General features: G+C 66.8%; 110 protein-coding genes (1 of these 110 only partly in view). 91 read left to right on the top strand and 19 right to left on the bottom strand.

From position 1 onward, the window contains the following. From QWJ37_RS11605 to QWJ37_RS11595, 3 genes are all read left to right on the top strand, one after another. Positions 1-2,312, top strand: partial view of a DUF6531 domain-containing protein gene (locus QWJ37_RS11605; RefSeq protein ID WP_290245356.1) — the 3' end only. 3,208 nt of this gene lie to the left of the window's left edge; only the last 2,312 of its 5,520 coding nucleotides appear in the window; the start codon falls outside the window, past its left edge; its stop codon occupies positions 2,310-2,312. A 110-nt stretch (positions 2,313-2,422) separates the two neighbouring features. Next, entirely contained in the window at positions 2,423-2,842 is a 420-nt protein-coding gene (locus QWJ37_RS11600) for a hypothetical protein (protein WP_290245355.1), read from the top strand. A 21-nt stretch (positions 2,843-2,863) separates the two neighbouring features. Then, a complete protein-coding gene (locus tag QWJ37_RS11595; protein ID WP_227904381.1) occupies positions 2,864-3,265 on the top strand; it encodes a hypothetical protein in 402 nt (133 codons plus the stop codon). A gap of 51 nt (positions 3,266-3,316) precedes the next feature. On the opposite strand, the gene QWJ37_RS11590 is transcribed toward QWJ37_RS11595, so the two are convergent. Next, positions 3,317-3,784, bottom strand: a complete 468-nt coding sequence (locus QWJ37_RS11590) for an Lrp/AsnC family transcriptional regulator (protein ID WP_227904382.1) — start codon at positions 3,782-3,784, stop codon at positions 3,317-3,319. A 182-nt stretch (positions 3,785-3,966) separates the two neighbouring features. On the opposite strand from QWJ37_RS11590, the gene pdhA reads away from it, so the two are divergent. Genes pdhA through QWJ37_RS11575 form a run of 3 tightly spaced genes read left to right on the top strand, consistent with a single transcriptional unit; the run spans position 3,967 to position 7,522 of the window. Beyond that, on the top strand, positions 3,967-5,094 hold the full coding sequence (gene pdhA, locus QWJ37_RS11585; RefSeq protein WP_290245736.1) for a pyruvate dehydrogenase (acetyl-transferring) E1 component subunit alpha: 1,128 nt from the start codon (positions 3,967-3,969) through the stop codon (positions 5,092-5,094). Beyond that, on the top strand, positions 5,091-6,116 hold the full coding sequence (locus QWJ37_RS11580) for an alpha-ketoacid dehydrogenase subunit beta (RefSeq protein WP_290245353.1): 1,026 nt from the start codon (positions 5,091-5,093) through the stop codon (positions 6,114-6,116). The genes pdhA and QWJ37_RS11580 overlap by 4 nt, the downstream gene beginning before the upstream one ends. Then, positions 6,116-7,522 (top strand): dihydrolipoamide acetyltransferase family protein, encoded by a 1,407-nt coding sequence (locus tag QWJ37_RS11575; RefSeq protein WP_290245352.1) that lies wholly within the window; start codon positions 6,116-6,118, stop codon positions 7,520-7,522. The genes QWJ37_RS11580 and QWJ37_RS11575 overlap by 1 nt, the downstream gene beginning before the upstream one ends. A gap of 86 nt (positions 7,523-7,608) precedes the next feature. On the opposite strand, the gene QWJ37_RS11570 is transcribed toward QWJ37_RS11575, so the two are convergent. Both QWJ37_RS11570 and QWJ37_RS11565 read right to left on the bottom strand, forming a co-directional pair. Continuing rightward, entirely contained in the window at positions 7,609-8,076 is a 468-nt protein-coding gene (locus QWJ37_RS11570) for a GNAT family N-acetyltransferase (RefSeq protein WP_227904385.1), read from the bottom strand. 72 nt (positions 8,077-8,148) lie between these two features. Continuing rightward, complete coding sequence (locus QWJ37_RS11565; RefSeq protein WP_231709982.1) at positions 8,149-8,778, bottom strand: TetR/AcrR family transcriptional regulator; 630 nt, start codon at positions 8,776-8,778, stop codon at positions 8,149-8,151. 142 nt (positions 8,779-8,920) lie between these two features. Here QWJ37_RS11565 and QWJ37_RS11560 point away from each other — a divergent pair, with 142 nt between their 5' ends. The 17 genes from QWJ37_RS11560 (at position 8,921) to QWJ37_RS11480 (ending at position 27,120) form a co-directional block, all read left to right on the top strand. Then, on the top strand, positions 8,921-10,525 hold the full coding sequence (locus tag QWJ37_RS11560) for a carboxyl transferase domain-containing protein (RefSeq protein WP_290245351.1): 1,605 nt from the start codon (positions 8,921-8,923) through the stop codon (positions 10,523-10,525). A 5-nt stretch (positions 10,526-10,530) separates the two neighbouring features. Further along, positions 10,531-12,672, top strand: a complete 2,142-nt coding sequence (locus QWJ37_RS11555) for an acetyl-CoA carboxylase biotin carboxylase subunit (protein WP_290245350.1) — start codon at positions 10,531-10,533, stop codon at positions 12,670-12,672. After that, on the top strand, positions 12,659-13,822 hold the full coding sequence (locus QWJ37_RS11550; protein ID WP_227904388.1) for an acyl-CoA dehydrogenase family protein: 1,164 nt from the start codon (positions 12,659-12,661) through the stop codon (positions 13,820-13,822). The genes QWJ37_RS11555 and QWJ37_RS11550 overlap by 14 nt, the downstream gene beginning before the upstream one ends. Positions 13,823-13,850: 28 nt before the next feature. After that, positions 13,851-14,618, top strand: a complete 768-nt coding sequence (locus QWJ37_RS11545) for a CoA transferase subunit A (protein WP_290245349.1) — start codon at positions 13,851-13,853, stop codon at positions 14,616-14,618. A gap of 1 nt (position 14,619) precedes the next feature. Next, positions 14,620-15,261 carry a CoA transferase subunit B gene (locus QWJ37_RS11540; protein ID WP_290245348.1) on the top strand — a complete coding sequence of 214 codons (642 nt, stop codon included), beginning with the start codon at positions 14,620-14,622 and terminating at the stop codon, positions 15,259-15,261. Further along, positions 15,251-15,799, top strand: a complete 549-nt coding sequence (locus tag QWJ37_RS11535; protein ID WP_227904391.1) for a MaoC family dehydratase — start codon at positions 15,251-15,253, stop codon at positions 15,797-15,799. The genes QWJ37_RS11540 and QWJ37_RS11535 overlap by 11 nt, the downstream gene beginning before the upstream one ends. A gap of 76 nt (positions 15,800-15,875) precedes the next feature. Next, positions 15,876-16,688, top strand: a complete 813-nt coding sequence (locus tag QWJ37_RS11530) for a CoA ester lyase (protein ID WP_290245347.1) — start codon at positions 15,876-15,878, stop codon at positions 16,686-16,688. A 51-nt stretch (positions 16,689-16,739) separates the two neighbouring features. After that, positions 16,740-17,417 (top strand): NAD(P)-binding oxidoreductase, encoded by a 678-nt coding sequence (locus tag QWJ37_RS11525; protein WP_290245346.1) that lies wholly within the window; start codon positions 16,740-16,742, stop codon positions 17,415-17,417. Between the two features lie 80 nt (positions 17,418-17,497). Next, complete coding sequence (dxr, locus tag QWJ37_RS11520; RefSeq protein WP_290245345.1) at positions 17,498-18,778, top strand: 1-deoxy-D-xylulose-5-phosphate reductoisomerase; 1,281 nt, start codon at positions 17,498-17,500, stop codon at positions 18,776-18,778. Between the two features lie 60 nt (positions 18,779-18,838). Next, positions 18,839-20,188, top strand: coding sequence for a site-2 protease family protein (locus QWJ37_RS11515; protein WP_290245344.1), 1,350 nt, complete (start codon positions 18,839-18,841; stop codon positions 20,186-20,188). Between the two features lie 656 nt (positions 20,189-20,844). Beyond that, complete coding sequence (locus QWJ37_RS11510; RefSeq protein WP_290245343.1) at positions 20,845-21,507, top strand: helix-turn-helix domain-containing protein; 663 nt, start codon at positions 20,845-20,847, stop codon at positions 21,505-21,507. Beyond that, positions 21,504-21,863 (top strand): hypothetical protein, encoded by a 360-nt coding sequence (locus tag QWJ37_RS11505; RefSeq protein ID WP_227928990.1) that lies wholly within the window; start codon positions 21,504-21,506, stop codon positions 21,861-21,863. The genes QWJ37_RS11510 and QWJ37_RS11505 overlap by 4 nt, the downstream gene beginning before the upstream one ends. Positions 21,864-21,899: 36 nt before the next feature. Continuing rightward, positions 21,900-22,190, top strand: a complete 291-nt coding sequence (locus QWJ37_RS11500) for a YciI family protein (RefSeq protein WP_227904398.1) — start codon at positions 21,900-21,902, stop codon at positions 22,188-22,190. A 137-nt stretch (positions 22,191-22,327) separates the two neighbouring features. Next, a complete protein-coding gene (gene ispG, locus QWJ37_RS11495; RefSeq protein WP_227904399.1) occupies positions 22,328-23,494 on the top strand; it encodes a flavodoxin-dependent (E)-4-hydroxy-3-methylbut-2-enyl-diphosphate synthase in 1,167 nt (388 codons plus the stop codon). Continuing rightward, the gene (locus tag QWJ37_RS11490; RefSeq protein WP_341482041.1) at positions 23,469-24,359 is read left to right on the top strand and encodes a GNAT family N-acetyltransferase; all 891 of its coding nucleotides are present in this window, start codon (positions 23,469-23,471) and stop codon (positions 24,357-24,359) included. The genes ispG and QWJ37_RS11490 overlap by 26 nt, the downstream gene beginning before the upstream one ends. Positions 24,360-24,516: 157 nt before the next feature. Then, positions 24,517-26,316 (top strand): proline--tRNA ligase, encoded by a 1,800-nt coding sequence (locus QWJ37_RS11485; RefSeq protein WP_290245342.1) that lies wholly within the window; start codon positions 24,517-24,519, stop codon positions 26,314-26,316. 6 nt (positions 26,317-26,322) lie between these two features. Next, positions 26,323-27,120, top strand: coding sequence for a TSUP family transporter (locus QWJ37_RS11480; RefSeq protein ID WP_227904401.1), 798 nt, complete (start codon positions 26,323-26,325; stop codon positions 27,118-27,120). 44 nt (positions 27,121-27,164) lie between these two features. Here QWJ37_RS11480 and QWJ37_RS11475 read toward each other — a convergent pair whose 3' ends face one another. Then, positions 27,165-28,154, bottom strand: coding sequence for an aminoglycoside phosphotransferase family protein (locus QWJ37_RS11475; RefSeq protein ID WP_290245341.1), 990 nt, complete (start codon positions 28,152-28,154; stop codon positions 27,165-27,167). 30 nt (positions 28,155-28,184) lie between these two features. Next, positions 28,185-29,378 (bottom strand): DUF4439 domain-containing protein, encoded by a 1,194-nt coding sequence (locus QWJ37_RS11470; RefSeq protein ID WP_290245340.1) that lies wholly within the window; start codon positions 29,376-29,378, stop codon positions 28,185-28,187. 162 nt (positions 29,379-29,540) lie between these two features. Between QWJ37_RS11470 and rimP the strand changes: the two genes are divergently transcribed. The 5 genes from rimP (at position 29,541) to rbfA (ending at position 35,199) form a co-directional block, all read left to right on the top strand. Further along, positions 29,541-30,107, top strand: a complete 567-nt coding sequence (rimP, locus tag QWJ37_RS11465; RefSeq protein WP_227928995.1) for a ribosome maturation factor RimP — start codon at positions 29,541-29,543, stop codon at positions 30,105-30,107. After that, positions 30,108-31,079 (top strand): transcription termination factor NusA, encoded by a 972-nt coding sequence (gene nusA, locus QWJ37_RS11460; RefSeq protein ID WP_290245339.1) that lies wholly within the window; start codon positions 30,108-30,110, stop codon positions 31,077-31,079. Positions 31,080-31,128: 49 nt separating this feature from the next. Then, the gene (locus QWJ37_RS11455) at positions 31,129-31,530 is read left to right on the top strand and encodes a YlxR family protein (protein ID WP_227904406.1); all 402 of its coding nucleotides are present in this window, start codon (positions 31,129-31,131) and stop codon (positions 31,528-31,530) included. A gap of 132 nt (positions 31,531-31,662) precedes the next feature. Beyond that, positions 31,663-34,581, top strand: a complete 2,919-nt coding sequence (gene infB / locus QWJ37_RS11450; protein WP_290245338.1) for a translation initiation factor IF-2 — start codon at positions 31,663-31,665, stop codon at positions 34,579-34,581. Between the two features lie 144 nt (positions 34,582-34,725). Beyond that, entirely contained in the window at positions 34,726-35,199 is a 474-nt protein-coding gene (gene rbfA, locus QWJ37_RS11445) for a 30S ribosome-binding factor RbfA (RefSeq protein ID WP_227904408.1), read from the top strand. Positions 35,200-35,279: 80 nt separating this feature from the next. Here rbfA and QWJ37_RS11440 read toward each other — a convergent pair whose 3' ends face one another. Further along, positions 35,280-36,464, bottom strand: coding sequence for a pyridoxal phosphate-dependent aminotransferase (locus QWJ37_RS11440; RefSeq protein WP_290245337.1), 1,185 nt, complete (start codon positions 36,462-36,464; stop codon positions 35,280-35,282). 74 nt (positions 36,465-36,538) lie between these two features. On the opposite strand from QWJ37_RS11440, the gene truB reads away from it, so the two are divergent. The 8 genes from truB to QWJ37_RS11400 all read left to right on the top strand — a co-directional run bounded on the left by truB (position 36,539) and on the right by QWJ37_RS11400 (position 44,530). After that, on the top strand, positions 36,539-37,447 hold the full coding sequence (gene truB, locus QWJ37_RS11435) for a tRNA pseudouridine(55) synthase TruB (protein WP_290245336.1): 909 nt from the start codon (positions 36,539-36,541) through the stop codon (positions 37,445-37,447). Next, a complete protein-coding gene (locus QWJ37_RS11430; protein ID WP_290245335.1) occupies positions 37,448-37,822 on the top strand; it encodes a hypothetical protein in 375 nt (124 codons plus the stop codon). It abuts the gene before it with no gap. After that, positions 37,819-38,277 carry a hypothetical protein gene (locus QWJ37_RS11425; RefSeq protein ID WP_227904412.1) on the top strand — a complete coding sequence of 153 codons (459 nt, stop codon included), beginning with the start codon at positions 37,819-37,821 and terminating at the stop codon, positions 38,275-38,277. The genes QWJ37_RS11430 and QWJ37_RS11425 overlap by 4 nt, the downstream gene beginning before the upstream one ends. A gap of 84 nt (positions 38,278-38,361) precedes the next feature. Continuing rightward, complete coding sequence (locus QWJ37_RS11420) at positions 38,362-39,066, top strand: DUF4345 domain-containing protein (RefSeq protein WP_290245334.1); 705 nt, start codon at positions 38,362-38,364, stop codon at positions 39,064-39,066. Positions 39,067-39,167: 101 nt separating this feature from the next. Further along, complete coding sequence (locus QWJ37_RS11415) at positions 39,168-40,151, top strand: bifunctional riboflavin kinase/FAD synthetase (RefSeq protein WP_227929001.1); 984 nt, start codon at positions 39,168-39,170, stop codon at positions 40,149-40,151. A gap of 133 nt (positions 40,152-40,284) precedes the next feature. Further along, on the top strand, positions 40,285-40,554 hold the full coding sequence (gene rpsO, locus QWJ37_RS11410) for a 30S ribosomal protein S15 (RefSeq protein ID WP_227904415.1): 270 nt from the start codon (positions 40,285-40,287) through the stop codon (positions 40,552-40,554). 352 nt (positions 40,555-40,906) lie between these two features. After that, positions 40,907-43,132 carry a polyribonucleotide nucleotidyltransferase gene (locus tag QWJ37_RS11405; RefSeq protein ID WP_227904416.1) on the top strand — a complete coding sequence of 742 codons (2,226 nt, stop codon included), beginning with the start codon at positions 40,907-40,909 and terminating at the stop codon, positions 43,130-43,132. Between the two features lie 75 nt (positions 43,133-43,207). Continuing rightward, positions 43,208-44,530: a pitrilysin family protein gene (locus QWJ37_RS11400; protein WP_227904601.1), complete on the top strand. Its 1,323-nt coding sequence runs from the start codon at positions 43,208-43,210 to the stop codon at positions 44,528-44,530. Between the two features lie 72 nt (positions 44,531-44,602). Here the strand turns inward: QWJ37_RS11400 and QWJ37_RS11395 are convergent, their stop codons facing one another. Together QWJ37_RS11395 and moaA are read right to left on the bottom strand one after the other, a co-directional pair. After that, entirely contained in the window at positions 44,603-44,863 is a 261-nt protein-coding gene (locus tag QWJ37_RS11395; RefSeq protein WP_227904417.1) for a MoaD/ThiS family protein, read from the bottom strand. Continuing rightward, the gene (moaA, locus tag QWJ37_RS11390; protein WP_290245332.1) at positions 44,864-46,018 is read right to left on the bottom strand and encodes a GTP 3',8-cyclase MoaA; all 1,155 of its coding nucleotides are present in this window, start codon (positions 46,016-46,018) and stop codon (positions 44,864-44,866) included. Between the two features lie 38 nt (positions 46,019-46,056). On the opposite strand from moaA, the gene modA reads away from it, so the two are divergent. From modA to QWJ37_RS11345, 9 genes are all read left to right on the top strand, one after another. Beyond that, complete coding sequence (modA, locus tag QWJ37_RS11385; RefSeq protein WP_290245331.1) at positions 46,057-46,830, top strand: molybdate ABC transporter substrate-binding protein; 774 nt, start codon at positions 46,057-46,059, stop codon at positions 46,828-46,830. Continuing rightward, positions 46,830-47,708, top strand: coding sequence for a molybdate ABC transporter permease subunit (modB, locus tag QWJ37_RS11380; protein WP_227929004.1), 879 nt, complete (start codon positions 46,830-46,832; stop codon positions 47,706-47,708). Before modA ends, modB begins: the two co-directional genes overlap by 1 nt. A gap of 76 nt (positions 47,709-47,784) precedes the next feature. Beyond that, positions 47,785-49,353 carry a molybdopterin-dependent oxidoreductase gene (locus tag QWJ37_RS11375; RefSeq protein ID WP_290245330.1) on the top strand — a complete coding sequence of 523 codons (1,569 nt, stop codon included), beginning with the start codon at positions 47,785-47,787 and terminating at the stop codon, positions 49,351-49,353. 44 nt (positions 49,354-49,397) lie between these two features. Further along, positions 49,398-50,750 (top strand): gephyrin-like molybdotransferase Glp, encoded by a 1,353-nt coding sequence (glp, locus tag QWJ37_RS11370; protein WP_290245329.1) that lies wholly within the window; start codon positions 49,398-49,400, stop codon positions 50,748-50,750. A gap of 126 nt (positions 50,751-50,876) precedes the next feature. Next, complete coding sequence (gene moaC / locus QWJ37_RS11365) at positions 50,877-51,302, top strand: cyclic pyranopterin monophosphate synthase MoaC (RefSeq protein ID WP_290245735.1); 426 nt, start codon at positions 50,877-50,879, stop codon at positions 51,300-51,302. Continuing rightward, positions 51,299-51,799: a MogA/MoaB family molybdenum cofactor biosynthesis protein gene (locus QWJ37_RS11360; protein WP_227929008.1), complete on the top strand. Its 501-nt coding sequence runs from the start codon at positions 51,299-51,301 to the stop codon at positions 51,797-51,799. The genes moaC and QWJ37_RS11360 overlap by 4 nt, the downstream gene beginning before the upstream one ends. Then, complete coding sequence (locus QWJ37_RS11355) at positions 51,789-52,226, top strand: molybdenum cofactor biosynthesis protein MoaE (protein ID WP_227904427.1); 438 nt, start codon at positions 51,789-51,791, stop codon at positions 52,224-52,226. The genes QWJ37_RS11360 and QWJ37_RS11355 overlap by 11 nt, the downstream gene beginning before the upstream one ends. Positions 52,227-52,246: 20 nt before the next feature. Further along, complete coding sequence (gene dapB / locus QWJ37_RS11350; RefSeq protein WP_290245328.1) at positions 52,247-53,005, top strand: 4-hydroxy-tetrahydrodipicolinate reductase; 759 nt, start codon at positions 52,247-52,249, stop codon at positions 53,003-53,005. Positions 53,006-53,013: 8 nt separating this feature from the next. Continuing rightward, complete coding sequence (locus tag QWJ37_RS11345) at positions 53,014-53,487, top strand: hypothetical protein (protein ID WP_290245327.1); 474 nt, start codon at positions 53,014-53,016, stop codon at positions 53,485-53,487. 49 nt (positions 53,488-53,536) lie between these two features. Here QWJ37_RS11345 and QWJ37_RS11340 read toward each other — a convergent pair whose 3' ends face one another. Continuing rightward, a complete protein-coding gene (locus tag QWJ37_RS11340; protein ID WP_227904434.1) occupies positions 53,537-54,718 on the bottom strand; it encodes a heparan-alpha-glucosaminide N-acetyltransferase domain-containing protein in 1,182 nt (393 codons plus the stop codon). 106 nt (positions 54,719-54,824) lie between these two features. Between QWJ37_RS11340 and dapA the strand changes: the two genes are divergently transcribed. The 6 genes from dapA (at position 54,825) to QWJ37_RS11310 (ending at position 62,136) form a co-directional block, all read left to right on the top strand. Continuing rightward, on the top strand, positions 54,825-55,742 hold the full coding sequence (gene dapA, locus QWJ37_RS11335) for a 4-hydroxy-tetrahydrodipicolinate synthase (RefSeq protein WP_290245326.1): 918 nt from the start codon (positions 54,825-54,827) through the stop codon (positions 55,740-55,742). A gap of 5 nt (positions 55,743-55,747) precedes the next feature. Then, positions 55,748-57,439 carry a ribonuclease J gene (locus QWJ37_RS11330; RefSeq protein WP_227904440.1) on the top strand — a complete coding sequence of 564 codons (1,692 nt, stop codon included), beginning with the start codon at positions 55,748-55,750 and terminating at the stop codon, positions 57,437-57,439. A gap of 107 nt (positions 57,440-57,546) precedes the next feature. After that, entirely contained in the window at positions 57,547-60,459 is a 2,913-nt protein-coding gene (locus QWJ37_RS11325; protein ID WP_290245325.1) for a DNA translocase FtsK, read from the top strand. 92 nt (positions 60,460-60,551) lie between these two features. Further along, positions 60,552-61,070: a CDP-alcohol phosphatidyltransferase family protein gene (locus tag QWJ37_RS11320; RefSeq protein ID WP_231710041.1), complete on the top strand. Its 519-nt coding sequence runs from the start codon at positions 60,552-60,554 to the stop codon at positions 61,068-61,070. 5 nt (positions 61,071-61,075) lie between these two features. Further along, positions 61,076-61,552 carry a nicotinamide-nucleotide amidohydrolase family protein gene (locus QWJ37_RS11315; RefSeq protein ID WP_227904446.1) on the top strand — a complete coding sequence of 159 codons (477 nt, stop codon included), beginning with the start codon at positions 61,076-61,078 and terminating at the stop codon, positions 61,550-61,552. A 158-nt stretch (positions 61,553-61,710) separates the two neighbouring features. After that, complete coding sequence (locus tag QWJ37_RS11310; RefSeq protein WP_269436336.1) at positions 61,711-62,136, top strand: helix-turn-helix transcriptional regulator; 426 nt, start codon at positions 61,711-61,713, stop codon at positions 62,134-62,136. 111 nt (positions 62,137-62,247) lie between these two features. Here QWJ37_RS11310 and QWJ37_RS11305 read toward each other — a convergent pair whose 3' ends face one another. Next, positions 62,248-62,670, bottom strand: a complete 423-nt coding sequence (locus QWJ37_RS11305) for a MarR family winged helix-turn-helix transcriptional regulator (RefSeq protein ID WP_227904450.1) — start codon at positions 62,668-62,670, stop codon at positions 62,248-62,250. 412 nt (positions 62,671-63,082) lie between these two features. Between QWJ37_RS11305 and QWJ37_RS11300 the strand changes: the two genes are divergently transcribed. The 9 genes from QWJ37_RS11300 (at position 63,083) to dapF (ending at position 72,421) form a co-directional block, all read left to right on the top strand. Continuing rightward, positions 63,083-63,970: a hypothetical protein gene (locus QWJ37_RS11300; protein ID WP_290245324.1), complete on the top strand. Its 888-nt coding sequence runs from the start codon at positions 63,083-63,085 to the stop codon at positions 63,968-63,970. A gap of 68 nt (positions 63,971-64,038) precedes the next feature. Beyond that, positions 64,039-64,263 carry a DUF3046 domain-containing protein gene (locus QWJ37_RS11295; protein WP_227904456.1) on the top strand — a complete coding sequence of 75 codons (225 nt, stop codon included), beginning with the start codon at positions 64,039-64,041 and terminating at the stop codon, positions 64,261-64,263. A 235-nt stretch (positions 64,264-64,498) separates the two neighbouring features. Next, positions 64,499-65,551 (top strand): recombinase RecA, encoded by a 1,053-nt coding sequence (recA, locus tag QWJ37_RS11290; RefSeq protein WP_227904458.1) that lies wholly within the window; start codon positions 64,499-64,501, stop codon positions 65,549-65,551. 84 nt (positions 65,552-65,635) lie between these two features. Beyond that, a complete protein-coding gene (locus QWJ37_RS16190) occupies positions 65,636-66,547 on the top strand; it encodes a regulatory protein RecX (protein ID WP_356882192.1) in 912 nt (303 codons plus the stop codon). Positions 66,548-66,652: 105 nt separating this feature from the next. Further along, positions 66,653-68,026, top strand: a complete 1,374-nt coding sequence (locus QWJ37_RS11280; RefSeq protein ID WP_290245323.1) for a lytic transglycosylase domain-containing protein — start codon at positions 66,653-66,655, stop codon at positions 68,024-68,026. Between the two features lie 101 nt (positions 68,027-68,127). Next, complete coding sequence (locus QWJ37_RS11275; protein WP_290245322.1) at positions 68,128-68,934, top strand: hypothetical protein; 807 nt, start codon at positions 68,128-68,130, stop codon at positions 68,932-68,934. 55 nt (positions 68,935-68,989) lie between these two features. Further along, positions 68,990-70,510 (top strand): tRNA (N6-isopentenyl adenosine(37)-C2)-methylthiotransferase MiaB, encoded by a 1,521-nt coding sequence (gene miaB, locus QWJ37_RS11270; protein WP_290245321.1) that lies wholly within the window; start codon positions 68,990-68,992, stop codon positions 70,508-70,510. Positions 70,511-70,517: 7 nt separating this feature from the next. Further along, complete coding sequence (gene miaA / locus QWJ37_RS11265) at positions 70,518-71,459, top strand: tRNA (adenosine(37)-N6)-dimethylallyltransferase MiaA (RefSeq protein ID WP_227904466.1); 942 nt, start codon at positions 70,518-70,520, stop codon at positions 71,457-71,459. A 35-nt stretch (positions 71,460-71,494) separates the two neighbouring features. Then, entirely contained in the window at positions 71,495-72,421 is a 927-nt protein-coding gene (dapF, locus tag QWJ37_RS11260) for a diaminopimelate epimerase (protein ID WP_227904609.1), read from the top strand. Here dapF and QWJ37_RS11255 read toward each other — a convergent pair. After that, positions 72,418-73,035, bottom strand: a complete 618-nt coding sequence (locus QWJ37_RS11255; protein WP_227904468.1) for a methyltransferase — start codon at positions 73,033-73,035, stop codon at positions 72,418-72,420. The two genes, dapF and QWJ37_RS11255, sit on opposite strands and share 4 nt — an antisense overlap. A gap of 183 nt (positions 73,036-73,218) precedes the next feature. On the opposite strand from QWJ37_RS11255, the gene hflX reads away from it, so the two are divergent. Both hflX and QWJ37_RS11245 read left to right on the top strand, forming a co-directional pair. Next, the gene (hflX, locus tag QWJ37_RS11250) at positions 73,219-74,802 is read left to right on the top strand and encodes a GTPase HflX (protein WP_227904471.1); all 1,584 of its coding nucleotides are present in this window, start codon (positions 73,219-73,221) and stop codon (positions 74,800-74,802) included. Next, complete coding sequence (locus QWJ37_RS11245; RefSeq protein ID WP_290245320.1) at positions 74,795-76,846, top strand: ATP-dependent DNA helicase; 2,052 nt, start codon at positions 74,795-74,797, stop codon at positions 76,844-76,846. The genes hflX and QWJ37_RS11245 overlap by 8 nt, the downstream gene beginning before the upstream one ends. A gap of 148 nt (positions 76,847-76,994) precedes the next feature. Here QWJ37_RS11245 and lexA read toward each other — a convergent pair whose 3' ends face one another. Then, positions 76,995-77,744 carry a transcriptional repressor LexA gene (lexA, locus tag QWJ37_RS11240; RefSeq protein ID WP_290245733.1) on the bottom strand — a complete coding sequence of 250 codons (750 nt, stop codon included), beginning with the start codon at positions 77,742-77,744 and terminating at the stop codon, positions 76,995-76,997. A gap of 486 nt (positions 77,745-78,230) precedes the next feature. Between lexA and QWJ37_RS11235 the strand changes: the two genes are divergently transcribed. The 8 genes from QWJ37_RS11235 (at position 78,231) to QWJ37_RS11200 (ending at position 84,382) form a co-directional block, all read left to right on the top strand. Further along, positions 78,231-78,596 carry a LysM peptidoglycan-binding domain-containing protein gene (locus QWJ37_RS11235; RefSeq protein WP_227929019.1) on the top strand — a complete coding sequence of 122 codons (366 nt, stop codon included), beginning with the start codon at positions 78,231-78,233 and terminating at the stop codon, positions 78,594-78,596. A gap of 181 nt (positions 78,597-78,777) precedes the next feature. Further along, entirely contained in the window at positions 78,778-79,878 is a 1,101-nt protein-coding gene (locus tag QWJ37_RS11230) for a histidinol-phosphate transaminase (RefSeq protein WP_290245319.1), read from the top strand. Positions 79,879-79,993: 115 nt separating this feature from the next. Continuing rightward, the gene (hisB, locus tag QWJ37_RS11225) at positions 79,994-80,611 is read left to right on the top strand and encodes an imidazoleglycerol-phosphate dehydratase HisB (RefSeq protein ID WP_290245318.1); all 618 of its coding nucleotides are present in this window, start codon (positions 79,994-79,996) and stop codon (positions 80,609-80,611) included. Next, positions 80,608-81,246 (top strand): imidazole glycerol phosphate synthase subunit HisH, encoded by a 639-nt coding sequence (gene hisH / locus QWJ37_RS11220; protein WP_227904481.1) that lies wholly within the window; start codon positions 80,608-80,610, stop codon positions 81,244-81,246. Before hisB ends, hisH begins: the two co-directional genes overlap by 4 nt. 5 nt (positions 81,247-81,251) lie before the next feature. After that, entirely contained in the window at positions 81,252-81,410 is a 159-nt protein-coding gene (locus QWJ37_RS11215; RefSeq protein ID WP_227904483.1) for a hypothetical protein, read from the top strand. 23 nt (positions 81,411-81,433) lie between these two features. Then, entirely contained in the window at positions 81,434-82,183 is a 750-nt protein-coding gene (gene priA / locus QWJ37_RS11210) for a bifunctional 1-(5-phosphoribosyl)-5-((5-phosphoribosylamino)methylideneamino)imidazole-4-carboxamide isomerase/phosphoribosylanthranilate isomerase PriA (protein ID WP_290245317.1), read from the top strand. Between the two features lie 2 nt (positions 82,184-82,185). After that, positions 82,186-83,034 (top strand): SseB family protein, encoded by an 849-nt coding sequence (locus QWJ37_RS11205; protein ID WP_290245316.1) that lies wholly within the window; start codon positions 82,186-82,188, stop codon positions 83,032-83,034. A gap of 34 nt (positions 83,035-83,068) precedes the next feature. Then, positions 83,069-84,382 carry an MFS transporter gene (locus QWJ37_RS11200; protein ID WP_227904490.1) on the top strand — a complete coding sequence of 438 codons (1,314 nt, stop codon included), beginning with the start codon at positions 83,069-83,071 and terminating at the stop codon, positions 84,380-84,382. Positions 84,383-84,467: 85 nt separating this feature from the next. On the opposite strand, the gene QWJ37_RS11195 is transcribed toward QWJ37_RS11200, so the two are convergent. Next, positions 84,468-84,785 carry a DUF1844 domain-containing protein gene (locus QWJ37_RS11195; protein ID WP_227904615.1) on the bottom strand — a complete coding sequence of 106 codons (318 nt, stop codon included), beginning with the start codon at positions 84,783-84,785 and terminating at the stop codon, positions 84,468-84,470. A 478-nt stretch (positions 84,786-85,263) separates the two neighbouring features. Here QWJ37_RS11195 and infC point away from each other — a divergent pair, with 478 nt between their 5' ends. The 4 genes from infC (at position 85,264) to QWJ37_RS11175 (ending at position 88,301) form a co-directional block, all read left to right on the top strand. Further along, complete coding sequence (infC, locus tag QWJ37_RS11190) at positions 85,264-86,301, top strand: translation initiation factor IF-3 (RefSeq protein ID WP_290245732.1); 1,038 nt, start codon at positions 85,264-85,266, stop codon at positions 86,299-86,301. A 105-nt stretch (positions 86,302-86,406) separates the two neighbouring features. Continuing rightward, positions 86,407-86,601, top strand: coding sequence for a 50S ribosomal protein L35 (rpmI, locus tag QWJ37_RS11185; protein ID WP_146363238.1), 195 nt, complete (start codon positions 86,407-86,409; stop codon positions 86,599-86,601). A 121-nt stretch (positions 86,602-86,722) separates the two neighbouring features. After that, the gene (gene rplT, locus QWJ37_RS11180) at positions 86,723-87,370 is read left to right on the top strand and encodes a 50S ribosomal protein L20 (RefSeq protein WP_227904492.1); all 648 of its coding nucleotides are present in this window, start codon (positions 86,723-86,725) and stop codon (positions 87,368-87,370) included. 22 nt (positions 87,371-87,392) lie between these two features. Continuing rightward, complete coding sequence (locus QWJ37_RS11175; RefSeq protein ID WP_227904495.1) at positions 87,393-88,301, top strand: RNA methyltransferase; 909 nt, start codon at positions 87,393-87,395, stop codon at positions 88,299-88,301. A 15-nt stretch (positions 88,302-88,316) separates the two neighbouring features. Here the strand turns inward: QWJ37_RS11175 and QWJ37_RS11170 are convergent, their stop codons facing one another. Then, complete coding sequence (locus tag QWJ37_RS11170; protein ID WP_227904497.1) at positions 88,317-89,531, bottom strand: MFS transporter; 1,215 nt, start codon at positions 89,529-89,531, stop codon at positions 88,317-88,319. Positions 89,532-89,726: 195 nt separating this feature from the next. Between QWJ37_RS11170 and QWJ37_RS11165 the strand changes: the two genes are divergently transcribed. After that, on the top strand, positions 89,727-90,224 hold the full coding sequence (locus QWJ37_RS11165) for a (deoxy)nucleoside triphosphate pyrophosphohydrolase (protein WP_290245731.1): 498 nt from the start codon (positions 89,727-89,729) through the stop codon (positions 90,222-90,224). Here the strand turns inward: QWJ37_RS11165 and QWJ37_RS11160 are convergent. Then, positions 90,221-91,252 (bottom strand): Rv2578c family radical SAM protein, encoded by a 1,032-nt coding sequence (locus QWJ37_RS11160; protein WP_290245314.1) that lies wholly within the window; start codon positions 91,250-91,252, stop codon positions 90,221-90,223. The genes QWJ37_RS11165 and QWJ37_RS11160 overlap by 4 nt on opposite strands. Before the next feature lie 34 nt (positions 91,253-91,286). After that, the gene (locus QWJ37_RS11155; RefSeq protein ID WP_290245313.1) at positions 91,287-91,712 is read right to left on the bottom strand and encodes a hypothetical protein; all 426 of its coding nucleotides are present in this window, start codon (positions 91,710-91,712) and stop codon (positions 91,287-91,289) included. Positions 91,713-91,889: 177 nt separating this feature from the next. Here QWJ37_RS11155 and pheS point away from each other — a divergent pair, with 177 nt between their 5' ends. After that, positions 91,890-92,966, top strand: a complete 1,077-nt coding sequence (gene pheS, locus QWJ37_RS11150) for a phenylalanine--tRNA ligase subunit alpha (RefSeq protein WP_227904504.1) — start codon at positions 91,890-91,892, stop codon at positions 92,964-92,966. Then, positions 92,967-95,507: a phenylalanine--tRNA ligase subunit beta gene (gene pheT / locus QWJ37_RS11145; RefSeq protein ID WP_290245312.1), complete on the top strand. Its 2,541-nt coding sequence runs from the start codon at positions 92,967-92,969 to the stop codon at positions 95,505-95,507. A 101-nt stretch (positions 95,508-95,608) separates the two neighbouring features. Here pheT and QWJ37_RS11140 read toward each other — a convergent pair whose 3' ends face one another. Beyond that, complete coding sequence (locus QWJ37_RS11140) at positions 95,609-95,953, bottom strand: TfoX/Sxy family protein (protein WP_227904508.1); 345 nt, start codon at positions 95,951-95,953, stop codon at positions 95,609-95,611. Positions 95,954-96,023: 70 nt separating this feature from the next. Next, the gene (locus tag QWJ37_RS11135; RefSeq protein ID WP_290245311.1) at positions 96,024-96,986 is read right to left on the bottom strand and encodes a quinone oxidoreductase; all 963 of its coding nucleotides are present in this window, start codon (positions 96,984-96,986) and stop codon (positions 96,024-96,026) included. A gap of 109 nt (positions 96,987-97,095) precedes the next feature. On the opposite strand from QWJ37_RS11135, the gene argC reads away from it, so the two are divergent. From argC to QWJ37_RS11080, 11 genes are all read left to right on the top strand, one after another. Beyond that, the gene (gene argC, locus QWJ37_RS11130; protein ID WP_290245310.1) at positions 97,096-98,127 is read left to right on the top strand and encodes an N-acetyl-gamma-glutamyl-phosphate reductase; all 1,032 of its coding nucleotides are present in this window, start codon (positions 97,096-97,098) and stop codon (positions 98,125-98,127) included. Continuing rightward, positions 98,127-99,311 (top strand): bifunctional glutamate N-acetyltransferase/amino-acid acetyltransferase ArgJ, encoded by a 1,185-nt coding sequence (argJ, locus tag QWJ37_RS11125; RefSeq protein WP_290245309.1) that lies wholly within the window; start codon positions 98,127-98,129, stop codon positions 99,309-99,311. Before argC ends, argJ begins: the two co-directional genes overlap by 1 nt. Before the next feature lie 13 nt (positions 99,312-99,324). Further along, positions 99,325-100,251: an acetylglutamate kinase gene (gene argB / locus QWJ37_RS11120; RefSeq protein WP_227904519.1), complete on the top strand. Its 927-nt coding sequence runs from the start codon at positions 99,325-99,327 to the stop codon at positions 100,249-100,251. After that, positions 100,244-101,509 carry an acetylornithine transaminase gene (locus QWJ37_RS11115; RefSeq protein ID WP_290245308.1) on the top strand — a complete coding sequence of 422 codons (1,266 nt, stop codon included), beginning with the start codon at positions 100,244-100,246 and terminating at the stop codon, positions 101,507-101,509. Before argB ends, QWJ37_RS11115 begins: the two co-directional genes overlap by 8 nt. After that, positions 101,506-102,471, top strand: coding sequence for an ornithine carbamoyltransferase (gene argF, locus QWJ37_RS11110; RefSeq protein ID WP_227929032.1), 966 nt, complete (start codon positions 101,506-101,508; stop codon positions 102,469-102,471). Before QWJ37_RS11115 ends, argF begins: the two co-directional genes overlap by 4 nt. Next, the gene (locus QWJ37_RS11105; RefSeq protein ID WP_227904528.1) at positions 102,468-103,004 is read left to right on the top strand and encodes an arginine repressor; all 537 of its coding nucleotides are present in this window, start codon (positions 102,468-102,470) and stop codon (positions 103,002-103,004) included. Before argF ends, QWJ37_RS11105 begins: the two co-directional genes overlap by 4 nt. Before the next feature lie 98 nt (positions 103,005-103,102). Next, positions 103,103-104,311 (top strand): argininosuccinate synthase, encoded by a 1,209-nt coding sequence (locus tag QWJ37_RS11100; RefSeq protein ID WP_227904530.1) that lies wholly within the window; start codon positions 103,103-103,105, stop codon positions 104,309-104,311. 4 nt (positions 104,312-104,315) lie between these two features. Beyond that, a complete protein-coding gene (gene argH, locus QWJ37_RS11095; protein ID WP_290245307.1) occupies positions 104,316-105,773 on the top strand; it encodes an argininosuccinate lyase in 1,458 nt (485 codons plus the stop codon). An 84-nt stretch (positions 105,774-105,857) separates the two neighbouring features. Continuing rightward, positions 105,858-106,376 (top strand): pyridoxamine 5'-phosphate oxidase family protein, encoded by a 519-nt coding sequence (locus QWJ37_RS11090; protein ID WP_290245306.1) that lies wholly within the window; start codon positions 105,858-105,860, stop codon positions 106,374-106,376. Positions 106,377-106,514: 138 nt separating this feature from the next. After that, positions 106,515-107,378 carry an SRPBCC domain-containing protein gene (locus QWJ37_RS11085; protein ID WP_227904536.1) on the top strand — a complete coding sequence of 288 codons (864 nt, stop codon included), beginning with the start codon at positions 106,515-106,517 and terminating at the stop codon, positions 107,376-107,378. A gap of 111 nt (positions 107,379-107,489) precedes the next feature. Continuing rightward, a complete protein-coding gene (locus QWJ37_RS11080; protein WP_227929036.1) occupies positions 107,490-108,137 on the top strand; it encodes a DNA-3-methyladenine glycosylase in 648 nt (215 codons plus the stop codon). 72 nt (positions 108,138-108,209) lie between these two features. Here the strand turns inward: QWJ37_RS11080 and QWJ37_RS11075 are convergent, their stop codons facing one another. Next, positions 108,210-109,202, bottom strand: coding sequence for an aldo/keto reductase (locus tag QWJ37_RS11075; protein WP_227904540.1), 993 nt, complete (start codon positions 109,200-109,202; stop codon positions 108,210-108,212). Positions 109,203-109,430: 228 nt separating this feature from the next. Between QWJ37_RS11075 and QWJ37_RS11070 the strand changes: the two genes are divergently transcribed. From QWJ37_RS11070 to tyrS, 3 genes are all read left to right on the top strand, one after another. Further along, positions 109,431-109,985: an adenine phosphoribosyltransferase gene (locus tag QWJ37_RS11070; RefSeq protein WP_227929038.1), complete on the top strand. Its 555-nt coding sequence runs from the start codon at positions 109,431-109,433 to the stop codon at positions 109,983-109,985. Between the two features lie 158 nt (positions 109,986-110,143). Beyond that, complete coding sequence (locus QWJ37_RS11065; protein WP_290245305.1) at positions 110,144-112,411, top strand: UvrD-helicase domain-containing protein; 2,268 nt, start codon at positions 110,144-110,146, stop codon at positions 112,409-112,411. A 13-nt stretch (positions 112,412-112,424) separates the two neighbouring features. Next, positions 112,425-113,747, top strand: a complete 1,323-nt coding sequence (tyrS, locus tag QWJ37_RS11060; RefSeq protein WP_290245304.1) for a tyrosine--tRNA ligase — start codon at positions 112,425-112,427, stop codon at positions 113,745-113,747. Positions 113,748-113,985 lie beyond the last annotated feature (238 nt).

The raw sequence follows: 113,985 nt of genomic DNA, 5'->3' as shown, positions 1-113,985 counted from the left end.
GGATCACCGACCCGCTGGGCGGCGTCACCGAACGTACGTACACGGAGACCGACAGCATCGCCTCGGTCCGCGACCCGCTCGGCCGGGTCACAACGTCAACCTATGATCCGGCCGGCCGGCAGCTTTCCCACACCGACCCGGACGGGAACACCACCAGCTGGTCCTATGACCGTTCCGGACAGCAGGTCACTACCTCCTACAACGGGAAGCAGCTCGCCCGCATCGAACGTGACCGGTTGTCCCGTCGGGTGGTCATCGCGGACTCAACGGCCGGGAACGGGCTCACCGTGGAGCACGAACTTGGTTTCAACCGCCGCGGCCAGCTGACCTCCCGCACCCGCGGCGCCCAGGGGCTCTCCTGGAACTACGACGCCGACGGGCACCGAATGTCCTTCACCGACACCTCCGGTACCACCACCACTTACGTCCGGGACGCCGTCGGCCGCGTGAAGACCGTGCACAACCCCCGTCTGGGGGAGGCAGCGTTCACCTATGATCCGGCAGGCCGGCTGGTTGCCGCCACAGCGGGTGCCCTGGTGCAGGAATGGCAATACCGCAACGGGTACCCTGCCGAACACAGCCGCACCGATCGGACGGATGACGGCGCGCCCGACACCACGCTGATCGGCCGGGACGGGGACGGGCGGATCACCGGCCTGACCCGTGCCGGAGCAGTGACCCGCTACGCCTATGACAACGCCGGCCAGCTGGCAGCTGCCGCCACCACCCGCGGTGAGGGAACGGGGGCCTCCGTCCGTGCGCTGGTCTCGGAATGGCAGTACGACGCCGGCGGCCGCCTGATCCGGGAGATGACTCCTGCCGGTCCGCGGACGTATACCTATGACGTTGCCGGGGAACTGACCTCCGTCACGGAGCCGGACGGGTCAAGGACTGAATATGTCTATGACGGGCTCGGCCGCCGGTCCCGGCTGATCGGTCCGGACGGGTCCTGGACCGAATACTCCTGGAGTCCCACCGGTTTCCTCCAAGCGGCAGTGGAACGGGATCGCGACGGGAACGAAACCTCCCGGCACGAGGTCTGGGTGGACGCGCTGGGTGAGCTGGCTTCCGTGGACGGGTGCCAGGCGTGGTGGGACACCGCGAACCCGGTCCCCACCTTGGCCGGGATCGACGGCGAGCAGGTGCTGAACCTGCCCGGCGGCATCACGGGTATCGGAGAGGCGTGGACCGCGGCGGGCTGGCGGACGGCACGTCCGACGGACCACGCCGATCCGTGGGCGGTGCTCGGAAGTCCGGTGCTCCCCGAAGCGGGTGGAACCGCCGGCGCAGCCGGTGTTGCTCCCGGACTGGCAGGGGTACTCTCCGCAGGGATCCGGCTGACCGGCAACGGCGGCCTGGACATAGCGGGCCTGGAGTGGCTGGGTGCCCGGGCCTATGACCCGGCTACGCGCGGTTTCCTGTCCACGGACCCGCTCGCTCCGGTCCTTGGTGCGGGCTGGGACGGCAACCCGTATTCCTATGCCGGCAACAATCCGCTCAACACCACTGATCCGACGGGCCTGCGTCCGCTCACCGACGAGGATCTGAAGGCCTACGACGCCGCGAACGGCGGTGCGCTGGCAGCGGCCTGGGACTTCGTGAAGGAGAACAAGGACTACCTGATCGGCGGTGCCATGGTGGTTGTCGGCGGCGCCCTGATGCTCAGCGGGGTCGGCGGCCCGGCGGGCCTCGCCCTCGTAGCTGCCGGTGCCGACACCATCATCCAAAAGGCAACTACGGGTTCAGTGAACTGGGGCCAGGTGGCAGTGTCCGGGGCTGTTGGCTGGATAGCGGGTCCCATCGCAGGGAAGGCCAGCCAGGCCGTCGTCTCCGGTCTCGGCCGCGCAGCGGCAACCCAGGCGGGCAAGGCGGCCATCACCAACGGAGCGATTGGCGGAGTCGTCAACACGGGAATGTACTTTGTAACGAATCCCAAGGAAGACTGGTCGTGGCAGGGTGCCGGAGGTGCTCTTGCCGGTGGTGTGGTAACAGGCATGATAAGCCCGCAGGCGGGATATCTCTCCGCTCCGCTGGCGGGCATCGAAGCCAAGCTTGTCCAGTACGCGGTGGCCAGCGGCGGCGCCGTGCTGGGCGGTGGCCTGGAGAAGTACATCACCGGCGATGATTACACGCTTGCGGATATCGGCTTCGACGTTATTGGAGGAAGCGTCCTCAGCCACTTCCCAGGGGCGTCACAGCTGAATCCGGGCGTTCCCGGGTGGGTGGATCATTCCCTGGCCGCCTATGCGGGAGGCCACGCATCGATAATTTCCAGCGGGCTCGAATTTGTGGCCCGTGAGATTGTCCCTTAATAAACCCGCATAGCCGCAGTGTGGGCCCGGTCTGATGTTCCCGGGCCCACACACCGTTTCCGCTATTCTTGAAGGCATGAAATCGTCATGGGCAAAGTCAGGAAGTCGCCGTGGAAACTGAGAAGCAACCGGTGCCCGGACCTGAACGCCCTGCCAGAGAGCTGAGCGAAGAGGATCTGCTGCTGGGGAAGAAAACGGTCAGGGTCATCGAAATCATGTGCCTGGCTGCCATTGCGGTCTGCGCAGGTATTGCGGTTTTTGTTTTTGCGAGCGTCCCGTTGGATACCAAATTGCCGTACAACGGGCAGTTCGGCAGGAACGGAATTCCCATGCCCATCGCGATGCTTGCCGTCTTCCTGGTCCTCACGGGCCTGTGGAGGGCAACGAAGAAGCCGGATGCACACCACCTGAGCAAGGGCGCCCGTGTGAGGGTACCGATCCTCGGAGCTGTGCTCATCCTCGCTTTCGTCGGGGCGCAGTGGGCCATGGCGCATGCAATCCTCGTTGAAGGCGGCGCCCTTCCGGCATAGCCGCCGTCCGGAGGCTAAGGAATGGCACTGAACCAAAAGAATGATGAACCGCCGGGCCATCTGACCCCTCAGGACCTTGTGCTGGGCGCGAAGGCCAGCCGATATCTTGACCTGCTGTGTCTGGCCGCCATAGCGGTCTGCGCGGGCATAGCTGTCTTCGTTGCATTCAGCGTTCCGCTCGGGACACGCATGCCTTACAGCGGGCAGTTCAGCCGGAGCGGTCTTCCCTGGCCCGTCGCTTTGGGGGTGACGCTGCTTGTCCTCTTTGGGCTCTGGCGGTCAGGTAAGAAACCGGACGCGCACCATATGGGAAAGAAGGCGCGTTTCGGCGTGTACACCCTCGGAAGCGCAATGGTGGTCGCCTGCGTTATCGGCCAGTGGATGATGGCCCGGTCGATACTCATTCAAGGCGGCGCCTGGTAAAAACGCAGGCAATGTCCCCGGATGAGCGCCGGGCCAGGGGCTTCCGCGCGATTAGCGCCGGGATCCGGGCTGCAGCAGGGGAGTGGCCCGCAGCGGGATCAGCTCACCCATGGCCAGATTGGTGTCGCAGCGCTGCACGCCGTCCACCGCCAGTATCTGCTTGTTGATCCGGAACAGGTCCTCCGCATCGGCAGCGACCACCCGCAGCAGGATGTCCGCGTCCCCGGTAAGCCCGTGCGCCTCGGTCACTTCAGGAACTTCCGCCAGATCCGCGGTAATCCGGGCCAGCGCCGGCTGATGGACATGCACGTGGACAAACGCCATCAGCGGATATCCCAACGCCGCCGGGTTGATCCGGCGCTCGAACGGCAGGAACGCCCCCTTGCGCTCCAAGCCTGCCAACCGGGCCTGCACAGTGTTGCGGGAGAGGCCCAGCACGGCTGCCAACGCCACCGCTGTGCGCTGGGGATCTTCCGCCAGCGCCAGAAGCAGGCGGCGGTCGGTGGCGTCAAGGAGCATAGTGCGCAACGCTAGCACGCCCCTTTACCGCTTTATAGGGCAGGATGCTCGGTCTTTCGGGAAATGGTTGTGCCACCTGCCGGGTGTGAGTAGGGTCACATTACCCGGGCAATGGAGCCCGGGATCAGTTCGGCCCCGCCAACCCTGGGGCCCAACCCGGAAGGATACGAATCCCAGTGTCCCTGCATACCCCGGTGCGGCACCCGGAAAACTCCGGCAGTTCCCCCACCGACCCCTATATCCAGCTTGTTACACCGGACGGCATCCGCGTCCCCGATCCGATCTATGACCGCTGGGTTGACGATATTGACGGCGCCCGGCTCCGCGAGCTCTACCTCGACATGGCGGTCATCCGGCGCATCGACACCGAAGCCACCGCCCTGCAGCGCCAGGGTGAGCTGGGCCTGTGGCCGCCGCTGCTCGGGCAGGAAGCGTCGCAGATCGGCTCGGGCCGGGCCCTGCGCCCCTCGGACTTTGTGTTCTCCAGCTACCGCGAAAACGGAGTGGCGTACTGCCGCGGCGTGGGCATGGAGGATCTCATGCGCGTCTGGCGCGGCAACGCCGCCGCCGGCTGGGACCCGTATGCAGTGAACATGGCCCCCACCCAGGTGATCATCGGGGCCCAGGCCCTGCACGCCGCGGGGTTTGCCATGGGCATCACCCGTGACGGCACCGACGACGCCGCCATCAGCTACTTCGGTGACGGAGCCACCAGCCAGGGCGACGTCAACGAAGCCATGGTCTTCGCCGCGAGCTACAGCTCGCCGGTCATTTTCTTCTGCACGAACAACCAGTGGGCCATCTCCGAACCGGTGACCCTGCAGGCACAGGTGCCTATTGCCAACCGTGCCCCCGGATTTGGGATTCCCTCCACCCGGGTAGACGGCAATGACGTCCTGGCCGTCATGGCCGCCACCCGGGAGGCGCTGGAACGTGCGCGCTCCGGACACGGCCCGACCTTCATCGAGGCCGTCACCTACCGGATGGGCCCGCACACCACGGCCGATGACCCCACCCGGTACCGGGACGCAGCCGAGCTGGACGACTGGAAGGCCAAGGACCCGCTGACCCGGATCGAGGCGCTGCTGACGCAGATGGGACTGTTCGGCGCTGACTTCACCGCCGACGTCGCCGCAAAAACGGATGCCGCAGCGGCCGAGCTTCGGGCGGCCTGCCTGGGCATGCCTGACCCGGTGCCTGCCGATGTCTTCGCCCACGTCTATTCCGAGCCCAACTCCTGGCTGGACCGCCAGCAGGAGCAATACTCGCGCTACCTCAACGGTTTCGCGCCAGAGGAGAACCGCGCATGACCACCATGACTTTCGGCAAAGCCATCACAGCGGGTCTCCGGCGCGCGATGGAGAAGGACCCCAAGGTCCTGGTGATGGGCGAAGACGTCGGCAAGCTCGGCGGCGTTTTCCGGATTACCGACGGACTGCAGCAGGATTTCGGGCCCCAGCGCGTAGTGGACACCCCGCTGGCCGAATCCGGCATCATGGGTACCGCCGTCGGACTTGCGTTCCGCGGCTACCGTCCCGTGGTGGAGATTCAGTTCGACGGGTTCATCTACCCGGCCTTTGACCAGATTGTGTCCCAGGTAGCAAAAATGCACTACCGCACCAGGGGCGCCGTCTCACTGCCGCTGACCATCCGGGTGCCCTTCGGCGGCGGCATCGGTTCCCCGGAGCACCACTCGGAATCCCCGGAGGCGTACTTCACCCACACTTCCGGGCTGCGTGTGATCAGTGTGTCCAACCCGCAGGATGCCTACACGATGATCCAGCAGGCCATCGCCTCCAATGACCCGGTGCTCTATTTCGAGCCGAAGCGCCGCTACCACGTCAAGGGAGAAGTGGACCTGGAAGCGGAACCGGAGCTGCCCATGGGCTCGGCCCGGGTACTGACCGCCGGTACCGACGTCACCCTGGTGGCCTACGGACCGCTGGTACCCACCGCGCGCGATGCGGCCGTGGCTGCCTCCGACGAGGGTGTGTCAGTGGAGGTCATCGACCTGCGCTCGCTGGCGCCCATCGACTTCGACACAGTGGAGGCCTCCGTACGGAAGACCGGCCGCCTGGTGATCACCCATGAAGCCGCGCAGTCCGGCGGCCTGGGTGCAGAGATTGCCGCCAGTATTACCGAGCGCTGCTTCAACTACCTCGAGCATGCGCCCGTGCGGGTCACCGGCTTCGACATCCCGTATCCGCCGGCCCGGCTCGAATCCCACCATCTGCCGGATCTGGACCGGATCCTGGACGGGGTGGACTGTGTGCTGGACCGGCCCAGCTCCCTCTCCGCCCCCATCCTCAGCGCTGTGCCGGCGGTGGGCTGATGCTGCGCGAATTCCGCCTCCCGGATCTGGGGGAGGGGCTCACCGAGTCCGAAATCGTGAACTGGTATGTCGCGGTGGGAGACAGCGTCCAGCTGAACCAGGTGATCGCCGACGTGGAGACAGCCAAGGCAGTGGTCGAGCTGCCCTCGCCCTACGCGGGTGTGGTGGCACGGCTGCACGAACAGCCCGGGACCGTGGTGGAGGTGGGCTCGCCGATTGTCTCCTTCGAAGTGCCCACCGGAGACACTCCCGGGGATACGGACCCTGCGCCGGCAGGTGAAGCCCCCGCCAAGCGGGAGCCGAACCTGGTGGGCTACGGCGCCCTGCCCGACGCGGCCGGACGCCCGGCCCGGCGCCGGCGGTCGGTTCCGGTAGCGGCGGCATCCGTGGCGCCGGCTGACCCCGTGGCGCCGGCGGCAGTTGATACGCCGAAGGACGAACCGGCTCCCGCGCCGGTGTCCTTCCCGGCCGCGGCACCCGCCGGGCCGGAGAACCCCGTGCAGGAACGTCCCCGCTCCACCCCGCCGGTCCGCAAGCTGGCCCGGGATCTCTCCGTGGACCTCACCCTGGTGCGCGGAACGGGGCCCGGCGGGCTGGTGGTGCGGGCCGACGTCGTGCGCGCCGCCTCACCGGCAGCCACACCCGACGCCGCTCCCGCCGCCGGAGTGGAGACGGTACCGGCGCCCGTGCAGGCCGTGGAGCCGGGCCGGGAGGAACGGATACCGGTCTCAGGTATCCGCAAGCACACCGCCGCGGCCATGGTGGCCAGTGCCTTCACGGCCCCGCACGCAACGGTTTTCCTGACCGTGGATGTCACTCCCAGCATGGAACTGCTGGCCCGGCTCCGTAAGCAACCTGTCTTCGACGGGGTCAAGCTGTCCCCGCTGACCCTTGCAGCCAAGGCTGTCTGCCTGGGATTGAAGCGTTTCCCGGCGCTGAACTCGCGGTGGGATGAGCCGGCCCGGGAGATCATCCGCTACAACTACGTCAACCTGGGTATTGCTGCTGCCACACCGCGGGGGCTGATGGTTCCCAACATCAAGGACGCGCACGCGCTTAGCCTGCACGGGCTCGCCTCAGCGGTGATGGAACTGGCGCAAACGGCACGGGAGGGGAGAACAACGCCTGCCGCGCTGAGCGGCGGAACCATCTCGATCTCCAACGTGGGGGTGTTCGGAGTGGATGCCGGAACCCCGATCCTGAATCCAGGCGAAGCCGCGATTTTGGCACTCGGGGCTGTCCGGCGGCAGCCGTGGGAGTACAACGGAGACATCGCGCTGCGGCAGGTCATGACGCTGAGCCTCTCCTTCGACCACCGGCTGGTGGACGGGGAACAGGGTGCAGGGTTCCTCAGTGAAGTGGGCGCGGTGCTGGCCGAACCGGCGCTGGCACTGGCCATGATGTAACCCGCCGGCACGGCAAAGACGAAGGGCCCGTTCCTGTGCGGAACGGGCCCTTTCGTTTTGCGGGCGCCTGCCCGGGAACTTCGGAACTAGCTCAGTTCGAGCTCGAGTTCGCGGACCACGGTGCCGCGGGCATTCGCGAAACCGCGGGTCTCACCGATAACCGTGAAGCCGTACTTTTCCAGAATGCGGATGGAGCTGACATTGTCCGCCACGGCGCGGGCACGGACCGGGCGCTCGGTGAACTCCTCAAGGAACAGGCCGACGGCGGCCGTGGTGATGCCCTGGCCCCACCGCGCCTTGTCGATCCAATAGCTGATCTCGGGAACGTCACCGTCCCGGTAGGCCAGGATGCTGCCCACTACCTCGCCGTCGGACACGATGGTCCGTACAGTGATGCTCTCGTCATTGAGGATGCTCTGCCAGTGGTGGTCAAAGACCCCGCGGTCCGCCGGGTTCTTGGCGGTGAAAGCCGCCATATGGTTGGCGCTGGGGTCCAGCTGGTGGGAGAAAAACTCCTCCAGGTCGGCGGGAACTACGGCACGAAGCTCGATCACAGCAGGTCTTTCTGCTCGGGGGATTTGTTGTCAGCCTACAAGGAGATGTGCCCGGGGAGGGCGCAAGGAAAACTACTTGGCGTTCAGGGCCGCCCACGCCATCTTATCGAGGAGCGAGCGCAGCTTCGCCGTCTCGCGGGCACCGGTGCGCCCGTGGACGGTGTGGGAGGTGGAATTGATCAGTCCGAACACGCCCTGCGCACGGTGGCGCAGCAACGGCAGGTCCGAACCGGGGTGCAGGGCTGAGAGTGCGTCCACCCACACTTCCACGTACTGGCGCTGCAGGGAACGCACCGTCCGTTCATCATCTTCAGGCAGGCTGCCAAGATCCCGGTCCTGGACCCGGATGACATCCGCCTGGCGGAGTGCAAAGTCCACCTGGAACTCCACCAGCCCGCGGAGGGCGATCTCCGGCGTCGCTGATTCGGCGACCACCGCCTTGCCGCCTTCGAGCAGGTCCCGGCTGACCCCCACCAGCAGGGCGGACAGCACGGCGGGTTTGCCGCTGAAGTGCCGGTACACCGCGGGGCCGCTGACACCGGCTGCGGCGCCCAGCTCCTCAATGGATACGCCGTTGTAGCCGCGCTCCGCAAAGAGGGAAGCAGCCGCATCAAGCATGGCGGCCCGTCGTGAGGCCTTGGCCAGGCTGCGCCCCGTCACGCGGGGCACCTCCTTTTCTGCGTCATTCTTCGCTGCGTCCATTCCCACCCTTCCGATTGGAGCGCACATTTCTTTCCATTCTGGTGGACAGACCAGTTAATAACCAATAACCTAACTTGGGTTAGGGGTTATTAACTTAGGCTTGAGGTCCGGTTGACCCTCGCAACTCGGCAGAAAGACGTCAATGGAGACACTGAAATCCGGGCTCGACACGGCAGGCAGCGGGTTCGCCAAAAACGCCGCTGCACAGCAGGAACTGGCGGCGGAACTGCGCTCGCGGCTGGCAGCGGCAGCGCTGGGCGGACCCGAGCGTTCCAGGGAACGGCATACCGGCCGCGGCAAGCTGCTGCCCCGGGACCGCGTGACCCGGCTGCTGGACCCCGGCAGCCCCTTCCTGGAAATCGCTCCGCTGGCCGCCGAAGACATGTACGACGGCGAGTGCCCCGGTGCCGGGCTGATCGCCGGTATCGGCCGGGTCTCCGGCCGGCAGGTGATGGTGCTCTCCAATGACGCCACGGTCAAGGGCGGCACCTATTACCCGATGACCGTCAAAAAACACCTCCGCGCACAGGAAATTGCGCTGGAGAACCGGCTTCCCTGCATCTATCTGGTGGACTCCGGCGGGGCATTCCTGCCCCGGCAGGACGAGGTTTTCCCGGACCGGGAACATTTCGGCAGGATTTTCTTCAATCAGGCACAGATGTCCGCGCGGAAAATTCCGCAGATTGCGGCTGTGCTGGGGTCCTGCACGGCAGGCGGCGCCTACGTTCCGGCCATGAGCGACGAAACCGTTATTGTGCGCAACCAGGGCACGATCTTCCTGGGCGGGCCTCCGCTGGTCAAGGCAGCCATCGGTGAGATTGTGACGGCAGAGGAGCTGGGTGGCGGCGAGGTGCATTCGCGCACCAGCGGCGTCACCGACCACCTGGCCGAAAACGATGCCCATGCCCTGGAGATCGTCCGCAGCATTGTGGAAACCTTCCCGCAGCAGCAGCCCGCGGAGGATCTTATTGAGACGCGGCCGCCGGCCGAAGATCCGGCCGGGATCTACGGGGCGGTCCCCACCGACCTGCAGACCCCCTACGACGTCCGTGAGCTGATTGCCCGCCTGGTGGACGCCAGCGAGTTCCACGAATTCAAAAAGGAATACGGCACCACACTGGTCACCGGATTCGCCCGGCTGCACGGCCACCGGATCGGCATTGTGGCTAACAACGGCGTGCTGTTCAGTGAATCAGCGCTCAAAGGTGCCCATTTCATCGAGCTCTGCGACCAGCGCGGCATTCCCCTGGTGTTCCTGCAGAATATTTCCGGCTTTATGGTCGGGCGGGATTACGAGGCAGGCGGCATCGCAAAAAACGGCGCCAAAATGGTCACCGCCGTGGCCACGGCCCGGGTGCCGAAGCTGACAGTGGTGGTGGGGGGCTCCTTCGGGGCCGGCAACTATTCCATGTGCGGGCGGGCCTACTCGCCGCGCTTTATGTGGATGTGGCCCGCTGCCCGCATATCCGTAATGGGCGGGGCACAGGCTTCCTCGGTCCTCGCCACGGTCAAACGCGACCAGCTCGAGGCCCGGGGTGAGGACTGGCCCGTGGAGGAAGAGGAAGCCTTCAAGGCCCCCATCCGGGACACCTACGAAACACAGGGGAGCCCGTATTACTCCACTGCGCGTCTTTGGGACGACGGCATTATCGATCCGCTCGACACCCGCACCGTCCTAGGCCTGGCACTTGATGTCTGCGCCAACGCCCCGCTGCCGGAGACCTCCTTCGGCCTGTTCCGGATGTGAGCCCCATGAGACCTCTAGAGAATCCGCTCTTTGACACCGTACTGGTAGCCAACCGGGGCGAAATAGCCTGCCGCGTGATCCGCACCCTCCGGCAACTGGGCATCCGCTCCGTTGCGGTCTACAGCGACGACGACGCCGGTGCCCGCCACGTCCGAGAGGCAGACACAGCGGTCCGGCTGGGCCCGGCGCCCGCACGGCAAAGCTACCTGTCCGTGGACGCCGTGCTGGCCGCCTGCCGCAGCACCGGGGCGCAGGCCGTGCACCCCGGCTACGGGTTCCTCAGTGAAAACGCCGACTTTGCCCGGGCATTGGAGGACGCCGGGATCACCTTCATCGGCCCGGGAGTCCACTCCCTGGACCTGATGGGGGACAAGATCCGGGCCAAGAACCACGTCCAGGCGCACGGGGTTCCGGTGGTCCCCGGCATCGCCGAGCCGGGCCTGGATGACGCCCGGCTGCTGGCAGCCGCAGCCGACGTCGGATATCCGATTCTGATCAAACCCTCCGCAGGTGGTGGCGGCAAGGGCATGCAGGCGGTCGAGCATCCGGAAGACCTGCCGGCGGCCCTGCAGACCGCCCGCCGGGTGGCCGCCTCCGCCTTCGGCGACGACACCCTGTTCCTGGAGCGCCTCGTCTCCTCGCCCCGGCACATCGAAGTGCAGGTCCTTGCGGATACGCACGGCAACGTTATCCACCTGGGCGAGCGGGAATGCTCACTGCAGCGCCGGCACCAGAAGGTCATCGAGGAAGCTCCCTCGGTGCTGCTGGATGACGCCACCCGGGAACGCATCGGCCAGGCTGCCTGCGACGCGGCCCGTTCCGTGGACTACACCGGAGCCGGGACCGTGGAATTCCTGGTCTCGGACGCGTCTCCGGACGAGTTCTTTTTTATGGAAATGAACACCCGGCTGCAGGTGGAACACCCGGTAACGGAAATGGTCACAGGGGTGGACCTGGTCGCGGAGCAGGTCAGGATTGCCGCCGGGCGCCCACTGTCACTGAAGCAGGAGGACGTGGTCCTCACCGGGCACGCCGTGGAGGCCCGCATCTACGCAGAGGATCCGGCCCGGGACTTCCTGCCGACGTCGGGCTCCGTGCAGTGGCTCAGCGAACCCTCCGGCGAGGGCATCCGGGTGGATTCCTCCCTGCTGCCCGGACTGGCCGTGTCCTCCAGCTATGACCCGATGCTGGCGAAGGTCATCGCCTGGGGACCGGACCGTGCCGCCGCGCTTGCGCGCCTGGACTCGGCCCTGGCCGGCACCGCCGTCCTGGGCATCGGCACCAATGTGGAGTACCTGCAGCTGTTGCTGGCGGACCCTGACGTGCGGGCCGGACGGCTGGACACCACGCTGATCCAGCGCCGCCTGCCCGGGCTCCGCTTCCGTACGGCGCAGGACCCGGAACTGGCGGCGGCCGCACTGCTGCACCTGCACTCCCTGGTCGGCTCTGCCTCACCGTGGCAGCGGGCCGACGGATGGCGGGTGGGTGGAGCGGTCGAACTTCCACTGACCTTCGCCGCACCGTCTCCGGAGGGCACGGACGTGGAGGTCGGCGTCACCGGAACTGCGGCACAGGCCCGCCTCCGGATCGCCGGCGGCCCGGTACGCAGCGCCGCGCTGCTGGACGCGCCGGGGACACCGACCGCCCGTCCCCTCGCACCGGGCAGCCGGGTGCAGCTGAGCCTGGACGGTGTGCTGCACACCTTCACGGTCGCGGCTGAACCTGACTCCGGGGCGCTCTGGCTTGCCGGCGACGCAGACACCGGACCGTTCACGGTCCGCCTGCGGGTTCGCTCGCGCCGCGAACAACTGGACCGCCAGCTCGCGGAGGCAGGACGGGAAGCCGGGACAGCGGACCCGGTGGTGCGCTCGCCGATGCCCGGCACCGTGGTGGCCGTCGCCGTGGCAGACGGCACCCGGGTGAGCGCCGGGGACCCGCTGCTGAGCGTGGAGGCCATGAAGATGGAACACCAGCTGCGCGCTCCGGTGGACGGGGTTGTCAGCATCAGCCTCGCTCCGGGGGACCTGGTCAAGGCGGACCAGGTCCTGGCCACCCTCACACCCGAGCCGGTTCCCGCCGGCGACGAACCCAGTACAGGTCCTGCCACGGCCGTAACCCCCGAAGGAGCAGACAATGCCCGACTTTGAACTCAGCGAGGAATACCAGGACCTTTCCGACACGGTGCGTGATTTCGCCGATGAGGTCATAGCTCCCGTCTCCGCCCAGCACGACGCCGAGCACAGCTTCCCCTACAAGGTGGTGGCACAGATGGGCGAGATGGGCCTGTTCGGGCTTCCCTTCCCGGAGGAGTACGGCGGCATGGACGGCGACTACTTCGCTCTGGCGCTCGCGCTGGAGCAGATTGCCCGGGTGGACCAGTCGGTTGCCATCACCCTGGAAGCCGGAGTGTCGCTCGGCGCGATGCCCATCTACCGCTTCGGCAACGAGGAGCAGAAGCAGCAGTGGCTGCCCCTGCTGGCCAGCGGAGAGGCCCTCGCCGGCTTCGGACTGACCGAACGTGAAGCCGGGTCCGACGCAGGGGGAACCAAAACCACCGCCCGGCTGGAGAACGGTGAATGGGTAATCAACGGCAGCAAGGAGTTCATTACCAACTCCGGCACCGACATCACCCGGCTGGTCACCGTCACCGCCGTCACGGATACGGTGACGGAAGCGGACGGTACCTTCCGGAAAAAGATCTCCACCATCCTGGTGCCCACCGACACCCCCGGCTTCACCGCTGAAAAGCCGTACAACAAGGTGGGCTGGAATGCCTCGGACACCCACCCGCTGACCCTCACCGACGTCCGGGTCCCCGAAGCGAACCTGCTCGGAGCTCCGGGCCGCGGATTCGCCAATTTCCTGCAGATCCTCGATGAGGGCCGCATTGCCATTGCCGCGCTGGCCACCGGCGCCGCCCAGGGCTGCGTTGAGGAATCCCTGAAATACGCCAAGGAACGCTCCGCTTTCGGGGCGCCCATCGGCACCTATCAGTCCATCTCCTTCAAGATCGCCCGGATGCAGTCCCGTGCCCACACTGCCCGGCTGGCCTACTATGACGCCGCCGCCCGGATGCTGGCCGGCAAGCCGTTCAAGACCCAGGCCGCCATGGCGAAGATGATCGCCGGCGAAGCGGCCATGGACAATGCCCGCGATGCCACCCAGATTTTCGGCGGCTACGGCTTTATGAATGACTTCCCGGTGGCCCGGCATTACCGGGATTCGAAGATCCTGGAAATCGGCGAAGGAACTACTGAGGTGCAGCTGATGCTGATTGCCCGCAGTATGGGCCTGTGAGGATGAGGAACAAGGAAGGGAACAGGGCATGATCGACAAGGTGTACCCAAGCGCGGCAGCAGCCGTGGCGGACATTCCCGACGGGGCTTCCCTCGCCGTGGGCGGCTTCGGCCTGTGCGGCATCCCGGTGGCGCTGATCGACGCACTGCACCTCCAGGGCACCACGGACCTGGAGACCGTGAGCAACAACTGCGGCGTGGATGACTGGGGCCTGGGCCGGCTGCTCGCAGACCACCGCATCCGCCGTACCGTCAGTTCCTACGTGGGGGAGAACAAGGAGTTCGCCCGCCAGTTCCTCTCCGGGGAGCTTGAAGTGGTCCTCACGCCCCAGGGCACGCTGGCGGAGAAGCTGCGCGCCGGGGGCGCGGGTATTCCGGCGTTCTATACGCCCGCCGGGGTGGGTACGCAGGTTTCCGAAGGCGGCCTGCCGCAGAAGTACGACGCCGAGGGCCTCGTGGCGCTCGCCTCGGAACCAAAGGAGGTGCGCAGCTTCAACGGGGCGGACTATGTGCTGGAGGAATCCCTGACCCCGGACTTCGCCCTGGTGCATGCCGCCAAGGGGGACCGGCACGGGAACCTGGTCTTCCACGCCACGGCCATGAACTTCAACCCGCTCTGCGCCACCGCAGGCCGGATCACCATTGCCGAGGTGGAGGAACTGGTGGAACCCGGAGAGCTGGATCCGGAGCACGTTCACGTCCCGGGGATCTTTGTCCAGCGCGTGGTGCTGGCCCCGGACGTGGAGAAGCGCATTGAGAAGCGCACCGTGAGCACCCCGAACAACAAGGAGGCCTGAGATGGCACTGAGCAGGCATGAACTGGCCGCCCGGGTGGCGCGGGAGCTGCACGACGGCGAATACGTCAACCTGGGAATCGGCATGCCCACCCTGATCCCCAACTACATCCCCGACGGCGTCGAGGTGGTGCTGCACTCCGAAAACGGCATCCTCGGCGTCGGCCCCTATCCCTCCGAGGAGGCCCTGGACCCGGACCTGATCAACGCCGGCAAGGAAACAGTCACCGTCAACCGCGGTGCCTCCTTCTTCGATTCGGGTGCCTCCTTCGGCATGGTGCGCGGCGGCCACGTGGATGTGGCCGTGCTCGGAGCCATGGAAGTGGCCGCCAACGGTGACCTGGCCAACTGGATGGTTCCGGGCAAGATGGTCAAGGGCATGGGCGGGGCCATGGACCTGGTCTTCGGCGCCAAGCGGGTGATCGTGATGATGGAACACATGGACCGGTCCGGCCGGCCCAAGATCGTGTCCGAGTGCTCCCTGCCCCTGACCGGGAAGGGGTGCGTTGACCTGATCGTCACGGACCTGGCCGTCATCGAGGTGGGGCCGGAAGGGCTGGTCCTGCGCGAGACCGCCCCGGGCGTCAGCGTTCAGGACGTGCTGGCCGCCACCGGAGCGCCGCTGGAGGTCAGTCATGGCCTCTGAGCAGACCGCGCGGAACGGCAGCGGCCTCGGGACCCAGCCGAAGGTGGTCATCCAGCGGGGGCTGTTCCTGGACGAGCTCGAGGCGGGTACGGTCTATCAGCACCGGCCGGGCCGCACAGTCACCGAGGCGGACAACGTCCTGTTCACCACGCTGACCATGAACACCCAGGGCCTGCACCTGGACGCCGCCTTCAGTGCCACGGCGCCGTTTGGGCAGCGGCTGGTGAACTCCATGCTGACGCTCTCCACCATTGTGGGACAGTCCGTGGGGCAGCTGACCCAGGGCACCCTGGTGGCCCAGCTGGGCATGACGGACATCAGGTTCCCGCATCCGCTGTTCCACGGCGACACCTTGTACGGCGAAACCCTCGTGGCCGGTACCCGGCTTTCCGCCTCCCGGCCCGGGCAGGGGATCGCGGAGTTCGAGCACACCGGGCGGAACCAGGACGGTGAGGTGGTGGCAACCTTCCGCCGAACGGCACTGATGTGGACCTCCGAGGGTTTTGCCGCGCAGGAACAGGCCGCCGGACCGCGATAGGTTGTAAAAGCACAGCCGTGACAGGAGTAACTGCTGTGGAAGAAACCGGTAACCGGAGTATCAAGGAGTTCAGCCAATGACGACCTTCCCCATGGGACCCGCACTGCTTTTCTGCCCGGGGGACCGCCCGGAACGTTTCGGCAAAGCCGCCGAGCGGGCCGACGCCGTCATCGTGGACCTGGAGGACGCCGTGGCGCCGCGGGACAAGGACGCCGCCCGGAAGAACCTGCTGGCTGCGGATCTGAACCCGGCAACCACCATCGTGAGGGTCAACCCGCTGGGTACCGAGGACTTCGCCAAGGACCTTGCCGTCCTGCAGGAAACCCCGTACCGCACCGTCATGCTGGCCAAGGCAGAGGATGCCGCTGCCGTGGCCGAGGCGCTCGCAGGCTTCACAGTGGTGGCACTGCTGGAAACCGCCCTCGGCGTTGTGCGGGCGGTTGAGATCGCTGCCGCGGAGAACGTGGCGGCGCTGATGTGGGGTGCGGAGGATTTGCTGGCCTCCCTCGGCGGGGAGTCCAGCCGCCGGGAGGACGGTTCCTACCGCAGCGTTGCCGTCCAGGCCCGGTCCACCGTGCTGCTGGCCGCCGGGGCCTTCGGTAAGGGGGCCATTGACTCGATCTACGGAAACATCCCGGACGTGGAAGGGCTGGAACTGGAGGCCAGGGACGCCGTCGCCTCGGGCTTCGCTGCCAAGGCCTGCATCCACCCGGGACAGGTCGCGGCAGTACGAGCCGCCTATGCTCCGGACCCCGCGGACGTGACCTACGCCGAACAGGTCCTCGCCGAAGCCAAAAACCACGGCGGAGTCTTTAACTTCCGCGGGAACATGATCGACGGGCCGCTGCTGAAGCAGGCCGAGCAGACACTGCGCCGTGCCCGCCCATAGCGCGCCGCCCGGCGTAGGGAATCATCCGCGGACGGGAGCCGTTGAGTTGTCATGCGCATAGTCATAGCCGGAGCCCACGGAAGAATCGCCCGCGAACTGGGCCGCCTGCTGGCCGCAGACGGCCACGATGTTGCCGGCCTGATCCGCAATCCGGAGCAGGCAGCTGACCTGGAACACGACCACGTTGCCCCGGTTGTCCTGGATCTGGAAAACAGCACCCTGGAGGACCTGGTGCAGGTGCTGACCGGTGCTGACGCCGCAGTGTTTGCCGCCGGTGCGGGCCCCGGCAGCGGCGCCGCCCGCAAGGACAGTGTGGACCGTGCAGCTGCCGTGCTGCTGGCTGAAGCCGCGGAGCAGGCCGGTGCCGGCCGTTTCCTTCAGGTGTCCTCCGCCGGACTCGATGCCGTCCGGGACGGCAGGCGCCCGGAGGAGCTGGAGGAGGTGATGTATGCGTATCTGGTGGCCAAGCTGGCCGCCGAGGAAGACCTGATGGCACGCAGCCAGCTCGACTGGACCATTGTGCGCCCCGGCATTCTCACCAATGACGCAGGGGAGGGGCTGGTAGAGCTGGCACCGCAGGTGCCGTACGCATCGATCCCGCGCCACGACGTCGCCGCCGTCCTGGCGGAACTGCTGCGCACCGGTGCCGGCGTTCACCAGGCACTGGGCCTGGTCACCGGCACCACTCCCATCCCTGACGCCGTGCAGGCACTGCAGCCCGGCAGATAGGGAAAGGACCCCGGCAAGCGGCTCGGCGGCCCGGGACCCGGTATCCCGCCCCGGCCGGCCCGCTGGGGGATACTGGAAGCATGCAGCAGACGCCCAGCACCGCATCCAGCACCACATCCAGCCCGGCACCGGCCAGCACGGCCTATGACTACGTGCTTGACCACCGGCCGGCGCCGGACGGCGGAGCTCCCCGGCGGGTGGTGCTGCTCGGGTCCACCGGCTCCATCGGCACGCAGGCCATCGACGTCGCAGACGGTGCACCGGAGCGGTTCCGCATTGTGGCCCTGGCCGCCGGCGGATCCAACCTCGACCTGCTGGCCCGCCAGGCCGTACATACCCGGGCCGAAGCCGTCGGCTGCGCCGCCGTCGACCTGCCCACGCTGCGCCGGCATATCGGCGAGGCCGCTGCAGCCGCCGGCGTCACCGGCTATGACCCGGACCTTTTTGTCGGCGAGTCCGCGGCCACCGCTGTTGCCGCCTGGCCCGCAGCCGACGTCGTCCTGAACGGCATCACCGGCTCCATCGGCCTGGAGCCGACGCTGGCTGCCCTGGCCGCGGGCCACCTGCTGGCCCTGGCCAATAAGGAGTCCCTGATTGTGGGCGGTGAGCTGGTGAAGCGGGCGGCGGCTCCCGGGCAGCTTGTCCCGGTGGACTCCGAGCATTCAGCCCTCGCCCAGGCGCTTCGCTCGGGCACCTATGCGGAGGTGGACCGGCTGGTGGTCACGGCGTCGGGCGGACCCTTCCGGGGACTGAAGCGCAGCGACCTGGCCCATGTCACCCCGGAACAGGCGTTGGCCCATCCCACCTGGAAAATGGGCCGGATGGTGACCACCAACTCGGCCACCATGGTGAACAAGGCACTCGAGGTTATCGAAGCGCATCTGCTCTTCGACATCCCGCTGGAACGGATCGACGTTGTGGTCCATCCGCAGTCGATAGTGCACTCCATGGTCCAGTTCGTGGACGGATCCACCCTTGCCCAGGCATCCCCGCCGGATATGCGGCTGCCGATTGCCCTGGGCATGGGCTGGCCGCACCGCGTGCCCGGCGCTGCCACGCCGTGTGACTGGACCAAAGCCGCTCAGTGGACGTTCGAGCCGCTGGACGAGGAAGCATTCCCCGCCGTCGCCCTGGCCAAACGCGCCGCCGCAGCAGGCGGAACCGGCATGGCGGTCTACAACGCGGCGAACGAGGAAGCCGTGGACGCTTTCCACGACGGACTCATCGGATTCACAGACATAGTTGATACGATCGCCGCCGTGCTGGAAGAGTCCCCGGACTCCGGGCCGCTTACCCTGGAGTCGCTGCTGGCAGCGGAGACGTGGGCACGCGGCGCTGCACGGGCGCGTTGTGGAAGATAGCGACCCTGCGACCTCCCGGCACGCGTTGGAACCAGGTGCAGTTCAAATGAAGGAAGCCCGTTGACCATTCTGCTTTTCATCCTCGGCGTACTCTTCGTGGCGGTGGGCATCGCCGTGTCCATCGCCCTGCACGAGGTAGGACACCTGCTGCCGGCCAAGGCCTTCAAGGTGCGCGTTACGCAGTACATGATCGGCTTCGGGCCCACCGTTTTCTCCCGCACCCGGGGAGAAACCGAATACGGCGTCAAGGCACTGCCGCTGGGCGGCTACGTCTCCATGGTCGGGATGTTCCCGCCCAACAAGGAAGCCGCCGAGGACGGCACCGTGCGTAAATCCAGCACCGGAATGTTCCAGCAGCTGGCCACCGAGGCACGCCAGGCCGAAACGGACCGGCTGGTGGAAGGCGATGAGAACCGGGTCTTCTACAAACTGCCGATCTACAAACGCATCATCATTATGCTTGGCGGGCCGCTGATGAACCTGCTGATCGGCGTCGTGCTCTTTGCGGTGCTGCTGATGGGCTTTGGCACCGCGCAGACCACCACCACCCTGGCCTCCGTGAACCAGTGCGTGATTTCCGCCGAGCAGCAGGCCGCCACCGGGCAGACCGAGTGCACGGCCGAGGACCCTGCAGCCCCGGCTTACGAGGCAGGCCTCCTCCCGGGGGACACCATCACGGTGTTCGACGGCAGGGAAGTCACGTCCTGGGATGAACTCTCATCCTGGATCCGTGACGCCGCCGGGCGGAGCGTCCCGCTCACCTACGTCCGCGACGGTGAGGAACGGCAGACCAGCATTACCCCGCTGCTCACGGAGCGGCCGGTGGTGGGAGACGACGGCACCGCGCAGACGGACGAGGACGGCAAGTACCTCACGCAGGAGGTCGGGTTCATCGGCGTGGGTGCTGAACAGGCACTTGTAAACCAGCCTGCCAGCGCAGTGCTGCCGGCGGTGGGGGAGAACCTGGTCAACATCGGCGGCGTGGTGATCAACCTTCCGCAGCGGCTGGTGGATGTGGCGCAGGCCGCCTTCTCCTCGGAGGAACGGGACCCGAACGGACCCATGAGCGTGGTGGGCGTGGGACGCATCGCCGGCGAAATCTCCTCGCAGGACGTCATTCCGGTGGAATCCCGGGTGGCGACACTGATCGGGCTGGTGGGCAGCGTGAACCTCGCGCTGTTTGTGTTCAACCTGATTCCGCTGCTGCCCCTGGACGGCGGCCACGTAGCGGGAGCGCTCTGGGAAGGCCTGCGCCGGCGTGTCGCCAAGCTTTTCCACCGGCCGGATCCGGGGCCCTTCGATATGGCCAAGATGCTGCCCGTGACCTACGCCGTGGCCGTGCTCCTGATGGGTATGGGGGCACTGCTGATCTATGCGGACATTGTGAAGCCGGTGAGCCTGTTCAACTAGGTGCGTTGGCCGCTTTTCGGCCCGGTCCGCTTCGGTGCCCGGAACGGCGGCAACGAAATCCCTTGCTCGCAGAGTTCGCCGGGATATTAAAGCCGCCTAACCCGGGTGCCTGAGCGGTCCTGTGGGCCTGCTGATAGCGGTGGTATTCGCCGCCGTCGTGCTGAGCCGGCCCGGGTACGAGTGGGACCCGAAAGCGTGCAGAACCGGGTTGCCGCTGTGTTTGTCACCGAGATTCCCTACCGCGACATCGTCCGGGTCTCGGCAGGGCCGGTCACAGAGTTCGGGGCAGGGATGGGGCTCCGGATCCTTCCCGGGGTCACGGGCTATCTGGTTGGTGGCCCGTCAGTACGGATCGAATGCGGGCCGAGCGCCGTGCTGGTGTCCTGCCGGGAACCGGACCGGCCCCTGGCATGCCTGGCCGGGCAGGGTGTACCCACAGGTCCCCGTCTGCAGGGATCGACCCTGGCGCAGAGCGTCCCACTGACTGGGGCCGGAGAGCACGAGCGGGAACTCAAGGGCCACAGCAGCCCCACGAGTGGGAAGCTGTGTCCGCCTTCCGCCGCTGGGTCCGTCCCCCGATGCACAGCCTTTGGTTGCAATTGCGAATGAACCCGTAAGAGGTTGCAATCTGAATTACATACGCTTACGGTTGCAAAATGTTTGTCCTCACGATTGATCAGCGCAACAGCCAGGGAAGCGGAGACGGCGTCCCGGATCTTTTGGCTGCGTTGGCGGACCTGCCCATGGTGCTGGGTTTCGAGCGGTCGGTGGGAGATGAGATCCAAGGTATCTGCGGCAGCGCCGAAACCGCCGTCGACGCCACACTGCAGGTCCTGCGGTACGGGAACTGGTACGTGGGAATCGGCGTGGGCGCGGTCCACGAACCCTTGCCGCACAGTCCCCGTGAGGCGGGTGGCCCGGCCTTGGTTGCCGCCCGGCGCGCCGTCGACCGGGCCAAGAAAACGGGGGACCGGCCAGCGGTCGCGGTGGAAGGTTCGCCCGGCGCTCCGGAGGCGGAAGCGGTGCTGGTTCTCCTGGGCAGGCTGGTAACCGGGCGCACCGAGGCTGAATGGCGGATCCTGCAACACGTCGAGCCCGGCAAATGGGGAGCTCAGACCGCGGCCGCCCGTATGCTCGGCATCAGCTCCCAGGCGGTGAGCAAGGCGGTAGCGCGCTCCGGCTGGCAGGAAGAATGGGCCGCCCGGCCGGCGGCCGCCGTCCTCCTGCAGCGCGCGGAGGAGCTCGCTGCAGCCCCTGCTGAGAGTTCGGCCGCGGGGCCGACAGGAGACGGAACGGATACGAAGGTGGACAGGCAGTGACTTTCCTGTGGGTGGTACTCGCACTGCTGGCCGCAGCAGCGCTCGGCTGGCCGGTGACTGCCGGCGTGCTCCGGCTTGCCCGCGACGTCGGCAACCCGCCGCCCCCGCCCCCCGCCGTCCTTCGCGGCGGGCTGGCCATCGGCATGCTGGAACGGCTGGCCGTAGCCGCTGCCGTCCTGGCCGACGAACCGGTGGCCATCGCCTACGTCGTGGCGGTCAAGGGCCTGGGGCGCTATGCGGAGCTGAAGGAAACCCCCGCCGCGGCGGAGCGCTTCATTATCGGCACACTGACCTCCATGCTCTGGGCTGCGGCTGTAGCAGTGCCCGTCCGGCTCTTCCTGCTGCAGGCCGCCTGACCGGCACCGGCCCGGGCATCCCTTAGGCTTGTGGCTATGAGTATTTTTGCAGTTGAGTATGTCTACGACGCCGATTCCTCCGAACTGCGGAACGAGCACCGTCCCGCCCACCGCGAGTGGCTGCAGCGGCTGGCAGACGAAGGCCGCGTACTCTCCGCCGGCGCATTCGAAGACGGCGCCGGTGCGCTGCTGCTGGTGGCAGCTGCAGATGAAGCAGGCCTGCATGAGCTGCTGAAGGAAGATCCGTTTGCCAGCGTGGGAGCCATTTCCGGCATGAAGACCACCGCGTGGAAGCCGGCGATCGGCGCCTTTGCCGATCACGCCTAACCGGGCCGCTAAGCCCTGAGTGATATTCGCCCCTGCACCGCCGTCCCGGTCCGGGCCGGGGTGATAATAGGAAGGGCGCGTTTTTCAACGCGCGTTTCACAGCCAAATACCTGCCGTTTCGGCACATGGAGGACGTTTTGACCTCGGTCAACCTTGGAATGCCAGCTGCACCGCCGCCCACTCTCGCGCCGCGACGCAAAACCCGTCAGATCAAAGTGGGATCGGTAGGAGTTGGCTCGGACTCGCCCATCAGCGTCCAGTCCATGACCACCACCCCCACAACGGACATCAACGCCACGCTGCAGCAGATTGCCGAACTCACGGCATCCGGCTGCGACATTGTCCGGGTGGCCTGCCCGAGCGCCGACGACGCCGCCGCGCTGCCGATCATCGCGAAGAAGTCGCAGATTCCGGTCATTGCGGATATCCACTTCCAGCCGAAGTACGTTTATGCGGCGATCGAAGCCGGCTGCGCCGGTGTCCGCGTGAACCCGGGCAATATCCGCAAGTTCGATGACCAGGTCAAGCAGATCGCCAAAGAGGCCAAGGATGCAGGCGTGTCCATCCGCATCGGCGTCAACGCCGGTTCGCTGGACCCGCGCCTGCTGGCCAAGTACGGCAAGGCCACGCCCGAGGCACTGGTGGAATCCGCCGTCTGGGAAGCGTCCCTGTTCGAGGAACACGACTTCCACGACTTCAAGATTTCGGTCAAGCACAATGACCCGGTGGTCATGGTCCGCGCCTACGAGCTGCTCGCTGAACGCGGCGACTGGCCCCTGCACCTGGGCGTCACGGAAGCCGGCCCCGCCTTCCAGGGCACCATCAAATCCGCCACCGCTTTCGGCGCACTGCTCTCCAAGGGCATCGGGGACACCATCCGCGTGTCCCTCTCCGCTCCGCCGGTGGAGGAGATCAAGGTGGGCAACCAGATTCTGCAGTCGCTGAACCTGCGCCCCCGCAAGCTGGAAATCGTGTCCTGCCCCTCCTGCGGCCGTGCCCAGGTGGACGTGTACACCCTCGCCGAAGAGGTCACCGCCGGCCTCGAAGGGATGACCATCCCGCTGCGCGTCGCCGTGATGGGCTGCGTAGTAAACGGACCGGGTGAGGCACGCGAAGCCGATCTGGGTGTAGCCTCCGGTAACGGCAAGGGACAGATTTTCGTCAAGGGCGAGGTCATCAAGACCGTCCCCGAAGACCAGATTGTGGAAACCCTTATCGAAGAAGCGATGAGGATCGCGGAAGAGATGGGGGAAACCGAAGGTGAGGATGCTGGGACGGGTGGCCCCATGGTTACCGTCAGCTAAGCCGACGAGCGATATCCGCAGCGCCGCCTCCAGTGCGGCGCTGCGGATCCTGCGCGACGAAGACACCGTTGCGCTGTGGGACCTGGCCGCCGCCGACCCGGTGGCCAATATTTTTATGCTCTCCCATTTGGAGACCGCCCGAACCGCAGCACCCACGGCTGCCGGCGGGAAGGTTGTCGGCGTGTTCGACGCCGGCACCCTGATCGGTGCCTGCTGGTTCGGCGTCAATGTGGTGCCTGTGGGTCTGGATGCCGAGACCGGACCAGAAGTAGGACGCTACCTTGCCCGGTCGAGGAACCGCTTCTCATCCATCTTCGGTCCCGCCGAGGCCGTCCTCTCGATCTGGTCCGAGCTGCGGCATTCCTCCGCAGAGCCCTTTGACGTGCGTCCGGACCAGCCGCTGCTGCAGATGACCAGGGCCTCCGATATTCCGCCGGCCCCGGGCCTGCGTCCGGCCCGCCCCGCCGAACTCGACGTCCTGCTTCCCGCCTGCACCGCCATGTTCGAGGAAGAAGTGGGCTACTCGCCGGTCTCGAACGGGGACAGGCACTACCGCCAGCGGGTGAAAGGCCTTATCGAGCGCAGCCAGTCCCTGCTGGACCTCGATGCCGCCGGGCACGTGGTTTTCAAAGCCGAACTGGGCACGGTATCCAGCCAGGCAGTGCAGGTGCAGGGCGTCTGGATGAACCCCGAATACCGCGGACAGGGCCTGAGCCGTTCCTACATGTCGGCAGTGGTGTCCGCAGCCCTCGACGTAGCCCCCGTCACCAGCCTCTACGTGAACTCCTACAACACACCCGCCCGCGCCACCTACGAGGCCGTCGGGTTTGAGCAGGTCGGGACGTTCGCCACCATCCTCTTCTGATCCCCGTTTCTGAAGCCCGTTCCTGAAGTCCGCCGCAGCAGGCCGGGGCTGTGTCGTTATCCTCACCTGTCCGGCCTCGGCAGCGGCACGCGCTAGATTAGTAGGGAATACATCCCCTGAAGATGCAGCCGTACAGCTGCAGAAACGGATTCCTCGCGTGGTCCTTCGACTCTCCACCCTTTTCCTGCGCACCCTGCGCGAAGACCCGGCCGACGCCGACGTCGCCAGCCACCGGCTCCTGGTCCGGGCCGGCTACATCCGCCGTGCTGCTCCGGGCATCTATTCCTGGCTCCCGCTGGGCCTGCGCGTGCTGGGCAAGGTCGAGACCATCATCCGCGAGGAAATGGCAGCGATCGGCGCCCAGGAAGTCCACTTCCCGGCCCTGCTGCCGCGCGAACCCTATGAAGCGACCAACCGGTGGACGGAATACGGCGACAACCTGTTCCGGCTGCAGGACCGCAAGGGCGCCGACTACCTGCTGGCCCCCACGCATGAGGAAATGTTCGCGCTGCTGGTCAAGGACCTGTACAGCTCCTACAAGGACCTGCCCGTCTCCCTGTTCCAGATCCAGAACAAGTACCGCGACGAAGCGCGCCCCCGCGCCGGCCTGCTCCGCGGCCGCGAATTCATCATGAAGGACTCCTACTCCTTCGACATTGACGACGAAGGCCTGGAAGCCAGCTACCAGGCGCACCGCGGCGCCTACCTGCGCATTTTCGAGCGCCTGGGCCTGGAGATCGTGGTGGTCTCCGCCGTCTCCGGCGCCATGGGCGGATCCAAGAGCGAGGAATTCCTGCACCCGACCCCGGTGGGTGAGGACACGTATGTCCGTTCCGCCGGCGGTTATGCTGCCAACGTGGAAGCGGTCACCACCGTTGTTCCGGCCGACATCGATTACGCCGGGGCGCCCGAAGCGAAGGTGGTGGACACCCCGGACACCCCCACCATCGAGACCCTCGTGGCGGACGTCAACGCCCGCTTCCCGCGCGCGGAGGGGGAGTGGACCGCTGCTGACACCCTCAAGAACGTGGTCCTGGCCGTGACCCTGCCGACCGGCGAACGCCGCGTCGTCGTCGTCGGCGTGCCCGGTGACCGTGCAGTGGACCTCAAGCGCATCGAAGCGAACATTGCCGCGCACGTGGAGATCGGCGGCGAGCTGGACGTCGAGGCAGCCACCGACGAAGACATCAGGAAGCACCCCGGCCTGGTCAAGGGCTACATCGGCCCGGGACTGTCTGTGGAAGAGCCGGTGCTGGGCACCGAGTCCGCCACGGGCCTGCTCTACCTGGTGGATCCGCGCGTAGTCTCCGGCACCAGCTGGATCACCGGTGCCAACCAGCCCGGTAAGCACGTGATCGGCCTGGTGGCCGGCCGCGACTTCACCTGGGACGGCGTCATCGAGGCCGTGGAGGTCCGCGAAGGCGACGAAGCCCCGGACGGATCCGGAGCCCTTGAAGCTGCCCGCGGTATCGAGATGGGACACATCTTCCAGCTCGGCCGCAAGTACGCGGAGGCCCTGGGCCTGAAGGTCCTGGACAAGAACGGCAAGCTGGTGACCGTCACCATGGGCTCCTACGGCGTGGGCGTTACCCGTGCCGTGGCCGCGCTGGCCGAGTCCAACCATGATGAGAAGGGCATTATCTGGCCCCGTTCCGTGGCTCCGGCGGACGTCCACGTGGTGGCCACCGGCCGCGGCGAGGAGATCTTCACTGCTGCTGCAGAGCTCTCCGAAGCGCTGGAGGCCGCCGGGCTGGAGGTTATCTACGATGACCGTCCCAAGGTCTCCCCGGGCGTGAAGTTCGGTGACGCCGAGCTCATCGGTGTTCCGACCATCCTGGTGGTTGGCCGCGGACTGGCTGACGGCGTGGTGGAGATCAAGGACCGCGCCACCGGTGTTGCCGAGAACGTGCCGGTGGCCGAAGCGGTGGAGTACGTGCGCCGCGCCGCCGCGCAGTAGCCTCGGGTGGTTTCCGGTCTCGAGGAAGTCACGCTTGCCACCATCGCGCTAGTGCTGGTGGCAGGCTTGGCCGCCGGCTGGGTTGATGCCGTAGTAGGCGGGGGAGGGCTGATCCAGCTCCCGGCCCTGCTGCTGGTACCGGGCATTAGTCCGGTCCAGGCGCTGGCGACAAACAAAATGGGGTCAGTGTTCGGCACCACCACCAGTGCGGTGACATTCTACCGGCGCGCCCATCCGGACCTGCGGACAGCACTGCCCATGGCCGGCGTTGCCCTCGCCGGAAGCATGGGCGGAGCCGTGGTGGCGGCGTCGCTGCCGTCATCGGTCTTCAAGCCGATCATTGTGGCGGCTTTGGTGGCCGTAGCCATCTTCACCGCGACCAAGCCCACCGTGGGCGAACTGACGAAGCTCCGGCATTCCGGCCGCCGCCACTATGCGACGGCTGCCGGGATCGGGCTGGTGATTGGCTTTTACGACGGCATGATCGGGCCGGGCACCGGCTCCTTCCTGATCATTGCCATGGTTGCCCTGCTGGGCTACAACTTCCTCGCAGCCAGCGCCAAGGCCAAGATCGTCAACATGGCCACCAACATCGGAGCGCTGGCATTTTTCCTGCCGCACGGCTCCGTGCTGTGGGGTCTGGGACTGGTGCTTGGCCTGGCCAACATGGTGGGCGGCTACATTGGCGCCCGCATGGCAGTGACGCAGGGCAGCAGGTTCATCCGCGTGGTTTTCCTGGTGGTGGTGGGCGCGCTGATCATCAAGCTCGGCCACGACGTGTGGGTGGAGAACTTCGGCGGGTGAGCCCGGTGTACCCTCCGGCCGGGCAATAGCCCGGCCGGACCCGCCTACGCCGCCGGCAGGTCCCGAACCGCCGGAAGGCCCGGATGGCGGCGGCCGGATAACGCCGAGGCCACCCACACGGAACGGGCGGCATCTGCCCTCAATCCGAGCCGGACATACTCGAGGGCGTTGGCGACCTCGCGCAGGATGCTCCAGTCCACCGCCGCACTGCGGTCCAGTCCGGCGGCTGCACAGAGCCCTTCCAACCGCGCCAGCAGGGCATCTTCGGGCGCCTCCTGGTCAAGATCCTGCAGACGGTTCCACAACATAGGCGCCACCGCATACTCCGGCTCGCCGAACACCGCCTGCGGGTCAATGGCGGCATAATCCCCGCCGGCACCCGGCCTGGCCAGCACATTGGCGTAGTGCAGGTCCGCATGCACCAGCACATCCGCGGCGGAGCGCCTGCCCACGGCACCGCGGGTCTGGCACACCTCAAGGGCGGCCTCCAGCAGCCAGCGCTCAAAGGGCCGGTCCAGGGCGTCCCAGTCGGCCGGCAGTTCATCGGACAGCTGCTCGGCCCGTTCAGCCAGTGACGGAATGGCGGCCCACTGCGGCGACTCGGTTTCCGGCAGGCTCAGCACCCGCACCAGCGAACCCCAAATGCGCACCGCCTCAGGCAGATCCACATCCAGCAGCGTCCGCTCCGGGTTCAGGCGTTCGAGCACCAGGCAGGTCCCCGCAGCGTCCTGGTCCAACAGCCGGACGGCGCCGCGGCCGTTCCACAGCTGCAGGGCAGCAGCCTCCGTCGCCGCCTCCGGATGCGGAAACGGGAGTTTGAGGACAGCCGGACTGCCGGCCGTGGAGAGTACGGGAAGCACCAGGGCGCCGTGCCCGTGCCACGCCTGCCCGCCGGCGGCTGGATCCGGCACCAGCCGGAAGGCGGCCAGCCCCGCCTCTACGCGGTCCGGCAGCTCCTGAAGCCACGTGCGCCCGGCCCTGCTTCCGAGATAACGCCGGCGCAGGGCATCAGGTACGACGACGGCCGGTGCCATATGCGCCTCCTGGCAGTTGGGGACGGGAAATCAGTTCCACGGCAGATCATCGGGCACTGCCGCCAGGCCCGGGGCGGCCGGAACGGCTTCCGCATCACGGTACAGGTCCGTGGAGACAGTGCCCAGCCGCGAGATGGCCCAGCCACGCAGCGCGCCCTCGGACAACGCCACCAGGTCAGCGTAGACGGAGGGCAGACGCTCTTCCAGCAGCGGCAGGGAACCTGCGGGATCCTGCAGGAAATCCCCGTCCAGGCGATAGGCTGCCACCGGCGCGACCACGGGCAGGCAGACATCGGCCAGGAAGGGTACCGCAGCCGTCCCGCCCGCTTCATGGGCCTGGGCCAGCCGGCGCCATTCCGCGCCGTATTCACCCGCCTGCGGGTCCTGTGCCAGCGCCACCTCATAGGCGTAGGCGGTGCCCAGTTCCGCGTCGATGACCGCGTTCAGTGCTGCCGCGGCGTCGACCTTCTCCGGTGCTACCGCAACGGTGCCGGACCCGGCCTGGTCCGGACAGTCCTTCCCGGAACTGTCGGATCCGTTCAACGCCTTCGAAGCAGCAGTCCCTGCGCCGGCCGGGGCGGCGGACGTCCCGGTGAGGCCGGCATCCGGGCCTGCCTCGGGGACATCGAGGGCGTATAGGTCCGCCGTCCGCTCAGCCAGGACCTGCTGGGCTGCCCCGGTGGAGGCAAGCAGGCGTGCGGTGCCGGCATCGGCCCGCCAGGCCGAATGCAGGCTGGTCCGGGCCGACGCTGCGAGCTGACGTAGATAGCGTTCGGCGGCCTGTGTTTCCGCGTCCGGAGAATCCACTGCCTGGCGTCCCGCCGCCGGTTCGGAGGCGGCCCCGGAGGGAAATAGGGGTTCCTCGGTACTGGACCGGTGCCCGCTGCCCGTATCCCTGCCCGGACCGGCCAGCAGAGCGGCCTGTTCCTGCAGTACGTTCATCTGCCCTTCCAGCTCTGCAGCGGTGCGGCCGGACGCGCCCTCCGCCAGCACCCGGGCTTCAGCGGCCAGGCTGCGGGCCGAGGCGCGGGCCTCGGTGAGCGCGGTCTCCGAGAAGGTGCGGGGAGCATCCCGCGCGCCCGGGGTCCCGGCCACCATGCCGAAGCTGAGGATCACGGCCGTCAATGCGATAAACAACACAGCGCGGCCCAGGACGGCACCCGCCCGGGACCGGGTACGGGTGTGCCCCGGCTGGTTCACGGGGCGTTCGGCAGGCTTTTTCACAACACCTGATGATGTCACGAAGCCGCTCCGGTCTGCATCGATGCCTAACCGGTCGCGGAAAGTCGGTAGTCTAGGTATTACAACAACATCTAGTGGGAGGCAGCTATGGCGGTTCGGCCCAACCCCAAAAAAGACACGTCATCGGATTATCGGAAGAATGCGATGCGTGCGGAAGTAGCCGCAGAGACGCAGCGGCTCAAGACTTACCTGGCTCCCACGGTTCAGATGCAGGGCCTTTTCCTCGAAGACATCGAAATCAAGATGGCCGGTGCCCACCGCACGGTCCATGTTGTGGTGGATCTTCCGGAGGACCAGTCAGGCGGCGTGAGCCTGGACGCGATTTCCGTAGCGGCGCAGGCCGTTTCAGACGCGATGGACAATGACCCCCACGACGACGGCCGGCCCTACAGCCTTGAGGTTTCGTCCCCCGGGGTCTCCCGGCCCCTGACCGAGCCGCGGCACTGGCGCCGGAATGTCGGACGCATGGTCTCGGTCTCCGCAAGCCGCGGGGACGACATGATGGGCCGCATAGTTTCCGTCGATGACGACGGCGTGACGTTGATACCGGAAATCCCGGTCAAGAAAGGGATGAAGGCCAAGCAGGGGGACCCGGTCCACCTGCCGTTTGCCAACATCCGCAAGGGGCGCGTTGAAGTTGAATTCGCCCACCTTGAAGACGACCCGGCAGGCGAGGACGCCCCGGATGAAACCACAGCTGAGGAGGCCTAGATGGATATAGATATGAGTGCACTGAGGCTGCTGGAACGCGAACGGGAGATCCCCCTGGATCTGCTCATTCCGACCATTGAGCAGGCTCTGCTGGTTGCCTACCACAAGACCACCGGCGCGCAGGACACTGCACGCGCGGAACTGGATCGCAAGACCGGCCACGTGACCATTTGGGCCACGGAGGTCGACGACGACGGTGCTGCCGTGGGGGAGTTTGACGACACCCCGGCCGGGTTTGGCCGCATTGCCGCCAGCACCGCCCGCCAGATCATCCTGCAGCGCCTGCGCGATGTAGAGGATGACAACATCCTCGGCGAGTTCAAGGGCCGCGAAGGGGAGCTGGTCTCAGGCCAGATCCAGCAGGGCAACAACCCGCACATGATCCAGGTCAACCTCGGATCGGTGGAGGCGCTCCTGCCGCCGCCGGAGCAGGTGCCGGGGGAGAAGTACACCCACGGTTCCCGCCTGCGTGCCTTTGTCGTGGATGTGCGCCGCGGCTTCAAGGGCCCGTCCATCACGCTCTCCCGCTCCCACCCGGGACTGGTACGCAAGCTGTTTGAACTGGAAGTTCCGGAGATCGCAGACGGCAGCGTGGAAATTGTGGCCCTGGCCCGTGAAGCCGGACACCGCACGAAGATTGCCGTCAAGGCAAACGTCCCCGGCATCAACGCCAAGGGTGCGTGCATCGGTGAGATGGGTTCGCGTGTGCGTGCCGTTATGAACGAGCTGCACGACGAGAAGATCGACATTGTCGACTTCAGCGAGGATCCGGCGACGTTTATTGCCAACTCGCTCTCGCCGTCGCGCGTTAACTCGGTGACCATCACGGACGAGGACATGCGTGCGGCGCGTGTGGTGGTCCCCGACTACCAGCTGTCTCTGGCCATCGGCAAGGAAGGCCAGAACGCACGTTTGGCCGCCAAGCTGACCGGATGGCGGATCGACATCGTTTCCGACGCCAAGGCCTCCTAGGCCGGCAGTGCCGGAAGCCGATGCGGCGCCGGGCAGGAAAGGCGCTAGAATGTATAAGGCCGGATCACTTTCCGCCGCTCAGGCACCGGCAGCCGCTTCGGCCGCTGCCCCGGAAACCGAGCAGCGCCGGCGCCCGCATGTTCCGCAGCGAACATGCATCGGGTGCAGGAAAAAAAGTGATCAGGCTGTTCTGCTGCGGCTGGCGCGTGTCAGCATGGAAGGCGTTTACGCCGTCCGTGTCGATGAACGTCGCCGCGTGTCTGGCAGGGGTGCCTGGTTGCATCCCGACCCAGCATGCCTGCGACTGGCAGTGAAACGATCGGCATTTCCCCGGGCCTTCAAGGGCCCGGCGGGAATAACGGACGTTGAACGGTGGTTCAAGGCCCTTGAGAACGTTCCGACCGGGAACGGCCTCGAAACCGTCCAACCTGAAAGCGGGTCAGAAATCTGATGGAAACCCGATGAGTACCCAGCGATGAGTGCTTTGTTGTGCTCTGTGATGGGCCCCGCTGTAACTGCAGTGGAAGCCCGCAGCAAATAGACGGTTCGTACCTGGCTCGGTGCGGACCGAGACAGGAGAAATGTGGCCAAGGTCCGCGTACACGAGCTTGCTAAAGAGCTCGGCATTACCTCAAAGGATGCAGTTGCAAAACTGCAGGAACTGGGCGAATTCGTCCGTTCCGCTTCCTCCACCATTGAGGCCCCGGTAGTAAAGAAACTTCGAGGCGCCTTCCCGGCGTCTGACAACAAGGCCGCCGCATCACCGGCGACCGATTCCAAGCCTGCCGCCGGCGATTCCACGCCGCGTCCGGCAGCATCTTCATCTCCCAAGCCCGGCAAGCCGGCTCCGGCAGCACCCGCTCCCGCAGCACCGGCCGCCGAGCAGGCAGCCGCTCCGGCAGCCCCTGCACCCGCAGCTCCGGCTCCGGCAGCACCCGCTCCCGCAGCGCCTGCCGCTGAAACGGCTGCACCGGCCGCACCCGCACCGGCTACGGAAACCCCTGCACCGGCAGCCGAGGCTGAGAAGCCCGCCTCGCAGGCACCCCGTCCCGGAAGCACACCGCGTCCCGGCGCCGGCGGTCCCCGTCCGGGCAACAACCCGTTTGCCACCTCCCAGGGCATGCCCCGGCCACGCGGCCGGGGTGAAGGCGAACGTGGAACCGGCGCACCGCGTCCGGGCAACAACCCGTTTGCCACCTCCCAGGGCATGCCGCGTCCGGGTGGACGCCGTGACGAGACCGAACGCCCGGGTACGCCCGGTGCCGCAGGCCCGCGTCCCGCTGCCGGTGCAGGTGGACCCCGTCCCGGTGCGCCGCGTCCGGGTGCACCGCGTCCCGGTGCACCCCGTCCGGGTGCACCGCGCCCGGGTGGCGCACCCCGTCCGGCCGGTGCCGGCGGAAACCGGCCTACGCCGGGCATGATGCCCAACCGCACCGAGCGTCCGGCAGCCCCGGGCCGCCCGGGTGCCGGTGGCGGACCCCGCCGCGGACCGGGCGGAGCCCCGGGTACCGGTGGCGGCGCACCCGTTGGCGGCGGCTTCGGTAAGGGCGGCCGCGGACGCGGCGGCACTGCCGGTGCTTTCGGCAAGGGCGGCGCAGGCCGTGGCAAGCAGCGCAAGTCGAAGCGGGCAAAGCGGCAGGAACTGGAGCAGATGTCAGCTCCGTCGCTGGGTGGCGTTTCGGTACCCCGCGGCGACGGCAACACTGTTGTCCGTCTGCGCCGCGGTGCGTCCATCACGGACTTCGCCGACAAGATTGAGGCAAACCCGGCTGCACTGGTGACCGTGCTCTTCCACCTCGGTGAAATGGCAACGGCCACCCAGTCCCTGGACGAGGAGACCTTCGGTGTCCTCGGCGAGGAGCTGGGCTACAAGATCCAGGTTGTTTCCCCCGAAGACGAAGAGCGCGAACTGCTGAGCAGCTTCGACATTGACTTCGAGGCCGAGCTGGAAGCCGAAGGCGACGACGAGCTTGAAGCACGTCCTCCGGTAGTCACCGTTATGGGTCACGTTGACCACGGTAAGACCCGCCTGCTGGACGCCATCCGCAACTCCAACGTTGTTGAGGGCGAACACGGCGGCATTACCCAGCACATCGGCGCCTACCAGATCGACTTCGATCATGAGGGCACCGAACGCGCCATCACCTTCATCGACACCCCGGGCCACGAGGCGTTCACCGCCATGCGTGCCCGTGGTGCCAAGGTCACCGACATTGCGGTCCTGGTTGTCGCAGCCGACGACGGCGTTATGCCGCAGACGGTGGAAGCACTGAACCACGCACAGGCAGCCAACGTGCCGATTGTGGTGGCAGTGAACAAGATCGATAAGGAAGGCGCCAACCCGGAGAAGGTCCGCGGCCAGCTGACCGAATACGGCCTGGTTCCCGAAGAATACGGTGGCGACACCATGTTCGTTGAGGTCTCTGCCCGCCAGAACCTGAACATCGATGCCCTGCTCGAGGCCGTTCTGCTGACCGCAGATGCTGCCCTGGACATGCGCGCCAACCCGGATAAGGATGCCCGCGGCATCGCGATCGAAGCGAACCTGGATAAGGGACGCGGCGCGGTGGCAACCGTGCTGGTCCAGTCCGGCACGCTGAAGGTCGGCGACACGATCGTGGCAGGCACGGCCCACGGCCGCGTCCGTGCCATGTTCGACGAGAACGGCGACAACGTCACCGAGGCAGGGCCTTCACGCCCGGTCCAGGTGCTCGGCCTGTCCAACGTTCCCCGTGCAGGCGACACCTTCTTCGTGACGGACGACGAGCGTACCGCCCGCCAGATCGCTGAAAAGCGTGAGGCAGCGGACCGCAACGCCGCCCTGGCCAAGCGCCGCAAGCGCATCAGCCTTGAAGACTTCGACAAGGCAGTGGCCGAGGGCAAGGTTGACACCCTCAACCTCATCCTCAAGGGTGACGTCTCCGGTGCCGTTGAAGCCCTGGAAGACTCGCTGCTCAAGATCGACGTCGGCGAAGGCGTGCAGCTGCGCGTCATCCACCGCGGCGTTGGTGCCATCACGCAGAACGACGTCAACCTGGCGACCGTGGACAACGCGATCATCATCGGCTTCAACGTCAAGCCGGCTGAGCGTGTTGCCGACCTGGCCGAGCGCGAAGGCGTGGACATGCGCTTCTACTCGGTCATCTACGCAGCCATCGATGACATTGAGCTCGCCCTCAAGGGCATGCTCAAGCCCGAGTACGAGGAAGTCCAGCTCGGCACCGCCGAGGTCCGCGAAGTATTCCGTTCCTCCAAGTTCGGAAACATCGCCGGCTCGATCGTCCGCTCCGGTGTCATCCGCCGCAACGCCAAGGCGCGGGTTACCCGCGACGGCAAGCTCATCGGTGAGAACCTCACCGTGGACTCGCTCAAGCGCTTCAAGGATGACGCCACCGAGGTCCGGACGGACTTCGAATGTGGTATCGGTCTTGGCTCGTTCAACGACCTGCGCGAAGGTGACATCATCGAAACCTTCGAAATGCGCGAAAAGCCGCGCGTCTAACAACCGTGGCCGGGGCCGCCGGGAAACCGGCGGCCCCGTACCGGCCGGTTGTCCGGCCGTGGTGCGGCCCACCGCAAACGCACACAACGCCCGGCCTTCGCCGGCGCCGTTGTGCGCCCGATTGTTCTCAGGTAAGGAGAGGTAATGGCAGATCCAGCACGCGCTGCGAAACTCGCTGACCGAATCAAGGTAGTAGTTGCCCAGGCGCTCGAACGGCGGGTCAAGGATCCCCGGCTGGGCTTCGTCACCATCACCGATGCCCGGGTCACCAATGATCTGCAGCATGCCACGTTGTACTACACCGTTTTTGGCGATGAAGCACAGCAGGCTGACACGAAGGCCGCCCTGGAATCGGCGCGCGGAATCCTGCGTGCGGAGGTGGGCAAGAACATCACTGTCCGGCTGACGCCTACGCTCGAATTCGTGGCTGACGAGATTCCGGTCAACGCCGGGCACCTCGAGGAGCTCATCCGTGCGGCGAAGGAACGCGACGCCGAACTGGCGGCGCTGAAGGAAGGCGCCACGTACGCAGGCGACGCCGATCCGTACCGCAAGGATGAGGAAGACTTCGACGAGGATCTCGAGTCCGACGCTTCGGTGGACACCGAGTCAAAGTAGTTCCTGATGTCCCCGGCCCGCCCAGGCGCCGGGCCCAAAAGGGGTAGGAAACCGCTGACGGTTTCCTACCCCTTTTGGCGTTAAGCCGCTGAGCGTTTCCCCGCCGGCTGCGGCAGTGCCGGGCGCCCGGGGAGCCGGCCGAGCCCTTCGAGCAGTTCGGCCCGGTCCCCGCACAGTGCAATCCGGATCCAGCCTTCACCGATTGAGCCGAAGGCCGTCCCCGGTGCCACCGCCACTCCCTGCCGGTCCAGGAAACGCAGTGTCCAGTCCCGTACGTTTCCACCGGATACATGGGATACATCAGCCCAGAGGTAAAAAGCCCCCTCGGCCTGCAGATAATTGATTCCCTTTTCATCCAGCACCGTGCAGGCTGCGTCCCGGTTGGCGCGGTAGTGCGCGGACGCCTCCTCTACATAGTCCTGCGGGCCGGTAAGGGCAGCCAGCGCCGCGTACTGGGACGGCGAGGCGACGCAGGAGACGATGGATTCCATAACGGTGTTCAGGACCGGCTCCATTCCGGCCGGAAGCACCAGGGCACCGATGCGCAGGCCGGTCAGACCGTACGTCTTGGACAGCGTCAGGGAAGTGATCACGCGTTCCCCGTCCACGCCGTCGAAAGCCAGCGGACTCACGTGCGGCACGTCGAAGGTGAATGCCTCGTAGCATTCGTCGGAAATGATCCACAGATCGTGCCGCCGGGCCAGATCAACCAGGTCCCGCGTCAGGTCGGCACTGAACACGGCGCCCAGGGGGTTGGAGGGGGAGTTGAGCAGGAGCACCCTCGTGCGCGGCGTCAAAAGCGCTTCAATGTCCTCGATGCGGGGCTGGAACCCGTGTTCGGGGTAGAGCGGATATTCCACGGGGACCGCGTGCAGCAGTGCGGCGGTCATGGCGAAGGTGGGATACCCCGGGTTGGGGACCAGGATCTCGTCCCCGGCGTCCAGCAGCACGCTCATGGCCAGATGCAGTCCCTGCTGGGCCCCGGAGGTGATGAAGACCCTGCCCGGGTCAACCTCCCGGCCAATGCCGGCACCTGTACGCTGCGCGAACGCCTGCCGCAGCGGCGCAATGCCGGCGTTGGGGGTGTATCCCGTTTCGTCGCGGTCCAGCGTGGCCCGCGCGGCATCCAGAATATGGCCCGGGGTAGGAAACCCCGGCTCGCCGATACTCAGCACAATGGAGTCCGGCCGGGCCCACGCCGCCTGGGTGATCTCCCGGATCTGGTTCGCCGGGACGCTTCGGACGTGAGGTGCAAGCTGTGCCATAGTCGAATGCTATCGCCGCTGCCCGAAAGCGTGCGTGCCCCGGAGGCAGTGCGTCGCAACATATACTGAAAGGCGTGAATTCAGGGCAGGTCCGTTCAGGACTGATTATTGTGGACAAGCCGCAGGGATGGACGAGCCACGATGTGGTCGGACGCCTGCGGAGGCTCGCCGGTACGCGGAAGGTCGGACACGCCGGCACCCTGGACCCGATGGCCACCGGAGTGCTGGTGGTCGGGATCAACAAGGCCACGCGCCTGCTGACCTATATAGTCGGCACCACCAAGACCTACGAGGCCACTATCCGGCTGGGTCAGTCCACGGTGACCGATGATGCCGAGGGGGACATCACTGCCGAAACCATTGCCGCAGCGGTGACCGATGAGGACATTCGGGCTGCCGTGCAGAACCTGACCGGCGACATTGAGCAGGTGCCCAGCAGCGTCAGCGCCATCAAAGTCAACGGTGAACGCTCCTACGCCAAGGTACGTGCCGGCGGCGAGGTTAACCTGCCGGCCAGGCCGGTCACCGTCTCGAGGTTCGAAATCCATGACATCCGCCGGGAGAACGGCGGCAAGCTGCGCGACGTCGATGTGACCGTGGAATGCTCCTCCGGCACCTACATCCGGGCCCTGGCCCGGGACCTGGGCGCGGAGCTGGGCGTCGGCGGGCACCTGACGGCACTGCGGCGCACCCGGGTGGGCCCGTTCGGCATCGAAGCGGCCTCCACGCTGGAGCAGCTGGCCGAAGAGCTGCGGATCACGGACCTCGACGACGCCGCCGCGGACCTGTTCCCGGTCCGGCACCTCAGCGCCGCGGAGGCGGATGACCTCTCCCACGGCCGCCGGATCAGTGCCACCGGAAGCGGCGTGCCGGCACCGGTTGCCGCCATGGACCCGCAGGGCCACGTGGTGGGCCTGCTGGAAGACAAGGGTGACCATGCCAAGGCCCTGCTGGTGTTCGCCCCCGGAAACGAGAAAGCATAGATGGCCGTGGATCCGCTTTTTATTATTGGTTTCCTGGTCTGCCTGGTGTCGGTGGTGCTGTGCATCGGCGCGGCCATCCTGAAGCAGGGCCCGAATGACCTGACCATTCTCTCCGCGGCAGCCGTGGAACTGTTCCTGCTGGTCTATGGCGTTGTTTCGCTGGTCCGGCTTGCCGGCGGGCAGGGGATTGCCGGGGAGGCGTGGGAGTTCTGGGGCTACCTGCTGACGGCCATGGTTATTCCCGTGGGCGCAGTCTGGTGGTCACTGATGGACCGCAGCCGCTGGAGCAACATAGTGCTCTCGGCTGTGGGGGTCACCGTATTTGTCATGCTGTTCCGCATGGAGCAGATCTGGGATGGAGTAAACCTGCTATGAACCGCAACACCGGATCCCGGAAGATCACCGGACTCCCCGACGGGGAGAACCCGGAGCCCGCAGCACGCAACGCCGGGCCGGGACGCCTGCTGGTTGCCGTGTATGCGATTTTCGCGCTGGCTGCCAGTGCACGGGCCGCCTTCCAGATCGCCACCAAGTTTGACCATGCCCCGCTGGCCTACCTGCTCTCGGCCTTCGCGGCAGCGGTCTACATTGTGGCGACGGTAGGCCTGGCCCGCTCCGGTCCCACCGCCTACAAGGTGTCGGTTGTTGCCGTAGGGGTGGAAATGGCGGGCGTGCTCGCCGTCGGATTCCTGGGCCTGTTCGATCCCGCCGCGCTGCCGGACGATACCGTCTGGTCCGGGTTCGGCAGCGGGTACGGGTATGTTCCGCTGGTGCTTCCCGCAATCGGTCTCTGGTGGCTCTACCGGCACCGGAGCGACGCCCGGCACTAGGGATAAGCATGCTTACCTGATTGGTGCGGCGGCGTGAGACGATGGCAGGAACAAGCAGCAGTGCCGATTTCGTCAGGGGAAGCCATGAGCAACGCAGCGCCAACGCCCGGAGAAACGCCACGGGAAACACCCGGCCGTCAGACCCCGCAGGACGGCGGCAGGGGAGCCGCACGGCCGCAGTCCCGGGACGCGGTAGCCGCAGGCAGCCGCACGGGCTCGGAGCCGGGCGAAACCGCAAGCCAGGGGTCTGCGCCCGCCCGCCCCTCCAAGGGTGGCGGGCAAAGCCGTACACGCACCAAGGCAGCCAAGCCCTACAAAACCAGCGATGACTGGGGTGTGTTCCGGACGGTGGTCATCGGCGTCGGTGTCCTGGTGGCCGGGTTCGGTCTCTACAACCTGATTACCGGAACGGCCGGACTGCCGGACGGCAGCGGGGGAGAGGTCAACCCCACACTGGAAAGCCAGTTCCGGTTCTTCTCCGCCATGATGGTGGGTGTGGGCGCCGCATTTGTCGCCATTGCCGTGAAATTCCAGTGGGCCAACATGCTGTGGCTGGTCTGCCTGATGGTTTTCCTGGGCGGCATCGGCCGGGTACTGTCCTGGGCGTTCTCCGGCACACCGCACTTCACCTTCATTGTGCTCATGATCGTTGAACTCGCCTTCCCGCCGGCGCTGCTCGTCTGGCACCGATTCATAGCCAAGACCAGCGAACTGCGCCGCGAATACAGCGGGCAGGGAACCCCGGAAACCGGGGGCTCCGAGCCCGGAGCCGCCGGCGGTGCCCGCTGACCGGCATTGATCGGACATAATGGATAGGTCCCGGCGCGGCCAACGCCCCGGTGGCTGAACCGGCCGTTGGACCGGCACTGGAGAATTCTGAAGGAGCCTGTGTGTACTACTGGAATGACCTGGCGGAGGTACCGGCCGGCATTGGTCCGACAGTAATCACCATCGGAAACTTCGACGGCGTGCACCTGGGCCACCAGCATGTCCTGGCCCGGCTGGTGAAAGCTGCCCGCGAGCAGGACGCCGCGGCGGTAGCCATTTCCTTTGACCCGCACCCCGCCCAGGTCCACCGTCCGGACACGGCTCCGGAACTGATTATGGGCACAGTGGACCGGGTCCAGGCGCTGGCGGACACCGGCCTGGACGGACTGCTGATGATGCACTACAGCCTCGACCTGGCCGCGCTCACTGCCGAAGAATTTGTCCGCACGGTCCTGGTGGACGCCCTGCACGTCAAAACCGTGGTCATAGGCCATGACGTCCGGTTCGGCCGGGGCAACGCCGGAGACCTGGAGACCATGCGCGAACTGGGCCGGGAACTCGGCTTTGGCGTGGAGGCCGTGGATGATTTCGGCGCCCTGCCGGACGGGCCGGAGTCCGGCCGGCGCTGCTCCTCCACCTGGATCCGCGAAGCCCTCCGCGAAGGGGACGTCAGGACTGCCGCCCGCCTGCTGGGCCGCACGCACCGGATGCGCGGAGAAGTGGTGCACGGTGCAGCCCGCGGCCGGGAACTGGGTTTCCCCACAGCCAACCTTGCCACCGATGCCTCCGGGCTGATCCCGGCAGACGGGATTTACGCAGGCTGGCTGGTGGACGAGTCCGGGGCCCGCTGGCCCGCAGCTGTGTCCGTCGGATCCAACCCGACGTTTGAGGGCGTAAGCCGGCAGGTTGAAGCGCACGTTATCGACCGCCCCGCGGAGCAGGTTGAGGACTTTGATCTGTACGGCCAGCATGTAGTGGTGGAATTCGTGGAGCGGCTGCGCGGCATGGTGGCCTACACCGGACCGGAGGCCCTGGTGGAGCAGATGCGTCTGGACGTGGAACGCACCCGCAGCGTCCTTTCGACAGAAAGCGGCATGGCCGGGTAAACTGGATTCAAATTCGGCTGCGGTCCGTGGCGGCTGAATTTCTTTGTGTCTGAGGACGTGAGTCCGAGGAACACGAAGATTCCCGGCAGCGAAGTGCTGACTCGGGCCTCACGGCACAACTCTAGGAGTTACATTGGCACTCGATCCCGCCGTCAAGCAGGAGATCATCCGGGAATTCGCTCGGGCTGAAGGGGACACCGGTTCCCCCGAGGTTCAGGTTGCTGTGCTTTCACGGCGCATCCTCGACCTGACCGAGCACCTGAAGACCCACAAGCATGACCACCACACCCGCCGCGGCCTGATGGCCATGGTTGGTCGCCGTCGTCGTATGCTGACCTACCTGCGCGAGACCGACATCGCCCGCTACCGTGCGCTCATCGAGCGCCTCGGCCTGCGTCGATAGTCTTTGTGGAAGGCGGCACCTGTGCATCCGCACGGGGAGCCGCCTTTTGCGCAGGCAGGCATGGACACCGGGAAAGCCGGAAGCGCACCTGTCTGAATCGCGAACGGTCCCTGCAGTACAGCTGCGGGGACCCGCAAAGAAATACCTAAGCAGTAAGCAGTACAGCAAAACACCATAGGAGTCAGCCAGCATCGCAGCATTCGCGGTCCTCGGTAGTGGTCTCCGGGAGATATCCGCCCGTGGACCTCGATCGAAGACCGGGTGTTGAACGTACGGCCCATGCCGTGCGGAAGGAAGTTTTGAAACGATGCTGGGTGCCTCCGCCCACAGAAGAAACGGAGGTGGCTCTCATATGGAGGGTCCCGAAATTCAGTTCTCAGAAGCCGTCATTGACAACGGCAAATACGGCAAGCGCGTCATCCGGTTCGAAACCGGCCGCCTTGCCCAGCAGGCAGCCGGCGCGGCAATGGTCTACATCGACGAAGACACCGCACTGCTCTCGGCTACGTCCGCCGGCAAGTCCCCGCGTGAAGGCTTTGACTTCTTCCCGCTGACCGTGGACGTCGAGGAGCGTATGTACGCTGCCGGCCGCATCCCGGGCTCGTTCTTCCGCCGCGAAGGCCGTCCGTCCACCGAAGCCATCCTGGCCTGCCGCCTGATGGACCGCCCGCTGCGCCCCGCCTTCGTCAAGGGCCTGCGCAACGAGGTCCAGGTAGTCGTCACCGTCCTGGCGATCAACCCCGACGTGCTCTACGACGTCGTCGCGATCAACGCTTCGTCCATGTCCACCCAGCTGAGCGGCCTGCCGTTCTCCGGCCCGATCGGCGGCGTCCGCGTTGCCCTGGTCGACGGCCAGTGGGTTGCCTTCCCGAAGCACTCCGAACTGGAGCGCGCCGTCTTCTCCATGGTGGTTGCCGGCCGCATTGCCGGTGACGACGTCGCCATCATGATGGTCGAGGCCGAAGCCACCGACAACGCCTGGAACCTCATCAAGGACGAGGGCGCCACCGCCCCGACCGAAGAGATCGTTGCTGAAGGCCTGGAAGCGGCGAAGCCGTTCATCAAGGTCCTGTGCGACGCCCAGTCGGACCTGGCAGCACGCGCCGCCAAGCCCACCGTCGAGTTCCCGATCTTCCTGGACTACCAGGATGACGTGTACGAGGCCGTTGAAGCCGCAGCCGCAGCCAAGCTGGCCCAGGTCTTCTCCATTGCCGACAAGCAGGAGCGCGACGCCGCAGCCGACGTCCTCAAGGACGAAGTCAAGGCCGAGCTGGCCGAGAAGTTCGAAGGCCGCGAAGGCGAAATCTCCGCTGCCTTCCGTTCCGTCACCAAGCAGGTTGTGCGCCAGCGCATCCTCAAGGAGCAGGTACGCATCGACGGCCGCGGCCTGACGGACATCCGCCAGCTCACCGCCGAGGTTGAGGTTCTGCCCCGCGTGCACGGCTCGGCAATCTTCGAGCGCGGCGAAACCCAGATCCTGGGCGTCACCACGCTGAACATGCTGAAGATGGAACAGCAGATCGACTCGCTGTCCCCGGTGACGCGCAAGCGCTACATGCACAACTACAACTTCCCGCCGTACTCCACCGGTGAGACCGGCCGCGTGGGTTCGCCCAAGCGCCGCGAAATCGGCCACGGTGCCCTCGCCGAGCGCGCCCTGGTTCCGGTGCTGCCTTCGCGTGAAGAGTTCCCGTACGCCATCCGCCAGGTCTCCGAAGCCCTGAGCTCCAACGGCTCCACCTCCATGGGTTCGGTCTGCGCCTCGACGCTGTCCATGCTCAATGCCGGTGTCCCGCTGCGCGCTCCGGTTGCCGGTATCGCCATGGGCCTGGTCTCCGACCAGGTTGACGGCGAAACCCGTTACGCCGCCCTGACCGACATCCTCGGCGCCGAAGATGCCTTCGGCGACATGGACTTCAAGGTTGCCGGTACCTCCGAGTTCGTCACGGCCATCCAGCTGGACACCAAGCTCGACGGTATCCCCGCCTCCGTGCTGGCAGCAGCGCTGAAGCAGGCCCGCGAAGCACGCCTGCACATCCTGGATGTTATGCAGGCTGCCATTGACGCTCCGGACGAACTCTCCGAGTTCGCTCCGCGCATCATCTCGGTGAAGATCCCCGTGGACAAGATCGGCGAGGTCATTGGCCCGAAGGGCAAGATGATCAACCAGATCCAGGAGGACACCGGCGCTGACATCTCCATCGAAGATGACGGCACCGTCCTCATCGGTGCAACCGACGGCGGCTCCGCCGAGGCTGCCCGCTCGGCGATCAACGCGATCGCCAACCCGCAGGTCCCCGAGATCGGCGAGCGTTACCTCGGTACGGTAGTGAAGACCACCACGTTCGGTGCCTTCGTCTCCCTGACCCCGGGCAAGGACGGCCTCCTGCACATCTCCGAGCTGCGTAAGCTCGCCGGTGGCAAGCGCGTGGACAACGTCGACGACGTTGTCTCCGTGGGCCAGAAGGTCCAGGTGGAAATCACCAAGATTGATGACCGCGGAAAGCTTTCGCTCTCCCCGGTGGTTGCCGATGACGCCGAAGGCGCCGAGGCAGCAGAAACCGAGTCTGCAGAGTAAATGCCGGACTTTTCCGATGGAAACCGTCCCGTGACTCCTTCTTCGAAGGAGCACGGGACGGTTGTCCAGCTTCCGCTGACCACCCTGCCCTCCGACCCGACCCTGGTGGTCGGCACTCCGGGAGGCGCCGTTGTGCGCCGATCGGTGCTGCCCGGCGGTGTCCGGGTCCTGACGGAGGAAATGCCGGGCCAGCGCAGCACGGCCATCGGATTCTGGGTTGGTGTCGGCTCGCGGGATGAAGCCGCGGGCCGGCACGGCTCCACACACTTCCTTGAACACCTGCTGTTCAAGGGCACCACGCGTCGTTCGGCGATGGATATCGCCTCGGCTTTTGACGAAGTGGGCGGCGAGTCCAACGCCGCGACTGCCAAGGAAAGCACCTGCTACTACGCACGCGTGCTGGACACTGATCTGCCCATGGCCATCGACGTTATTACCGACATGGTCACCTCCGCGGTCCTGGATCCCGAAGAGCTGGAGCAGGAACGCGACGTCATTCTTGAAGAGATCGCTATGGACAATGACGATCCGGCTGATCTCTGCCACGAAAAGTTCTCCGAGGCCGTGCTGGGGGATCACCCCCTGGGACGCCCCATCGGCGGCACCCCGGAAGCGATCCGCAGCGTCTCGCGCGAGGCCGTCCTGGACCACTACCGGCGTTATTACCGGCCGGACGAGCTGGTGATCACCGCTGCGGGCGGCCTGAACCATGACCAGGTCTGCGACCTCGTCCTGCAGGCACTCCGCACGGCCGGATGGGAACTGGACCCGGCCGCCACCCCCTCGCCGCGGCGCAACACCGAACCGGCGCAGATCTCGGGCACCGCAGGTGTGCACGTGTTCAACCGGCCGGTGGAGCAGGCCAACATTGTGATGGGCTGCCCATCCCTGACCGCCACCGATGACCGCCGCTTTGCCATGAGCGTGCTGAACACCATTCTGGGCGGTGGTATGTCATCCCGCCTGTTCCAGGAGATCCGCGAAAAGCGCGGCCTGGTGTATTCCACGTACTCCTTCTCGGCGTCGTACGCGGACGCCGGCTACTTCGGCATGTATGCCGGCTGCTCGCCCGCCAAGACCCGCCAGGTCATCGACCTGCTGGGCAGCGAGCTCGAACGGCTCGCTGCCGACGGCGTGGAACCGGGCGAACTGGCCAAGGCACTGGGCCAGATTTCCGGTGGCATGGTGCTGGGCCTGGAGGACTCCGGCTCGCGGATGTCCCGGCTGGGCCGCGCCGAGCTGGTGAGCGGGGAGTTCATCGACATTGATGAGTCGCTGCGCCGGATCCAGTCCGTGACTGCTGAGCAGGTTCAGGCCCTGGCCGCCGAGCTGGCCGCTGCACCCCGGACCATCACCGTGGTGGGCCCGTTCGAGTCCGCGGCGGAACTGGGCTTCTAACTCTCCTGCAGGAGGCACACCCGGAGCCAGGCGCTCCCGGGTGTGCCTTTTTTGTGTGGTGAAGCCGCCAGCCTAGCCGCCGGCGAAGGGCGGAAGGATATCCACGACGTCGTCAGGGCCGAGCAGGCGGGACCTGTCCCTTGCCGCCACTTCGTTGACCAAAAACGTGCTGCGCCCTATGACCGTTGAGAGGACCGGCGTTCCCTCCGGTGCGTCCGGGTGCAGAGCGGCCAGCTTCTCCAGCATCTGGTCCAGCTGCAGGGGTCCTTCGTTGAGGGTTTCTTCTTCTGTGCCGGCTGCCGCTTTCGCAGCGCCGAAGTATCGGATCAGCACCTAGCCGCCTATCGCGCTCATGGTTCGTTCGGGTTGTACATAATCCGCTGCCCCCAGCCCGGCATGGTCCATGCCGTGGGCCTTGGGCTTGCCCCACATGGCTTCCTGCCAGCGGCGCAGCACGGCGTCATCATCCGCGCCGCTGCGCAGCAGCGCCAGCAGATCGGTTTCCTCGTGGGAGAAGAGGCAGCTGCGCACCTTCCCTTCGGCGGTAACCCTGGTCCGCACACAGTCGGCGCAGAAGGGCTCCGTCACGGAGGCAATGATGCCCACGGTGCCGGCGACGAGGTCCGGGGTTGCCCGCCGCCGCACTTCCCAGCGCTCGGCCGGGGCTCCGTTGCGCCGGCGAGGATCAGGGGTCAGTACAAAATCCCGCTCCAGCAGGGAACGCATTTCGGCGGCGGTGATCATCCCGTCCCGTGTCCAGCCGTGGTCTGCATCTAGGGGCATCTGCTCAATGAATCGCAGTTCGAAGCCGCGGCTGACGGCCCATTCCAGCAGGTCCGGCGCCTCGGCGTCGTTGATTCCGCGCATCAGGACGGCATTGATTTTCACCAGGCCGAGTCCGACCCGCGCCGCCTCTTCCACGCCGCGCAGGACGCGGTCCAGGAACGGGCGGCGGGTGAGCTGGGCAAACGTGTCGGGATGCAGTGAGTCGAGGGAAACATTGATCCGGGTCAGGCCCGCGTCCTTGAGCGCCTGTGCCTTCTTATCCAGCCCCAGAGCGTTGGTGGTCAGTGAGATCGGCAGGTCCGGATGGTTGGCGCGGATCCCGGCCACAATCTCCACCAGGTCGGCACGCACCAACGGTTCGCCGCCGGTCAGGCGCAGCTCGCGCACCCCCAGGCGGTCCACGCCGATACGCACCAGACGGACAATCTCATCGCGGGAGAGGACCTTGTCCCGGGCCAGCCAGTCCAGCCCTTCGGCCGGCATGCAGTACGTGCAGCGCAGGTTGCATTTATCCGTCAGGGACAGCCGCATATCAGTGGCGCGCCGCCCGTACCTGTCCAGCAGACCGTCCGCGGGGGAGAGCGCAGGCGATACGCCGTGCTCGGCGGCCGGCGGACTGTCTGGTGTACTGGTTTCTGCGGGATTGGATCCCGCAGGCAGGCGGGAAGGTCCAACGGCAGGCATTCCCAGCTGTATTCCCATCCCTCGAGGTTACGCCCTTTCACAGTTAGGCTCTATAAATGCGCTTTGTAATCCGGCCCCGCCGGACCATGGCCGTGTGTGCCGCGCTGATGCTGGCCTCGACGGCCGCTGGCTGTGCCGGCTCCGGGGCCCGCCCGGGGGAGGGGTCCGGAGGGATCACGGTCTTTGCCGCGTCGTCGCTGACCGATGTGGTGGAGACCTTTGACGCTGCCTACGACGGCGGCGGACGGCTCCGCGTCAACGTGGGCTCCAGCAGTCAGCTTGTGGCCCAGATCCAGTCCGGCGCCAAAGCCGACGTCGTCATCACCGCCGATAACGAGGCACTGGAGCCGGTGCGGCCGGAGCTGGCCCGGGAAACCGTGTTGGCGGCCAATCAGCTTGTACTGGCCCTTGCGCCGGGCAACCCCGCAGGCGTCGCCGTGTTACGCGATGTGACGGCGGACGGCATCCGCACGGCGCTGTGCGCCCCGGCAGTTCCATGCGGCAGGGCAGCGGACCACGTGCTCGAAACCGCGGACCTGCACCTGGCCGAACCGAGCCTGGAAGACAGCGTGCGGTCGGTGCTGACCAAGGTATCCAGCGGACAGGCGGACGCCGGGTTTGTCTACCGCACCGATGCGCTGGCCGCGGCGGACGCCGGCGTCACCTATCTCGCCCTTCCCGAGGCTCCGCCCAACCCGTATCCGGCAGCCCTGACATCCGTTGGCGCCGGCAACGATGCCGCGGCTGCCTTCTATGAATGGCTGCGCGGCCCGGAGGCGGCTGCCATCCTCGAAGAAGCCGGGTTTGTGCCCGCCGGGGACGGTGCCTGATGTCCCTGAAACCGCTGCGGGATGAACAGGTCCGTGACAGCATGCCCGGCCGTTCCGTCTCCGGGAAGAGTGCGCCGCTCAGCCGGGAGGCACGCGCCACCACTCCGGGCTGGCTGTGGATTCCCGCCTCAATGGCGCTGCTGCTGTGCGCCGGCCCCGTTGCGGCGCTTCTGCTCAACGTTCCGTGGACCTCGCTGCCCGAACTGCTGGGCTCCGGGGCGGCACGCACCGCGCTGGGGCTGTCCCTGGCCACGTCGCTGTGCTCCACGCTGATCTGCGTACTGCTGGGGCTGCCGCTTGCCGTCCTGTTCAGCAAGCTGCAGGGGCCCTGGATCCAGCTGATGCGGGGAGTGCTGCTGATACCGCTAGTGCTCTCACCGGTGGTCTCGGGCATAGCCCTGCTCTATTTCTGGGGACGGCAGGGGATTGCCGGGAAACTGCTGGGCGCCGCCGGGGTGGATGTGGGCTACTCGCCGGCCGCCGTCGTTATTGTCCAGGTATTCGTCTCGCTTCCGTTTTTTGTGGTGGCCTCGCTGAACAGCCTTTCAGCCGTGGACAAGGACATTGAGATGGCCGCTGCCACCTCCGGCGCCGGCCCCACTGCCATCCTCCGGCACATCACGCTGCCGCTGGCGCTGCCGGGAATTGTGGCCGGGGCGCTGCTGGCCTTCGCCCGGTCGCTGGGCGAATACGGTGCCACCATCACCTTTGCCGGCAGCATCGAGGGACGCACCCGGACGCTGCCCCTGCAGATAGAACTGAGCCTGAACTCCAACCAGCCGCAGGCGGCTCTGGGGATCTGCCTGATGCTAATTGCCCTGTACCTGCTGGTGCTGCTGCTCGCGCGGCTGGGCACCGGACGGCTGCTGCCGCGATGACCTTTACCGCCAGGAACGGCCTGCGTTCCACCGTGACGCCTCCGGGAATGCCGGCCTGCAAACGAATGGACCAGCCATGAACCGAACCCGGCGGGGCGGGCCCACCCCGCGTCCCACCCCGCGGCACACCAAGGGATGGGCCATCGCCGCAGGGCTGGTGGCCGCAGCGGTGGGGGTGGCTGCCGGTGAACTGCTGGCAGCGATCCTGAGCCCGTCCCTGTCACCGGTCTCCGCCGTCGGCTCCGCAGTGATTGATGCCGTTCCCGGTCCGGTGAAGGACGCCGCGATCGCCCTGTTCGGCACGGCCGACAAAGCCGCGCTCCTGACCGGCATGGCACTGATTATTGCCCTCGCCGCCGTCGCCGCGGGATGGCTGGAGCTCCGCCGCCCGCCGGCCGGGTCGCTGATCCTCGGTGCCTTCGGCGCTGCCGGCCTGGTTGCCGTGCTCAGCCGGCCGCAGGGCGGGCTGCTGGCGGTACTCCCGCCGGTGGCCGCCGGCGTCGTCGCCGTCCTGATCCTGCGCGCACTGGCCGCGCGCGTCCGTCAGCTCGCGGACGCGCGGACCCCCGACGCCGTCGGGGCCGGACGGCGCGCCGTCCTTGCCGCTGTGGGCGGGGGAGCGGCAGTGGCCCTGCTCGGCACGGCGCTCTCCGCCGTGGCCAGGGGCGGCCAGGCGGGGGTGCTGGCACTGCGTGACGCTGTGCGGCTGCCGGTTCCGGCCCGCGCGGCGGCAACCGTTCCGGCCGGTGCCGAACTCCCCGTGCAGGGGCTGCCGCCGCTGGTGACACCGGCCTCGGACTTCTACCGTATTGACACTGCCCTGAGCGTGCCGGTCATCGATCCGGACAAGTGGCGGCTGCGGGTCACGGGAATGGTGGACCGCGAGGTGGAGCTGACGTTTGCTGACCTGCTGGCCAAGCCGCTGCAGGAAAGCTACGTCACGCTGGCCTGCGTCTCCAATGAAGTGGGCGGGAACCTGATCGGCAACGCCCGGTGGCTGGGCTGGCCCGTGCGCGAGTTGCTCGCTCAGGCCGGCATACGGCCGGGTGCGGACATGGTCCTGTCCACCAGCAGGGACGGCTGGAGCGCCTCCACCCCGCTGGAAGCGCTGACCGATAACCGCGATGCCCTGCTTGCCGTTGGAATGAACGGGAACCCGCTGCCGCTGGAGCACGGTTTCCCCGTCCGGCTGGTGGTCCCGGGACTGTACGGCTACGTCTCCGCCACCAAATGGGTCACCGAGCTGCGTGTGACGCGCTTTGCCGATGAGACGGCGTACTGGACCGAACGGGGCTGGGGCGAGCGCGGACCGGTCAAGCTCTCCTCCCGCATTGACGTCCCCGGGCGGAACCCGGTGTCTGCCGGCACGGTTACCGTGGCCGGGGTGGCCTGGGCGCAACACACCGGCATCAGTGCCGTGCAGGTCCGGGTGGACGACGGCGAGTGGCAGGATGCGCAGCTGGCGCCGGGCATTTCGGCGGACACCTGGCGGCAGTACTCGCTGCCGGTGGAGCTGACCCCCGGCGGACATGACCTGAGCGTCCGCGCCGTGGATGCCAACGGTACAAGGCAGGCGGAGGAGAAACGCCCCGTGCTGCCCGACGGCGCCACCGGCCTGCATACAATTCGGGTGACGGCACGGTGAGGCACGGAACCGCCCGGCCGGATACCGCATCAGCTAGGAGGACAATGTCCGGACAATCCGCCCCGCAGGGAACCGAAGGAACCGACACCGGCACGGACGCTGCGCCCGGTCCCGGTCCGCGGAGTGTTGCGGCGCACCAGGCGGCCGTCGCGGAGCTGCTGCGGCACTGGTTTGAAGCACACCCGCCGGCTGCCGAAACCGTGCCGGTGGCGGAGGCCGCGGGCCGGGTCCTGGCCGCCGATGTGCATGCGCCGGGAAACCTTCCGCCGTTTACCAATTCCCAAATGGACGGGTATGCCGTGCGCTCAGCGGACCTGGCAATGCCGGCCGGGGAATCGGCCGGAGAATCCGCGGCCGCCGGTCCGGACGGGCGGGCGGTGGACGCCCGGATCCGCCTGGCGACAGCCGCCCACATTCCGGCCGGCAGCGTCCCGCCGCCGCTGCAGCCCGGCACCGCCGCACCCGTTATGACCGGTGCCATGCTGCCGGAGGGGGCGGACGCCGTGGTTCCCATCGAAGCCTGCGATCCCGACCATTTCCTGCCCGCGGGGACCGCGGGCACTGTTCAGCTTCCCGCCGGTATTCCGCCCGGCCGGTTTGTCCGCCGGGCCGGGAGCGACATTGCCGCAGGCGCACTGGCCCTGGCCGGCGGAACCGTCCTGGGTACTCTGCAGCTGGGACTGCTCGCCGGCCTGGGGCTGGACCGCGTTGCCGTGCGTCCGCGCACCAAGGTGCTGCTGCTGACCACCGGAGACGAAGTCCGTGAACCGGGCCAGCCGCTGGGCCCGGGGCAGATTCATGACGCCAACACCACCCTGCTCCGTTCCTCGCTGGAAGCCGCCGGCGCCCGCGTGCTGCGGTCACGGATCCTGGCCGATTCTCCGGCGGAATTCCTCGAACGGCTGCGGGCGGACATCGCCGCAGACGCTCCCGATCTGGTGCTTACCTCCGGCGGGATCAGCAAGGGTGCCTACGAGGTGGTGCGCCAGGCGCTGGCGGCCGCGGAGGTCCGGTTCCTGTCCGTTGCCATGCAACCCGGCGGCCCCCAGGGGATCGGCACCGTGGACGGGGTGCCCTTCCTGGGCTTCCCCGGGAATCCGGTCAGCTCCCTGGTGTCCTTTGAAATGTTTCTGCGCCCGGCCCTCGCAGCGGTCACCGGCACGCCGCGCCCGCGGGTGCAGGTGCAGGCACGGCTGACCGAACCGCTGCAGAGTCCGCCCGGGAAGCACCAGATCCGCCGCGGCCGGTACTGCCCGGACGGGACCGTGGTGCCGGTGGGCGGCCCCGGCTCGCACCTGATGCATGCCCTGGCCTCTTCCAATGCGCTCATCTCGGTTCCGGTGGGCACCGAAAAGCTCCCCGAAGGCGCGGAAGTGACAGTATTGCTTGTGGACTAACAGCTGAACCATCCCGCAGTGCCCCCATCCGGGCGCCGCATGCCGAAAGGACGCCCCGTGAGCGCCGAACCTGATAACCACCAGACCGCCGGATTAACGCATGTCCGCGATGACGGCTCAGCACACATGGTGGATGTCTCCGGCAAGCCCGAAACCACGCGGCAGGCCACGGCACAGTCCGTGCTGGTTACCACCGCCGACGTCCTGCGGCTGATCGCCGACGGCGGCCTGCCAAAAGGCGATGCCATCGCCGTCGCCAGGGTGGCCGGGATCATGGCCGCGAAACAGACCTCCAACATCATCCCGCTCTGCCATCCGCTGCCGCTCACCAAGGTCACGGTGGACTTCACTCCGCGGGACCAGGACGTCCTGGTGGAGGCCACCGTAAAGACCAAGGGGCTTACCGGCGTCGAAATGGAGGCCCTCACTGCCGCCTCGGTGGCCGCGCTGACGCTCTACGACATGATCAAGGCGGTGGATAAGCACGCCCGGATCACTGACACCATGGTGCTGGCCAAGTCCGGCGGCAAGAGCGGAGACTGGAAGCTGTGAGCACCCCCGTACCCGCGGCCCCGCGCCGCACCGCGGCCGTCCTGATCGCCTCCACCCGGGCAGCTGCCGGCGTTTACGAAGACGAATGCGGCCCGCTGATCGCCGATTGGCTGTACGCCCTGGACTATGACCTGGTGCTGGCGGAAGTAGTGCCCGACGGCGATGAGATTTCCGCTTCCCTGCGGCGGATCCTCGCCCTGGCCCCGTCCGTCCTGCTGACCAGCGGGGGCACCGGCCTGAGCCCGGATGATGTCACCCCGGACCTGACCGAACCGCTGCTGGACCGGCAGCTTCCGGGGGTCATGGAGGCCATCCGTGCCAAGGGGCTCGCATCCACACCCATGGCGGCGATCAGCCGCGGATACGCAGGCACCGCCGGCGGCACCTTTATTGTGAACCTGCCCGGGTCCCCGTCCGCCGTCGCCGACGGGCTGGCCGTGCTGGAACCGATCATCGGCCACATCTGCGGCCAGTTGGAAGGCAAGCGTGAACACTAGCGAAGTCCTGCGGGCCACAGTCTCCGCCGAACCCCTGAGCACCGCCGAGGCAGAACGCCAGGCCTGGTCACCCGAGTGCGGAGCCGTAGTGCTCTTCAGCGGCATTGTCCGCAACCACGACGACGGCAAAACGGTGACTTCCCTCGGCTACAGTGCCCACCCCACCGCCGCAGCGGTCCTGGCGCAGGTGGCGGGGGAAATCGCGGCGGCGTACGACGGCGTCCGCATCTGGGTGGGACACCGCACCGGAGCCCTCGAGATCGGTGACGCCGCCCTCGTGGCCGCCGTCGCCTCGGCACACCGCGGCACCGCGTTCGCCGCCTGCTCGGCACTGGTGGACGCCGTGAAGGCGAATGTGCCCATCTGGAAGGAGCAGGGCTTTACCGACGGCAGCACCGAGTGGGTGGGCGTCAGTGACCGGCCGTGAGCACCGGTAATCTTGAGGCTATGAAGGAAAAACTTGCCGTAGCGGTGCTCGGCGCCTCGGGCCGGATGGGATCCGAAGCCGTGGCCGCCGTCGAGGCAGCCGAAGACATGGAACTGGTGGCGGCCCTGGGCCGGACCGATCCGCTGGAAACGCTGGTCTCCGCCGGTGCGCGTTGCATTGTGGACCTGACCGTGCCGGACAGCACCGAAGCCAACGTCCGTTTCGCCGTCGAACACGGCATCCACGCCGTGGTGGGCACCACCGGGTGGGATGCTGACCGGCTGGCCCGGCTGCAGGAGCTGCTTCAGGCCTCCCCGGGTACCGGTGTGCTCATTGCCCCGAACTTTGCGCTCGGCTCGGTCCTGGCAACTGCCTTCGCCGCGAAGGCCGCACGCTACTTCGAATCAGTGGAACTGATCGAACTGCACCACCCGGACAAGGTGGACGCGCCGTCGGGCACAGCAGTCCGCACCGCCTCGCTGATCGCACAGGCACGCGAGGAGGCAGGGGTGGCACCGTCCCCGGACGCCACCACCAAGGAGCTCCCGGGAGCCCGCGGCGCCGACGTGGACGGTGTGCACGTGCACTCGGTCCGGCTGCGCGGGCTTGTGGCCCATCAGGAAGTACTCCTGGGCGGTCCCGGCGAGCAGCTCACCATCCGGCATGACTCCTTTGACCGGGCCTCCTTTATGCCCGGCGTCCTGCTGGGACTGCGGCAGGTTGCAGAGCATCCCGGACTGACCGTCGGTCTTGACGGCTACCTCAACCTGAACGACTAAGGATCACGTTGTCTTTCTTTTCCGGCCTCTTTTCCAACCGTGCCAAGCTCGGCGTGGCGCTGGTGACCCTGCTGCTGCTTTTTTACCTGGTGGTCTCCGCGCAGCGCGGCTGGCTGCTGCTGACCTCCCCGGAAATCCCGGCCAAACTCATGGGCGCCGCCTACCTGGTACTGCCGGTGGTGGGTGCATGGGCCCTGATCCGTGAACTGACCTTCGGTGCCCGGACGGAAAAGATGGCTTCCATCCTGGCCGAGGAGGGCCGGCTCCCGGTTGACGACCTGCCCCGGACACCGGGCGGACGGATTGTTCGCGCCGCTGCCGACGCGCAGTTCCCGCAGTACAAGGCGGAAACGGAAGCAGCCCCGGAGGACTGGCGCAGCTGGTTCCGGCTGTCCTGCGCCTATGACGCCGCGGGGGACCGGACCCGGGCACGGCGTGCCATGCGGCAGGCCGGCAAGCTGTTCGGCTCAAGGGGCAACTGACCCGCTCCGGATTTCTCCTGCATTTCCTTTCTACCGGTAACCCGGCGGGTCAGCGTTTGCGCGCCGCCGTGCCCGCCCCTGACTTTCCGCGGGCCAGCCGGGATGCACCGGAGGTCAGGAACTCCAACGGCCCGCGTGCTTCGATGCGCTGGAACAGGATGGCCAGCACCACGTAGATTGTGGCCTGGATCCAGAACACCGGCATCGGCTCCAGCGGCGGAACCTGCAGGTCCACCACGCTCATGACCCACACATGCAGGCTGTAGAGCGTCAGCGTCATGGCGCCGGCGGCGGAGAGCGGCAGCAGCAGATTCGGGCGTGCCCGGGTGAGCAGCAGGCAGGCGCCCAGCACCGCGGCCGCGGTGCCGGCTGCGTGCAGCATGTCCAGGCTCGTATTGGAATGCGGCCCGGCCAGCGCCAGCCACCACCAGGACCCGGTCTGTTCCACCGGGCTGAGATTCACTTCCAGCATGCGCGCCAGCGGCCACCGCTGCCCGGACGCGGTTGCCTGCAGGGCATCGAAGCCGCCCAGTGAACCCAGCAGGTAATAGGAAAGGAACTTGGAGGTAACCGCTGCGAAAATACCGGCGGCGAGCAGCCCGACCTGTACCGACAGGTTTGTCAGCGTCAGCCGGCCGATGACCATGCCCAGCAGGATGTAGCTTAGCCACTGGAGTACGGGGTAGAAGCCGGTGACAAACACATCCGCCGCCAGGGTTGCCGGGGCGAGGAAGGAATCCCATGTGAGGTTTCCGTCAATCTCCGCCGGCGATAGATTCTCCAGCAGCCAGCCGCGCAGCAGGTAGGCGAGCACGGGGGAGGCGAGCAGCCATGCTCCCGCCCAAACGGCCAGGCGCCGCAGCGGCATCCCCACGAACGGCAGCGCCAGGAGGAACAGCACCGCGTAGTGGAAGAGGATAATGGCGATGCTGGTCTGCAACCCGCCCAGGGCCAGCCCGACGAGGGCAATAATCAGCGCACGGACCGCGATTCCGCGCCGGTCCCGGTTCACTGCCTTCGCTTCATGGGGCTGGCTGCCGCCCGTGAGCAGCGCCAGCCCGACGCCGGCCACCACGGCGAACAGGGCCGAGGACCGGCCGGAGAAGACCAGGCCGGTGAGCGTGCCGTACCCGGTTTCCTGGTTGTACAGCGGCAGGGTGTGGGTGGCGATCATACCCAGCAGGGCTATCCCGCGGGCAGCGTCGATGCCGGTGAGGCGGCGTTGGATCATGCACAGAATCGTCTCACGCACCGTCCAACCGGTTCACCTGCCCGCACCGGCGGCCGGCCGCGGGGGCGTTGTCCGTTTGCGCCACGTTGCGGGTAACGTTTTACCCATGGATTCACTAAACCGCACGCTTCCCTTCGGCACCCTCGTCACCGCCATGGTGACCCCGTTTACCGAGGACGGTGCAGTGGACTTTGACGCCACCGCCTACCTTGCGAACAAACTTGTCGAAGACGGCTGCGACGGCCTGGTGGTATCCGGGACCACCGGTGAAACCTCCACCCTGGAGGACAGCGAGAAGGAAGATCTGTTCCGGGTGGTTGCTGAAACCGTGGGCGGCCGGGCAAAGGTTATTGCCGGCACCGGCACCAACCACACATCCCACTCGGTGGAGATGGCCCGCCGCGCCGAGCGCGCCGGAGCCGATGGACAGCTCGTTGTGACTCCGTATTACAACAAGCCCACACAGGCCGGCGTCCTGGCGCACTTCGACGCCGTGAGCGCAGCAACGGACCTGCCAATCATGATTTACGACATTCCCGGCCGTGCCGGCATCGCACTGAGCACCTCCACCCTCATCCGGCTGGCGGATAATCCCAAAATCCTCGCCCTGAAGGACGCCAAGGCGGACTTTGCCGGAATTACCCGCGTGCTGGCCAACACCACGCTGGATGTTTACGCCGGAGATGACGGGCTGACCCTGCCATGGATGGCCGCCGGCGCCGTGGGCGTGGTGAGCGTCTCCGCCCACATCGCCACGGCTCAGTTCCGTGCACTGGTCGACGCCGCTGCCGCCGGGGACTTTGCCACTGCCCGCCGGATCCATTTCGAACTCGATCCCCTGATCCGTGCCGTGATGACGCATATCCCCGGTGCCGTCTCTGCCAAGCAGATCCTGGCCCTGCAGAAGGTCATTCCCAACCCAGTTGTCCGCCTGCCGCTGGTGGCGCCGGACTCCATCGAAATGGAGGCCGTCTACACTGACCTGGCCGAAGCCGGCATGGATTTCTCCCGGATCGGGGCGTAACGGACATGAGCGTAACCCCGGGCAGCGCGCTGCTCACCCCGCCGGCCCTGGAGCCCGGAACCCTGCGGATCGTCGCCCTGGGCGGACTGGGGGAGATCGGCCGGAACATGGCCGTGTTCGAGATCGACGGCAAGCTCCTGATCGTTGACTGCGGCGTGCTGTTCCCGGAGGAAACCCAACCCGGAGTCGACCTCATCCTTCCGGACTTCTCCTACATCGAGGACCGCCTGGAGGATGTGGTGGGCGTGGTGCTCACGCACGGCCACGAGGACCACATCGGTGCCGTGCCGTACCTGCTGCGCCTGAAGAACGACATTCCCCTGATCGGTTCGCAGCTGACCCTGGCCCTGGTCGAAGCCAAGCTCCAGGAACACCGCATCAAGCCCTTCACCCTCACCGTCAGGGAAGGCCAGGTGGAACACCTCGGTCCCTTCGAATGCGAATTCGTGGCCGTCAACCACTCCATCCCCGACGCCCTGGCCGTGTTCATCCGCACCGAGGCCGGCACCGTGCTGCACACCGGCGACTTCAAGATGGACCAGCTGCCGCTGGACGGCCGGATCACCGACCTGCGCGCCTTCGCCCGGCTCGGCGAGGAAGGCGTGGACCTGTTCATGGCGGACTCCACCAACGCCGACGTCCCCGGCTTCACCACCGCCGAACGCGAAATCGGCCCCGTGCTGAACGAGCTCTTCGGCAAGGTCAGCAAGCGGATCATCGTTGCCTCCTTCTCCTCCCACATCCACCGTGTGCAGCAGGTCCTCGACGCGGCCGCGGCCCACGGACGCTACGTATGCTTTGTGGGCCGTTCCATGGTCCGCAACATGGCCATTGCCGAGAAACTGGGCTACCTGAACGTGCCCGAGGGCATCCTGGTGGACCTGAAGAACGTGGATGACCTGCCTGATGACAAGGTGGTGCTGATGTCCACCGGCTCGCAGGGCGAACCCATGGCCGCCCTGTCCCGGATGGCCAACGGCGACCACCGGATCAGCATCGGCAAGGGAGATACGGTCATCCTTGCCTCGTCCCTGATCCCGGGCAATGAGAACGCCGTCTTCCGGGTCATCAACGGACTGATGCGCCTGGGCGCCGATGTTGTGCACAAGGGCAACGCGAAGATCCACGTCTCCGGGCACGCCGCAGCGGGGGAACTGCTCTACTGCTACAACATCCTGCGGCCCAAAAACGCCATGCCGGTCCACGGCGAAACCCGGCACCTGATTGCCAACGGGCGGCTTGCCGCTGCCACCGGCGTGCCGGAACAGAACATCATCCTGGCCGACGACGGCACTGTGGTGGACCTGCGCGGGGGCAAGGCCCGGGTGGTTGGTGAGGTTGAATGCGGATTCGTCTATGTGGACGGCTCCAGCGTCGGCGCCATCACCGATACGGACCTGAAGGACCGGCGGATCCTGAGCGAGGAAGGATTCATCTCCATCATTTCCGTGGTGAACCGCAGCACCGGGACCATCGTCTCCGGTCCTGAGATCCACGCGCGCGGGTTCGCTGAAGGGGACGCGGTCTTCGACGAGATCATTCCCAAGATCAGTGCGGCACTGGAGGAAGCGGTGCGGTCCAACACCGACCACACCACCTACCAGCTCCAGCAGGTGGTGCGGCGGGTAGTCGGCACCTGGGTCAACCGCCGGCTGCGCCGCCGGCCGATGATTGTGCCGGTAGTCGTCGAGGCCTGATCCTGCCCGTGCCGATCTAAGCGGATGCGGCCGGGAAACCCTGCCAAAGTGCTGCCCGGCCGCGTAAATTCAGGGGATCGGGCAGCCGATCAGGTAGCGTGGCTCCTATGGCGACTCGTACTTCCCCTGCCGCACGCAGCGGTGCTTCCGGCCCCACAAAGGCCCGCAGCACCGGCGGCAGCACCAGCAAGACATCAGGCAAAGGCAACCCGCGCGGCGGAACCGGGGGCCGGGGGAGCTCCGCGTCACGCCAGTCACCGCCGCAGGAGCAGCTGCCGCTGCCGCTGCGGGCGATTGAAAGCGCCTGGATGGGCGTGGCGCGGATCGCCGGAGCAGGCATCCGCAAACTCGGCACTGATGTCTCCCCGGAGCGGGCAATCCGCCGCGACGGCACCGGTTTCTTCCTGATCCTGCTGGCACTGGCCGTAGCTACCGTTGAATGGTGGGCACTGCGGGGTCCCGTCGCAGATGTTATCCACGCCGGAGCAGCCGGCACCTTCGGCTGGATGGCCCTGGTCCTCCCGTTTATGCTCCTGACCGGATCGGTCCGCCTGTTCCGGTACCCCGAACGCCACCGCGCCAACAGCAGGATCAGCATTGGGCTGGTCATTATGCTGCTTTCCGGCTCCGGCATCACCCACATTGTCGGCGGTTCGCCCGCCCTCTCCGACGGGTTCGACCGGCTGTGGGCCTCCGGCGGCATCGTCGGTTTCCTCGTCGCCGGGCCGCTGTCGGCAGCCCTCACCACCTGGCCGGTGGTGATCCTGCTGGCCTTCCTGGTGTTCGTGAGCCTTCTGATTGTCACCGCCACCCCCTTCCGGCACATTCCGCTGCGCCTGCGCGCCCTCTACGAGCACCTGATGGGCCAGGACCTGGCACCGGATGATCCCGAGGCCCACGACCAGAGCTACCTGTACGGAAACTCCGCACCGGAGAAGGTCAAAAAGCCGCGCAGGAGCCGGCGGGAAAAGCAGGCCGACGCTGCCGCCGCCGCTGCGGCTCAGGAAGGGTTTGCCGGAGATGAGGCCTTTGAACGGGCCCTGCTGCAGGATGAGGAAGACGAGGCGGCTGCAGCTGCCGCGGCCGCCCCTGCGGTCCCGCCGGGAGTGCGGCGGCCCACCCAGGCGGAACTGGCCACCCAGAAGATCCGCCGCAACCAGGGGCTTCCGGTGGACGGCAGCCCTGTCTCGGACTCAGCCGAGCCGCCCACCGAAGCGATCAGCATGGTCCCGGGCGCCACTGAAGTGCTGAACCTGGCCTCCGCCGGCGCCCCGGTTCCGCCGGTCCCGTCCAAGCCCGTGGCGCACACGCCCCCGGCCGCCCCCATTCCGCAGCGCACCGAACAGCTGCAGCTCTCCGGCGACATCACCTACACCCTGCCGCCGTCGGACTTCCTGCCGCCTGGCCCGCCCGCCAAGGAACGCTCCGAAGCCAACGACGCCGTCGTCGCCGCCCTGACGCACACGCTGGAACAGTTCAACGTGGATGCCAAGGTCACCGGCTTCTCCCGCGGCCCCACGGTCACCCGGTACGAGATTGAACTCGGCGAGGGCACCAAGGTGGAACGGGTTACCGCCCTGTCCAAGAACATTGCCTACGCGGTGGCCAGCTCCGATGTGCGCATCCTTTCGCCCATTCCCGGAAAATCCGCCATCGGCATCGAGATTCCGAACGCGGACAAGGAGGTCGTGGCCCTGGGCGATGTGCTGCGTTCCAACTCCGCCCGCAAGACCGAGCACCCCATGGTGATGGGTGTGGGCAAGGATGTTGAGGGCGGGTTCGTTGTCGCGAACCTGGCCAAGATGCCCCACCTGCTGGTGGCCGGTGCCACGGGTGCCGGTAAATCCTCGTTTGTGAACTCCATGATCACCTCCATCCTGATGCGCTCCACCCCGGATGAGGTGCGCATGGTGATGGTGGACCCCAAGCGGGTGGAACTGACCGCCTACGAAGGCGTGCCGCACCTGATCACGCCCATCATCACCAACCCGAAGAAGGCCGCCGAGGCCCTGCAGTGGGTGGTCCGGGAAATGGACACCCGCTATGACGACCTGGCGAACTTCGGGTTCAAGCACATTGACGACTTCAACAAGGCGGTCCGTAACGGCAAGGTGGTGCCCCCGGCCGGCTCCAAGCGGGTCATCCGCGCCTACCCGTACCTGTTGGTGATCGTGGACGAGCTGGCGGACCTGATGATGGTTGCCCCGCGGGACGTGGAAGACTCCATTGTCCGCATCACCCAGCTTGCCCGCGCCGCCGGCATCCACCTGGTGCTGGCCACCCAGCGTCCCTCCGTGGACGTGGTGACCGGCCTGATCAAGGCCAACGTGCCCTCCCGGATGGCCTTCGCGACGTCCTCGGTCACCGACTCCCGCGTGGTCCTGGACCAGCCCGGCGCGGAAAAGCTGCTGGGCCAGGGCGACGCCCTGTTCCTGCCGATGGGTTCCAACAAGCCCATCCGCGTTCAGGGTGCCTGGGTCACCGAGTCCGAGATCCACCGGGTGGTGGAGCACGTCAAGAACCAGCTCCAGGCCGTCTACCGTGAAGACGTCACCGTCACCGCGCCGAAGAAGCAGATCGACGACGACATCGGAGATGACCTCGATGTTCTGCTGCAGGCCACCGAACTGGTGGTCACCACCCAGTTCGGCTCCACGTCCATGCTGCAGCGCAAGCTGCGCGTGGGCTTTGCCAAGGCCGGACGCCTGATGGACCTGCTGGAGTCCCGCGGCGTCGTTGGTCCCTCCGAAGGATCCAAGGCCCGCGATGTGCTGGTCAAACCCGACGATCTGGCAGCCACCCTGGCCGCGATCAGCGGCGGGGAAGCCCCGGCACCGTCCGGCGGCGCGGATACTGCCGCGCTGGCTGACAACGCCAACGCGAACCACGGGTTCGAGTCCGGCGGACCGGTTGACCTGGTGGCCGCGGATCTGGAGAGCCGCCCCCAGGCAACGGAATACCATGACGGCGACGACGACGCCGACGGCTCCGAAGACGCCTGGAGCCTCACCGGCCGGTGAATGTTCGCTACGCTGGAGGCGTGAGCAATTCTCCTACGGACAGAGTCCCCACCCTCAACATCGCCAACGCACTGACGGTGGTGCGGATCCTGATGGTTCCGCTCTTTATCTGGTTCCTGGCACTCGACGACGGCCAGGGGGGACTGTTCCGCTGGCTCGCCGTGGCGACATTCGCCGTTGCCATCTACACGGATAAGCTCGACGGCGATATTGCCCGCAGCCGCGGCCTGATCACCGACTTCGGCAAGATCGCCGACCCGATCGCGGACAAGCTGCTGATCGGCTCCGCCCTGGTGATGCTCTCGCTGCTGGGTGAACTCTGGTGGTGGGTCACCATTGTCATCCTGGTCCGGGAGCTCGGCATCACCCTGATGCGTTTTGTTGTCATCCGCTACGGCGTTATGGCTGCCTCCCGCGGCGGCAAGCTGAAGACCGTGGTGCAGACCTTCGCGATCTTCCTCTTCCTGCTGCCGCTCTCCACCTGGCTGGGTGGCTGGGCGTGGTGGATCGGCGCCGTCGTGATGGCTGCTGCGCTGGTGATCACCGTTGTCACCGGCATTGACTATGTACTCCAGGCTGTCCGGCTGCGCCGCGACGCCAGGCGGGCCTGACCGGTATGACGCCGGGAACCGCGGCTGCGGTCCTCGACGCGGCACGTGCCGCCGGGAGGACAGTGGCCACCGCGGAGTCCCTGACCGCCGGCATGCTTTGCGCTGAACTCGGAGCGGTACCGGGGGCTTCGGCGGTTTTGCAGGGCGGGGTGGTGGCGTACCAAAATGGCATCAAGCACTCCGTTCTCGGAGTTCCGGCCGGGCTCCTGGCCGAAGCCGGTTCCGTGGACGGACGGGTGGCCGAACATATGGCCTCCGGAGCGCGGCGCGTCCTGGGCGCCGATATCGGGGTCTCCACCACCGGAGCCGCGGGGCCCGAGGCCCATGACGGAAAACCGGTGGGCACGGTGTTCGTGGGTATCGCTACGGCCGGAGGCACCAGCGTCCGGGAGTTCCATTTCTCCGGGGACCGGGCAGCCATCCGGGCCGCAACCTGCCGGCAGGCGCTTCTGATGCTGGCCACCGAGCTGGAAGCGGACTAGCGTATCGGACGGAGCGGGAAGCGTCCGGATATAAGCGGGAACAAATCCGGCAGGGTGTCAGTTGTTAGTATCAGGAACCGCCAAGGTTCTTTTATTACGATCTTTGGACAGTCTGCGGTATCGCCGCAGCCGTACTCATAGGGAGCAGGACGATACACATGGTTAAGCAACCCGTGTCCGTGAACGGCGTGATCCGCTGGCGGGATGTAGGGTTGGCGGAAGACGCACACCGGGAGCCAAAGGAGCGCAAGATGGTAGTTCTTCGTCACGAGATTGGTGATGTTCTCCGCGACGTGCGCCAGCGCCAGGGCCGTACCCTGCGCGAGGTCTCACATAGCGCCCGCGTTTCCCTCGGCTACCTCAGCGAGGTTGAACGCGGACAAAAGGAAGCATCGTCAGAACTGCTGTCTTCCATCTGCACTGCCCTCGATGTGCCCCTGTCCCTGATGCTCCGTGAGGTCAGTGACCGGGTGGCCAACGCTGAAGGCGTGGCCATTCCAGATACCGTGCCATCGGAGTTTTCCCGGGAATTCGCACGTGAGTTCCCGGAAGACCTGGCCCGGGACCTGGCCCGCACACCCTAGGACCCACCCCACGACCTGCCGGTCGGGATGCCCCTGAACGGATCCGGACCGGAAGCGACTTGAAAACCCCCGCAGGCGCGGTGCCTGCGGGGGTTTGTTCTGTCCGCAGCTCTAACTGCCGGGCCCGGCTTCCCCCTCCCGGCCTTCCGCAGGCAGCGGGATGGCGGGGTCTCCGCCCGGCGGCAGCACCGAGGTGTTCAGCTTGTGCAGCAGCTTTGCCAGAGTGAGCAGATCCTCGGTTTCCCAGCCTGTCCAGGTGCTCCGGAAATGCGCCTTACGCGCCGCGGCCGTACCTTCCAGGCGGGCAGAGCCTGATTCGGTGAGGCTGATGGGCTGGGCCCTGCCATCGATCGGATCAGTATGTTTTTCAACGAGTCCCAGCGTCTGCAGCATCGACACCTGCCGGCTCAGTGACGGCTTTCCCACCCCTACGGCGGAGGATAGCTCCGTCAGGCGCATCGGACCCTGCTGGTGAAGCAGCACCATGAGGCCATAGGCGGACGGCTCCATATCCGGGTGGACTTCCCGGGCCATGCGGTGCGAACTGGCCCGGGCCCTGCGCCAGAGGACACTTAGTTCCTGCTCCAGGTCCTCAATGGCAGTATCTCCCTCAGGCCCGGTGCCCGGCCCGGCAGCCGGGAATATCCCGACGGGCCCTGCACTCGGAAAGCCTGCAGCCGGAAGGCTTGCGTCCGGAAGGCTTGCGCCCCGAAGGCCATCACCGGAAAGCGGACTCTGCGGATGCGTGCCGTGCTTCGGAGAACCGGCCGTGCCGGAAATCTCGGTCATCCCTCATTGTAGGTTCGCGCCGCGGCACCTGCCCCGGCCTGCGCCGTTTTTATGTCCGTCAAGCGGCTGGATTCGGGTGCCGGGCCGGACCGGTGCAGAGGCGGCTTCGGTCGGTGGGGACTTGACCGCTATCGGATCCACTGGCAGAGTCCCCGGCATGATCGTCAACGGGTCCGTAGGGAGTGCTCCGTGGGGACTTGACCTTCTCGATGTGGCCGCACCACCGTGGGAAGAGGACCTGCTGGTCACCGCCCGGCCCAAGGGAGTCGTCGACGTGTGGTCACTGGTGCGCGGTACGCGGTGCACCACGTTCGAAACGATGTGGGGCTCCGGCGGCTGGCGGGGGGCACTAGTGCCCGGCGAGCACCCCGTGGTGGTGGCCGGCGCGTGGGAGCGCCACGGCATATGCGGGTATGACCTGACGGGACAGCGGCTGTGGCAGGACCCCAGCCGCACAAACGTAGAGGCGGTGACCGCCCTGGCCGGAGGGCGTGTAGTCGTCACTCACCTCCGCAGGGCCCCCCGCGTGCTGGAGGCAGCGACCGGGAAGGAAGTGGGTACCCTGCGGGGAGCGTTGAGAGTAATTGCGCTGACTTCGGACCTCTCGCTTGAAGTGGGTAGCGGCTGGTGCCGTCTGCTGGATCGTTCGCTGAATCCGCTCGGGTCCCGGATCGCGACCGGACTGAACACGGTTTGGTGTGCAGCCAGCGACGGGGAGCACCTGGCGATCACCGAGATAGGCGGACCCTTACGCATCCTCGACTCCGACGGGCGAGAACGAGCGAGGATAGCTGAGCACTTCCGTCATGTCCTCCATGACCCGGTGACGAACTCCTGGATCGCGGTCCACGAGCCCACCGGTGGGAAGAACTCCCTGTTCCGGTTCAGCAATGAGGGGGAGCTTCTGGAGCGCCGTCCCTGGGACCTCCGCATCCGCGGCACAGCGACGATGCGCGGAGGCAGGACGTTGATCCTGATCACGGATCAAGGCGGCCAGGTCGTGGACTGCGCAGACTGGAGCGTCCGACGACTCCAGGTGACGTGAGCCTGAACGCTGAGTAGCCCGTGGCGCACGTGTACGCCTCCGTGCGCCGTGCGTGAGACGATTAATTGATGCGTATCAGTGACTTCTGGCGGCTTATGGATGACGAGTTCGGTTCGGCCTATTCACGGGTCCTTGCCGCTGACCTGGTCCTTGCCCCGCTGGGCGGCGTCACCGCTGCGCAGGCACTGGATAAAGGGATTGAACCGAAGGCGGTGTGGCTGGCGGTATGCGATATCCAGGATGTTCCGCAGGAACGCCGGCTGGGCCGGGATATAAAACCCAAGGCCACCTGACGGCGCAGCCGGCGTATTCGAGCGGAACACGCCGGGAACCTTATTCGAATCTTTGTTCGGATAAAGATATGCTCCTACACAGGGGTCGGTCCGAGCCGATGCGGCCCGGAGATATCCACAAGACAATGAGCAACAAGGTCCGGTCAGCCGTTTTGTCAGTGCCGCCGGATAGGGTCGTTATTAGAAAAGGACGACCGGCCTACGGGCCGCTTACTACCACAACACGAGGTGAAGAATGGCTGCTCCAGCCGACCGCGCAAAAGCCCTAGAGGCAGCGCTGGCCCAGATTGACAAGCAGTACGGCAAGGGGTCGATCATGCGGCTGGGCGACGAAGTGCGCGCCCCCGCCGAGACCATCTCCACCAGCTCGGTCGCGTTGGACGTGGCGCTGGGCATCGGCGGGCTGCCGCGCGGCCGCGTCGTGGAGATCTATGGACCGGAATCCTCCGGTAAGACCACCCTGGCGCTCCACGTGGTGGCGAATGCACAGAAGAGCGGCGGCATCGCCGCGTTCATTGACGCCGAGCACGCCCTGGACCCCATCTACGCTGCCAAGCTTGGGGTGGACACGGACTCACTCCTGGTCTCCCAGCCGGACACCGGTGAGCAGGCCCTCGAAATCATGGACATGCTGATTGGCTCCGGTTCGGTTGACGTTGTTGTCATTGACTCCGTTGCCGCTCTGGTGCCCCGCGCCGAAATCGAAGGCGACATGGGCGACAGCCATGTCGGACTCCAGGCCCGCCTCATGAGCCAGGCGCTGCGTAAGATCGCCGGCCGCCTGAGCCACACCAACACCACGGCTATCTTCATCAACCAGCTGCGTGAAAAGATCGGTGTCTTCTTCGGTAGCCCGGAAACGACCACGGGCGGCAAGGCGCTGAAGTTCTACGCCTCGGTCCGCATCGATGTGCGGCGCATCGAGACCCTCAAGGAAGGCACCAACCCGGTTGGTAACCGGACCCGGGCAAAGATCGTCAAGAACAAGATGGCTCCGCCCTTCAAGCAGGCAGAGTTCGACATCATGTACGGGGTCGGCATTTCCCGCGAAGGCGGCCTCATCGACATGGGAGTGGAGCACGGCCTGGTCAAGAAGTCCGGCGCCTGGTTCACCTATGACGGTGACCAGCTGGGTCAGGGCAAGGAAAATTCGCGTAACTTCCTCAAGGACAATCCCGACCTTGCGGACGAGCTGGAGCGCCGGATCCGGGAAAAACTTGGCATCGGCGTTCCGGCCGCAGAAGCGCCCGCCAACCCCAAGCTGAAGGCAGTGGGGAAGGACTCCTAAGGTTCGGGTGCCCTTCGGGCCGGTCCGTTGTAAAGACACGGTCTCCGGAGGGCACCGGCCTTGGCGCCCCCGGCAGAGACAGCTATGGATACTCCGCAGCAGAACAACCGGCAGCAGAACACCCCCCAGTCCGGGACCGGACAGGATGAGACGCTGGCGCAGCTGAGACAGCGCCTCGCTGACATCCAGGCCGGAACCGCGCAGGCCTCCGCAGACGACCCCGCAGGAGCTCCTGCCAACGAACGAAACCGGCCCGGCAGAACCGCGGGACGGCGGAAGGCTGCCGGGAGCAAAGACTCATCGGGTGAAAGCGACCCGGAAGCCGGCTGGGAAGCATTCAAGGAGGACGGGTTCGGGGAAGAGGCGACAGCTGACGAACCCTGGGCCGAAGCGGATGCCGCAGGAAAAAGCTCCGGCAGGCGCCGGAACAAGCGCGGCAAACCGGGAGGAACCGGGGGGTCCGGGCAGCAGGCGGATGCCGAAACGCTGACACCGGAAGAGGCGTACAGCGAAGCCAAGGCCATTGTCCTGCGCCAGCTCACGGCATCCCCCAAGAGCCGGAAACAGCTGGAAACGAAACTCGCCGAACGGGACATTCCTGCGGAATCGGCGGCGGCCGTGCTGGACCGTTTCGAGGAAGTGCAGCTGGTTGACGACGCCGAGTTCGCCCAGCTCTGGGTCCGCAGCCGGTCCCAAAGCAAGTCACTTGCCCGCGGAGCGCTTCGGCGGGAACTGGCAGAAAAGGGTATAGCCCCGGATCTTGCGGCCGAAGCACTGGAGCAGGTCAGTGACGAGGATGAACTCGAGGCAGCCAGGGAACTGGCGCGGCGCAAACTCCAACGGTCAGCCGATCTGGCGGACCGCACGGTACGCGACAAGCAGACGCGGCGCCTGGTTGGCATGCTCGCCCGCAAAGGTTATTCACCCTCCCTGGGCTTTCGCGTGGCCAGCGAAGTCATCGCCGCTGTCCGGGAGGAACGCGGGGACTCCGTCTAGCACGGCCGGTGCCGCGTTGTCCGCCGGTAACGGCTCAGCCTTCTCGTCTGGAAGCCGGTGTCCAATCAGCGCGCCGTACCGTATGCTGTGCGAACTATGTTAAAGATGAGGTTTGCGGGGCCCCTGGTGCATTCGGGACGGGAGCGGCCCCGTCGGGCGGCGTCGTTGTCCGCAGTGATCCTGACAGCAGTGCTGGCTTCAGCCGTGCTCAGCGCAGCTCCGGCACCCGCCGCCGAGTCCTATCCCTCCTGGGAGGACATCCGCGCGGCCCAGTCCTCGGCGTCGGCAAAAGCCGCTGAAGCGGACCGGGTGGAGGGCTTCCTCACCGAGCTGAGGGAGGAAGCGGGCAGCCTCGGAGATGCCGCCGTCTCTGCGACCAACCGTTACAACGCTGCCGTGGAAGAGCTTGCCGCCAATGAGCAGCTGTTAATTTCGCTCGCTACACAGCGGGAAGCGGCCGCCGGACACGCCTCGGACCTGATGCGCCAGGTGGCCGCCTTGGCAGCCCAGACCTATAAGACCGGCGGGGCAGCCGCAGACAGTGCCGCGCTGATGCTGCTGGACGCCGACGGATCCGTGGACGCCCTGCACGGTGCCGATCTGATGGACCGGGTTTCCTCGCGGGCAGGCAATCTGTATGCGGACGCCCTGGCGTCGGAGAAGGTCGCAGCCGGGTTCAGCGAACAGGAGCAGCAGGCCCGGGATGCCCGGGCGAAACTGGTCGCCGAAGCCGAACGCTACGTTGAGGAAGCGGATTCGTCCGCCGCTGCCGCTGCTGCTGCCATCCGCGAGGAGGAAACGCGGAAGTCCGTACTTCTGGCCCAGCTTGCCGAACTCCGGGACAGTACCGTCGAGGCAGAGGAAGCGCGGATACGGGGGATAGCCGCGGAGAAGGCTTTTCGGGATCAGGAAGCGGCAGCGGAGCGTTCCGCACAGGAATCGCCCCGGCCCGGGGCCGGGCAGGCGGCGGGAGGCGAAGCATCGCCCGAAACGGCACCGCCGCCTGTGACATCCCCCTCAATACCCGCCCCGGTAAAACCCGGGCCCGTCGCACCGGCCCCGGTAGCACCCGCGCCCGTCGCACCGGCCCCCGTCGCGCCTTCGCCGGCCCCGGTGGCGCCGGCCCCGGTGGCGCCGGCTCCAGCGCCTCCCGCGCCCGTAGCACCGGTGAACGATCCGGCGGGAGCACAGAACTACGCCGCGGGCAGAATGGGGAGTTTCGGGTGGGACGGGAACGAGTTCCGTTGCCTGGTCAATCTCTGGAACCGCGAGTCGAACTGGCGCACCAACGCCGCCAATCCCTACAGCGGCGCCTACGGCATTCCGCAGTCCCTGCCCGGCAGCAAAATGGCAACCCACGGTGCTGACTGGCAGACGAACTATCGGACGCAGATTAACTGGGGGCTGGACTACATCAAGTACAGGTACGGATCGCCCTGCGCCGCCTGGGCTCATTCCGAAGAGGTCAACTGGTATTAAACCCCGGCGTTCTGTCCCGCCCACGCCCGCCGGATGTTGTCAAGAGCCGCCGTTACCGTTTTGAGACTTTTCCCGGAAAACTCCGGTAGCGTCCAGCGCTTGTGACTTCACTTGATTCTTCACGCCGCGAACAGACCCGTATCCGCCGCGCCCTGCGCCGGCGCCGCCGCCTTCGGGCGGGAGCCGCCGCGACCCTCGGATCGGTAGCCGTACTCGGGGTGTCCGGTGCGGCCCTGGGAACGGCCGCCGGCGCCAGCCTCCGGTCTTCGGCCGGAGTGCAGCTGGTGAGCCTGGCTGTACCGCTGCTTGCTTCCGAAGACACCCCGGACTCCGCCGGCTACGGCCCGGCATCCGGCTCCGGGCAGAGTGAGGCATCGAACGACGGCGGGAACGACGGCGGCGCCCCCGCCTCCGGGGACGAAGCCGTGGAGACCGGTGCTCCGGCGGCTGAAGCTGCCGGGGAACCCGGCACGGGAAATCCCGGCACCGACCAGACTGAGGCAGCGGCGGCAGCGGCGGCAGCAGCCGCCGAGGCAGAAGCAGCTGCAGCCGCGGAAGCTGAAGCCGCGGAGGCCGCGGCCCGCGCCGCCACCCCCGTGGATGATCCCGCCGCCGCGAAGGCCTATGCCGCCTCCGCCCTGGCACAGCGCGGCTGGGAGGCATCCCAGCTGAGCTGCCTGGATACGCTCTGGACCAAGGAATCGGAATGGCTCACTAGCGCCACCAATGCCAGCAGTGGAGCGTACGGCATTGCGCAGTCCCTGCCGGCGGAGAAGATGGCATCGGCCGGAACCGACTGGCAGACCAGTTACCGGACGCAGATCAACTGGGGCCTGGACTACATCTCCTCGCGCTACGGCACACCCTGCAGCGCCCTGAATTTCCACTACGCCAACAACTGGTACTGAGAATAATCCGCGGCGGTATTCGGGGCCGGACCATGGGTGGACGTACCCTAGGAGGGTGAGTCTGACTGTTTCTTCCCCTGCCCCCGATGCACTGCAGCCAAGCCCGCGCACCTATCAGGTCCGCACCTTCGGCTGCCAGATGAATGTGCACGATTCCGAACGTATCTCCGGCCTGCTCGAAGACGCCGGATATGTTGCCGCCGACGGCGACCAGGCGGACATCGTGGTCTTCAACACCTGCGCGGTCCGCGAGAACGCAGACAACAAGCTCTATGGAAACCTGGGGCTCCTGGCGCCCGTCAAGGAACGCCGCCCGGGGATGCAGATTGCCGTGGGAGGGTGCCTGGCACAGAAGGACCGCGAGACCATCCTGCGCAAGGCGCCCTGGGTCGATGCCGTCTTCGGCACCCACAACATCGGCTCGCTGCCGGCCCTGCTGGAGCGGGCCCGGCACAACGCCAAAGCGGAACTGGAAATCCTGGAATCCCTGGATGTCTTCCCCTCCACGCTGCCCACCAAAAGGGACTCGGTGTATTCGGGCTGGGTGTCCATTTCCGTGGGCTGCAACAACACCTGTACGTTCTGCATTGTCCCGTCCCTGCGCGGCAAGGAACGCGACCGCAGGCCGGGGGAGATCCTGGCTGAAATCAAGGCACTGGTGGACGACGGCGCCATCGAGGTGACCCTCCTGGGCCAGAACGTGAACTCCTACGGCGTGGAATTCGGCGACCGCGGCGCCTTCGCGAAGTTGCTGCGTGCCTGCGGCGAGATCGAGGGCCTGGAACGGGTCCGGTTCACCAGCCCGCACCCGGCAGCCTTCACCGATGACGTCATCGAGGCGATGGCCGAAACGCCCAATGTTATGCCCCAGCTGCACATGCCGCTGCAGTCCGGCTCCGACAAGGTCCTCAAGGACATGCGCCGCTCCTACCGGTCCAAAAAGTTCCTCGGGATACTGGACCGGGTCCGTGAACGCATGCCGCACGCCGCTATCTCCACCGACATCATTGTGGGCTTCCCCGGGGAAACCGAAGAAGACTTCCAGGCCACCCTGGACGTGGTGGAGCAGTCCCGCTTTGCCACCGCGTTTACCTTCCAGTACTCCAAACGCCCGGGCACCCCGGCGGCTGACCTGCCGGACCAGCTGCCCAAAACGGTGGTGCAGGAACGCTTTGAACGGCTCACCGCCCTGCAGGACCGCATTGCCGCCGAGGAGAACGCCAAGCAGGTTGGCACCACCGTTGAGGTCATGGTGACCGCCGGTTCGGGGCGCAAATCGGAAGAAACCGGCAGGCTTTCGGGCCGGTCCCGGGACCAGCGCCTGGTGCACTTCTCCGTGCCCGAGGGCGCCCCGGTTCCCCGTCCGGGTGACCTGGTAACGGTTCCGGTCACCGCGGCCGCTGCCTTCCACCTGATTTCAGACCCGGCAACCGCGGCGGATTACTCACTGCGCCGGTCCCGGGCAGGAGACGCATGGGACAGGGCCCAGGCGGATTCCTGCGGTGTTCCGGCAGGGCCCGCGGGCACCCGCAAGGGCGTGTCGCTGGGCATGCCTGTCCTGCCGCCGCGTTCCTGAGGCACCCATGAACTCTGCGCAGCCGGCCGGGCTGCCGGTCATCGCCGTCGTCGGACCCACCGGATCGGGGAAATCCGATCTGGGGGTGGCCCTGGCACTGGAACTGGGCGGCGAGGTGATCAACGCCGATTCCATGCAGTTCTACCGTGGTATGGACATCGGCACCGCCAAAATCACCGAAGCCGAACGGCGCGGCGTGCCGCACCACCTGCTGGACATCATGGACGTCACTGAGGAAGCCAGTGTTTCGGCGTTCCAGACGCAGGCACGTGAGCTCATCCGGGACATCAGTGCCCGCGGCAGGTTCCCCATCCTGGTGGGCGGTTCCGGGCTGTATGTCCGCGCGGCTCTGGACGTGCTGGAATTCCCCGGCACCGATCCGGCAGTCCGTGCCCGGATTGAAGCCGACCTGGAAACGCTGGGACTGCCGGCGCTCCGGGCCCGGCTGCAGGAAGCGGACCCGGTTTCGGCAGAACGGATCAGTGACGCGCGGCGGGTGGTCCGGGCGCTGGAAGTCATCGAACTGACCGGCCGCCCGTTCAGTTCCTTTATGCCGGTGCGCGAGTACGTGCGGCCAACCATTCAGCTCGGGCTGCGGGTGGAGCGTCCCGTCCTGCATGAGCGCCTTGCCCGCCGCGTGGATGCCATGGTGGAGCAGGGCCTGCTGGAGGAGGTCCGCCGGCTGGAGCCGCAGGGACTGCGCTCCGGCCGGACCGCGTCGCGGGCCCTGGGGTATGCCCAGTTCCTGGCGGTACTGGACGGGAAGTTATCCGTGCCGGACGCGGCAGACGCTACGGTGGTGGCCACCAGGCAGTTCGCCCGCCGCCAGCTCACCTGGTTCCGTGCCGATCCGCGTATCACCTGGCTGGACCATGACGACCCGCAACTGCTCCACCGGGCAACCGAGGCCGTCCGCGGGTGGGGCCGGCCCAGTATCCTTGGTGAGTGACCAATACTTCTGCTGCTTCGAGCCCTGCCGCTTCCCTGTCCGCTTCCGGCCTCCCGGCGTCCCTCGCCGGACTTCCCTTCGCGAAGGGGCACGGTACCGGAAACGATTTTGTCCTCATCGCCGACGTTGACGGTTCCCGGAACCTGACGGCTGACGAGGTTGCAGCGGTCTGCGACCGGCACCGCGGGGTCGGGGCCGACGGGTTCATCCGGGCGGTCCGCTCCGAATTCGTCGCCGAGGGCCGAGCCCTGCTGGAGACGGCGCCGGAGGCGGAATGGTTCATGGATTACCGCAATTCCGACGGCAGCGTCTCGGAGATGTGCGGCAACGGAGTGCGCGTATTCGTCCACTTCCTGCTTGAAGAACACCTGCTGGAACTCGGCGAGGGGGAGAGCCTGGCCATCGGCACCCGTGCAGGGCTGAAGACGGTGAGCCGCATCTCCGGCGGCTACGCCGTGGACATGGGACCGTGGGAATTCATCTACCCGGACCACGCCGCTGCGAAGGCCATGGACGCCGTCGTAAACGCCGGGGGACTCGAGGTGCCCCGCCCGGGGCTGTCGGTGAATATGGGCAACCCGCACACCGTGGTTGCCCTCGCCGAGCTCAGCGAACTTGCCGGCACCAACCTGACCGCGCCGCCGTCGGTACAGCCCGAACCGGAGCACGGCACCAACGTGGAATTCGTAGTCCCCGCGGAGCCGCTGGTTGAAGACGGCGTGGGCCTGGTGACCATGCGCGTACACGAACGCGGCGTGGGGGAGACCCTGTCCTGCGGCACCGGTGCCTGCGCGGCTGCCGTGGCCGTCCGTTTCTGGGCCGGCGCGCAGGCTCCGGACAGCTGGGCAGTGACCGTCCCGGGCGGCGTCGTCGGCGTCCGGTTCCTGGCCGGCCCGGAAGGCCGCGAACACGTGGAACTCAGCGGTCCGGCAGTGCTGGTGGCCCGGGGGATGCTGCTCTAGGCAGCGTCGGAGCGGTGCACCTTCAGGATCCTGAAGGTTTTTGCGGTGCTGTGCCGGGTTACGGCGAACCCGGCCGGCAGCGCTTCGGCCAGCCAGCGCTGCAGCGAATCCGACCCGAGGTTTTTCTGCACCACCAGCCAGGCAGTGCCGCCGGAAGCCAGCCGCGGCAGCCAGAGCATCAGCAGGGCATGCAGCTCTTCCTTGCCAATCCGGATGGGCGGGTTGGACCAGATGGTGTCGAAGCGGACGTCCGGGTCCACGTCCTGCGGCAGGGAAGTAAGGACGTTGTCGCAGCCCAGCGCCGCCGCATTGTCCCGTGTGAGGCCGAGGCTGCGTTCATTGACGTCCACCGCGTAGATCCGGGCCGCGGGGGAGCGCAGGGCCAGCGTCAGGGCTATGGGGCCCCAGCCGCAGCCAATATCCAGCAGGTTGCCCGTGGCCGGGGGCGCGGGGACTTCCTCCAGGAGGACGGCGGTGCCCTTGTCAATGCCGTCGGGACTGAAGATTCCGCCGGCGGTCTGCAGCACCCGTTCGGACCCGGCAAGGGTGACGCGCAGGGGCTTGCGGACCTCGGGTCCGGACGGAGTGGAAGAGAAATAGTGGTCTGAACCCATAACAGTCCAGATTAGTCGCTGTGCGGGTCCGCTGCGGAATTTCCGCGGCTCCGCAGCCGTTGTAAGGAACAGTGCAGAGGCTGGAAATCCATTGCGGTGCCGGCAGGTTTCTGCTGAGAATGGTGGCCCGGGAAATGTCCGTTATCTGGCCTACCATGTTAAGTACATCCTCATAAGGAGATTATGACCATCAACAACTCCCGTGCCCTGAATTCCGGGGACGGCTCCGCAGCAGGTTCCACGCCGGAACTGAGTCCCGCGGACATCCAGGGCGTCATCGACAGGATCCTCTCGAAGGAAAGTGCGGTTGAAACCAAAACCGCGTCCGGCAGCGACCAGCGCCGCGGACGCGCACTGGCACTCGCGGAATCCGGTGAAGAACACTCCGTCCACGACGGTGAACAGCAGGATCTGGAGGAACGCCGCGCACTGCGCCGCGTCGCCGGCCTTTCCACCGAACTCGAAGACGTTACTGAAGTCGAATACCGCCAGCTTCGGCTGGAACGGGTTGTCCTGGCCGGACTGTGGAGCGAAGGCACCGCTGCCGACGCCGAAAACTCCCTGAAGGAACTCGCAGCACTGGCAGAGACCGCCGGCTCCGAGGTCCTGGACGGGATCATCCAGCGGCGCCTGAAGCCGGACCCCGGCACTTTCCTCGGTTCCGGCAAGGCACAGGAACTCAAGGACATTGTCATGGCCACCGGTGCCGACACCGTGATTGTGGACAGCGAGCTGGCCCCGTCACAGCGCCGCGGTCTGGAAGACATTGTTAAGGTCAAGGTCATTGACCGTACCGCCCTGATCCTGGACATCTTTGCCCAGCACGCCAAGTCGCGTGAGGGCAAGGCGCAGGTGGAACTGGCACAGCTGGAATACCTGCTTCCCCGCCTGCGTGGCTGGGGCGAGTCCATGTCCCGCCAGGCCGGCGGCCAGGTGGGCAGCGCAAGCGCCGGCATGGGCTCCCGCGGACCCGGCGAAACCAAGATTGAACTGGACCGGCGGAAGATCCGCACCCGCATGGCCAAGCTCCGCCGCGAAATCGCCGGTATGAAGCCGGCCCGGGAAACCAAGCGGGCCAACCGGCAGCGCAACGCCGTCCCCTCCGTGGCCATTGCCGGCTACACCAACGCGGGCAAGTCCTCCCTGCTCAACCGGCTGACCGACGCCGGGGTCCTGGTGGAGAACGCCCTGTTCGCCACCCTGGACCCCACCATCCGCAAGGCCCAGACCGAAGACGGTATCGGCTACACACTGGCGGACACCGTCGGTTTTGTCCGGTCCCTTCCCACCCAGCTGGTAGAGGCTTTCCGCTCCACCTTGGAGGAAGTGGCAGACGCCGATCTGATCCTGCACGTGGTGGACGCATCGCACCCGGACCCTGAAGGACAGATAGCCGCGGTCCGCACGGTGCTGGCGGAGGTGGATGCCCGCAAGGTGCCGGAGATTATCGTCCTGAACAAGGCCGACGCCGCCGATCCGTACGTGCTGGAACGGCTGCGCCAGCGCGAGAGCCGCCACGTGGTGGTTTCCGCACGCACCGGGGAAGGGATCCCGGAGCTGCTGCAGGCTATCTCCGAAGGAATTCCCCGCCCCGGAGTGGACCTGGAACTGCTGGTGCCCTACGAGCGCGGCGACGTCGTCTCCCGTCTGCACCAGCAGGATGCGGAGATTCTTTCCATGGAGCACGGGGAAACGGGGACCCGGCTGCACGTTATGGTTCGTGAGGGCCTGGCTGCCGAACTGGAGCCGTTTGTCGCCCATGCGTAAAAAGGGCGACTCCCAGGGACCGGAACAGGTCCTGGATCTGCTGGACACCGCAGTCTCGGCCATGGGCGGCCAAAACCGCCCGGGCCAGCATGAGATGGCCCGTCAGGTGGCTGAGGCCATCGAGACGGGCGATCACCTGCTGGTCCAGGCCGGAACCGGCACCGGCAAATCCCTCGCCTACCTCATTCCGCTGATTGCGCACGCGCTTGAAAGCGATAAGCCGGCGCTGGTTTCCACCGCCACGCTGGCCCTGCAGTCCCAGATTGTGGGACGGGACCTCCCGCGACTGCTGAAGACCCTCGAGCCCAAGCTGCCCCGCGAGGTGGACGTAGCGCTGCTCAAGGGCCGCAGCAACTATGTCTGCGTTCATAAGACCGGCGGCGGTTTCCCGGACGAGGACGACGACGCCGGCACGCTCTTTATGCTCGGTGAGGACCAGGCCGTGCCGCACCCTGCGCCTGCTTCCGGACCGACGTCGGCCCTGGGCCGCGATGTTGTCCGGCTGCGGGAGTGGGCCCAGGAAACAGAGACCGGGGACCGGGACGAGCTGCTTCCCGGTGTCAGCGACCGCGCCTGGCGGCAGGTCTCGGTGACTTCCATGGAATGCCTTGGCGCGCAGAAATGCCCGGTGGCCGAAGAGTGCTTCAGCGAACGCGCGCGGGCCAAGGCGGCAGTAGCTGACCTGGTGATCACCAACCACGCCATGCTTGCCATTGCCGCCTTCGAAGGCCTGGCCGTGCTGCCCGACTACGACGTAGTGGTCATTGACGAAGCGCACGAACTCCAGGACCGCGTCACGGGAGCCGTCACCGGACAGCTCTCCGGCACCATCATCTCCGCAGCGGTAGCGGCCGCCCGCAAACACACCTCCGCCAGCCTTGAGCCTCTTGCAGCGGCCGGGCGTGCCTTCGACCAGGTCTTCGCGCCGGTACCCTCGGGCCTGCTGGCCGCCGGCCTGTCCGAGGACCAGGAACTGGTGCTCGGCCATGTCCGCGAATCCACCCGGACGGCGCTGTCGGATTCCAAACCCGAAGGGCCGGATGCAGTGGACGGCGGGCGGCAGATGGCCCGCTCACGGTTGCTGGCCGTGCAGGAAATGTGCGAACGCATCCTCGATGCCGGCAATTCCGGCGAGGTCGTCTGGGCATCGCGGACGAGCACTTTCGCGCCCGGCACCGGCTACACCGCACCCGAAGAGGATTCGCCGCCCGTCATCAACGTGGCCCCGTTGTCCGTGGCAGGGCGGCTGCGGGAGGGACTCTTCGACGGGCATACCGTGGTCCTGACCTCGGCGACCCTTGCCATCGGCGCCGAGTTCGGCCCCGTGGCCGGCGCGCTGGGACTCCTGGGTGCCGGTGCCCCGAAATGGACGGGCACCGACGTCGGCAGCCCCTTCGACTACCCCCGCCAGGGTGTGCTGTACGTGGCGAAGGACCTGCCCAAACCGGGACGCGGAACCTCGCCGGAACAGCTCGACGAGATTGAGGCCCTGATCAAGGCCTCCGGAGGCGGTGCGCTGGGCCTGTTCTCCTCCCGCCGGGCCGCCGAGGAAGCCGCCGAGGCACTGCGTTCCCGCGTGGATTTCCCCATCCTGTGCCAGGGCGAATCCACCATGTCCGCCCTGGTCAAACAGTTCGCGGAGGACGACGAGACCTGTCTGTTCGGCACCATGTCCCTCTGGCAGGGCGTTGACGTCCCGGGAGCCTCCTGCCGGCTGGTGATTATGGACCGGATCCCGTTCCCGCGCCCGGACGATCCGCTGATGACTGCGCGCACCCGTGCCGTGGCCAAGGCGGGCGGCAACGGCTTTATGAGCGTTTCCGCCACCCACGCCGCCGTGCGGCTGGCGCAGGGCGCCGGTCGGCTGATCCGGGCTTCCGGCGACAAAGGCGTGGTGGCGGTGCTTGATTCCCGCCTGGCCACCGCCCGGTACGGCAGCTTCCTGCGGGCAGCCCTGCCGCCCTTCTGGGCCACGACCGACCGGGCCGTGGTCCTGCAGGCACTGCAGCGGCTCGCCGGGCAGCCGGCGGACGCCGGGAGCTGACCCGGCCGGACCAGTCGATATGCGCGCACGGATAAACACGTGCCGTCAAACAGCAGAGCCGTTCAACAGCAGAGCCGTTAACCAGCAGTGCCCCGGCCGGTAGCCGGGGCACTGCTGTTTAGTCCCTGTGGGCATTTCGGTCTGGAGCTTAGAGGGAACGCATAACCGATACGACTTTGCCCATGATGGTCGCTTCGTCGCCCAGAATCGGTTCGTAGCGCGTGTTCTGCGGCAGCAGCCAGGTGTGCCCGTTGCGCTGGCGGAACGTCTTGACCGTGGCCTCGTCCTCCAGCAGGGCTGCGACGATGTCGCCGTTCTCGGCGGTGGGCTGGCGCCGCACCACCACCCAGTCGCCGTCGCAAATGGCCGCATCGACCATGGAGTCACCGGCAACCCGGAGCATAAACAGGTCACCGTGACCCACGAGTTGGCGGGGCAGGGGAACCACTTCTTCAACCTGCTGGTCGGCAAGGATGGGCCCGCCTGCGGCGATCCGTCCCACCAGGGGCACCATGGCAGTGTCGATTGCCGTGGTGAGGTCTGCCACCGCGCTGCCTGAGCCGGCCACGCCGGTAGCGGACCCGTCCTGCGCGGAGCTTTGACGTGTGCCGGCATTGCCGGAACCGGAGGTGCCTGCGGACTCAGTGCCGGCGGCCTCGCCGTTGCGGGAGGACCCGGCATCGCGCAGCAGCAGCGGAACCAGGATCTCCATGGCCCGGGGGCGCTTGGGGTCGCGGCGGATGTAACCGAGTTTCTCCAGCTGGGTCAGCTGGTGGGTGACGCTGGAAAGGCTCGCCAGACCGACAATGTCGCCTATTTCGCGCATGGACGGCGGGTAGCCGTTGGTGCTAACCGAACGCTGGATGGTTTCCAGGATCTTGGTCTGGCGCGCAGTCAGGCCCTTGGAGCGGCCTGCCGGCGCGGCAGGGGGAGGGGTGCTGCCATTGGAAACAGTCCTGCGGGCCACGTCGGCTTCCCTTCACGGACGGCCCGCGGTTGCGGGCCGGTTGGTTCTGGCGGTTCTGGCGGTTTGAATCTGGCGGTCTGGTTCTGTCCGGGCGGTGCTGCAGCCCGGTCTTTGTCCGGTCCCGGCCGTTTTGTCAGAGGCGGATGGTTAGTTGGTTCCAGCCGCTTCCGATGGGTTCAACGCTAGGGGAGCGCAGCACGTTTATCAAACATATATTCGAGCGAGTCTCGACATTGTTCGTAGATAGGTGCTAGAAATGTTCGAGTACAACTTAGAACATACGTTCGAGTCCGGGCTGCCGACACCTCGGTGGCTCCACCAGATGTTCGAATGCAGTTTCGAGCCGCAGTGTTTCCTCCCGTGCTTATTGCGGGCGGACGGCGGCAGCTCTGCGCTTCGGACCGGAAAGGTATTGACATGTCAGTACACGTACTTCCCGCTGTTCCTTCTGCAGCCGCACCCGCTTTGTCCCAGGCGCCTCTGCGCCTCACCCGCCGGGGCCGGCTTCTCCTGGTCGGAGCACCGCTGATGCTGACCTCGGCCGCCCTGCTGGTCTTCATTGGATTCTTCACCGCACCGGCCATGGCCTCGGGCAACTCCCCGGAGCAGACCCGCACTATCCAGGTGAGCGTTTCGAACGGGGAATCCCTGTGGTCTCTCGCCACGGAATTCGCCCCTGACCGGGATCCCCGCACCGTAGTTGCCGACATCGTGGAACTGAACAACCTGGATGATGCCACTGTGCCGGCCGGCCGCCAGCTCTACATCCCGGTGACGCGCTGACCTTCGGGAACCGGGCTCCTGCGTGCTGCATGCGGGAGCCGTCCCCTGCCTCAGGCTCGCGGACTGGTCTTTATTAGGGGACCGGTCTCCGCCTAGGGAACGTTCTTCATGGAGGGACTTAGAAGTGCTGGCAGGCGGCCCGGATTCCGGAACTGTCCCCGCAGCGCCTTAAGCTGTACTGGTGAGTGAACAGCTGGAAAACCTGAACCGACTTCCCCTGCGCGATGACCTCAGGGGCCTGACGCCCTATGGGGCCCCGCAGCTGGATGTGCCGATCCTGCTGAACGTCAACGAAAACACCCATGGACTGCCCGAGCACGTGCGCCGGGCCATCGTTGCCGAAGTGGAGTCCGCCGTCGGCGGGCTGAACCGCTACCCGGACCGGGAATTCACGCAGTTGAGGGAAAACCTGGCACGGTACCTCGGCCACGGGCTGGCGCCGGAGAACATCTGGGCAGGCAACGGTTCCAATGAGGTTCTCCAGCAGATCCTGCAGGCTTTCGGCGGTCCCGGCCGGACGGCAATGAGCTTCCCGCCCACCTACTCCATGTACCCGTTGCTAGCCAGCGGTACCGGCACCGCCTACGTCACCGGCACACGGGAAGCGGATTTCTCCCTGACCCCGGAATCGGCCGGCGCGCAGATTCGTGCCCAGGCACCGAACATCATCATTTTGTGCACGCCGAACAATCCCACGGGAACGGCCCTTGGCCTGGACGTCATCGAAGCCGCCTACGAAGCGGGCGAAGCGTCCAACGCCATCGTGGTGGTTGATGAGGCCTACGCCGAGTTCTCCCACGCCGATACCCCCAGCGCCCTGCAGCTGCTGCCGGGACGGGAACGCCTGATCATTTCCCGCACCATGTCCAAGGCCTTTGCCCTGGCCGGGGCTCGGATCGGATACCTGGCTGCAGCACCCCAGATTGCGGATGCCCTGCGCCTGGTCCGGCTGCCCTACCACCTCTCGGCCATCACCCAGGCCACGGCCAACGCCGCGCTGACCCATGCCGATGCCCTCCTGTCCAATGTGGAGGACATCAAAGCCCAGCGTGACCGGATCGTGCGGGAGCTGACGGACCTCGGACTGGCCCCCGCACCCTCGGACGCAAACTTCGTGCTCTTCGGCGGCATGGAGAACCCCCGCGCTATCTGGGAAGGCCTGCTGGAAGCCGGCGTCCTGGTTCGGGACATCGGCATTGAGGGCCATCTCCGCGTCACGGCCGGCACGGAAGCTGAAACGGATACCTTCCTTAGCGTGCTGCGGTCCCTGCTTCCGGCCTGAACGGCCCGCCGTCCGCGGCCGCCCCGATTCCGGGACCCGGCCGCACCGGGACTAAACTGAGAAACTGCCGGAGCTTTGTCCATTGCTCCGACCCCGACCTTCCTGAAGGAACCCCATGACTGTGGAGACCGCTACCGGACGCACTGCCCGCCTTGAGCGGACCACGAGTGAATCGTCCGTCCTCGTTGAACTGGACCTGGACGGCACCGGCCGTGCAGATATCAGCACCTCCGTGCCGTTCTATGACCACATGCTGAACGCGCTGGCCAAGCACTCCCTGATGGACCTCACCGTCCGGGCCACGGGCGACACGCACATCGACGTCCACCACACGGTCGAGGACGTCGCCATCAGCATCGGCGAGGCGCTCAAGACCGCCCTGGGCACCAAGGCAGGCATCCGCCGGTTCGGCGAGGCTACTGTTCCGCTGGACGAGGCGCTGGCCCACGCCGTCGTCGACATCTCCGGACGCCCCTACCTGGTGCATTCCGGCGAACCGGCCGGACAGGAATACCACCTGATCGGCGGGCACTTCACCGGCTCGCTTACCCGGCACGTGTTTGAAGCCATCACCCTGCACGCCCAGATCTGCCTGCACATGCGGGTGCTGGGCGGACGGGACCCGCACCACATTGTGGAAGCGCAGTTCAAGGCCTTCGCCCGCGCCCTTCGCGCCGCCGTGGAGTCGGATCCGCGGGTAGAGGGAATTCCGTCCACGAAGGGCGCCCTGTGAGTGCCCGCAACGTCACCGTCCTGGACTACGGCTCCGGAAACATCCGCTCAGCCGTCCGCGCCCTTGAGCATGCCGGGGCGAACGTTACCCTCAGCGCCAGGCCCGATGACGTCCTGAACGCGGAAGGGCTCGTGGTCCCCGGCGTCGGTGCTTTCGCGGCCGTGATGCAGGGACTCAAAGACGTGGATGCCCTCCGTATGATCGGCCGCCGGGTTGCCGGCGGGCGCCCGGTGCTGGGCATCTGCGTGGGCCTGCAGGTCCTCTTCGAGGAGGGCGTGGAACACGGCGTCCGCACCAAGGGCATGGGCGAATGGCCCGGAGTGGTGGAGCGGCTTGCTGCCGACGTCGTGCCCCACATGGGCTGGAACACCGTGACACCGCCGGAAGGTTCAGCGCTGTTCGAGGGCCTCGAGGACGAACGGTTCTACTTCGTGCACAGCTACGGCGTGCAGAAGTGGGACTTCGACGTCACCCAGCCTGCCATGCGCCCGCCCCAGGTCACCTGGGCGGACCACGGCGGACCCTTTATTGCCGCCGTTGAGAACGGCGCCCTGTCAGCCACCCAGTTCCACCCGGAAAAGTCCGGCGAAGCCGGCGCTGCGCTGCTGAACAACTGGCTGAAGACACTGGGCTAGCGGCTATGTGGAGCATTGTTCTTATGGGCCTGGCCGGTCTGCTGATTGGCGGTGCGGTGTCCTTCCGCAGCCAGGGCATGTCCAAAATTATTGTTATCAGTTTCTGGGTTTTGGCCGGAATGGCCCTGCTGGGTGCCTACCTGCTGACCCTTAACCTCTCCTGACCCCACCACCGAAAGCACAAGAGATGCCCTTCAGCGAAACCCCCGTCCTTGAACTCCTGCCCGCCGTTGATGTGGCTGACGGCCAGGCCGTGCGCCTTGTGCAGGGCGAAGCCGGCAGCGAGACCGGCTACGGCGATCCGCTGGATGCCGCCCTTGCCTGGCAGAATGACGGCGCGGACTGGGTCCATCTGGTGGATCTGGACGCCGCCTTCGGCCGCGGCTCCAACCTGGACCTGCTCAGCCGCGTGGTGAAATCCCTGGACATCAAGGTGGAACTGTCCGGCGGCATCCGCGACGACGAGTCACTGGACAAGGCCCTGGAACTCGGTGCGGCACGCGTCAACCTCGGCACCGCTGCACTGGAGAACCCCGAGTGGACCGCCAGCGCCATTGCCCGCTACGGCCAGGCCATCGCCGTCGGCCTCGATGTCCGCGGCACCACGCTGGCGGCACGCGGCTGGACCAAGGAAGGCGGCGACCTCTGGGAGGTGCTGGCCCGCCTGGAGGAAGCCGGCTGCCCGCGCTACGTGGTCACGGACGTGACGAAGGACGGCACGCTGCGCGGACCGAACATCGAGCTGCTGCGCGAGGTGCTGAAGCGTACCGACCGCCCCGTGGTGGCTTCCGGCGGCATCTCGAGCCTGGATGACCTGGCAGCCCTGCGCGAGCTGGTTCCCCTGGGCCTGGAAGGAACCATTGTGGGCAAGGCGCTCTACGCCGGTGCCTTCACCCTGCCGCAGGCCTTTGACGTCGCCGGGCACCCGGACCGCTGAGAATGGCTGCTCGCGAACTGCCCGGACATATCGCTGCGGCACTGGCCGGCGCCGGCGGCCCCACTGATTCGGCGGGGCAGCCGTGGGCAGGCCGGGACCTGGCCGGTGAGGGAAATCCGCTCCACAATTTCGACAGCGATGACGGACGGGCCAATCCCCGTTACGTGGACGCCGTCGCCAAGCTGATCGCCGGCACCGGCAGTGAAGCGGAGGTGGTGGCCTCCCTCGCCACCGCCCGCGTGTTTGTCCCGATTGTGGCCGTGCTCGGCGAGGAAACCGAATCCGAGCACGGACTCACGGCCGATAAACAGGCGGACATGGCGCTGGTCACCCTGACCGCGCCGGACGGACGCAAGGCACTGCCGGTATTCACGTCGGTTGAGGCACTGGAACGCTGGCACTCCGAAGCCCGGCCGGTGGCCGTGTATACGCCGCGGGCAGCGCTCTCCGCTGTTTCGGAGGATGCCCAGCTGCTGGTGGTCGACCCGGGAGCGGATTTCACTTTTGTGGTCCGCCGCCCGGCCATGTGGGCGCTCGGCCAGCAGCGCGACTGGGTGCCGTGTTACACCGACCCCGCCCTGGTGGAGATGGCCGAAGCGGCCGCCGGGCCGGACCCGCAGATCCTGGCGGTAACGCTGCAGCAGGGGCAGGGCACCGCCTCCAGGACCGCCGACGGAACACCGGTGGGCGGGGGAGGGGCCGGCCCGGAGCTTAGAATGATTCTCCAGCTTGCGCCCGGACTTGGTCCGCAGGACATCCAGGCCATTGTGGCCGCCCTGCAACAGCGTTTGACTGCCAACCCCGAGTTTGTTGAGCGCGTGGATTCCCTGGACATCAAAATCACCCGCTGACCCGTCAGGCGTAACCCGCCGGAAGAGAACTGCCGTGAATTTTGGCCTTTACCGCGAAATGCTGCGGATCGCACCGATCCGCCGCCTGCTGATAGTCGGAATGATCGCCCGGTTTCCGCATTCCGCGGCGGGCGTCCTGCTCACCCTGCATGTAGTGAACACCATGGACCGGGGCTATGCGGCCGCAGGTGCCGTGGCAGCCGTGGTCACCATCGGCATCGCCGTGGGCGCTCCCTGGCGGGGACGGCGGGTGGACACCATTGGGCTCCGGAAGGCCCTGATCCCGTCGGTCATCGCCGAGGCAGTGATCTGGAGTACGGCCCCGCACGTGAGCTTTGAGTGGCTGCTGGTCCTTGCACTGGTGGGCGGAGTGTTCACCCTCCCGGTCTTCAGTGTGGTCCGCCAGTCCCTCGGTGTGCTGGCCACCGGCGAACAGCGGCGTACCGCCTTTGCGCTCGACTCCATCGCCACCGAGCTCATCTTTATGATGGGCCCCGCGCTGGGGGCCGTGATTGCCACGCAGATATCCTCCGTGATCGGGCTGACCGCGGTGGGACTTTCCGCGGCCGTGGCCGGGCTCCTGCTGATCTGGTTCAACCCGCCCACGCGTTCCCCGGAACCTGAGAAGGCTGTGACCGCAGTTGACGAGCAGGAGGCTGCGGCGGCCACCGCTGTGGCGGTGGCGCCGGCAAATATCCAGGAAGCGCCGATGGAGCTTACCGGTGCGGGCCTGCCCGACGGCCCGCAGAATATGTTCGAGCGGCTGCGTCACGGAGTGGCCGGGAACTTCACCTGGTTCAGCCCGGCAGTGGCCGTGGTGTTTGCCGTTGCCATAGGTGCAGGGCTTTTGCTCTCCAGTACCGACGTCGGGATTGTGGCCTCGGTGGAAGCCGGCGGAAATCCCTCCGAGGTCGGCATCGTTTTCGTGGCCTGGTGTGCCGCCTCAGCCATTGGCGGGATTGTCTACGGCGCCATGAAGCGCCGCTTCTCGCCGATGTCCCTGCTGCTGACCATGGCGGTGCTGACCATGCCGATGGCCTTCGCCACGGACACCCTGAGCCTGGCCCTGCTATCCATTCCCGCAGGCCTGCTCTGCGCCCCGGTACTTTCCGCAGCCTCGGAGCGGGTGGCGGATCTGGTGGCCGAGAACCGGCGCGGTGAAGCCATGGGCTGGTACGGCTCCTCCATGACGGCTGGTACCGCACTGGGTGCGCCCGTGGCGGGCCTGGCCATTGACGTGATCGGGCCCTGGTCCGGTTTCCTGCTGGCCGGCGGTGCTGCAGCGGTGCTGGTGCTGGCAACGCTGTCCGCCCGCCGGCTGTTCCTGCGTTCCGCACCCGTCCGCTAGGCCTGCCATGCCGGCCCCGGGCATTAAAACGCCCGAAGAGCTTCACCAGGTGAAACTCTTCGGGCGCTAAGGGGTGCGGAGCGGGTTAGCTGACGGGGCCGGTGAATTTCTCGCCCGGGCCCTTGCCCGGCGCGTCCTGGATTACCGACGCTTCGCGGAAGGCAAGCTGCAGGGAACGCAGGCCGTCACGCAACGGTCCTGCGTGCTGGCTGCCGATTTCCGGCGCGGCAGCCGTGACAAAGCCGGCCAGGGCGGTGATCAGTTTCCGTGCCTCGTCCAGGTCCTTGAGGGCCTCGGCGTCGTCGCCTTCGGCCAGGCCGCACTTGACGGCTGCTGCGCTCATCAGGTGGACCGCCGCCGTCGTAATGACCTCGACGGCCGGAACCTCGGCGATGTCGCGCATCTGGTCGGCGACTTCCTGCTGTGCAGCTGCAGCGGTTTCGGACTCTTCGGTTGTTCCGGGGAAGGAGTGGCGGGTTGCTTCCCCTGCCGGATTGCTCTGTGGGGTACTCATACTGGTAAGCTTGTCACAGACCGACTGGTTGTCGTTACTTTCAATGCCCTCAACGGGCGGGATGAAAATCACACTTTCTCCTGAAGGCGGCGTAACCGGTATGCAAGCGGAGTCCCCTCCCACCCGCGTCAGCCTGACTGCCTGTAAAGGCCGCAGAGTTGCCGGGTTCAGGTCGGCCCCGACGGGCCAGCAGCAGGAAAGTCCACGGACTTCCCGAAGCGGCTGAACCGTTCCGGGAGCTAACTGCCTCGAACCGGCTTCGAGACAGTTACCGCCGACCCTCCTACGGGCCTCCGATTGCGCTTGCAATTGGGGGCCTTCTTCAGTTGCAGGCGGTAGCCGTTTTGAACAACACAGGAGCTGCAACATTAGCGAGCCAAGAATCAATGATCGGATCCGCGTCCCCGAGGTGCGGCTGGTAGGTCCGGCAGGTGAGCAGGTAGGCGTGGTCCGCATTGAGGACGCACTCCGCCTTGCAGCCGAGTCCGACCTGGATCTTGTTGAGGTAGCACCGCAGGCAAAGCCCCCGGTGTGCAAACTAATGGACTTCGGCAAGTACAAGTACGAAGCCGCCGTCAAGGCACGCGAAGCCCGGAAGAACCAGACGAACACCGTTCTGAAGGAAATCCGGTTCCGCCTGAAGATTGACACCCACGACTACGAAACCAAGCGTGGCCACGCCATGCGGTTCCTGGGCGCAGGTGACAAGGTCAAGGCCATGATCCAGTTCCGCGGCCGTGAGCAGCAGCGCCCCGAAATGGGCATGAAGCTGCTGAACAAGTTCGCCGAGGACGTCGCCGAGGTGGGTGTGGTTGAGTCCACGCCGCGCATCGACGGCCGCAACATGGTCATGGTCATCGGCCCGCTGAAGAACAAGGCCGAAGCCAAGGCGGAAGCACGCCGCGCCACGCAGCGTGCAGATGCCAAGGCTGCCAACGAGGCTGCCAGGAACGGTGAAGCACCTGCACGGGTGGACACTTCGGCGGACAAGGCTCCGATGACTCAGAGCCTTGCCGACCTCCTGCCGGACGGTCTTCGTCTGGGCTCCTCCGCTGCCGAGGCCGATAAGGCCCGTGCAGAGCAGGAGCAGGCAGAGAAGGAGCAGGCCGCCAAGCGCGCCAAGGCAGCTGCTGCTGAAAAGGCCGCCACCGAGGCCCGCCGCGTTGCCGCTGCCAGCAAGCCGGCCCCCGCGCCGGCCGCTGAAGCCGCTCCCGCCAAGCCGGCGGAGGCTGCCAAGCCTGCTGCTGCTCCGAAGCCCGCAGCGGTCCCGAAGCCTTCCGCGGCAAAGCCTGCAGCACCGCCCAAGCCGGCTGCCCGGCCCAAGCCTGCTGCGGCCCCCAAGCCTGCCGGCAAGTCGTCCCCGCGGGGAACGTCCGGCTCGAACAAGCCCGGAACTGCAGAGTAGTTTTCCTGCACGCTGTCCTGGCAACAGTAATAAAGCCCTGACACCTGCCCAGGTGTCGAAAGCCCCGCGGGCCTGCCCGCGGAAACCTAAAGGAGATCGGTAGACATGCCGAAGATGAAGACCCACAGTGGCGCCAAGAAGCGCTTCAAGCTGACCGGTACCGGCAAGCTCAAGCGCCAGCAGGCCAACCGCCGCCACTACCTGGAGCACAAGCCCTCCACGCTGACCCGCCGCCTGGCCAACGACAAGCTCGTTGCACCGGCTGACGCCAAGGTCATCAAGAAGATGCTGGGCATCTAACTAATCCCCGACAGCCGTCCCGTTCGGGCCGGTTTCACCCCATCAAAACTTTCCCCGCTCCTGGGCCGTCCAGGCGCAGTGACTTACCAAGTCGGGGAGATTTACCAAAAGGAGTACGCACGTGGCACGTGTGAAGCGGGCGCTTAACGCCCACAAGAAGCGTCGGGTTATTCTCGAGCGCGCCAAGGGTTACCGCGGACAGCGTTCGCGCCTGGTCCGTAAGGCCAAAGAGCAGCTGCTGCACTCGTTTGTGTACAGCTACGGCGACCGCCGCAAGCGTAAGGGCGACTTCCGCCGCCTGTGGATCCAGCGCATCAACGCTGCTTCCCGCGCCAACGGCCTGACCTACAACCGCCTGATCCAGGGCCTGAAGCTCGCCGAGATCCAGGTTGACCGCCGTATGCTGGCCGAACTGGCCGTCAACGACGCCGCTGCCTTCGCTGCGCTGGTCCAGATTGCCAAGGACGCCCTGCCGTCCGACACCTCGGCTCCGGCCGCCGCCCAGGCTGCTCCGGCTGCCAAGGCTGCTCCCGCCGCCAAGCCGGCCGCTGCCGTAGCCTCCGCCAAGGGTGGCTTCAAGGCTTCCGAGGGCGACGCCCCCGAAGGCTTCGTTATCAAGGGCAACCTGGGTTCGGGCAAGTACCACGTCCCGGGTTCCACCTGGTACGAGCAGACCGTTGCTGAATACTGGTTCGATTCCGTGGAAGCAGCCAAGGCTGCAGGCCTGGAGCCGGCTGGCGGCGAATCCCGCCAGAAGTTCCAGGGCTAAGGGAATCGGTCTCTAAAAGACGATGAACCACGAAGGGCGCCCGCAGGCACCGCTTATGTCCAACCCCCGAGCTGATCGGGTCCGAGATGTGGCGAAGCTTGCCGGGCGCTCTTCGCGCTTAAAAACCGGCCGCTTCCTGGCTGAAGGGCCGCAGGCCGTCCGGGAAGCGCTGTCCGCGCACCGGGCGGCTGCCGCTGCCGGCGGCCCCGCCGTCGTGCACGAAGTGTATGCAACACAGGCATGCCTTGACCGCCTGCCGGAGCTGGCCGATCTGGCCCGCGGGACCGTGCTGCGCCTGGCCACCGACGAAGTCCTGGCCGCGATGGCCGACACCGTGACGCCGCAGGGCATTGTCGCTGTCTGCGCCATCTCCACCGCCACCCTTGCCGACGTGCTGGCATCCGGCGCGAAGCTGGTAGCAGTGCTGTGCGAGGTCCGCGACCCCGGCAACGCCGGCACCGTCCTGCGCGCCGCGGACTCCGCCGGCGCCGATGCGGTAGTGCTCACCGCATCCAGCGTGGACATTTTTAATCCCAAGGCGGTGCGCTCCACCGCCGGATCACTCTTCCATCTGCCGGTCATTACCGGTGCAGACTTTTCCGAAACCGTCGCTGCCCTCAAAGGCGCAGGCGCGACGGTCCTGGCCGCCGATGGCTACGGGAACGTCAACCTGGACCGGCTCCAGGACCTCAGCGCGGTACGGCGCGCGGGCGGCAGTATCCCGGCCGGCGCGGACGACGGCGCGCTGCCGCGGCTTGAAGCCTCAACCGCATGGCTGTTCGGCAACGAAGCGCAGGGCCTCTCCGACGCAGAACTGGCCGCCGCCGATTACCGGGTGGCCGTGCCGCTCTACGGCAGTGCGGAGAGCCTGAACGTCGGTACCGCCGCCACCGTATGCCTCTATGCCTCGGCGCGTGCCCAGCACAACTGAGGCGGCTGACCTGCCCTAGCGCTGCAGCGCCTTTTCGGCAGCACCTGGGGCGGGATCACCGGCCATACGACGCCGGTCCAGTGCCCCGCTGAGCAGGGCGACTCCCAGCCCCAGCAGGGCGAGCACGGCACCCACGATGGCCGGTGAACGGAAGCCCCAGCCCCACGCGATTACCAGTCCGCCGGCCATGGCGCCCAGGGCATTGGCCATGTTCAATGCCGCGTGGTTGAGCGACGACGCCAGCGATGCCGCGCCGGGGGAGACATCGAGCAGCCGCGTCTGAAGCGCCGGTGTCAGGGCCGAACCGATCGCACCCACCAGGAACACCAGGATGATCGCTCCGGCCTTGTACTGGACGCCCCAGGCGTAGACGGCCAGGATCAGTACGGTGCCCGCCAGGACGGCGTAGATGCTGCCCATCACCGAGCGGTCCGCGATCCGTCCGCCGACAATGTTTCCCACTACCTGTCCCACGCCGTAGAGGCCCACGATCAGCGGCAGCACTCCCATGGAGAAGCCGGCCACCTCGGTCATGGTGGGGGAGATGTAGGTGTAGACCGCGAAGAAGCCGCCGAAGCCGACGGTACCCACCAGCAGGGCGAGCCACATCTGCATCCGGCGCAGGGCGCTGAGTTCGCGCCGGATGCTGGCATCCGGGTGCGTGGCCTGGAACGGAACGAACCAGGCGACGAGGGCGACGGTCAGCAGGGCTATGGCGCCGACCAGGACGAACATCCAGCGCCAGCCGGCCAGCTGTCCCAGCCAGGTGGCAAACGGCACCCCGACCACATTGGCGATGCTCAGGCCAAGCATGACCATGGAGATGGCCCAACCGCGCCGGGTCGGCGCCACCAGGGACGCAGCGATCACGGCAGCCACGCCAAAGAAGGCGCCGTGGGGCAGGCCCGAGAGGAAGCGGGTGACCAGCAGCCACCCGTAATCCGGCGCGATGAAGGAGGAAAGATTCGCGACGGCAAAGAACGCCATGAGCCCCAGGGCCAGCCACTTGCGCGGCATCTTGGCTCCAGCCGCCGCAAGCAGCGGCGCACCGACAACGACGCCGAGGGCATAAGCGGAGATAACGTGGCCGCCTTCGGGGACGGAGACACCCAGCTCGGCGATCATCTCCTGAAGCAGGCCCATGATGGCGAATTCGGTAGTGCCGATGGCGAAGCCGCCTGCGGCCAGGGCTGTGATGGCCAGGGAGACACGATGGGTTTTAGGCGTCATTACGCGCAGGGAAGGCATTGGTGCGGGGTGCTTTCGGATCAGCGGTTGCGCGGAGCCGGCGAAAGGCGCGGGCGCGTCGGGCGGACCCGTGGTCAGAGCGGAAGAACGGATGCAGCCGTTGGCCGGGGCCAAACGGCCACGGTGCCGTTCCTTCCCAGTCTAGGACAGGCGGCACCGTAGACTCGATCTGTGTCTATTCCAGAACTGAAACAGGTAGTCGGAGCAGCGATAGTTGATGACCTGGGCCGGCCGCAGAGCCTGCTGGCTGCCCGCCGGACCGCCCCGGAGGCGTTCGCCGGCATGTGGGAATTCCCGGGTGGAAAAGTGGAGCCGGGGGAATCCTGCGAAGCCGCCCTGCACCGTGAGCTGGCCGAGGAACTCGGTATTGAAGTGGTCCTGGGCACGGAGGTCGCCGGACCCCTGGACCAGGGCTGGCCATTGAATCCAAAGGCCGCCATGCGTGTGTGGCTCGTTCAGGTGAAAACGGGGGAGCCGCTTCCGCTTCAGGACCATGACGAGCTTCGCTGGGTACCGCTTCATTCCGGTGCCCTGGCCGAGCTGCCCTGGATCCCCGCGGACCTTCCGATCGTCACCGCTGTCCTGCAGGCTGCGGCGCAACCCGCCGCAGGATCTGCCTCATCGGATCCGCTTGCGCCGTACCCGGGCACCGGTCAGGACATTGGCGGCAACTAAAAAAGCGTTCCGGCCGCCACCGGCAGTCCCGCAGCTGTCTGCGGGGCGGGCCGGGGAGCACCTCGCGTGGCGAGGAACTGGTTGCGCCCGGCAAAGCCGTAGCGCTTCTTGACGAGGGTGATCCGTCCCGCGAGCCACTGCCGGTATTCCTTGGAAGCGTAGGTCCCGCCGTTGTACAGCTTGTCGTAGCGGGCCGAGAGGTGGGGATAGTCGCGGGCCAGCCATTCCCGGTACCACTCGCGTGCCCCCGGCCGCAGGTGAAGGGCGCCGGCCGTGACCGAGGTGGCGCCGGCCTCGGCCAGTGCGGAGAAAAGTGCGTCGAGTGACTCGTCACCATCGGTCAGCCACGGCAGCAGGGGCATCGCCATGACATTGCAGTCCATGCCGGCATCGCGGATCCGCCGGATCAGGTCAAGCCGTGCCTTGGGCGAGGGCGTGCCCGGCTCAACCCGGCGGGCAAGTTCCGGATCAAGCAGGGCCAGGGAAATCCCCATGCTGATGCTGGTCTGTTGGGCAGCCTCGGCCAGGAGCGGAAGATCGCGGGCCAGCAGGGTCCCCTTGGTCAGGATCGAGAAGGGGGTTCCGCTGTCCGCCAGTGCCCGGATGATCCCGGGCATGAGCTTGTAGCGGCCTTCGGCGCGCTGGTACGGATCGGTATTCGTGCCCATGGCCACGTGCTCGTAGTCCCAGGAAGGCCGGGCCAGTTCACGCCGAAGCACCTCGGCTGCGTTGGTCTTGACGACCAGTTGGCTGTCGAAATCCGCCCCGGTGTCCAGATCCAGGTAGCTGTGTGTCTTGCGGGCGAAGCAGTACACGCAGGCATGGCTGCAGCCCCGGTAGGGATTCACCGTCCAGCCAAAGGGCATGGAGGACGTCTTGGGAACCTTGTTCAGCACCGACTTGGCCAGGACCTCGTGGAAAGTCACGCCCGCGAAGCCCGGTGTCTGCACGGAACGGACCAGGCCCTGAAGGGGGAGCAGCGCATCGGAGGACGGCGCTGCCTTGGGTTCCTGCTCCTGCCACCTCATGCACCTATTAGAACATATGTTCGAATGTAAGTGTCTAGCCCCGGCGGGCGCGGTAGCCGCCGTCGGACAGTCCGGCCAGGATCTCGAAGATGTTCGACGACGCCGGATCGCCCGCGCGCAGCCGGGAATACCCGGCAGCGGCAAAGTAGAGCGGAAGGAAGGCCGGTCCCAGTACCGCGTATTGGGAGCTGTGCCGGGCTTCATGCTGCAGGAGAGCGGAGGCTGGCCCGGCATCGAACGCCCGGGATGTGCGGGAACGGTAGAGGATGACGTTGCCCAGGGTGAATGCCGCGGCGCGGGGAAGTGGAAGCCGCCAGCCTTCTGCCAGCAGCAGTCCGCCGGGGCCGGACCTGACAGGCACCCGGCCCGCCCGGGCAGCGAGCAGCCCTGCCGCCGTCGTGCCGTTGGCCAGGTTCAGGATGCGGCGGAGAGCCTGCATGCGGGACAGAGGGGACGTCATGCGCCCATGCTAGGCCAGGGACCTGCCTTCACACTGCCCGGCCGGGGAGCGTGAGTTGGTTAGACTGGTAGCCGCAGGCTTCGTGCCTTTGCCTGCAGCACCTTTGTTGCTCAGCTCTCGCACGTCAGCATCACTTCCATTCACCTCAACACGGCCGGAAACAGGTAAGAACGGTACATGTCGAATTCCATACCGGGGACGGACTCCCCAGACAACGCGGCACCCAATCCGCTTGACGAGACAGCCATTGCGGCTGCCGTTGATTCAGCGCTCGCAGCCATAGGCTCCGCAGCGGACCTGGATGCCCTCAAGGACGTCCGGATCGCCGTCACCGGCGAGAAGTCTCCGCTGTCACTGGCCAACCGGACCATCGGCAAGCTGCCCAAGGACCAGAAGGCTGCGGCAGGCAAGCTGGTAGGCCCGGCCCGCGGCCGGATTAACTCGGCGCTCGCAGCACGCACCGTCGAGCTGGAAGCCGAGCGCGACGCCCGGATCCTCGTCGAAGAGGCCGTAGACGTCACTGCAGCCCCGCGGCGCCGCCACATTGGCGGACGGCACCCCATCTCCACGCTCCAGGACCGCGTCGCAGACGTATTCGTGGGTATGGGCTGGGAGATCGCCGAAGGCCCCGAGGTGGAATCCGAGTGGTTCAACTTCGACGCCCTGAACTTCAAGCCGGACCACCCGGCCCGCGAAATGCAGGACACCTTCTTCGTGGAACCGCCCGAGGCGCACCTGGTGATGCGAACGCATACCTCCCCGGTCCAGGTCCGCTCCATGCTTGAGCGCGACCTGCCGATTTACGTCCTGTGCCCGGGCAAGGTATTCCGGACCGACGAGCTCGACGCCACGCACACGCCGGTGTTCCACCAGTTCGAGGGCCTGGCCATCGACAAGGGCCTGACCATGGCGGACCTGGTCGGCACCCTGGAGCACTTCACCCGGGTGCTCTTCGGCGACGAGGCGAAAGTCCGTCTGCGGCCGAACTACTTCCCGTTCACCGAGCCCAGCGCCGAGCTGGACATCTGGCATCCCGGCGCCAAGGGCGGCCCGCGCTGGATCGAGTGGGGCGGCTGCGGCATGGTCAACCCCAACGTGCTCCGCGCTGCCGGGATCGACCCCGAGGTCTATTCAGGTTTTGCCTTCGGCATGGGCATTGACCGTGCCCTCATGTTCCGTAACGAGGTTTCGGACATGCACGAAATGATTGAAGGCGACGTACGTTTCAGCGAACACTTCGGGATGGAGATCTAAGTGAGAATCCCACTTTCCTGGCTGCGCGAGTATGCCCAGGTTCCGGCGGACGCAACCGCCGAAGACGTCATGGAGGACCTGGTAAAGGTCGGCCTGGAGGAAGAGGACGTTCACCGTCCCTCCGACGAGCTGCAGGGTCCGATTGTGGTGGGCCAGGTGCTCAGTATGGAACCGGAGCCGCAGAGCAACGGCAAAACCATCAACTGGTGCTCGGTCCGCGTGGTGCCCGAAGGCGCCGAGCAGACCCTGACCGGCAAGGGCATTGAGCCTTCCGGCGTGCAGGGGATTGTCTGCGGCGCGCACAACTTCACAGTGGGGGACAAGGTGGTTGTCACCCTGCCCGGCGCCGTGCTGCCCGGCGACTTCCGGATCAGCCCCCGCAAGACCTATGGGCACGTCTCCGCCGGCATGATCGCCTCGGTGCGTGAACTGGGCATCGGCGAGGACCACGACGGCATCCTCGTACTCTCCACGCTGGGCCTGGACCCCGAGGTGGGCACGGACGCCATGGAGCTGCTGGGGCTGTATGACCAGGCGGCGGAAATCAACGTCACCCCGGACCGCGGCTATGTCTTCTCCATCCGCGGCGCGGCCCGCGAGTACGCCCACGCCACCGGGACCCGGTTCACCGACCCGGCTGCCGCCGTCGTTGTCCCCGAGGCTGACGGCAACGGATACCCGGTGCGGCTCGAGGACGCCGCACCCATCTACGGCAAGCCCGGCTGCGACCGGTTTGTGGCCCGCACGGTGCGCGGCGTGGATCCGTCCCGGCCCACTCCGCCGTGGATGTCCGCCCGGCTGCGTCTGGCCGGCATCCGCTCCATCTCGCTGGTGGTGGATATTTCCAACTACGTGATGCTCGAACTCGGCCAGCCGCTGCACTTCTACGACCTGGACAAGCTCACCGGTGAAATTGTGGTGCGCCGCGCCGCCGAGGGCGAAACCCTGAAGACACTGGATGAGAAGGAACGCCGGCTGTCCCCGGAGGACCTGCTGATCACCGACGGCTCCGGTGCCATCGGCATTGCCGGCGTGATGGGCGGAGCCTCCACTGAGGTCTCCGGCGGCACGCAGAACGTGCTGATTGAGGCTGCGCACTTCGAGGAAGTGAGCATTGCCCGCTCGCGCCGCCGCCACAAGCTGCCCTCCGAAGCGTCCAAGCGCTTCGAGCGCGGCGTGGACTGGAATGTCGCCGACGTGGCCGCCCAGCGGGCGGTGGACCTGCTGGTGGAACTCGCCGGCGGAACCGCCGATGAGTCAGTGACCGACGTCGGCACCGCTCCCGAACCCCGCCGCATCGACCTGCCGGCACAGTTCCCGTCGCAGCTGATCGGCCTGGACTTCACCGAGTCCCAGATCACCGGCACGCTTCAGGACCTTGGCGCCTCCGTGGAGAAGACCGAGGGCGGCTACCTGGTCACCCCGCCGAGCTGGCGCCCGGACCTGGAGACGCCGCAGGACCTCACCGAGGAAATCATCCGCCTGGTGGGGTATGACAAGATTCCCTCCACCCTGCCCGTGGCACCTCCCGGACGCGGCCTGACCCGTGTCCAGCAGCAGCGCCGACGGCTGATGCAGTCCCTTGCTGCGGCCGGCCTCACCGAGGTGCTGTCCTACCCGTTTGTCACCGAAGCGGACAACAACACCTTCGGCGCACCGGAGGAGGGCGGCGTGCAGGCACTGAAGCTGGCCAACCCGCTCAGTGCCGAGTACGGCTACCTGCGCACCTCGGTGCTGCCGGGGCTGTTCGAGGTAGCCAAGCGGAACATGTCCCGCGGCTTCCGCGACCTGGCACTGTTCGAATCCGGGACGGTCTTCCTGCCCGGCGATCACCTGGGCACCGAAAGCATCCCGCCGCTGGGCGCCAAACCGTCCGACGAGGTGCTGGATGAGCTGTATGCCGGCATCCCCGACCAGCCGCTGCACGTGGGTGTGCTGCTGGCCGGCCACGAGTCCGCCCCCGGCGCCGGCACCACGCCGCGCACCTGGGACTGGGCCGACGCCGTGGACTTCGCCCGGATGATGGGCGACGTCCTGGGTGTGGAACTGGTGGTGGAACAGGGTACCCACCAGGCCTTCCATCCCGGCCGCACCGCGCGCATTGCACTGCGCAGCGGCGAGACCGTGGGCTACGCCGGCGAACTGCACCCGAAGCTGCTTGCTGCCCGGGACATCCCGGCCCGGACCGTGGCTGCGGAACTGGACGTGGATGCGCTCTTCGACGCCGCACCCGATGTCATTGTTGCCCGTCCCATCTCCAGCTTCCCCATCTCCACGCAGGACGTGGCGCTGGTGGTGGCTGAGGACGTGCCGGCTGAGCAGGTCCGCGAGGCTCTGCGGGAAGGTGCCGGCGAACTGCTCGAAGACGTGGCACTGTTCGACGTCTACGCGGGGGCCGGCATTGAGCCCGGGTCCAAGTCACTGGCATTCGCGCTCCGCTTCCGTGCACCGGACCGGACGCTGACTGCCGATGAGGCTTCGGAGGCCCGGGCCGCTGCCGTCGCGCTGGCCGCCGAACGCTTCGGCGCCGTGCAGCGCTAGGCAGGCACCAGCCAGACAAAAAGGGTCCCGTCGGATGTTCCGGCGGGACCCTTTTGTGTGAGCGCTGCGTAACCGGCTGGGGCTTGTAACCGGCTGGGGCGTCAGGCCCCTGCCTCTCCTGAGTCCAGGCCCACCATGACCCACCAGGCGAGATCCTCATCGCTCGCCAGCCGGGATTCGGGCACGGTCAGCCAGTTCCGGCCCATCGGGCGGTTACTGCCCATGACGGCTTCTTCCGCGCCGCGTTCAAGCAGGTCCTCATAACGGGCGGGGTCAATGTGCACCAGCAGGTCACCGCCTGCCCCGGCCGCGACGGCCAGGCGCTCGTCCACCATAAAGGACAGCCCGCCGAACATACGCACCTCACGGACGTTGGGCCGCGGCGCCAGGACCTGCCGCAGCCGCCCTGCCAGGTAGTCGCGGGCCACCGGGCGATTTGTCACCATGCCGGGCCTCCTTGCCTTGCATTTGGCATTCTCCCCGCGCTGGATATTAGGCCCCGAAGGCAGGGTCCCGCTAGGGCGCCAGCAGCACCTTGCCCGTGGTGCGCCGGCCCTCCAGATCCGCCTGGGCACGCGACGCTTCCGAGAGCGGGTAGGTGGCCCCGATCCGTACGTCCAGGGTTCCGGCCAGCACGGCATCGAAGAGTTCGCGTGCCCGCCACTGCCGTTCCTCCGGTGTCAGCAGATAGTGCGCCAGGGTGGGGCGGGTGAGGAACAGTGAACCCGAGGAGTTCAACCGCTGGATATCGAACGGCGGCACCTGTCCGGAGGCTCCGCCGAAGAGCACCATCATGCCCCGGGTGCGCAGGCTCGCCAGGGACGCATCAAAAGTGGCCGCACCCACGCCGTCGTACACCACATCCACGCCCGTGCCGCCGGTCAGCGCACGGACCTGGCCGGTGAACCCCTCGTAGCGCAGCACATGGTCTGCGCCGGCGCCGCGGGCCAGGAGCTCCTTTTCCTCCGTGGAAACCGTGGTGATCACGGTGGCCCCCTTGGCCTTGAGCAGCTGGATCAGCAGCAGCCCCACCCCGCCGGCTCCGGCATGGACCAGGGCTGTCTGCCCCTCCTGCACCGGGAAGGTGGAGTTGCACAGATAATGCGCGGTCATGCCCTGGAGCATCAGGGCCGCGGCGGTTTCATCGCTGATTCCGGCCGGCACCGGCAGGGCGACGTCGGCATCCATCACCGTGTACTGGGAATAGGTGCCTCCGCCCTCGGCCGTGGCCACCCGGTCGCCTTCCCGGAACCCGGAGTCCCGCCCGGCGGAGACCACCGTACCGGCCGCCTCAGCACCGGGTATGAAGGGATATGACATGGGATAAACCCCGGCGCGCTTGTACGTGTCAATGAAGTTCACCCCCGCCGCGGCCACTTTCACCAGCAGCTGGCTCGGGCCGGGCTCGGGAAGGTCAACGTCTTCATAACGCAGGATTTCGGGGCCGCCCGCCTGCGGGACGACAATGGCTTTGTGCATGGCATGGCCTTTTCTGTGGCTGGAACGTGCCGCTTAACAATGTGCTCCCCATCATACGGTTTGCATAATTATTGGAGCCATTGCATAAATGTGCTGTAGGGTGAATGGCATGACGATTTCCGTAGCAGTATCCGGTGCCAGCGGCTATGCCGGCGGTGAAGTGCTGCGCCTGCTCGCCGGCCATCCGGACGTGAGCATCGGCGCCATCACCGCCCACAGCAACGCCGGCACCCGCCTCGGGGAGCTCCAGCCGCACCTGCACGCTTTGGCGGACCGCGTCCTGGGGGAGACAACGGTGGAAAATCTGGCCGGCCACGACGTCGTGTTCCTCGCGCTCCCGCACGGCGCCAGCGCCGCGATTGCCGCGCAGCTCGATGCAGACACCCTGGTGATCGACGCCGGCGCGGACCACCGGCTGGAGGATCCGCAGGCGTGGGAAAAGTTCTACGGATCCGCCCACGCCGGCACCTGGCCCTACGGCCTGCCCGAGCTTCCCGGCCACCGCGACCGGCTCAAGGGCGCCCGCCGGATTGCGGTGCCCGGCTGCTATCCCACCAGTTCGCTGCTGGCGCTGACCCCCGGGTTCGCGGCCGGGCTGCTGGAGCCCGACGACGTCGTCATCGTTTCCGCCTCCGGCACCTCGGGAGCGGGCAAGGCAGCCAAGCCGCACCTGCTCGGCTCCGAGGTACTGGGCGGCATGAGCCCCTACGGCGTCGGCGGCAGCCACCGGCACACACCCGAAATTGAGCAGGGCCTCTCCGCCGCCGCCGGGGAAACCGTGGCGGTGTCCTTTACGCCCACCCTCGCACCGATGGCCCGCGGCATCCTCACCACCGCCACCGCGAAGGTCCGTCGCGGCACCGACCCGGCCGAATTGCGCGCCGCCTGGGAAGCTGCCTACGCCGGCGAGCACTTTGTCCGCGTACTCCCGGAAGGACAGTGGCCCGCCACCAAGATGGTGGTCGGTTCCAACTACGCCGTGATGCAGCTGGCCTATGACGCCCACGCCAACCGGGTGATCGTCAGCTGCGTCATCGATAACTTGAACAAGGGAACTGCCGGCGGCGCCGTGCAGTCCATGAACATTGCCCTCGGCCTGGAAGAGACCGCGGGACTGACGCAGCAGGGGGTGGCTCCGTAATGAGTGCCGCAGAAAGCAAAACCAGCACCGGCATCACCGTCCCGGCCGGATTCCGTGCCGCCGGCGTCACCGCAGGGCTCAAGGACTCCGGCGGGTCGGACGTGGCCCTGGTGGTCAACGACGGACCCTCCAAGGCGGCAGCCGCCGTGTTCACCCGCAACCGGGTGGCGGCCGCGCCCGTGCTGTGGTCCAGGCAGGCGGTCTCCGACGGGCGGGCCGACGCCGTCATCCTCAACTCCGGCGGTGCCAACGCCTGCACCGGCGCCGAGGGGTTCCAAAACACCCACGCCACCGCGGAAAAGACTGCCGCCCTCCTGGGGATCAGCGCCTCCGATGTCCTGGTCTGCTCCACCGGCCTGATCGGTATGCAGCTGCCGATGGACAAACTGATCCCCGGCGTCGAAGCCGCCGCAGCGGACCTTTCTGCCGACGGCGGTCTGGCCGCGGCGCAGGCCATCATGACCACCGACACCGTGGCCAAGCAGGCAGTGTTCACCGGCGCGGACGGCAGCTTCAGCATTGGCGGCATGGCCAAGGGTGCGGGAATGCTCGCCCCCGGTCTGGCCACCATGCTGGTGGTCCTGACCACCGACGCAGACGTTGCCGCCCCGGCACTGGATGAGGCACTGCGCGCTGCCACGGCGGTGACCTTTGACCGCACGGACTCCGACGGCTGCATGTCCACCAATGACACCGTGATCCTGCTGGCCTCCGGCGCTTCCGGAACGGTGCCCGACGGGGACGAATTCACCCGCGGCCTCACCGAGGTCTGCCACTCGCTGGCCCAGCAGCTCATCACCGATGCCGAGGGCGCCAGCCACGACATCGCCATCACCACCGTCAACGCCGCCACCGTGGCCGACGCGGAAACGGCGTCCCGCGCCGTCGCCCGTTCCAACCTCTTCAAGACCGCGATCTTCGGCAACGACCCGAACTGGGGCAGGGTGCTTTCCGCCGTCGGGACCACCGACGCCGCCTTCGAACCGGACCGGATCGACGTGCGCATCAACGGGGTCCAGGTCTGCCGCAACGGCGGCATTGGCGAGCCGCGCGAGTCGGTGGATCTTGCCCCGCGCGCCGTGAGCGTGGAAATCGACCTGCACGCCGGCACGGAAAGCGCCACCATCTGGACCAATGACCTGACCACGGACTACGTCCACGAGAATTCGGCCTACAGCAGCTAACCGGGGGATGAGCATGAGCACACCAGCAGCAGCCGGGGAACGGCTGCGGGCACAGGACAAGGCGGAAACGCTGATCGAGGCACTGCCCTGGATCCAGCGCTTCGCAGGCACCACCATGGTCATCAAGTACGGCGGCAACGCCATGGTCAATGACGAACTGCGCCGGGCCTTCGCCGAGGATATTGTCTTCCTCCACCATGCCGGCGTGCACCCCGTGGTTGTTCACGGCGGCGGCCCGCAGATCAGTACCTTCCTGGACCGGCTCGGTATCGAGTCCGAATTCCGCGGCGGCCTGCGCGTCACTACCCCCGAAGCCATGGACGCGGTACGCATGGTGCTGACCGGCCAGGTGGGACGCGAACTGGTGGGCCTGGTCAATTCCCACGGACCCTACGCCGTGGGCCTCTCCGGTGAGGACGGCGGACTGCTGCAGGCCGTACGCACCGGCACCGTAGTGGACGGGGAGGAAGTGGACCTGGGCCTGGTCGGGGAAGTGGTGGGCGTGAATCCCGCCGCCATCCTGGACCTGGTGGCCGCGGGGCGGATCCCGGTGATCAGCACCGTGGCTCCGGAAGTGGACGCCGACGGCGGTCCTACCGGACAGGTGCTCAACGTCAACGCGGATACGGCCGCCGCAGCACTGGCTGTGGCGCTGGGCGCGTCCCGGCTGGTGGTACTGACTGACGTGGAAGGACTCTACGCGGACTGGCCGGATAAGTCGTCACTGATTTCCTCGCTCACCGCAGGCGAGCTGCGCAGCATGCTGCCCACCCTTGAAGCCGGCATGATCCCCAAGATGCAGGCCTGCCTGGCCGCCGTGGACGGCGGGGTGGAGCGCGCGGCAGTGGTGGACGGCCGGATGGCCCACTCCATGCTGCTGGAAATTTTCACCGCAGCAGGCATCGGCACCCAGGTTGTTCCGGAGGAGGACCATGCATAACACCGAAGCCAGGCATGCCGCGGCCCAGGGCTCAGCGGAATGGCTGCAGCGCTACGATTCCTCGCTGATGGGTGTTTTCGGCACCCCGCAGCGGGTGCTGGTCAGTGGCAGCGGCTGCTATGTCGAAGATGCCGACGGCAAGCAGTACCTCGACCTGCTTGGCGGTATCGCCGTCAACGCACTGGGCCACGCCCATCCTGAACTGGTGGCCGCCGTGCAGGAACAGCTGTCCACCCTGGGCCATGTCTCGAATTTCTTCACCAGTCCCGCCCAGGTCCTCCTGGCCGAACGCCTGCTGGCCCTGGCCGGCGCACCGGCGGGTTCCAAGGTGTTCTTCGCGAACTCCGGCACCGAAGCCAATGAGGCGGCGTTCAAGCTGGCCCGCCGCAACACCGATCCGGCCACCGGCCGGACCCGGATCCTGGCCCTGGACGGTGCATTCCACGGCCGGACCATGGGCGCGCTGGCACTGACCGCCAAGCCCGCCTACCGTGAGCCGTTCCAGCCGCTGCCCGGCGGTGTGGAGCATCTTCCGTTCGGGGACATTGCCGCCCTGACCAATGCGGTGGATGAAAGCGTGGCCGCGGTCTTCCTGGAACCCATCCAGGGCGAGGCAGGGGTGCGGATGCTGCCCGAGGGGTACCTGGAGGCAGCCCGTGAGGCCACCCGGTCCGCCGGCGCCCTGCTGATCTTTGACGAGGTGCAGACCGGCGTTGGCCGCACCGGCACCTGGTTCGCGTCCGAAGGCGTCCTGCCCGATGCCATGACGCTGGCCAAGGGCCTGGGCGGCGGCATCCCGGTAGGTGCACTGCTGACCTTCGGCGAAGGCCCGGCGAACCTGCTCGCTGCAGGAATGCACGGGACCACGTTCGGCGGAAACCCGGTGGCGGCAGCAGCCGCCCTGGCCACGCTGTCCGTGCTGGAATCCCGGGATCTGCTGGCCAACGTCCGGGCCACGGGCGAGTTCCTGAGCCGCAGGCTCGCAGCTGTGGACGGGGTGGCGGAGGTACGCGGCAGGGGCTTCCTGATCGGCATTGATCTGGACGGCCCGTTTGCCCCGGCGGCCGTGGCCGCGGCACTGGAGGCCGGCTTCATCATCAACAGCACCGGCCCGGCGACGCTGCGGCTGGCCCCGCCGCTGATCCTCACCGCCGAGCAGGCCGGAACGTTCCTGGACGCCCTGCCCGGGATCCTCCACTCGGCCCGCGCCGCGGCCGCCCCCACCCCGATCACCGGCACAACCGAAGGAAAACCATGACCCGCCACTTCCTGGTAGACACCGACCTGACACAGGCGGAGCAGGCCGAAGTCCTGGACCTGGCTGCCGCGCTGAAGCAGGACCGTTACAAGTACCAGCCGTACGCCGGGGAGTCCACCGGGCGCAAAACGGTCGCGGTCATCTTTGACAAGACCTCCACCCGGACCCGGGTCTCCTTCGCCGCCGGCATCTCCGATCTGGGCGGCGTGCCGCTGATCATCGGGGCAGGGGAGTCCCAACTGGGCCACAAGGAAAGCGTCGCGGACACCACCAAGGTCCTTGAACGCATGGTCTCCACCATCGTGTGGCGGACATACGCCCAGTCCGGGCTGGAGGAAATGGCAGCGAACTCATCGGTGCCGGTCATCAACGCACTCTCCGATGACTACCACCCCTGCCAGCTGCTCGCGGATCTGCTGACCATCCGCGAACACAAAGGCACCCTCGCCGGCCTGACCCTGACCTATCTGGGGGACTGCGCCAACAACATGGCCAACTCCTACCTGCTCGCCGGGGTTACCGCCGGCATGCATGTGCGGGTGGCCGGGCCGGTGGGGTATCTGCCGGACCCGAAGATTGTTGACGCCGCCGCGGCCCGTGCCGAGGAAACCGGGGGATCGGTGATGATCACCACGGACGCCGCCGAAGCGCTGGCCGGAGCCGACGTCGTTGCCACTGATACGTGGGTCTCCATGGGCCAGGAAGCCGAGAAATCCGCCCGGCAGGAGCTGTTCCGCAGCTATGCTGTGGATGCCGGGGCCATGGAACAGGCAGCGGATGACGCCGTCGTGCTGCATTGCCTGCCCGCCTACCGCGGCTACGAAATTTCCGCCGATGTCATCGATGGACCGCAGTCCGTGGTCTGGGACGAGGCAGAGAACCGCCTGCACGCGCAGAAGGCCCTGATGGTCTGGCTGATGGCGCGCTCGGGCCTGACCGCAACACCGGAGGCACACTCATGAGCATGCCCGCGACGAAGACCGCACGCCAGGCGCGGATCCGCACCCTGCTGACCGGCCTGTCCGTGCGTTCGCAGGCGGAACTGGCGGCGCTGCTGGCCGACGACGGCGTCCAGGTAACCCAGGCAACCCTCTCCAGGGACCTGGTGGAACTGGGCGCGGTGCGGATGCGCGGCAAGGACGGCGCCCTCGTGTACGCCGTCCCGTCCGAGGGCGGGGAACGCTCACCGAAATCCGGGGTCACCCAGGAAGTGCTCGATGCCCGTCTGGCCCGGCTCTGCGGCGAACTGCTGGTCACTGCCGAAGCCTCCGCGAACATCGTGGTGCTGCGCACCCCGCCCGGTGCTGCGAACTTCCTGGCACTGGCCATCGACCATTCGGTCCTGCCCTCTGTCCTGGGCACCATCGCCGGTGACGACACCGTCATGATGGTGACCCGGGAACCCGACGGCGGCGCCGACCTGGCCGCGCGGTTCCTGCGCATCGCAGATGACGCCACCAACAACGGCACGGCCCCTGAAAGCCGGATCCTGTAACCGTGCAGAAGCCGGTCCCGGACCGCACCCCACCAACTTCATCCTGAACCAACCAGCAGCCCCCAGGGGCTGCGTCCAATGCAAGAGGAGCAAATTTCGTGAGTGAACGTATTGTTCTGGCCTACTCCGGTGGCCTGGATACGTCAGTAGCCATCGGCTGGATCGCCGAGGCAACCGGTGCTGAAGTCATCGCCGTCGCCGTAGACGTAGGACAGGGCGGCGAGTCCCTGGAGACCATCCGCCAGCGCGCCCTGGACTGCGGTGCCGTCGAAGCCTACGTGGCGGATGCCCGTGAGGAATTCGCCGCCGAGTACTGCATGCCGGCGCTGAAGGCCAACGGCCTGTACATGGATTCCTACCCGCTGGTTTCCGCCCTGTCCCGCCCGGTGATCGTCAAGCACCTGGTGGCCGCCGCGCGCCAGTTCGGTGCCACCACGGTCTCGCACGGTTGCACCGGCAAGGGCAATGACCAGGTCCGCTTCGAAGTCGGCATCCAGACCCTGGGCCCGGACCTGAAGTGCATTGCACCGGTCCGGGACCTGGCCCTGACCCGCGACAAGGCGATTTCCTTCGCAGAAGCCAAGAACCTGCCGATCGCCACCACTAAGAAGAACCCGTTCTCCATTGACGCCAACGTCTGGGGCCGCGCGGTGGAAACCGGCTTCCTGGAAGACATCTGGAACGGACCCACCCCGGACGTCTACGAGTACACCTCCGATCCCGCGGCAGCACCTGCCGCCGACGAAGTGGTCATCACCTTCAAGGAAGGCATCCCGGTGGCCATCGACGGCAAGCCCGTCACCCCGCTGCAGGCCATCGAGGAAATGAACCGCCGCGCCGGCGCCCAGGGCATCGGCCGGATCGACATTGTCGAGGACCGCCTGGTGGGCATCAAGAGCCGCGAAATCTACGAAGCGCCGGGCGCCATGGCGCTGATGGCGGCCCACCGCGAACTCGAAAACGTCACGGTGGAACGCGAGCAGGCCCGCTTCAAGAAGACGGTTGGCCAGCGCTGGACCGAGCTGGTCTATGACGGCCAGTGGTTCTCCCCGCTGAAGCAGTCCCTGGACGCCTTCATCGAAGACACCCAGAAGTACGTTTCCGGGGACATCCGCATGAACATGCACGGCGGCCGCGCCGTGGTGACCGGACGCCGCTCCGATTCCTCGCTGTATGACTTCAACCTGGCCACCTACGACACCGGCGACAGCTTCGACCAGTCCATGGCCCGCGGTTTCATCGAGCTGTTCGGGATGTCCTCCAAGGTGGCCTCCGGCCGCGACCAGCGCCTAGCAGAAGGTAAGTAAGCACATGAGCCACGGCAAGCTGCCGGAAGAAGCCACGGGCTCCGGCTCGTCCGGATCAACCGTCCAGGGCGCTTTGTGGGGAGGCCGGTTCGCCGGCGGCCCCGCAGATGCCCTCGCCGCGCTGAGCAAGTCCACCCACTTCGACTGGCGGCTTGCCGGCTATGACATTGCCGGGTCCCGCGCCCACGCCCGTGTGCTGCACAAGGCCGGGCTGCTGGACGACGCCGAGCTGGAGGGAATGCTTGAAGCACTGGACCGGCTCGACGCCGATGTGAAGTCCGGTGCCTACGTCCCCGCCGAGTCCGACGAGGACGTCCACGGTTCCCTGGAACGCGGCCTGATCGAGCGTGCCGGTGCGCAGCTGGGCGGCAAGCTCCGGGCCGGACGGTCCCGCAATGACCAGATTGCCACGCTGGGCCGGATGTACCTGCGCGACCACGCACGCATCATCGGTGCCGGTGTGCTCTCAGTGATCGAAGCCCTGGTGGGCCAGGCGCAGGCGCATCTGGGTGTGGCCATGCCCGGGCGCACGCACCTGCAGCACGCCCAGCCGGTGCTGCTCAGCCATCACCTGCTGGCCCATGCCTGGGCTCTGCTGCGGGATGTGCAGCGCCTGGCGGACTGGGACAAACGGGCGGCCGTTTCTCCCTACGGCTCCGGTGCCCTGGCCGGTTCCTCCCTGGGCCTGGACCCGAACGCCGTTGCTGCGGACCTCGGTTTCGACTCCGCCGTTTGGAACTCCATTGACGGCACCGCCTCCCGGGACGTGTACGCCGAGTTCTCCTGGGTGGCCGCGATGATCGGCGTGGACCTGTCCCGGATCAGTGAGGAAGTCATCCTGTGGGCCACCAAGGAGTTCTCCTTTGTGACCCTGGACGATGCCTTCTCCACCGGATCATCCATCATGCCGCAGAAAAAGAACCCCGACGTAGCCGAACTGGCGCGCGGCAAGGCCGGCCGCCTGATCGGTGACCTCACCGGCCTCCTGGCCACGCTGAAGGGCTTGCCGCTGGCCTACAACCGGGACCTGCAGGAGGACAAGGAACCGGTCTTCGACGCGGCGGACACGCTGGAACTGCTGCTTCCTGCAGTGTCCGGCATGATTGCCACGCTGACGTTCAACACCGGGCGGATGCAGTCACTGGCTCCGCAGGGCTTTGCCCTGGCCACCGATATCGCGGAGTGGCTGGTCCGCCAGGGTGTTCCGTTCCGGGAGGCGCACGAGCTGTCCGGTGCCGCCGTGCAGCTGGCTGAGGGCCGCGGCGTCGAACTGTGGGACCTGACCGACGAGGAATACGCCGGCATTTCTCCCCACCTGACCCCGGAGGTCCGCTCGGTGCTCAGTACCGAAGGATCCCTGGACAGCCGCAGCTCGCAGGGCGGCACGGCACAGTCCGCGGTGGAACAGCAGCTCGCAGAACTGCACCGGCAGCTGGAGGCGGTCCGCGGCTACGCCGGCTGAGGCTACCTGCCGCGGACACAGGCCCCGGGGAGCATGGCTCCCCGGGGCTTATGCGTCCGGAGACGGACGGTTACCGTGGGCCCTATGAGTACCTCCTTCCGGGCACAGCTGCGTGCCCTGCCTGATTTCCCCGACACCATGCCGACCTTTGATCCGGACGCCGCACCGCAGGATCCGGCGGAGCTTTTCCGGCTTTGGCTGGCCGAGGCACTGGCTGCCGGGATCCGCCAGCCGCACGCGTTCTCCCTGGCCACCGCGGGCAGCGCAGGGCAGCTCTCCTCCAGGATGCTGATCCTGAAGGACATCGACGACGGCGGCTGGCAGTTCGCGACAGCGCGCACTTCCCGCAAGGGCGGGGAACTGGCAGCTCACCCGTATGCGGCCATGAACTTTTATTGGCCTGAGCTCGGACGGCAGATCCGCGTGGCCGGTTCCGTGGACCTGCTTTCCGCTGAGGCATCGGCAGCGGACTGGGATGCGCGGCCGGCGTCGGACGGCACCGCCAATCCCGCCTGGCAGCTCTATTCGCTGGTACCGCGGGAGATCGAGTTCTGGCAGGCCAGCGCGGACCGCCGCCACATTCGTCACCGGATGACGTTCTAGGTGGCCCGGCACCGTCAGCCGCCGGAATACCCGGATTTGTGGTCAAACTGCCTGCCGCCCCCTCCCGGCAGGACTTGCTCCGGCGCTAGCCTTGAACCGCGCCTCCAAGTCCAATCCGGCTACCGAAGAGGGTTCGCCATGACCAGCTCCAGCAGTGCAGGAATCCCGGCTCCCGCCGGGCGGATCGAGCAGCACCCGGACGGATACACGCTGACGTTTGAACGCAGGCTGGACTTCCCGGTGGACCATGTCTGGGACGTGCTCACCAACCGGGACAAGGTGGCCCAGTGGCTGGGCATCATCACTCCCGCCTGGCAGATCGGCAAGGAATACCGGCTGGACATGGGCGAATCAGCCGTGACGGGCACCGTGCTGCAGATGAGTCCGGGCGCGAGTCTGCAGCTGACATGGGAGGACCCGCTGGGGGACGAATCCGTGCTGGACTGGCAGGTGCATCAAAGCGCGGACGGGGCTGTGCTGCAGTTCCGCACCCATGAGAACACTGCCGATTTCCTGACGGAAGGTGCCGCCGGCTGGCAGGGGATTCTGGAGGCCTTCGACGCCGTGGTGGCCGGCATTGAACCGGTCAGGACCGATGATCCCGACCAGTGGCTGGGGCTGCGGGACGCCTACGCCGAGGACTTTGACGTTTCACCCACCATGGGCCGGCTGGATAACCTGCGCGCCCCCGCCGAGGTTGTGTTTGAACGCTGGTACAGCGCCCCGGCCGGCGACGTCGGCCCGGCGCTGGAACGGGCGGCAGCCCGGTTTGGGATCGGCCAGGGCGCACGCATCGACATCGGCGAGGACGCAGGACATGTTCGGGTGATCATCCGCGATCCGGTCACCGGCGGTCCCGACGCCGCGGCCGAACGGCTCGCAGCCTGGCACATGGCCCTGGATGCCGCCGGAGCCGGCCTCGCCGGACACGAGGCGAATCCCAGTTCACGCCGGCTCGTGGCCCTGAAGGATTTCTACCGCGGCCCGGCCGACGGCGCCTGACCGCAGGCGGCGCCTGAGCGCTGATCTCCGTCCGCAGCCGCCGCCCAACGCCCCGGCGCCCCGGGACCACCTGCGGACAGCGGACCCCGCGCGGCTTGCTACCGTCGGAGTATGGGTTTTTCACGTGACAGAGAACGTCTTGCCGTCCCCGCCACCGAGGCAGCACCACACCTGCTCGGTGCGGTACTGACGCATGAGGCCGAGGGGGAGCGCGTGAGCGTACGGATCACCGAGGTGGAGGCCTACATGGGTGATGTTGACCCGGGGTCACACGCCTTCCGCGGCAGGACGGCACGGAACGCCACCATGTTCGGGCCTGCCGGGCACCTCTACGTGTACTTCACCTACGGCATGCATTACTGCGCCAACGTGGTCTGCGGCACCGACGGGTTCGCCACCGGTCTCCTGCTGCGTGGCGGCGAGGTGGTGGAGGGCGCGGACATCGCGGCGGCCCGGCGCGGAAACCCGCGCAACAGCCTGGATCTGGCCCGGGGGCCGGCACGTCTGGCACAGGCACTGGGCATTGCACGCGGGTTGGACGGAGCCGATGTGTTTGCCTCCCCGCTGCAGCTGGCCCTCCCGCCGGAGCCAGTTCCGGCCGCGCAGGTTTCCACCGGACCGCGCGTTGGCGTCAGCGGCCCCGGAGGGACGGCTGACTACCCGTGGCGGTACTGGCTGACCGGTGACCCGACCGTCTCGAAATACCGTCCCGCCCAGCCGCGGAAACGGCCGGCCGGAGCGACCGCGCGGCGGCCCTAGAACACCGTTCGCCGCCCGGGGGATGAATCCTCCCGGGCGGCGAACGGCGAAGGGGTTCCCGGTCCGCGCCGGCTAGGAGCGCGGCAGCGGAGCCTGGGCCGAGATGAGCCGGTTCTCCAGCAGCTCATCCCAGAACGCCCCGGGAATACGGGCCGTGATGGCCGCCATGTCCTCAGCCAGGCGTTCGGGCCGGCTGGATCCGGGGATGACCGCCGCCACGGCCGGGTGGGCCGTGGAGAACTGCAGGGCGGCTGCCTTCAGGCTGACATTGTGCCGCCGGGCTATCGCGGTCATCTGATCAATCCGGGCCTTGACTGCCGGCGGGATTTCGGCGTAATCGAAGTAGTCGCCGCCCAGCAGCGCACCCGAATTGAAAGGACCGCCAACCACAATGCCCACGCCCTTGTCCAGGGCGGCGGGCATCATCCGCTGCAGGGCACGCTCGTGCTGCAGCAGGGTGTACTGGGTAGCGGAGAGGTTCATGGTCGGCGCCGCCTGCTCCATGTCCATGGCCAGCTCAATGGGCTCGGTGGTGTTCACGCCCAGTCCCCAGCCGCTGATCACGCCTTCCTCCTGCAGCCGGGCAAGGACGCGGAACGCCCCGGTCCTTGCCTCGTCGAACTTGGTGATCCACTCGTCCCCGAGGAAGTCCCGGGACGTGTCGTGGATGAAGACGAAGTCCAGCCGGTCGGTCTTCAGCCGCTTCAGGCTTTCCTCGATGGAACGCAGGGTGGCATCGGCCGTGTAGTCCGTTGCAATCCTGTTCGAGCGCCCGTGCGTAAAGAGGCCCTCGCCTTTCTCCTCTTCCTCGTCCAGGATCAGCCGGCCGACCTTGGTGCTGAGTGCGTACTCGTCCCGGTTGTACTGCGAAAGGACCTCGCCCAGGCGGGACTCGGCCAGCCCGGCACCGTAGAAGGGGGCGGTATCGAAGTAGCGGATGCCCGCGTTCCAGGCAGCTTCCACGGTGGCAAGCGCCTCGTCCCCGGGAATGTCCCGGTACATGTTTCCCAGCGGGGCGGTGCCGAAGCCGATCTTGTTTGCGAGCACGTCATGCAGGTTGGCCATGTGATGAAATCCTTGACTGTTGTCCGGTAAATCCGAAGGGCCGGCAGAACGGACCCTTCCGGACGTGGCAACGGCAGCCCATAGGTCTTTATTCCTTTGCCGGGGCCCTGCGGTGTCCCGCTTTGCTGGCCCTTCCCCTCCGGCTGCCGGGCGCTGCAAGGCGAGAGAAGTGCCACAGCACCCGGTCCTTCCCCGGCTGTCACGGAGGGGAGCGGGTAAGGTGGATGCGTGAAAGATGCCCCGGCAGAACCGGTAAATAACGAGACCATTGCACAAACCATCGACCGCCTGGGCGCCGTAATTCCCGATTACCCCCAGCCCGGCGTCGTCTTCCGGGACCTGACTCCGGTCTTCGCCGACGGTCCGGCGCTGCGCGGCGTGGTGGACGCACTCACTGCTCCCTTTGAAGGCCGGTTCGATTACGTGGTCGGAGTGGAAGCACGCGGTTTCCTGCTGGCTGCCGCTGCTGCCTATGCCTCCGGAAAGGGTGTTATTACCGTCCGCAAGCCGGGCAAGCTTCCCCGCGAGGTCTTCGCGGAGAACTACTCCCTGGAATACGGGGAAGGCACGCTCGAGCTGCACCGCGATGACATGCCCGCCGGGTCCCGGGTGCTGATCCTGGATGATGTCCTCGCCACCGGCGGCACCCTCGCTGCGGCGGCCCGCCTGCTCCGCAAGGCGGGCGCGGAAGTGGCCGGATTCGGCGTCGTGCTGGAACTGGGTGAGCTGGGCGGCAGGGAACGCCTCGGTGACACACCCGTGGAAGCGCTCGTCCGCTACTAGGTGCCCCGCGGTCGCAGCCGGATCCTGCCCGGGGTACCCGCTGCGACACGCTAGCGCACAGGCAGAAGCTGAGAGAGAAACCGCATACATTAGTGACCTGCAAAAGTCCAAATGCACTGTAAGATTGACGCTCTGCCTTTGCGAGAGGGAACGCCAAAATGTCTGAAACACCTTCAGCTCCCAACGAGCTGGAACACGAGCGTCAGTACGTGGCCGGTCTGTACCACCGGCTGGACGAACTGCGCGCGGAAAAGATGGAGCAGCTCGCCGCGATCCGGCGCAGCCACTCCGCGGGTTCCCACCAGAACCGGTCCGAGCGGGATGCCTTCGCCACCATGTACGAGGACCGGCTGGCGCAGTTGAATGCCGTGGACGAGCGCCTCGTTTTCGGGCGGCTGGACCTCGACGACGGTGAGAAGCGCTATATCGGCCGCATCGGCCTGTCCACCGAGGACCTGCAGCGGCTGATGGTGGACTGGCGCGCCCCCGAAGCCGGAACCTTCTACCAGGCAACCGCCTTCGAGCGCCAGGGTGTGCGCAGGCGCCGGCACCTGATCCTGAAGGGCCGCAACGTCCAGGCCATCGAAGATGACGTGCTGGACTACACCATGCTGGAAGACGAGCCGGAACTGCAGGGAGAGGGTGCCCTGCTGGCCGCGCTGAACTCCAAGCGCACCGGCCAGATGTCCGACATCGTCGGCACCATCCAAGCTGAACAGGACCGCATTATCCGTGCCCCGCTGTCCGGCACGCTGGTAGTACAGGGCGGTCCGGGTACCGGCAAAACCGCGGTCGCCCTGCACCGCGCGGCCTACCTGCTCTACACCCACCGCGAACGGCTGAAGTCCGCCGGTGTGCTGCTCGTCGGCCCGTCCAACGCGTTTATCCGTTACATCGAGCGTGTCCTGCCGTCCCTCGGCGAGACCGGCGTGGTGATGTCGAGCCTGGGCCAGCTGATGCCCGGCATCACGGCAACCCACGAGGAAGACCCCGCTACCGCCGAGGTCAAGGGCCGGCTGTCCATGGCCAAGGTTGTGGCCCGCGCCGTCGCCAACCGGCAGCGCCTGCCAATCGGGCCGCGGAAGCTGAACGTCGAAGGCACCATCCTCACGCTGACCCCCCGGCAGGTCCAGCGTGCACGTGACAAGGCGCGCGCCACCGGCAAGCCGCACAATGAAGCGCGCGTCACCTTCGTGAAGATCCTGCTGCGTGAACTGACCGAGCAGATGACAGAACAGCTCGAGGAATCCGCCGGAGCCGGCAACAGCACTGACCGGGCTTATCTGGCTGAAGACGTCCGCAGCGCCCGGGACGTCCGGGTGGCGCTGAACCTGTGCTGGATGCCGATGACGCCGGAAAAACTGATCTCCGACCTGTTCAGCAAGCCCGGCCAGCTCGAAGCCGCGGCGCCGGAACTGACCGACCGCGAACTGGACCTGCTGCGCCGCAGCGCCGACGCGCCGTGGACCGAAGCCGATGTTCCGCTGCTGGATGAGGCGGCGGAACTGCTCGGAGAGTTGGATGCCTCCGCCGGACGCGAGAACGCCCTGCGCGAGGAACAGCGCAAGCGGGACCTGGCCAACGCTGAAAGCGCTATTGCCAACACCGAAGGTTTCCTTGAAGACTCCGGTGCCCACGGCATCCTGTCCGCCGAGGATCTGGCGGACCACAATGCGGTGGGGGAGGCGCGGCTGACCGCTGCGGACCGCGCGGCAGTGGACCGCACCTGGGCCTTCGGGCACATTGTGGTGGACGAGGCACAGGAGCTGTCCGCCATGCAGTGGCGCCTGCTGATGCGTCGCTGCCCGCTGAAGTCCTTCACCGTGGTGGGCGACATTGCCCAGACGAGCTCCGCTGCCGGTGCCAGCTCCTGGCAGGCCGCACTTGATCCGTTCGTGGGGGAGCGGTGGACCTTGGAGGAGCTGACGGTGAACTACCGCACGCCGGCACAGATCGCCGAAGCGGCCGTACGCATGGCCAACGCGGCCGGGCTGGTGGTCTCCGCCCCGAAGGCGGTCCGTGAAGGGCGCTGGGCGCCGTTCATCGACGAAGTCCCCGACGGCGGCCTCGTTCCGCGCCTGCTGCAGACACTGCCCGAAGACCTGGACGCGCTCGACGGCGGCCTGCTGGCCGTCATCGCCGAGGACCACCGGCTGCCGGAAGTCCGCCGTGCGCTGACCGAGGTATACGGCCAGCGTGTGGGCTCGGGTGCCGGCGGGCTGGAACAGGACATTGTCGTAACATCTCCGCGCGAAGCAAAGGGCCTGGAGTTCGACGGCGTAGTCATTCTTGAGCCGTCCGAGCTGCTGACTGCCGCAGCAGGCAAGGTCGGAGACCTGTACGTGGCCATGACCCGGCCCACCCAGCGGCTGCGCCTGATCGCTGCCGAAGGCATACCTGCAGGAATTCCCGAAGAAGAATCCTGATAATTTAGAAAGCGTGTCAGACAACGTGAACCCCCGGGGCCTTGTAGCCCAGCAGAACGATCCGTCCTTTGCCAACATCTGGCAGGAACTCAAGTGGCGGGGCCTGGTCCAGGTCTCCACCGACGAGGCGGAGCTGGAAAAGCTCCTGGCCGGGGGGCCGGTCACCTATTACTGCGGCTTTGATCCCACGGCGCCGAGCCTGCACCTGGGCAACCTGGTGCAGCTGCTGACCATGCGCCGGCTCCAGCTGGCAGGGCACCGCCCGCTCGCGCTGGTCGGCGGTTCCACCGGGCTGGTGGGGGATCCGCGCCCCACCGCCGAGCGCACCATGAACACGAAGGAAACCGTCAGCGAGTGGGTCGGTTACCTGCAGGGCCAGGTTCAGCGCTTCCTCAGCTTTGAGGGGGAGAACGCCGCCCGGATGGTGAACAACCTTGATTGGACGGCGCCCATGAGCGCCATCGACTTCCTGCGCGACGTGGGCAAGCACTTCCGCGTGGGCACCATGATCAAAAAGGAGATCGTCTCCTCGCGCCTGAACTCCGACGAAGGCATCAGCTACGCGGAGTTCAGCTACCAGGTCCTTCAGGGCATGGACTACCTGGAACTGTTCCGCAAGTACAACTGCGTACTGGAAACCGGCGGCTCCGACCAGTGGGGCAACCTCACCAGCGGCACCGAGCTGGTCCGTAAGGTAGAGGGGAAAACCGTCCACGCACTGGGAACTCCGCTGGTGACGAACAGCGACGGCACCAAATTCGGCAAGAGCGAAGGCAACGCTGTCTGGCTCGACGGCGAGATGACCAGCCCGTACGCGATGTACCAGTTCTGGCTGAACACCACCGATGCCGATGTAGTTGACCGGCTGAAGGTCTTCACCTTCATGAGCCGGCAGCGGATCGAGGAACTCGAGCGTGCCGTGGTAGAGGCACCGCACAAGCGCGAGGCCCAGCGTGCCCTTGCCTTTGACGTCACTTCCCTGATCCACGGTGTGGAGGCGACCGAAAAGGTCATCGCCGCCTCCGCCGCACTGTTCGGCCAAGGTGAAGTGAAGGACCTGGATGAGGCAACGCTGAAGGCTGCCACCGCAGAACTGCCGGTTGCAGCCGTCCCGGCCGACGGTTTGGGAATCGTGGACCTGCTGGTTGCCAGCGGACTGTCGAAAACCAGGTCTGAAGCTCGGCGGACTGCGTCCGAAGGCGGAGCTTACGTCAACAACACCAAGGTGGCAGATGCGGATGCCGTGGTGGAGCAGAGCGAGCTCCTGCACGGTAAGTACCTGCTGCTGCGCCGTGGCAAGCGGAACCTTGCGATGGTGGAAGTCTCCGCCGTATAGTTTTTAGTGCTTCCTTCGAGAAGCTCGGTTCTTTGTCCAGCCCGTTGCGGGGCCGCCTGGTGCGGTCCCGTGGCGGGTGGGACAGATCACTTCGATCCGGTTTGCAAGGACCGGGCGGGGTGTGTAAAGTAATTGAAGTCGCCGCGGCAGGGACGCTGAAAAAGCGCCCGAGCATGGCGGCCAAACCCCTTCGAAAATCAGAGTCCAACTCCCGTGCCCTTCACCGGGCCGGCGGAAA

The sequence above is a fragment of the Arthrobacter sp. YD2 genome (assembly GCF_030410475.1).
Classification (GTDB): Bacteria; Actinomycetota; Actinomycetes; order Actinomycetales; family Micrococcaceae; genus Arthrobacter_B; species Arthrobacter_B zhangbolii.
Note: the sequence above shows the minus strand (reverse complement) of the source record. Positions and strands in the feature narration are given on the sequence as shown.

What these genes read in the sequence shown, in the direction of transcription:
- QWJ37_RS11595 (WP_227904381.1), top strand. Translation starts at nt 2,864, where the DNA reads ATGGCACTGAACCAAAAGAATGATGAACCGCCGGGCCATCTGACCCCT.
- QWJ37_RS11590 (WP_227904382.1), bottom strand. Translation starts at nt 3,784, where the DNA reads ATGCTCCTTGACGCCACCGACCGCCGCCTGCTTCTGGCGCTGGCGGAA.
- QWJ37_RS11580 (WP_290245353.1), top strand. Translation starts at nt 5,091, where the DNA reads ATGACCACCATGACTTTCGGCAAAGCCATCACAGCGGGTCTCCGGCGC.
- QWJ37_RS11575 (WP_290245352.1), top strand. Translation starts at nt 6,116, where the DNA reads ATGCTGCGCGAATTCCGCCTCCCGGATCTGGGGGAGGGGCTCACCGAG.
- QWJ37_RS11565 (WP_231709982.1), bottom strand. Translation starts at nt 8,778, where the DNA reads ATGGACGCAGCGAAGAATGACGCAGAAAAGGAGGTGCCCCGCGTGACG.
- QWJ37_RS11560 (WP_290245351.1), top strand. Translation starts at nt 8,921, where the DNA reads ATGGAGACACTGAAATCCGGGCTCGACACGGCAGGCAGCGGGTTCGCC.
- QWJ37_RS11555 (WP_290245350.1), top strand. Translation starts at nt 10,531, where the DNA reads ATGAGACCTCTAGAGAATCCGCTCTTTGACACCGTACTGGTAGCCAAC.
- QWJ37_RS11550 (WP_227904388.1), top strand. Translation starts at nt 12,659, where the DNA reads ATGCCCGACTTTGAACTCAGCGAGGAATACCAGGACCTTTCCGACACG.
- QWJ37_RS11545 (WP_290245349.1), top strand. Translation starts at nt 13,851, where the DNA reads ATGATCGACAAGGTGTACCCAAGCGCGGCAGCAGCCGTGGCGGACATT.
- QWJ37_RS11540 (WP_290245348.1), top strand. Translation starts at nt 14,620, where the DNA reads ATGGCACTGAGCAGGCATGAACTGGCCGCCCGGGTGGCGCGGGAGCTG.
- QWJ37_RS11535 (WP_227904391.1), top strand. Translation starts at nt 15,251, where the DNA reads ATGGCCTCTGAGCAGACCGCGCGGAACGGCAGCGGCCTCGGGACCCAG.
- QWJ37_RS11530 (WP_290245347.1), top strand. Translation starts at nt 15,876, where the DNA reads ATGACGACCTTCCCCATGGGACCCGCACTGCTTTTCTGCCCGGGGGAC.
- QWJ37_RS11525 (WP_290245346.1), top strand. Translation starts at nt 16,740, where the DNA reads ATGCGCATAGTCATAGCCGGAGCCCACGGAAGAATCGCCCGCGAACTG.
- dxr (WP_290245345.1), top strand. Translation starts at nt 17,498, where the DNA reads ATGCAGCAGACGCCCAGCACCGCATCCAGCACCACATCCAGCCCGGCA.
- QWJ37_RS11510 (WP_290245343.1), top strand. Translation starts at nt 20,845, where the DNA reads ATGTTTGTCCTCACGATTGATCAGCGCAACAGCCAGGGAAGCGGAGAC.
- QWJ37_RS11500 (WP_227904398.1), top strand. Translation starts at nt 21,900, where the DNA reads ATGAGTATTTTTGCAGTTGAGTATGTCTACGACGCCGATTCCTCCGAA.
- QWJ37_RS11475 (WP_290245341.1), bottom strand. Translation starts at nt 28,154, where the DNA reads ATGGCACCGGCCGTCGTCGTACCTGATGCCCTGCGCCGGCGTTATCTC.
- rimP (WP_227928995.1), top strand. Translation starts at nt 29,541, where the DNA reads ATGCGTGCGGAAGTAGCCGCAGAGACGCAGCGGCTCAAGACTTACCTG.
- nusA (WP_290245339.1), top strand. Translation starts at nt 30,108, where the DNA reads ATGGATATAGATATGAGTGCACTGAGGCTGCTGGAACGCGAACGGGAG.
- QWJ37_RS11455 (WP_227904406.1), top strand. Translation starts at nt 31,129, where the DNA reads ATGTATAAGGCCGGATCACTTTCCGCCGCTCAGGCACCGGCAGCCGCT.
- rbfA (WP_227904408.1), top strand. Translation starts at nt 34,726, where the DNA reads ATGGCAGATCCAGCACGCGCTGCGAAACTCGCTGACCGAATCAAGGTA.
- QWJ37_RS11440 (WP_290245337.1), bottom strand. Translation starts at nt 36,464, where the DNA reads ATGGCACAGCTTGCACCTCACGTCCGAAGCGTCCCGGCGAACCAGATC.
- QWJ37_RS11430 (WP_290245335.1), top strand. Translation starts at nt 37,448, where the DNA reads ATGGCCGTGGATCCGCTTTTTATTATTGGTTTCCTGGTCTGCCTGGTG.
- QWJ37_RS11425 (WP_227904412.1), top strand. Translation starts at nt 37,819, where the DNA reads ATGAACCGCAACACCGGATCCCGGAAGATCACCGGACTCCCCGACGGG.
- QWJ37_RS11420 (WP_290245334.1), top strand. Translation starts at nt 38,362, where the DNA reads ATGAGCAACGCAGCGCCAACGCCCGGAGAAACGCCACGGGAAACACCC.
- QWJ37_RS11405 (WP_227904416.1), top strand. Translation starts at nt 40,907, where the DNA reads ATGGAGGGTCCCGAAATTCAGTTCTCAGAAGCCGTCATTGACAACGGC.
- moaA (WP_290245332.1), bottom strand. Translation starts at nt 46,018, where the DNA reads ATGGGAATACAGCTGGGAATGCCTGCCGTTGGACCTTCCCGCCTGCCT.
- modA (WP_290245331.1), top strand. Translation starts at nt 46,057, where the DNA reads ATGCGCTTTGTAATCCGGCCCCGCCGGACCATGGCCGTGTGTGCCGCG.
- modB (WP_227929004.1), top strand. Translation starts at nt 46,830, where the DNA reads ATGTCCCTGAAACCGCTGCGGGATGAACAGGTCCGTGACAGCATGCCC.
- QWJ37_RS11375 (WP_290245330.1), top strand. Translation starts at nt 47,785, where the DNA reads ATGAACCGAACCCGGCGGGGCGGGCCCACCCCGCGTCCCACCCCGCGG.
- glp (WP_290245329.1), top strand. Translation starts at nt 49,398, where the DNA reads ATGTCCGGACAATCCGCCCCGCAGGGAACCGAAGGAACCGACACCGGC.
- moaC (WP_290245735.1), top strand. Translation starts at nt 50,877, where the DNA reads ATGGTGGATGTCTCCGGCAAGCCCGAAACCACGCGGCAGGCCACGGCA.
- dapB (WP_290245328.1), top strand. Translation starts at nt 52,247, where the DNA reads ATGAAGGAAAAACTTGCCGTAGCGGTGCTCGGCGCCTCGGGCCGGATG.
- QWJ37_RS11340 (WP_227904434.1), bottom strand. Translation starts at nt 54,718, where the DNA reads ATGATCCAACGCCGCCTCACCGGCATCGACGCTGCCCGCGGGATAGCC.
- dapA (WP_290245326.1), top strand. Translation starts at nt 54,825, where the DNA reads ATGGATTCACTAAACCGCACGCTTCCCTTCGGCACCCTCGTCACCGCC.
- QWJ37_RS11330 (WP_227904440.1), top strand. Translation starts at nt 55,748, where the DNA reads ATGAGCGTAACCCCGGGCAGCGCGCTGCTCACCCCGCCGGCCCTGGAG.
- QWJ37_RS11325 (WP_290245325.1), top strand. Translation starts at nt 57,547, where the DNA reads ATGGCGACTCGTACTTCCCCTGCCGCACGCAGCGGTGCTTCCGGCCCC.
- QWJ37_RS11320 (WP_231710041.1), top strand. Translation starts at nt 60,552, where the DNA reads ATGGTTCCGCTCTTTATCTGGTTCCTGGCACTCGACGACGGCCAGGGG.
- QWJ37_RS11315 (WP_227904446.1), top strand. Translation starts at nt 61,076, where the DNA reads ATGACGCCGGGAACCGCGGCTGCGGTCCTCGACGCGGCACGTGCCGCC.
- QWJ37_RS11310 (WP_269436336.1), top strand. Translation starts at nt 61,711, where the DNA reads ATGGTTAAGCAACCCGTGTCCGTGAACGGCGTGATCCGCTGGCGGGAT.
- QWJ37_RS11305 (WP_227904450.1), bottom strand. Translation starts at nt 62,670, where the DNA reads ATGGCCCGGGAAGTCCACCCGGATATGGAGCCGTCCGCCTATGGCCTC.
- QWJ37_RS11300 (WP_290245324.1), top strand. Translation starts at nt 63,083, where the DNA reads ATGATCGTCAACGGGTCCGTAGGGAGTGCTCCGTGGGGACTTGACCTT.
- QWJ37_RS11295 (WP_227904456.1), top strand. Translation starts at nt 64,039, where the DNA reads ATGCGTATCAGTGACTTCTGGCGGCTTATGGATGACGAGTTCGGTTCG.
- recA (WP_227904458.1), top strand. Translation starts at nt 64,499, where the DNA reads ATGGCTGCTCCAGCCGACCGCGCAAAAGCCCTAGAGGCAGCGCTGGCC.
- QWJ37_RS16190 (WP_356882192.1), top strand. Translation starts at nt 65,636, where the DNA reads ATGGATACTCCGCAGCAGAACAACCGGCAGCAGAACACCCCCCAGTCC.
- QWJ37_RS11280 (WP_290245323.1), top strand. Translation starts at nt 66,653, where the DNA reads ATGAGGTTTGCGGGGCCCCTGGTGCATTCGGGACGGGAGCGGCCCCGT.
- miaA (WP_227904466.1), top strand. Translation starts at nt 70,518, where the DNA reads ATGAACTCTGCGCAGCCGGCCGGGCTGCCGGTCATCGCCGTCGTCGGA.
- QWJ37_RS11255 (WP_227904468.1), bottom strand. Translation starts at nt 73,035, where the DNA reads ATGGGTTCAGACCACTATTTCTCTTCCACTCCGTCCGGACCCGAGGTC.
- hflX (WP_227904471.1), top strand. Translation starts at nt 73,219, where the DNA reads ATGACCATCAACAACTCCCGTGCCCTGAATTCCGGGGACGGCTCCGCA.
- QWJ37_RS11245 (WP_290245320.1), top strand. Translation starts at nt 74,795, where the DNA reads ATGCGTAAAAAGGGCGACTCCCAGGGACCGGAACAGGTCCTGGATCTG.
- QWJ37_RS11235 (WP_227929019.1), top strand. Translation starts at nt 78,231, where the DNA reads ATGTCAGTACACGTACTTCCCGCTGTTCCTTCTGCAGCCGCACCCGCT.
- hisB (WP_290245318.1), top strand. Translation starts at nt 79,994, where the DNA reads ATGACTGTGGAGACCGCTACCGGACGCACTGCCCGCCTTGAGCGGACC.
- QWJ37_RS11215 (WP_227904483.1), top strand. Translation starts at nt 81,252, where the DNA reads ATGTGGAGCATTGTTCTTATGGGCCTGGCCGGTCTGCTGATTGGCGGT.
- priA (WP_290245317.1), top strand. Translation starts at nt 81,434, where the DNA reads ATGCCCTTCAGCGAAACCCCCGTCCTTGAACTCCTGCCCGCCGTTGAT.
- QWJ37_RS11205 (WP_290245316.1), top strand. Translation starts at nt 82,186, where the DNA reads ATGGCTGCTCGCGAACTGCCCGGACATATCGCTGCGGCACTGGCCGGC.
- QWJ37_RS11195 (WP_227904615.1), bottom strand. Translation starts at nt 84,785, where the DNA reads ATGCGCGACATCGCCGAGGTTCCGGCCGTCGAGGTCATTACGACGGCG.
- rpmI (WP_146363238.1), top strand. Translation starts at nt 86,407, where the DNA reads ATGCCGAAGATGAAGACCCACAGTGGCGCCAAGAAGCGCTTCAAGCTG.
- QWJ37_RS11175 (WP_227904495.1), top strand. Translation starts at nt 87,393, where the DNA reads ATGAACCACGAAGGGCGCCCGCAGGCACCGCTTATGTCCAACCCCCGA.
- QWJ37_RS11170 (WP_227904497.1), bottom strand. Translation starts at nt 89,531, where the DNA reads ATGACGCCTAAAACCCATCGTGTCTCCCTGGCCATCACAGCCCTGGCC.
- QWJ37_RS11160 (WP_290245314.1), bottom strand. Translation starts at nt 91,252, where the DNA reads ATGAGGTGGCAGGAGCAGGAACCCAAGGCAGCGCCGTCCTCCGATGCG.
- QWJ37_RS11155 (WP_290245313.1), bottom strand. Translation starts at nt 91,712, where the DNA reads ATGACGTCCCCTCTGTCCCGCATGCAGGCTCTCCGCCGCATCCTGAAC.
- pheS (WP_227904504.1), top strand. Translation starts at nt 91,890, where the DNA reads ATGTCGAATTCCATACCGGGGACGGACTCCCCAGACAACGCGGCACCC.
- QWJ37_RS11140 (WP_227904508.1), bottom strand. Translation starts at nt 95,953, where the DNA reads ATGGTGACAAATCGCCCGGTGGCCCGCGACTACCTGGCAGGGCGGCTG.
- QWJ37_RS11135 (WP_290245311.1), bottom strand. Translation starts at nt 96,986, where the DNA reads ATGCACAAAGCCATTGTCGTCCCGCAGGCGGGCGGCCCCGAAATCCTG.
- argC (WP_290245310.1), top strand. Translation starts at nt 97,096, where the DNA reads ATGACGATTTCCGTAGCAGTATCCGGTGCCAGCGGCTATGCCGGCGGT.
- argJ (WP_290245309.1), top strand. Translation starts at nt 98,127, where the DNA reads ATGAGTGCCGCAGAAAGCAAAACCAGCACCGGCATCACCGTCCCGGCC.
- argB (WP_227904519.1), top strand. Translation starts at nt 99,325, where the DNA reads ATGAGCACACCAGCAGCAGCCGGGGAACGGCTGCGGGCACAGGACAAG.
- QWJ37_RS11115 (WP_290245308.1), top strand. Translation starts at nt 100,244, where the DNA reads ATGCATAACACCGAAGCCAGGCATGCCGCGGCCCAGGGCTCAGCGGAA.
- argF (WP_227929032.1), top strand. Translation starts at nt 101,506, where the DNA reads ATGACCCGCCACTTCCTGGTAGACACCGACCTGACACAGGCGGAGCAG.
- QWJ37_RS11105 (WP_227904528.1), top strand. Translation starts at nt 102,468, where the DNA reads ATGAGCATGCCCGCGACGAAGACCGCACGCCAGGCGCGGATCCGCACC.
- argH (WP_290245307.1), top strand. Translation starts at nt 104,316, where the DNA reads ATGAGCCACGGCAAGCTGCCGGAAGAAGCCACGGGCTCCGGCTCGTCC.
- QWJ37_RS11090 (WP_290245306.1), top strand. Translation starts at nt 105,858, where the DNA reads ATGAGTACCTCCTTCCGGGCACAGCTGCGTGCCCTGCCTGATTTCCCC.
- QWJ37_RS11085 (WP_227904536.1), top strand. Translation starts at nt 106,515, where the DNA reads ATGACCAGCTCCAGCAGTGCAGGAATCCCGGCTCCCGCCGGGCGGATC.
- QWJ37_RS11080 (WP_227929036.1), top strand. Translation starts at nt 107,490, where the DNA reads ATGGGTTTTTCACGTGACAGAGAACGTCTTGCCGTCCCCGCCACCGAG.
- QWJ37_RS11075 (WP_227904540.1), bottom strand. Translation starts at nt 109,202, where the DNA reads ATGGCCAACCTGCATGACGTGCTCGCAAACAAGATCGGCTTCGGCACC.
- QWJ37_RS11065 (WP_290245305.1), top strand. Translation starts at nt 110,144, where the DNA reads ATGTCTGAAACACCTTCAGCTCCCAACGAGCTGGAACACGAGCGTCAG.